This window comes from uncultured Ruminococcus sp., assembly GCF_934476685.1.
GTDB lineage: Bacteria > Bacillota > Clostridia > Oscillospirales > Ruminococcaceae > Hominimerdicola.
Genome location: NZ_CAKSNX010000008.1, coordinates 1 through 98,390 on the forward strand (window position 1 = coordinate 1; position 98,390 = coordinate 98,390).

The window sequence follows — 98,390 nt, forward strand, 5'->3', positions numbered from 1 at the left end:
ATCTCTCTCCTGTTCAATTCAAAGCTTCCCATTCGGCTAAATAATTTCTGTACTATTTGGGGGTGACAATACACAATTTTTATTGTTGATTTTGTACAATTCTTTTATACTCAGCAAAAAGCCCCGACAATCTTTTAAATAATTGTCGGGGCTTATCTTATTGTTTAAATTTGCAGATAGAAATGTTAAGCCACTGTATAAGTTTTAGTAGTCGTTCCTGCAAGATTACCCTTGCCTGTAAGTGTTACCTTGACAATTTTCTTGTCAGCTGATGTAACGTATTTTACGGTGTAGTTACCGCTGTATACAGCATTTGAACCTATCTTTACAGCTACTGTCGGCTGATATTTGTTAGCTGAGTTCTTTGTCAGTTCAACAGTACAGTTTCCTATATTTCTAGGATTGATCTTAAAAGTCTTTGTAACTGTGCCTTTGAGGTTTTTCTTACCTGTGAGAGTAATTGTTGCTGTGCCTGCGGAGAGGTTATTGCTGTATGTTACTGTGTAGTTTCCGCTGTACATTTCTGTGCCGTTGCAGAATACCTTTACTGTTGGCTTGAATCTCTTACCATTAAAGTAATAGTTCTCGGCACTAAGTTCTACCTGACAGTTTGCGATCGAACGCTGAACTATCTCAAATGTTTTCTCGGTAGTTCCTGTGTAATATCCTTTTCCTGTTATTACAACTCTTGCCGTTCCTACTGAGAGATTATCAAAGTAAGAAACTGTATAATCTGTTCCCTGTTTAAGAGCAGTTTCACCATTCATGATCTTTACAACAGGCTTTATTCTTATGCCTCTGAAATAGCTTGTTTCTGAGCTGAGTTCTATACTGCATTCTGATATCGGGCAGGTGACTTTATATGTTTTGCTTATAGTGCCTTTGTAAAGTCCTTTGCCGTGTGCTGTTACGGTATATTCGCCGACAGCCATTGCAGCATAATCTCCGTCCAAATAATAGTCCTTATCCTCGGTAAGTGTTTTGCCATTAAAAGTTATTATTGGTGAAACATACTGTATCTCGTCGTTATAGGTTATATCGTCCATTGTTATTCCCGCATTTGAAATATCGTCCTGCTTTATAGGTACAGCTACCCACTGCGGATCATCACAGCTGTCTGTAAATCCATATTTCACAGTAAGCTTTCCGTTTTCATCGGATACAGCCTGAGTTATATAAAGCAGATTATCAGAGCCAAGAAGTTCTTCACTTTCAGCCGATCTCATTGCATAAATATTATAAATCTCATCGGGCAAAAGCTCATCAAAGCTTGCTGTGCCGTCATTAATGACAGGCTCTTTTATAAGCATTTCATCAGCAGCAGTCAATGAAATTCCTGTGCTGTCTGTTTCGATATTCTGGGTGGAAATTGTGGATCCTGTTTTCGGCTTATCAATAGTTGGTATAGCATTTCTGTCGGTTCTTGTTCCGTCACCAAGATAGAAACCATAGCTATTATTTCCCCATGTATATAATGTATCATCAAGTGATATGGCTAAACTTGTATGAGAACCCATAGAAATATACTTTACGTTATCAGCGACTTTTACTGGCTCATTACGAGCAGTAATTGTTTTATCACCAAGCTCGCCAAATTGATTGTTGCCCCATGTATATAATTCATTATCTTTGGTAATGGCTCCAGAATGGTTTGATCCAAGTGAAACGTAGTTTACATTATTCAGTATTTTCACCGGAGTCAAACTATCAGCATTATTTTTAGTGCCTAACTGACCATAATAATTATTGCCCCATGTATACAAGTTTCCCTTTGTATCTATTGCTGCAGAATAGTCATAGCCCAAATCTACCATAGATATATTGTTCTTAATCAATTCCGGTTTATTAGTTGAACTTTTGCTGCCATTTCCTAATTGACCATGTGAATTTAGACCCCACATATACAGTTCATTATCATATGTTATAGCTGCGCTGAAACCGTCGCCTAAGCTTATTGACTTTACATTTTCAAGAATTTTCACAGGCTTATTACAGTCGTCATCTTTGCCATTACCTACCTGACCGCCATAGTTGCGTCCCCAAGTATACAATTCATTATCATTAGTTATAGCAGCACAGGTGCGATTATGAACGCTTATTTCCTTCACATTACCAAGAATACTTTGTGCATCTTCCGGCAAAACGCTGTCAGATGAACCATTGCCCAGCTGACCATTGTCATTGCTTCCAAATGAACATACATTTCCATCATTTTTCAATACTATAACAAAAGTGTCACTGCCACCAGCACATATTGCATCTTTAACATTATCCATGACTTTTTCAGGAGTATCAGTATAGCTGCCCAAAGATTCACCTAGAACTGTATCAACTCCCCATACATATAATCCACCGTCATCAGTTACGGCTGCTGTTGTGTAAAGACCATTATGACTTACAGTTTTTACACCTGTTTTAACATCATCAGAATTATCAAACTCTACTTTTCCAGGGGTATTACTTTTCGGATCTTTCACACCAAGATGACCAAGGCTGCTATCTCCCCATGTATATAAAACATTATCATTGGTTATTGCCGCACTGAAATAATCATCAATAAAGGCATCTTTTACATTTCGCAAAATGCCTGATGCAAGAGATTGACCAAGATTTATTCTTATAGTGTTTTTATTATCATCAACTTTAAATGTTCCGTAATACATTCCTTTCATAGATTTATCTGCATAAATTTTATGTTCGCCTTTTTTAAGGAATATATTCACTTTACCTTGCTTATTTGCTTTATATGATTTGTAGTCAATTTCGACATCTGCATCAGAAACAGGATAAAAAGGATCATATACTACGATAGTTGTGTTATAGCTTTTATGAGGGCATTCACCCCAACCAAAATCACGATATTGCAATGAATAATAGTATTCACCTATCGGGAACTCCTTAGTGGCTGAAATTTCGAATGTTAATTTTTTCACTTGTAATATAGATGCTGAAAATGAAAATGCTATTTCAGCAGAAGCATTACCGCTTATACAGCTGGCACAATCATGTCGTTCTGAATACTTTCCCCACTTATAATCGGTTGAAATTGAACCGATTATTTTAACACCAGATGTTCCCGAGAGTTCAGCATCGGCTATTTTTTTGCTTATCAAAGAAATTTCAGGCTCAATAGATATACCTATAAATACATAACCCTCTGCCTTTACCTCAACTTCTAAATGCGGAGATTCCGAAATATTCTCCATACCATCTTTTGATACTTTAAATCCAAAAGATGCAGTTAGCTTTCCGCTCAATTCAATGGTTATATCGCAGTCAAAAACTACTGACGGTACAATAGTTATATCAATACCTGCAACAGGCATAAACTTGAAAGTTCCTAATGGGAATGAAAGCCTGCCTTTTCCTTCTATTGTAAGCTTAATCTCTGCAGTTGTTCCAAGATTGACCTCTAAATACGAATCTGACCAATCTATGTATAATTTTATTGAAGCCGTAACAGATAAATCAATTCCGCCATTAACAGATATACTAAGTTTACCATGTCCATCTTCTACTTCAGAAGGCTCATATTTATATATATCAAAATGCTTTTTTAATGTTGCTTCTCCTGTTTTGTCAACTGAATACGTCTGGATCTCACTTTCATTCTCGTCATTTTCAACATATGTAACGCCATCTCCGGCGGTAGACGGATCATATTCACATTCTGATGTATCCTGTTCAGTATCAATTTTCACATACTCAAAGACTTCATCAAGCGAGGTATCTTCGCCTGTAATAGTTACAGTTGTGCCGCTGATCTGAATGTTGGCAACTTTTACTATGAGAACATTGCCGTCACCATATTCATAGGCGAATGTATCTCCTGTTTTAAGAGATGTTATCGAGCTGTCGGCATTTTCAATAACATAATTATTATTCTCATCATCGGCGGTAACAACTTCATTTACGCCGTCCTGCTTTGTGATAATAATGGTATCATCACTATAAACTGCAAAGTTATTTTTCTTGTCATCGTCGAAATTGTATACTTTTTCTGCATCGAAATCGTCAGTAGTCTTGGCGAAAAACTCCTGCATTCTCTGAGTATAATTCGGAGATCTATACGCCGTACAGAGCGGACGCAGGCATTCGGTATCTACCAGAAATGCTCTTACATAAAAATACTGGGGCATTTCATCTGTTTCGATCTCCACAGTTGTGTTCTTTTCACCGGCTGTTACTTCTGTACTGCCTGACGCAAGCATTTTTTCGCCGCTTTCGTCATAAATTCCCACAAGCAGTGTGCAGTCCTGCAAAGTTTCAAATTTGACCTGAGCAGTTTTTGTGTCAGTCATTTCAACAGAAAATACGTTATAGCCGTTATTTTCCTGCTGTTCGTCAATTTTTTCGCTGAGTGTGTCGGTCAGCATATTGCCGAACGAATTTGTTCCCTCAACAGACACTTGACTGTTGTCCATTGATACGCCATCTGTGCTTTCATTTGCCGCAGTTTCTGCCCCTGCACCGACAGCAGGAACATACGCAGACAAACTAAAGACCATCAGCATACTGGTCAGAATGCTGACAATGCGTTTCTTCATAATTTTTCCTCCATACTTTTATTTTTTTGGAAATTATCCATAACAATTATACCACTTATTCCGACAAAAATCAATACAATTTATCATTTAAAAGACAAGTAACATATAATAATACGCATAAAAATAGCGGAACTGAAAGTCAGCTCCGCTAAAGAATATTAGGTGTTAAACTGTATAAGTTTTTGTAACTGTGCCAGCGAGATTTCCCTTGCCTGTGATAGTTACTTTGACTGTTTTCTTGTCAGCCGATGTAACGTATTTTACGGTGTAGTTGCCGTTAAAGATAGTGTTTGAACCTATCTTTACAGCTACGTTCGGCTGATATTTGTTAGCTGAATTTTTGGTAAGGCTTATAGTGCAGTTAGCGATATTTCTAGGGTTGATCTTGAAGGTTTTTGTAACTGTACCCTTGAGATTTTTCTTACCTGTGAGAGTGATAGTTGCTGTGCCTGCGGAGAGGTTGTTGCTGTATGCGACTGTGTAGTTGCCGTTGTACATTTCTGTGCCGTTGCAGTATACTTTTACGGACGGCTTGATTCTTGTGCCATTGAAGCTGTAAATATCGGAATCAAGCATGACATCACAGTTATTTATAGAACGTTGAATTATATCATATGTTTTAGTCACACTGCCTGTGTACTTGCCAATACCAATAATAGTAACGGTAGCTGTGCCAACAGAGAGGTTATTTGAATATACAGCCTTATAATCTGTTCCGCTTTTTAATGTTTCCGAGCCGTTTTTAACAGTGACAACAGGTTTTATTCTTGTACCACGAAAGTACTGAGTTGCTGTTGGAAGTGAGATTGTGCAAGAGGAGAGTTTTTCTTTCGTATTATCTACCCAATTATATTGAATAGTAGCTTTATCTATTGGATCATTTCCGTTTGCAATACTTATATTTCTCCACTCAGATTCTGTTCCTGTATAGTAAATATTACCTAAAAAATCGCAATATTGAAAAGCGCTATAATAAATATATGTTACACTATCCGGAATGATAATACTCGATAAACTTGAACATTTATAAAAAGATTTCATATTGATAACTTTAACGCCATCTGGAATAACTATACTCGTTAAATTTGTACACCCTTCAAAAGCAGAAGTGCCAATCACTGTAATGCTTTTGGGGAGAGTTACGTTTTTTAAACTTACGCAGTTCATAAAAGCTTCTTCAATATCCGTAACATTATTTGAAATAGTTATATCTTTTAAGCCTGTGCAGTAGTCAAACGCATGGTTACCAATGCTTGTAACACTATCTGGAATAATAACACTAGTTAATCCTATACATTTATAAAAAGCATAATTGTCAATTATTGCAACACTATCTGGAATGATTATGTTTGTTAAACTCTTACAGTATGAAAAAGTAGACTTACCAATACAAGTGATACTGTCTGGAATATTTATGTTTGTTAACCTTGAACATTGAGCAAAAGCCTGATTACCAATGTTTGTCACACTATTTGGAATCGTTATGTTTGTTAATTTGTTACATCTATTAAATGCTTCTTCGCTAATAGTTGTTACACTGCTGGGGATAATATATGATGTTCTGTCATTGCCAAGAGGATATTGTATGAGTGTTGTTTTATTCTTGTTAAATAATACTCCATCTTCAGATGTATAAATTTCATTATCGGAATTTACACTTATATTTTTAAGACTATTACAGAGGGAAAAAGCAGAACTTCCAATGTTAGTTACATTGCTTGAAATAGTTACACTCACAAGATTAAAAGAACAATAGAAAGCACAACTTTTAATATTTGTTACGCTGCTAGGAATATTTACATATGTAAGATTAGAACGACTAGCGAACGCACTATTTCCAATACTTGTTACAGGCTTTTCATCAATAGTACTCGGAATATCGACATAACTAGCATTTCCTGAATACTTTACTATTTCAATAGTTCCATCATCTAGTTCTTTATATTCAAACTTTCCATAAGTTTTTGCAATAGCCGATATTGCAAATTTATCTGTTATGCAGACACCGCTATCAGTTACTGGGAGAGCAAATATTCCTAAAGTTAGTGCAAATGCCAACGCTGTAGCTAATATCTTTTTCATATGGTTTCCCCCTAATACAAACTATTATATTATAATTTTACAACATATATTTATTTTGTCAACACTTTTTAATGGATAAATTTTCTCTGTGATTTTGTGGCAGTTTCACAAATGTTTTGAATTTAATACTAATTCAAAAATGATCCGTTACAGTTTTACCCCTGACGATACTTCCCTATTATAATAGTATATAAGCAGCATATAACAAAAAGTTTGCCGCATGAAACTGCTCACATCTTGACTAAACTGTAAAAATGTGATATAATTATCAAGCAATATTTTAATGGGCAATGACGCTCCGTGTTCTTTCACGGGGCGTTTTTTACTTTTTTAGGGGTGGTGAGGCTATGGCTCGTGAAAAGAAAAGGCGGCGCTTAATGCTCAAAAGCCGCAATATCACGATTTGCGCTGTGATCGTTTTTCTGCTCATAACTGTGCTGACGCTTATAAGCAGCAGGTATATGACCGACTGCATAAGCCATGAAAATGCGGCTCAGGTGAATCGTGGCGAGCTTTCCGATCTGGGGCAGGAGCTTGCTGACGCTTCCGACTATCTTACGGACGAGGCAAGGAAATTTTCCGTTACGGGAGATGTGGAACACCTTTATAATTACTGGTATGAAGTCCGTGAGGAAAAGACCCGTGACCGTGTTATAAACAGCCTTTCGGCGCTTGATCCGCCCGAAAATGAATCTGCGCTGCTGGCTGAGGCGAAAAAATATTCCGATACTCTTATCAAGACTGAAACAGTTTCAATGAAGCTTATGCTGACTGCCGAGGGGATAAATTCGGAGCAGTACAAGGATATGGAAAACGGCAGAATGGCTGAATACATCGCACTTGTGGAAAGCACTCAGCTGCCCGAACAATACGTCGGACTTAGTCCGCAGGAGATGAAAGAACGCTCCCGTGAGATACTGTATGACAGCTTTTACAACGACTCAAAAACTATGATAATGTCCCCTATCGAGCGTTTCCGTCATGCCCTTAACAAGCGGCTGGACGCTGAGGTCGAAAATGCTGCAGCAGGACGTGAAACGGCTTCGCTTATTCAGCTTATATGCTCCGCAAGCGTTCTTGTGATAATCGGCATTGTACTTATAGTTTTTGAGCAGCTTTATGTAAGACCGATAAACGATTATTCCGAAAGCCTTTCACAGCGAAGTGCAGAAAATTCAGCTGAACCAGACCTATCCAACGTAAGGGTATCGCCAAAGGGAGCATACGAACTTTTCAGATTTGGAGAGCTTTTCAACAGGCTTTCGCAGACGCTGCAAAACGAGCTGAAAAAGCGTGAAACCGCAGAGGAGCAGATGCGGCAGGCAAAGGACGAGGCGGACAGAGCCAACAGCGCAAAAAGTGATTTTCTGGCGCAGATGAGCCATGAGCTGAGGACTCCGCTTAATGCCATAACCGGTTATTTGTATATGCTTTCAAGCACACAGCTTAGTGATGTACAGCAGCGGTACTGCACGAACATAAACACCGCCTCGGAAAATCTTTTGGGGCTGATAAACAATGTTCTTGATTTTTCAAAGATAGAATCGGGCAATTTACAGCTTGAATACACTGATTTTGACCTTGTGAAGTTAATAAGCGACACATATTCCATAATGGAGAGCGCAGCTATTTCAAAGGGCATTGCTCTGCGGCTGGATATATCGGGAGATATCCCCTCATATGTCAGCGGCGACCCGTTACGGCTCAGACAGGTACTTGTAAATCTTCTCGGCAATGCGGTAAAATTCACAGACAGAGGAGAAGTTGTGCTGAGTTGTCAATGTGAGGAAACAAGAGGGAAAAGCACTGCCGTAAGATTCTGCGTTACAGATTCGGGCGAAGGCATACCGCAGGACAAGCTTGAAAGCATTTTTGAGCCGTTCATTCAGAGTGACGCAGGTGTAACAAGACGTCACGGCGGAACAGGTCTTGGACTGCCTATATCACAGTCTATCGTCAAGGCGGCAAGCGGCGGAAAATACCGGATAGAGGTATCATCTCAGCTGGGTGAGGGTTCAAGTTTTTCGTTCATTATGCCGTTTGAAACTGCACAGCCAACGGAAGAGCAGAGATATGATGATACTGTCGGCGGTAATGTCGAAGAGAGTGCACTTATTCTTCTTGTGGACGACAACAGGGTGAACCTTGACATAGAGCGTGAGATACTATGCACATACGGATTGCAGACAGACACGGCGGAAAGCGGAATGAAAGCCATTGAGTATTGCCGCACTCACCGTCCCGATATGATATTGCTTGACCTGCATATGCCTGATATGGACGGCTATGAAACTGCAAGGCGCATAAGGGAGATGGCTGACTTTGGTCTTACGCCAATTATCGCACTCACTGCTGACGTTGTATCGGGGATAGATCAGAAAGCTTATGAGGCAGGAATGGACGGTTACATATCAAAGCCTTTCCGCCCCGATGATCTCAGAAAGATGATACACAAGCATCTGCATATAAGCAGGGCAATGCCGAAAAGTACTGAAAAGCAAGGTGATGAGGTCTTTGACTGCGTAGCCTGTCTTGATTCACTGGGCGGCAGCAAGACTATTCTGTTCGATATAATAAAGAGGTTTCTTGATGACCACAAAAGCGACTGCGAATACATATGTCAGCACATAGAGGCTGGGAACTATATGAACGCAAGGATAATACTGCATGATGTTATAGGACTTTCGGGAAATCTTTGCTGCAAAAGGCTTTATGAAAGTGCAAAGGATCTCAGCGGTGTACTGAAATCTGAACAGCCGCAAAATTCGGACACGGCTGACTTTAAGGATCAATGGCGGCTTGCGGTCGGCAAGATGACAGAGTTTTTACAGCTCAGTGAGGATTCGACTGAACAGAAAACAGAGCATGAACAAAATTCTCAGCTTGTAAAAGAATTTCTTGAACTATGCGGAAAATTCGATATCTCGGCGGCTGATTATTTTCAGCAGCACAGGGCAGAGTTTAAGGAGCGTATGAATAAGACAAAATTCAGACAGCTTGAAGAATACATAAACAGATACGATCTTCTCAGCATTTCACAGTCTGAGGACTTATGGAGGTGAGTAATATGTATAAGATACTTTTAGCGGAGGACGACGCAGATATGCGCTTTATATATTCAAGAATGTCAGTATGGAAAGACAGCGGTTTTGTTATAACAAAGGAAGTTTCCAACGGCAGGGACGCTCTTGCGGCGGTCAAAAGCGAAGATTTTGACCTTGTGCTGACGGATATAAGAATGCCATTTATTGACGGGATCGAGCTGCTGGAAAAGATAAACGAGCTTGGCATAAATGTATGCGTGGCTTTTATAAGCTCATATGACGAGTTCGAGTATGCGAGAAAAGGGCTTGTGCTGGGGGCGTTCGATTATCTTTTAAAGCCTGTGAACGAAGAAAAGCTTGGAAGTATGCTTGCAAGGGTAAAGGAAAAGCTTGCAGAGCAGCAAAGTCAGAACGTATGCGCAGACTATGTGCTGTCCGCTCTGCAAGCTGTGGGCAGGAGCAATGACGACAGCTTTACGCAGGATATATGCACATATTTTTCAAACACAAGCTGCCGTGATATATCGGTGGAACAGGCGGCAGAGCATTTCGGTTTCAGCCGTGATTATTTCGGAAAGATGTTCCGCCGCCATATAGGCGAAAGTTTCAGCAGGTTCAGCACACTTGTCAAGATAGAATATGCCAAAGAACTGCTGTGGCAAAGCGGTCTGAAAGCCTATGAGATAAGTGAAGAACTTGGTTATTCAAGCGCAGATTATTTCACAAAGGTTTTCAAGGAAACAACGGGTATCTCCCCTGCTCAATACAGGCAGCAGATATGACTTGACTGAAAAATATAGGATTTTCTCTGATTTTTTATGTTTTTATCTCACCCTCCCTGTGCTATACTATAAGCACAGGAGGTGATAGAAATGGACAATTTCGTTATAACCATTGCAAGAGGCTTCGGAAGCGGCGGAAAGCAGATAGGGCTTGCGCTTTCAAAGCAGCTGGGTATCCCATGTTATGAAAGTCAGATACTCAGTATGGCTTCAAATTACAGCGGGATAAACAAGGACCTGTTCTTTCAGGTGGACGAAAAGCTGAGAGGTTATCACCTTATCAAGCGGCTTATGAAATCCGCCAACAAGGACGATATCGTCGAACCGACGGACAAAAGCTTCATTTCTGACGTAAATCTTTACAACATTCAGGCAAAGATAATCAAGGAGCTTGGCAGGCAGCAATCCTGCATCATCATTGGAAAATGCGCAAATCACCTGCTGCGTGATTATGACAACACTGTCAGCGTTTACATTGAAGCGCCGAGAGCGTTTTGTGTGAAGAACGTTATCGAAAGGCTTGGCGTAACAGAAGAGGAAGCACACAAGATGATCTATCAGACGGACAGGTACAGAGCCGATTACTACAAATATTACACAGGCGGCGAAACCTGGACGAACCCAGTGCTTTATGATATGACGCTTAATTCCGACCGTATCGGAATGGAAAAATGCACAGAGCTTATTATCCAATATCTGAAGATCAAGCTTGGCGATGATATCCTTGAGAAAAAGGGTACGGCTGAAAATGAAAAGGCTCTCAGACAGCTTGGATTGTATTAAGATAAGAAAGATAAGAGAGATAAAAACAGAATATCACAACAATGAAGTTGGTTTATCTGCATTTGGCAAGAGTTCAGACTAGGCAGAGGACCAATTTTTTATTTGCTAGGAAAAAGTGAAAGTAAAAAGTAAAATGAATTGGAGGAAAATACTATGAAAAAGGTAAGAATGAAGAAGTTTTTAGCGGTGCTTTCGGTGGCAGCTATGACAGCGGCAATGTTCACAGCCTGCGGAAACAATGAAAGCTCAGACAGCGGTGACGGCGATACAGTAAAGGTCGGACTTCTCCACTCGCTGACAGGTTCAATGGCTATCAGTGAAAAGTCCGTAAGAGATGCAGAGGTGCTTGCTATCAAGGAGATCAACGAAGCAGGCGGTGTAAACGGCAAGCAGATCGAGTATGTTGAAGAGGACGGTGCTTCCGAGCCTTCAACATTCGCAACAAAGGCTGAAAAGCTTATCGACAGCGAGGGCGTTTCAACTATCTTCGGCTGCTGGACTTCATCATCGAGAAAGGCAGTAAAGCCTATCGTTGAGGAATACGGCTCACTGCTCTGGTATCCTGTACAGTATGAGGGTATGGAAAGCTCATCGAACATCGTTTATACAGGAGCAGCACCTAACCAGCAGATCGTTCCTGCTATCGACTATCTTCTCGATCAGGGGTATAAGAAGTTCTTCCTGCTGGGTTCAGACTACGTTTTTCCAAGAACAGCAAATATGATAATCAACGCTCAGCTTGAAGCAAAGGGTGCAGAGGTAGTCGGCGAGGAATACGCTGATATGGATCAGACAGATTTTGCGGCTATCATTTCAAAGATCGAGGCAGCAAAGCCTGACGTTATCATCAACACCCTCAACGGAACAGGCAACGTTTCATTCTTCAAGCAGATGTCTGAAAAGAACTACACAAGCAATGAATATATGACGATGTCATTCTCTATCGCAGAGGAAGAGGTAGCAACTATCGGTGCTGACATTCTTAAAGGTCACATGGTATCATGGAACTATTATCAGACAACTGACACAGATAAGAACAAGGATTTTGTAACAGCATACAAGGAAGCTTACGGTGAGAACAGAGTTACATCAGACCCTGCCGAGGCTGCATATGACGCAGTTTATCTCTGGAAGGAAGCCTGCGAAAAGGCAGACAGCTTTGAACCGGAGGACGTTATCAAGGCAGTTGAAACAGGCGAGATCTCATTTGACGCACCGGAGGGTACAGTTACTATACAGGGCGACAATCACCACCTTGTAAAGCCAGTTAGGATCGGACAGGTCGGCGAGGACGGACTTATCAATGAAGTTTACGCTACTGACCCTGTTGCTCCTGACCCATATCTTTCAACATATGACTGGGCAGTCAAGGCAGGCATCCAGCCGCTTGAGTAATTTCAGCATAATAATCAATCCTCTATAAGTACCTTTATTGCACAGCCTTTTATGAGGCTGTGCAATATTCAGGAACGAAAGGACGTGGCAAAAATCTATGGATCGTTTTATAAACACCCTTTTCAACGGCGTGAGCCTTAGTTCTATCATACTTCTGACCTCACTGGGTCTTGCGATAACTTTCGGACTTATGCGTGTTATCAATATGGCGCACGGCGAGTTCGTTATGATAGGCGCATACACGACCTATGTTGTTCAGCAGATATTCGTTAAATACTGTCCCGAAAGCATTCGTGATATTTACTATTTCATAGCAATACCCGCTGCATTTGCAGTGACATTCATTCTCGGAAGCCTGCTTGAAAGGTTCATAATCTCTCGGCTGTACGGGCGGGAAATTGACAGCTTACTGGCTACCTGGGGAATAAGTCTTATCTTACAGCAGGCGGCACGAAGTATTTTCGGCACACAGGGAGTGAACGTTACTGCGCCGTCTTTCCTTAACGGCGGTATAAAGATCGGCGGCTGCACATTCTCATACAACAGACTTTTCATCATTCTTCTTGTGGCGCTCTGTCTGCTGCTGGTATGGTTCATTATGTACAGATCAAACTTCGGCAAGCAGATGAGAGCCGTTATGCAGAACAGAACAATGGCTAAATGCATGGGCATAAACTCACGAAAGGTGGATAACATCACCTTTGCTATCGGCTCAGGTCTTGCAGGCATTGCAGGCTGTTCCGTAGCTCTTCTCGGCTCTATCGACTCAACGGTAGGTCAGAGCTATATCGTAAACAGCTTTATGGCAGTAGTCCTCGGCGGTGTAGGCAAGCTCCTCGGCACGGTCATCGGATCTGTAATAATCGGCTCGGCAAGCATTTTCACAGAGAACTATACTTCATCAACTATCGCAAAAGCTATCGTTCTGCTCATAGTTATAATCTTTTTGCAGAAGCGTCCGCAGGGACTTTTCGTTATCAAGAGCAGAAATCTTGACGAATAAGGGAGGTGTTCTGGTTTATGAAACTCAGCAGGTTCTTTAAAAAGCGTGGGGCTGCGGTAAGCTTTCTCATAATAGCTGCCGTCCTCGGAATAATGCCTTTACTTCTCAATGCCGGAATGCTTTCGGGTTCATCAACGGTATTGTTCCTCGGAAAATGCATGGCTTTCGCCATAGCTGCAATGGGTATTGATCTTATCTGGGGTTATACGGGAATACTCAGCCTTGGTCACGGACTTTATTTTGCCCTCGGCGGATACTGCATGGCGATGTATCTGAAACTTCAGGAAACCGGCGGAAAGATAACCGACTTTATGCACATCGGCGGACTTGAAGAACTTCCGCTCATATGGAAACCTTTCAACTCATTTGCGCTGACTCTTATCCTTATCATAGCTGTTCCGTCTGTTGTGGCATTTATTATCGGCTACTTCATTTTCAAGAACAGAGTTAAGGGTGTATACTTCTCGATCATCTCGCAGGCTCTTACATGGGCGGCATATTCGATCTTCATTGCTCTTTCAACATACACCAACGGAAACGTAGGAATAACCGAGATAAAGACTATCTTCGGCAGCATAAAGGGCAATCTCCACAGGACTGAAATGTTCAAGCTTTATTATCTCGCTCTTATTCTTATGACGCTGATATTCGCACTTTCAAGATTTCTCGTCAGCCGCAAGTTCGGCAAGCTGCTTATCGCTATAAGGGACGGCGAGAACAGAACTTATTTTTCGGGATACAAGGTAAGCGCATTCAAGAACTTCATTTATGTTCTTTCAGCAGCTTTCGCAGGTATCGCAGGAGCAGTTTTCGTAAACTTCAACGGCAGCATCACTCCGTCACAGATGACGATATCCTATTCTATCACAATGGTGATATGGGTAGCCGTAGGCGGAAGAGGTACGATAATCGGTGCTGTTATCGGCGCATTCCTTATCAACCTCTGTGAATACAACCTCAGCTCAGGCAGTATGGTTGAGATATGGCAGTACATCATCGGCGCTGTATTCTGCGTAACGATAATCTTCTTCAAGAGCGGTATAGTAGGCATTGTCAGCGAACAGCTGCCTGCACTTTTCCGCAGGATAAAGGCAAAGGGCAAGGATACAAAGGTAAAGGAGGCGGCATAGAATGAGTATGGCAACGGCTAAAACAAAGAACGATATTGTTCCAAAGGACGATGTCGTCCTTGAGATCAACAATATCTCTGTCTGCTTTGACGGTTTCTATGCCTTAACTGAGGTAAAAACAACTGTACAGCGAAACAGCATACACTTCTTTATCGGACCTAACGGTGCAGGCAAGACTACCCTGCTGGATATTATCTGTGCAAAAACAAAGCCGACCTCAGGAACGGTCATATTCCACCCAAAGGACAAAAAAGCCGTAAGGCTCACAGGAATGAAAGAATACAAGATAGTTCAGGAGGGCGTAGGAAGAAAGTTTCAGGTACCGTCGGTATTTGTGAACCTTACTGTACAGGAGAATATGATACTTTCTCTCAAAGGTCACAAGGGCATATTTGATTCAATTTTCAGAAAACCGTCAAAGGAGGATATGGAGAATATCCGTTCAACTCTTGAACGTGTCGGACTTGAGGACAAGGCAGAGGAACGTGCGGGAAGTCTTGCCCACGGACAGAAGCAATGGCTGGAGATCGCTATGCAGCTTGTTCAGAAGCCTGAGATAATCATGCTTGACGAACCTGCCGCAGGCATGGGCAAGCCTGAAACTTTCCGAACCGGCGAGATACTGAAAGAGATAAAGAAAGAATGTACCATAATCGTTATCGAGCATGATATGGATTTTGTAAAACAGGCGGCTGATATCGTAACGGTTCTTCATGAGGGAAAAATGCTTATGGAGGGCAACATAAACGATGTGCTTGCGGACAAGACCGTACAGGCGGTCTATCTTGGAAGAGGGGGCGAATAAAATGCTCAGTATCAGAAATGTTGATTCATACTACGGTGAGAGCCGTGTCATAGAAGATCTGAGTTTCAATGTTGAAAAGGGAAAGATAGTGGGACTTATCGGCAGAAACGGCGTCGGCAAAAGCACTACCCTTAAAAGCATCATGGGCATAGTTAAGACTCCCAAAGGTGAGATAATTTTTGACGGCGAAAACATCATCAAAAAGCCTGTCTATGAGCGTGTCAAGCTTGGCATAGGCTATGTGCCGCAGGGACGTGACATTTTTCCGCAGATGACAGTTGAGGAAAATATTGAGCTTGGTTTACAGCCAAAAGGCGGCAAGGGCAAAGTCCCCGATTACATATATGACCTTTTCCCCATACTTCCGAAATTTGCAAAGCGCAAGGGCGGTGACCTTTCGGGCGGTCAGCAGCAGCAGCTCGCCATTGCAAGAGCGCTGGCGGCTGAGCCTAAAATACTTATCCTTGACGAACCGACCGAGGGTATACAGCCTTCGATAATACAGGACATAGGTGCAGCCATACAGAAGATAAACCAATGGAAAGGCATAACCGTTCTGCTGGTGGAACAGTACCTTGACTTTGTACTTGAAAACACAAACAAGCTGTATGTAATGGAAAAGGGCGAGATAGTTTATTCAAACGAAACAAAGCTTGCCAACAAGGACGAAGTTCAGCGGCTTATGACCGAATAGCGAATATCTTACAGAGAATAACGGGTGATAGAATGTTTGAAAAAGCGGAGATACTTATTGTTGACGATATGCCTGAGCATATTGCCTTTGCGGGAACGATACTGAGAAACGAGGGTTTCAGAGTGCTTGGTGCGACCAATGCGCAGGCGGCTCTGACGATGATCGAAAAGAGCAAGCCGCACCTCATCCTGCTGGACATAAAAATGGAGGGTATGGACGGTCTGGAACTTTGCAGGCATATAAAATCTGACGAAGCCACAAAGGAGATACCCGTTATATTTATGACCTCCGAATCCGATCCGACAGTTATAAAGGAAGGCTTTGAGCTTGGCTGCTGCGACTATGTGGTTAAGCCTTTCACAAAGGAAGAATTTCTTGCAAGGGTGAAAACCCACCTTGAAATATACAGCAAGCGGAGTGAACTGGAGGCTGCAAACAATGAACTCAGCCTGTTCTGCTCGGCGATATCTCACGATCTGCGCTCGCCGCTCAACGTAACGCAGATGTTGGCGGACACTCTGAAAAAAGAGATCGTTTTGGGAAACACTGAGGACGCTTTAAAGATCACCGCAATGATAGAGGGAAAGACCTCAAAGCTTATCATGATGATAGAACGGCTGCTGAGTTTTTCAAAAATGTGCAGCATAAAGCCTGAGTATGAGGAACTTGATATGAACGCTCTTATCAGGGATATCTTTGACGAATGCAAATCCGCAGAACCCGACCGCAGCATTACGCTTATAGAGGGCAGTCTGCCGCAGGTCAGCGGAGATGATGTACTAGTGAGAATGCTGGTGAAAAATCTTATGACCAACGCATTCAAGTTCACCCGACACAGGCAGAACGCAGTTATCACCGTATCAGCTATACCGAATGACAGCTATGCGGTAATATCATTCAAGGACAACGGAGCAGGTTTTGATATGGCATATGCCGACAAGCTTTTCGGTGTATTCCAGCGGCTTCACCTTGATGAAGAATATGAGGGCAGCGGCATAGGACTTGCCACAGCCGACCGCATAATAAAGCGCCATGGCGGAAAGATAGAAGCCTATGGCGAAGTGGATAAGGGAGCAGAATTTATTCTCTATTTTCCAAAATAATATGATGAAAATGCCGTGGGTATCTGAGATAGATCAGACCCACGGCTGTTTTTTGTCTTTGTATGATGTGCAGAAATGGGTTGGGTCTAATGTTATTGTTGGGACTGTTATACTATTATATAAGGCACTTTGATAACACTTAGAAAGTCCTTGACATTCTGCCGCTCATTCCTTGCCAATCGGCAAATTCTATGATATAATGATTTAATACAGCACCGCACGCAAGGCTTGTGCGGTATTGCTTTTAAACTAAATTTCGATAGGACAGATAAAATGAATAGAAAAGTAATTGGCATAATCGCTCATGTTGATTCGGGAAAGACTACCCTTTCCGAGGCTATGCTTTACCTTTCGGGCGAGATACGGAAGCTGGGGCGGGTAGACCACGGCGACGCTTTCCTTGATACGGATTTGATCGAAAAGAACAGGGGCATAACGGTTTTCTCAAAGCCTGCTGAATTTAAATATAAGGACACTTCTTTCACTCTGCTGGACACTCCGGGACACGTTGATTTCTCGGCGGAAACTTAACGTGCTTTGCAGGTGCTTGATCTTGCGGTACTGGTCATAAGCGGAACGGACGGAGTGCAGAGCCACACAATTACGCTTTGGCGGCTGCTCAGAAGATACCATGTTCCGACTTTTGTGTTTGTGAATAAAATGGACCTTGACGGAGCGAACAAAGACTTTGTTATGACAAGTCTTGATGGCAGACTTGGTTCGGGATTCGTTGACTTCTGCCGCAGTAAGGACGAGGTCGCAGAGGACTGCGCCGTTTATGACGAGGACATAATGAACGAGTTCCTTGAAAGCGGCTCTGTGGATAATGAGCTTATCTCCAAAGCAGTTTCCAAGCGCAGCATTTTCCCCTGCTTTTTTGGCTCGGCTTTGAAGTCGCAGGGTGTTGAAAGGCTGCTTGACGCTCTTGCGGAAATTGCTCCTGCTGTGGAGGAAAGCGGCGAATTCGGTGCAAAGATATACAAGATCTCAGAGGACGGCGGCTCACGTCTGACCTTTATGAAGATAACAGGCGGCTCGCTAAAAATACGCAGCATTGTGAACTACACCTCTGCTGACGGCGAGAGCATATCGGAAAAGGTCAGCAGGATAAGGATATATTCAGGGGCGAAATACCGCTCGGCGGACACAGCTGAAAGCGGTATGGTATGCGCTGTTGAGGGGCTTACAAAGACCTATGCAGGACAGGGACTTGGCTGTGAAAATGATTCGGAAATGCCTATGCTCGAACCTGTTCTGACATATCGTGCAGAGCCTGTCAGTGATATTGACGCACACACGCTGCTTGCATACTTCCGTCTGCTTGAAAATGAAGATCCTCAGCTGCACGTTGACTGGAACGAACAGCTGAAAGAGATACACGTCAGCTTAATGGGTGAGGTGCAGCTTGAAATACTGAAAAATATTTTCAAGCGGCGGTTTGATGTGGATATGGATTTCGGCGAGGGAAACATTGCTTACAAAGAAACCGTTGCGGAAAGTGTTTACGGTTATGGGCATTACGAACCGCTTAGGCATTATGCGGAGGTACATCTTAAGCTTGAACCGCTGGAGCGTGGGACAGGTCTGCGATTTGCCTCAGAGTGCAGCGAGGACGCTCTGGATAGGAACTGGCAGAGGCTCATTTTGACACATTTGCAGGAGAAAAAGTATCTCGGTGCGCTTACGGGTTCGCCAATAACGGATATGAAAATAACGCTCGTTTCGGGCAGGGCGCATTTAAAGCACACCGAGGGCGGAGATTTCAGACAGGCGACCTATCGTGCAGTAAGGCAAGGTCTGCGGAGTGCAGAAAGCGTTCTGCTGGAGCCTTATTACAGCTTTACACTTGAAGTTCCGTCGCAGAATGTGGGACGTGCCATAACCGATATACAGAATATGGGCGGCGAATTTTCTCCTCCAGAAGTTGCAGGTGAAATGTCAGTTATAAAGGGCAGCGCACCTGTTTCGGAAATGCGTGGATATCAGCCGCAGGTCATAAGTTACACAAAAGGTCTTGGCAGTCTTGTCTGTCTGCCCGACGGCTATCGTGAATGTCACAACACTGATGAGGTAGTTGAAGCATACGGATATTCTCCCGACAGCGACCTTGAAAATACGGCGGATTCTGTATTCTGTTCCCATGGGGCAGGATATAATGTAAAATGGAACAAAGTGGAGGAACATCTGCACCTGCCGCCCGAGGGTCGCAGAAAGCAGTATGCCGAGCCGCAGTTTAACGATCGTACAGGTCTTGCAGAAGATTTTTGCAGACGTGCCGCCAGCGACAAGGAACTTATGGAGATATTTGAGCGCACCTACGGCAAGATAGAGCGTGAAAAACGCTACGCAATGCGCACACCGAAAAAGGCGGAAAACTCCTCAAAGCAAAAGCCTAAACAGATCTATTCGGGAAAAGAATATCTGCTTGTGGACGGATACAACATTATCTTCTCTTGGGAGGAGCTGAAAAAAGCGGCGGCGGAAAGCCTTGACCTTGCAAGGAGTATGCTGGTCAACAGGCTTTGCAACTATCAGGGGTACAAGCAATGCGAACTTATCCTTGTTTTTGACGCATACAAGGTAAAGGAGCAGGAGCGTGTTATCGAGAACTACCACAACATCAGCATAGTTTACACCAAAGAGGCTGAAACGGCTGACACTTATATTGAGAAAACTGCCCACAAGCTGAGCCGTGAGCATAAGGTAAGAGTTGCTACGTCTGACGGAATGGAGCAGGTCATCATAATGGGCAGCGGAGCGTTCAGAATGTCGGCGCAGGAACTGCACGAGGACGTTGAGCGTGTTGAACGTGAGATCCGTGAATTTATTGCAAAAATGAAATAGAAAAGGCTGCGGCTAAAAGGAATGCACTAATATAGGGATTTTACGCTATGGGGTTTCTGTTGACATTTTTGCTTGGGTATACTATAATAGGTATAAGATAAATCGGAATTTACGGAGGAGATTTGTTTTGAAACGAAAAACAAGAACTATAACCATCGATAACCAACAATATATATGGTGGTATGAATTAGGAGCAGAAACAACAATCAATCTATCTCCAATTAATGATAAAACTTCTATTATTTCTATATATTTTCCATTAGATACAATTCACAAACATGAGCATCCTATTTTTGATATTTACAACGAAACTGTTATCATGAAAAAGGATAATGAAGAATACTGTTTAAAAATAATCTCTCCCAAAATGGTAGCTCTCATTATTTCAAATTTGTCTTTTAATGAATTTACTACAAGAAGACACGTTTTTTATAATGGATTTGATTTATTATTAAAATGGAATTTTATAATTTCAGATGTTGTTACAGGAGTATGTTGGTAGTATAAATTCCAGTTTGCAAAACTGTTTTAATTTTTCTTTTATCTCATCACGAATAATAAAAAAAACTGCCCCGAGGCGAACTGAACGCTTCGGGGCAGAATTTCTATATTGGTATCTGACTATGATTAGTCTGCATCATAGTCCGGCAGATGTGCAAGCTTTTTCGCACGTCTTCTTTCGATTATTTCCGTTTTATGCTCTTCAAAATACTCGTCATATTTGTTTCTGCCGAACTTTTTGATAAGGTTTTCCTGATAGTTCATTATCTTTGCGCTAAACTCTTCATTATCGGCATAATACAAGTTCTGATAATCATTGAATGTATATCTTACGCCCTTTCTGTCATGCTCCAATGCGTCAAGCAGAACAGCCGCATTGAATTCAGAACTTATCTCCGCATGGCTAAGCTTATCCGATTCATCTCCGCCTACCATAAATACATGGTACATATTGGTATCATAAATAAATCTGTATTCATAGCCGTCCTCTTTATATGCAGCGGCTATCAGCGTTTTTTTCGCCTTTACTTCGGCATTAGACAGGTTCTTTATAAGGTTGAGCAGACGGTAGGTTTCATAAAATTTCTGCTTGTCAGTATCGCCGTACCAAAGGCAATTTTTTGCGTCCTCTTCGGAAAAGGTCTTGTTTTCAGCCTCACACTCGAAAATTCTTTTAACAGCCACAGCGTTCCAGTAATTCCTTGTGAACAAACCTCTGGAGTGATCCTGATCCTGCTCTATTCTAAAATATCCGCCAACTGGGTAGAGGGAGAATGTGACCTTATCGTTCTGCTTTGCTCTGCTGAGCCTTTTGGTTTCGTCGGCTGCTCCACGAATGCTTATGGTAATAACTCTGCCGATAATGAACAGCACTCCCAGCACAGCGTTTGCGATTATGACCAGCGGAAGGATAAGTCCCCATATTATAGCACAAGTCATACGCAGTGCAAGCAGGATTATCCACAGCGGTCCCCATATGGTCATACCAACGTCAACCTCATATTCCTCACCGCTCGTTTTATCCTCCATAAGGAGAACATTGGAGAACTTATTGTATACTGAATTAAATATATTCAGACCTTTGCGCCCTATTCTGAAAGGAAAGCCTGCCGCAAATATCCAGCACAGCACACCGGAAATTATCGCTGTGATCCAATAGCAGTTAACATATTTCGCCTGTTTAAAGCTTACCTCTTTATTGAGAAATTTTGTCACAGGCTTTTGCAGGAAAGTAACTTTACTGCAAATTTTTTCAGGTGTACCGCTCATATCAGTATACTTTGCTGTTTCGCCGTCCTTTACAAGACCCCATGCGCTGGCAACAGTCACAGTTTGCTTTGAGCCTTCCGCTATGTATTTATCAAACCTGTTGTCATCACCGATCACTTTCGGAATAGCGAATGACGTTACGACCAATGCCACTATCAGAATTACTAACTGCATAAGCGCAGTTATCAAGTTCTTCATAATTTTTCCCCTTTCATATTTTCATGCTGATACTTTCAAGTATTCCGATTTTATGCACTTTATCGATCAGCGTAATCGTTTTCGCAGATATAGCAAATGCTCTCTGCCATACTAAAGTGCTTGATTATATTATAGCATTTATGGCCGAAAACTGTCAAGTGAAAATGCTATATATTTCACAAAAAACAGCGTCCTGCCAAGGTCGGCAAAGCACTGTTTTCACTCTTTATTATAAGCATATCACGCTGTATCTTATCTTCTTCTGATACAGAAATCGCACCTCTCGCCGCCACAGGCTAAGGTCTGGGTGCGCTCGAAAGCGAACTTGTCAAGGTTTCCGTACATATACTCATCGCTTTTGCAGAAACCTGCTTTCAGCTCCGAGCAGTCAAGCTCATCCAGATATCGGCAATATGGGCAGTCGAGAATAACAAAGTGTGCCTCGCTGCTATTGAACAGACCGAAATGGTTTCTGAAACCCGCTTCCTCGCCAAAGCCTTTAGCAGCCATTTTCTTCATACCTGACAGAAATATATTTGCCATTCCGGGGAAATTCAGCACCTTGTTTATGAATACTCCCGACTTTCTGCTGTACTCCATAGCGGCGCTGTCCACCCATTCAAAGGCTTTTTCGGGGAAATATTTCTTTACAGTTTTATACAAAGCCGCACGTTCACAGCACTGTTTCCAATGCACCACAGCGACCTTGTTGAGATTCGGGTGCATTTCTATCATTCTGTAATACTCGTCACTTGCCTCCTGCCGCACAGCATCTGCCCTGCCGCCTGCTGCGGTTATATTGTCAAACACAGAATTGTAAGTCGTATTCTTTAAATATATATTTTTTCTGTTTTTTCTGCTCATAACAAAGCTCCTCTATTGATATCGTTCACAAATTAGCGTAGACTAACCCATTCTTTTAATACAAGCCGTGCGGTATATTTCCACACGGCTTGTATATTATATCATTTTAGTTGCATATTGTCAAATGTATTGGATTGGTCGGTATGGTATATTAAAGGGATAGTTCAAATTCTGGGTGTGAACTATCCCTTACTTTTGGAGCAGATCGTTTTTCTAAAAGTAGAAAAATATAATTATTAATCCATTAAATTTATCTTTTCAAGCAGCCATACAATAGCCTTTTTTGAACCGCTTATAGTTTTAGCTTCTACCAGCATACCGTTTTTGACTTCTCGGATATTTCCCTTTCTATTTTTTAGTGACACAGCAGACAGATCAGCCTGAGCAATATAAAATTTAGTTCCTGCAGATTCCTTAGCCACAGAATCAGCTGAAATTGAGGTTATGCTGCCTGTTATTTTACCATATTCATTGTATGGTATTGCATCAAAAGCATATTCAGTTTTCTGACCTATCTCGATTTTGGATATTTCATTTTCAGGAATGTAAAGCATAACTTTAAGTTCTTCCTCCGAAGGTATTATGCTGCAAAGCTGATTTCCCGACCGAACAATATCTCCCGGACTAAGTGTATCTACAAGAGTTATCGTTCCACCGCAGGCAGCTTTAACTTCTGAGTTTTTTATTGTCTGATCTACTTCTGCCAACTGCGATTTTACAGAGGTGATATTTTCATTTAGAGAGTCTATTTCCGTATTTAATGTAACAACTGCTTCATTTTTTAGTTTCTCTTTAGAAAGTTTTTCGTATCCTTCTGTATCTTCTATTCCCTTTAAAGAAAGCTCTAATGTTTTCTTATTGTCATTAAGTGTTTTTACCTCATCTTCGATAGAACTTATTTTTGTTTGAAGCTGTGATAAAAACGTGCTTTTTAAAACGGTCAACTCCATTTGTGCGCTTTCATAAGCATTTTTGGCATCATTAATATTTGATTCTGTTATAACTGTACTGCTGTTTTGCTGTGTATACTCATTATAAAGCTCCTGATATTCAGCAGTCTTTGACGTATAATCATTTGACAAAGCAGTATAGTCTGCTGTATATTTATCATAGCTTTCTTTTAAAACACTGTTGTTTGTGTTAAAGTCATATCCTTGTTCTATTGATTTTTTTAGTTCTTTATAGTCATTTAAAGCCGTTTTTAACTGCGTATTTTCACGATCTGAAATAAGTTGATTTTCAATAAGAAGTATCTGAGAACGAATGTCTGACATATACGCAGAACTATATGAAACCATATTAGAATATGCTGAATCCATATTCTGTTTTGCAGTTTCTACCTGAACATAAGAAACAGTTTCCTGAGAATTCTGAATTTCATACTGCTCAGAGATATTCTCATATGACGCTTTATACTGACCGTAAATCAGCTCAGATTTATTATAATTTGTAATATACTCATTATAGCTTGCATTTACCGCATCATCTGTTCCTGTGTATTCTGTATCGTTTTGAATACATATCAGTAATCTCTTATACTCGGTAAGCTGTGCTTGCTTTTCACTTATATTCTTTTTCACCGATTCAAGATCATTTTCTTTTTCTTTTGCAGTCAGATCATTATTTAACTGAGATTTATCAAATTCCTTTGCAGACAGTAAAACACCATTTTTATATTGATCGTATCTATAATAGTACTTTGAATCAGTATCGTCATTTTTAAAGTAATTCTTATTATCTTCAATAGATTTTTTCAAAAGTTGAGTATTATTAAGATCACATTGATAACCGTCTAATTTTTCCTGTAAGATATCTTTTTGTTCCTTGGCATAATCTGAATCAAGAACAAAAAGTACATCACCCTCTTTTACCTGCTGTCCTTCATCAACACATATTTTTTTTAATTTGCAGTCAGATGATGATGTTACGGTGCTTGAAGCCTTCTGTGTTCGTATTTCGCCAGTTATCTTTGTATATTCGTCAACTTCAAAAAAGCAGGCAAATATGACTGCTGCAGCAACGGCAATAGAAAGAATATATATAAACCATCGAATTTTAGGAGCTTCCTTGCTTTCCATAACTTCACGGCTGTCGGTGATATCTTTTATGTCAAGTATAATTTCTTTCAATCATATCACTCCTTATATCATAGGATCCAGTAGAACAGGATATGCCGTCTGATAAGCCTCTTTATCAGATCTTACATTAGTTTCAGAAACATTTTCTTGACTATCAGGTATCTGGTCTTTCCACAGATCATAATATCTGCCTTTCTTTTGTATAAGTTCTTTATGCGTGCCCTGTTCTATAAATCTGCCATGCTCCATAACAAAGATCTTGTCACATCGCATGATCGTACTAAGTCTGTGTGCAATAATAATAGTCGTAATATTTTTCGAGAGAGCATTTATTGTTTTTTCGATAGCTTTTTCAGTTATTGAATCAAGATTGCTGGTGGCTTCATCCATTATCAGTATATCAGGCTTTTTCAGCAGTGCTCTTGCAATAGCAAGTCTTTGCTTCTGACCACCGGAAAGATTTGCACCGTTTTCTTCCAGCATCGTTTCATATCTGAGCGGCAGTTTATTTATAAATTCGTCAGCCTTGCTAAGCTTGCAGACTTCAATTATGTCCTCAAGAGCAGCATTTTTATTTCCAAGTTCTAAATTTTCCCGTATTGTTCCGCTGAAAAGAAAGATATCTTGTGAAATGTATGCTATTCTATTTCTTAAAGCCTCAAGATCAATGTCCTTTAAATTATAATCTCCTATAAATATCTCCCCTCTTTCCCAGGGATAGAAATTCATAAGAAGTTTTGATAATGTTGTTTTTCCTGAGCCGCTTTCTCCGACAAGAGCAATTTTTTCTCCGGCATTTATGGTCATATTTATATTTTCAAGCACAAGCTTTCTAGTACCATACCTGAAATCCAGGTCCTGAATCCTTATTTGATGATTAAGCGATGACGGCGAAAGTTTGCGGCTTTCATCGGCTGACTTTTCAAGCTCCAGATCAAGTATCTCACTTAAACGTTCTGCCGCTACAATGGCGGTCTGCATAGTAGGCTGAAGATTTATGAGATTTTTTACCGGGTCAAGGAAATATGCCAGAAGGGCATTAAAAGTTATCAGACTTCCCAAAGTCATATTTCCGTCAAGAACACTTACTACGCCGACCCACAGAATGACAGTACCTCCGATAGTAGATATTACACCTGTCAAAGTCTGCTGAGCGTTGGTTATCATACCGCCTTTAAAAATACTTTTAAGCAATTTAACAAAAAGCTTGTCCGTTTTAGCTTGTGCTTCGTCCTCTGCATGAAAAGCTTTTACAGTTTCTATTCCATTCAAAGTTTCTACCAGATATGATGTGACCTGAGAGTTATCCTCCATTTGTTTTTCATTGATCTTTTTTACAGGTTTATTGAATGCAAAAACAATAATTCCGTATAGTACAACTATTATGACTGCTATTGCAAAAAGAAGCCTATTTTGCATAAATAAAACAATACCGCCTATAATGGCCATAAGTGTATCTATCATTATCGACAATGTCGCACTTGATATAGCATCACGAATCTTAGAGGCATCCATAAACCTTGATACTATCTCACCAACTTTTCTTGTACCAAAAAAGTTCATTGGCAGACCTAATACATGCTGATAATAGCCTAGTATCAACGGTATATCCAGCTTTTGACTAAGATAAAGCATAAGGTGATTTCTGAACGCTTCAAGTATAGCTTTAAAAATATATAAAATGATAATACCTATTGAAAGGGTCATCAGTGTTTTTCTAAGTGAATTTGGAACAATATCATCCATTATAAAACGAAAATAGAATGATGCCAGTATCCCGAAGATCGTAATGATAAGAGAAGAAAGGAAAATATTCAGCAGAAGTCTTTTCTGAGGGAATATAAGACTTAAAAATCTTGAAAAGACGCCTTTATTCTCATTTCCTTTTTGAAATTTAGAAGTAGGCACAAGAAGAATAAGTACTCCTGTCCAAATCTTAAAAAAATCTTCAGGAGAATATTTTACTATTCCTTTTGCAGGATCAGCAATTATCACTTGTTTTTTTGTTATTTTATGTATAACTACATAATGGAGAAGACTTCCGTTTACAATTACATGAGCAACTGCAGGAAGCGGAAATTCAGTAAAAAATGCCTCCTGATTGCCTTTAACGCCTTTAGCGGTAAAGCCGAGCTGCTCTGCGGCTTTTATCATTCCATAGGCATTAGTGCCCTGCTTGTCAGTACCAGCAGTTTCACGGATTTTAGATATTGATAAATTCAGTCCGTACTGCTTTGATATCGTTGCAAGACAAGCTGCTCCGCAGTCGGTTATGTCGTGTTGTTTTACGCAGTAGTATTTCATTTTTTTCACCATAATTCTATTATCAGAACTTTCACTTCTTGTGTTTTATATATTAGTACATATTTCAAACAATAAAGAGAAGACAAGAAAAAAAGAACAGCAATAATGTATTTTTGATCCATAATCGCAAGAACGAATGAAATCAAACAAGCCATAAAGCCAATAGCTGCAATTATAGCTACGATTATAGAATTAGTAAACTCATTAAAACCTTTTTCCATTATACCGCACATGATTTCCTTCCTTTAAATATAGTCAAACAAAGCAATACAAAACAAATAACAAATGCAGGTATGCTAAAAAACGGCATAAATTCAAATTTAAACAGTGCTTTATAATCAGTTGCGCTGTATAGGCTTATTTGTCAGTTTTAAATTTATCTTATTCTCATCATCATAATAATTATTAAAGTGCGAAAATATATTATCCATAGATGATATATATACTTTTTTATTCAAACACTCATCTGTTTCTTTGCCGAACAATGCTTCAGATTGTGCAATACAATACCTGCCGTTTCTGTTATTCGGGATCATGTCAGAATACTTTTCCCATAATAAAACAGCTTTATCATACTGTCCATGGCAGCACATAAAAATCAGCATATGGCAAAAGAACTTAGAATACGTTTCAAATTTTAATCTGTCCTCTATTATTTTTAGATCATGGTCTAAGATCTTAAACAGCAGTTTCAGTTCTGTTTCATCACTTTCATGAGCGTCCATAATTATATTTTCATAAAAAATAATGTCCATTAAACTGCAGATTTCCGAATTTAAAACACACTTATCATTATTCAGATATATTTCATCTACATAACGGAGAATGATGCTGTAAAAATACTTTTCTTTTCTGAGCTCAGATTTTACATATGTATTTTGCAGCATAAGCTCATTATAAAATTGTATCAGCGCATATGACTGGTTACTTTTCAGCATATGGAATGCGGCATAATCCCCTATCAGACCGGCAAAACTCAACAAAGATGTTATATTAATATATGCGGCTGTAAGAACACAAAATCCAAAGAAAATAAAAAAAGCTGATCGGATATTCACATTTATCTTATCAGTAACAAATATCATCAGCAGCAATGAAACTGATCCTAAAGCAGCAGAAAATAACGGAGCAGCCATCAAAGAGCGTTGAAAGGCTCTGTAAATTTTCCTGATATCATATTCATTTCTGCATGGAGTCAGTTCGGGTATAACTATTCCTCCAAAGCCCAGCAAACCGTTTACAGCCAAAGTGACTTTAAACTTTTTATTTTCCTTAACAAAGCAAACGGGAAATATGTAAAACGCTCTTATTTTACAGCCGCTCAGCTTATACGAAACAGCATGAGCAGATTCATGCAGTAATAATGACAGCCACACCGCACATACCGCTGTTAATATACCGACAAAAATATTCGCTGAAAAATAATCAGGATGATTTTTATACACCATATTGGTGATAATTGCAAGGCAGACGCCTATTGATGCTAAAAAAGCTGCTATTCCAAAAAAGCAAAAATAAAATAAAACTTTTTTCATTATCGACTCCTGTTATTCTCATGATCCATATATAAAGTCATAGGGAGCAACTATTTATATTTTGTTGCCGATCAATTATTAAGAAAACGAAATCAATTATTTCATTTGTTAATATTCTATATATAATTTTAATGTTTTTTTATAGCGAATTCAAGTCTTGGGCGGTAAGCGGTCGGTTTTTACGGGCGAACGGTATTTTTACTTTAATAAGACCAAATACTTCTGCTAAAATGCACAATAAGCAACAGGACAAGAGATCAACTCTTGCCCTGCAAAGTTATAAGCACAATTAAAATATGTTTCGTATATTATTTAGTAAGTTTATTGTATACCAGCCTTATATTCACAAAGCTATATAATACTGCACCAATATAATCTGTTTTCACATATTGTTACTTCAATGCTTTATTAGTAACATCACGCCTATAATCAAGCCCATTGCAAAACCAAGCTTCACCAAATAAGGTAATAGCTCAGTTAATGTTAAACCAAAAAAAGAAAATTCTTTCATTTTAGCTCTCCATTAAAATTAACCGAAAATCTTATCTCCAACCCACTGTACGCCCTTACCTACAAGATATACAGTTCCAGCAGTAACAAAAGCAGTTCCTACAACAATTCCACCCGCTGCAAGAACACCCAAGACAAATGGCATTCCACCGTCGATATCCATCATTTCATTATTGCTTAATTCAACAAAATTATTATTCATTTTTTATTACCTCCATTACTTAAGAACAAGTGCTCCGCCAGCACAAAGACCGATCGCCGCTCCTGCAGCAAGTGCATGACCTACAGTTACTTCTACTCCCCATATTACAAAAAGAACGGGAAATACGCCTCCATCAATCGCTTCCATTTCATTTGCAGAAAGCTCTGCAAAACCGTTAGTCATAACATTTTCCATCGTTATGTACCTCCTCTATTATTTTTTATTTATATTAAGACAAAACAACAAGGAAACCGTACGCTTTTCTTTGAATACTTTGCCATAATATCTTAATTTTTTGTTTTACATCATAATATATTATCACTTACGCCAATATAAATATCAATTATAAGACTGCTTACATCTGTTGGATTTGCAGGTTCCTGTACAGTTACATTATAACCTGCTGTTATCGGCATCAGATCTTTTTCCTTGATATACTGCATTACTTCATTTGCAGTATTCTGTATTGTTGAAGGATCTCCTGTATGTCTGATCTTAACGGCATTTCTCAGTCTGAAAACAGGTTTGATAATGTATGGATCCGTAACTGAAATAACTTTATCAAGAGGATACATTATTTCAATATCCATAACCGGCACTTCTGCTGATGAATCAATTGAAAAGGTAGCCGAAACGCCTTTCATTACCTTTTGTGCATTATTTGAATGAATGAGTTCATTCATTTCTTTATTGATTTGTATAAACTGCTGTTGTGTTACCTTTCCTCTGAATGTAAGTACATTTGTCATTTCTAAAGATGCATTTTCAATTATTTCGTGCATTAATTTCACCTCATTATAATATTTGATATTTTATATGTTAATATTCTATATATAATTTTAATGTTTTTTAATAGCGAATTCAAGTCTTTGGCGGTAAGCGGTAGGCTTTTACGGGTGAACGGTATTTTTACTTTAATAAAACTAAATACTTCTGCTAAAATGCACAATAAAAAGCGGTCAAGATCGCTCTCAACCGCTTTGCATAAATATTATTTTTATTCCAAGTAATGCCTTGCCCTATCAATAATTCTCAGCGTGGACCTCAAAATAGCTCTGAGGGTGGTTACATACAGGACATACCTCAGGTGCTTTTGTGCCTACTACTATGTGACCGCAGTTGCGGCACTCCCATACCTTTACCTCGCTCTTTTCAAATACTTGAGCAGTTTCGATATTTTTCAGGAGCGCACGGTATCTTTCCTCGTGATGTTTTTCTATCTCGGCAACTGCTCTGAACTTTGCGGCAAGCTCAGGGAAACCTTCCTCTTCCGCTGTTTTAGCAAAGCCCTCGTACATATCTGTCCACTCATAATTCTCTCCTGCGGCAGCTGCTGCAAGATTTTCTGGTGTTTTTCCAAGCTCGCCAAGCTCCTTGAACCACATTTTTGCGTGTTCCTTTTCATTGTCTGCGGTCTTTAAAAACAGTGCTGACATCTGCTCATAGCCTTCCTTTTTAGCCACAGATGCGAAGTATGTATATTTGTTTCTTGCCTGAGATTCGCCTGAAAAAGCCTCCATAAGATTTTTTTCTGTCTGTGTTCCTGCATATTTATTTGCTGACATAATGATCTTCCTCCTTGATTTTTGTTGTCTGGTCCCAAAAAGTTGTATTATATGCACAATACATTCTATTGATCAATATGGATTATACCACATATTAACCTATTTGTCAAGTGAGATTAACAAAACAAATTTTCAGAAACTTTTAAAGATTTTTGCTTATAAACTACTGCAAAAAAGCAAGCACGGAACAAACTTAACTGCTCCGTGCTTTGGAAAATATCTTATGTGACAACCATTTATCTGTCTGCCTTTGCGCCGATGGTGATCGCTGTAACACGGTCATCTCTCATATTAAATCTTACATATGCGCTCTCTTTGCAGTAAGGATCATCCTTATCGGCAACTGCGTCAGGGTCCTGTATGTAGATATATGCGTCATAGTATGTTATCTTAGTCGGCTCGCCGAAAGCATTTACAACGTCCTCTGCGGAAGAACCTATGGTTATGCCGTTTGACATTTCAACGCTGTATTCATTTTCCTCATTGTCAAGTCCTGAGAACATCATTTGATAATACACAAAATCCTCTGTGCCGTATGCCTCGCCATAATCGAGAGTACTGCTGCCCTCGTTGAGAAGATTGCCCATATTTACAGAAACATTTGTTGTCGGGTCTATACACTGAAAAACATACATAAAAGTTTGATCGGTAGTTATATCTCCGTCACCCTTGTCATCGTCCGATATCTCATAACCCAGATCAGAAAGTTCCTTTGATGTTATAGGCATTTTGATTACTTTTCCGTTGATAAGAAGTTCACCGTCCCACAGTCCGCTGTTAGTAAGCTCTGTCTGAACAGGTGCTGCGTTATCTTCACTATCTGTATGTGCTGGCTCTGGGCTGTTTTCATTTGTGTCGGCAGTTGTCTGAGTGCTGCCATTGTTCATATCTTCTGATTTTGAGATCGTTGTATTTGTCTTGATCTGTGATGAAACTGCCTCGTTTACATTGTCGTCATTATCTGAGTTTAACATTACTGCGGCGGTGATAACTCCGCCTGCTACTGCTGCGCATACTCCTGCGATCACTTTTGATTTTACTGTTGCTAACATACCTTTTCCTCCCGATACTGTTTCAGCTGACGCTGTTGTACTGTCGGATACTGCTTTGGCTGATGCAGCAGAGGTATCTGTGAAAAGTGTGATCTTCGGAAGTTCGGCTTTTGAAGCCTCCTGCATAAGGAGCTTCGACAAGGTGAATACCGGAACGACAGCGTGAAGTCTGTCATCATTATTTTTCTCGTAAATAAGCACCGCCTCCTTTATCTTCTTCCTAGCAGCGCTTAAACGTGAGGTAACTGTGCCTGTGGTGCAGTTCATGATATCCGCTATTTCGGCAACGGTGAGCATATCAAAATAATACAGTATCACAGTCTGCCGCTGTTCATCGGTAAGAACTTTTTCTATGATATCCATTATGATCTTTCGCTTTGCGTCATTGCTTACATAATCCTCAGGGATAAGATCCTCGTCAGGAACTTCTTCAAGGATATCGTCGGAATTTTCCTCCGCCGCAGGAGTTCTGAAATACATTTTGCATTTGTTCACAGCTATGCGGTTTACCCATGCGCCAAAATTTTCAGGCTGGCTGAGAGTAGGGAGTTTCTGCAAAGCCGTAAGAAATGTTTCCTGCGTTATATCCTCCGCAAGCTGAGTATTTGCAAGAAGTTTCAGACAGCTGAAATAAACTGATCTGCCTGTTTCTTCATAAAGCTTGCCATAAGCCGCTCTGTCGCCCTGACTTGCCTGCAGGACAAGATTTTTGATCTCTTCCTTTTTAATACTTTCCATAATCGACCATACCTTCGCTTTCCACTTTTCCGAAATTAACTTTTCACTTATCTGCTGTTTTATCAGCCCCGACATTTACAAGATGCATGACAAGGGCGCAATGTTGAGCAAGTCAAGAAAGTTAATATTTTATTTACTTATTATTTAAAATTCAATTCAATATTACTAAATCACAGAAAATATTATACTACGTTTGGTCGGCGTTTGCAATACAACACAAAAGGGACAGCCTGAGCCGTCCCATATAGATCTGATATTTGTGGTCATAGCCGCCTTATTTTACCTTGTTTACATCTTCAATGTAAAAAGAAATCTCACCGCAATTCGGGCAGACAGCAGCTTTGGGTTTTCCGATCTTATTGCCGAATATTTTCTTGTCGTCAGAAGAGATCTCCATATAATAAAAGCCCTCTCCCTCGATCTTCACTGAACAGTTTTCTTTCATTTCCGTTCCGCATCTGATACATTTACGCATTATTATACCTCCTGATACTTGAATATAACTTTTAATTCAGTATAGCATTGCAGTCCGCAAATGTCAAGTTTGATATTTTACTCTTACAGAAAAAAGGAGTGCCCCGATACGGGACACCCCTGCGTATGAAGATTTGGTAATCAGTTGAAAGCTTTAGTCATCGAACATCTTTCTTGCGGCAAAGCAGATCATCTCTGCGGTAAGGTCTGTGCCGTATTCGCTTACGTCTATCATAAGATGCTTGTTGTCACGGTCGCCTCTGTTCTTTCCTGTGACATATTTATAGTAGTTGTGGCGCTGGCGGTCAACACGCTTGATGAGTTTTTCCGCCTCTATTCTCGAAAGCTTATACGCTTCGCACATATGCTTTATTCTTGCCTCAAAAGGTGCATAGAGAAACACGTTCATATGATTAGGATATTCCCTCAGAACATAGTCCGCACATCTGCCGAAGAATATTGCAGGCACACGCTTGTTGGCAAGATCTCTGATAACGTCCACCTGTGCTTTTACCGCCTTATCAGAATAGAACTGTGTAGAAGAGCCATAGCCGAATGATTTAAGCAGGCGGTCTGCGTTCTTATCAAGCATTTCCTCGCTGTCGAGGAAAGAATCACGGCTTATGCCTGCACGTTCTGCCGCCATATCCACAAGATCCTTATCATAGAACTCAATGCCAAGCTCGGCGGCTGTTTTTCTTGCAACTTCCCTTGCGTTGCAGCCGAACTCACGGCTTATGGTAATAATAAACTTTTTCATAGTCTATGCTCCTTTTTTATTTATGAGATTTTCTTTTATATTCTTTGTATTCCCGATCTGATGATCCGCTCTTCCGCTTATGCATATCTTCGGAAGATTCCAGCCGAATCTCACCGACAACAGTCTTAGGGATAATGTAACGCCAAGACTTATCATGCAGGCAGGCATAAAAGATAGTGTGCCGTATGTCAGCAGGAATGCCGCCGCTCCCATGGCTGAGGCGCAGGCATAAATGTTGCCGACGAATATTTCAGGCTTTTTATTGACGAAAATATCTCTTAGAACACCTCCGCCGACTCCCGTTATCACTCCCGAAAAAGCCATTAAAAAGACGTTTCCTGAAGCTCCGCTGCGCATTGCCGCCGTAATGCCTGTGACTGTGAAAATGCCAAGTCCCACAGTATCGAGAAGCAGCATTGCGATATCGTAAAGGTGCAGCGCTTTATCACCAAAACCGCCTTTTAGCGCAAGGGCAATGAATATTACCGCCGACACCAGTGCGGCTGCCGCCATTGCAGCAGGGTCACGAAAGGCTGCAACAGGGTGACTTCCGATGACGATATCACGCATTATTCCGCCGCCCACAGCCGTTGTAACACCTATGATTATCACTCCGAAAAGGTCAAATCTCCGTTTTATTGCGGTCAGTGCACCGCTGGCAGCAAAGGCAGCTGTACCGGTCATCTCAAGTATCGAAACGATAACATCAAAACGCTCGTTCATTTCAATCAACGCCCTTGCCTACATATTTGTGTATCTTACGCACCGCTGTTGCCTGACTTATGCCCAGCTTTTCAGCCACTGCCACAGATGTTCTGCATTTTTCGTATGCCTGTATTATAAGACCGCTTTCGTAAAATTCAAGCATATCTTTTAGTGAAGCGTTCTGCACGAAAACCTCTGACGCACCGCCTGTTATCCTGTCGGGGAGATCGAAAATATCTACCTTTTTCTTCTCCGACGTAAGGACGATACGCTCCACAGTCCGCCGCACCTCATCGGCATTTTCCTTCCATTCATAACTCAGCAGACAGCCGAGTGCTCTTGGGGTAAACTCAACGCTCCTTGAATATTTCTTGTTGGCTGAGTTCAGATAGTAGTCGATAAAGCTTTTAAGATCTTCCGCACGTTCGTTAAGCGAATAGACCTGAACCTGATATGACTCAAACTCTCGGACGAACTCTTCGGTCACTTTTCCCTTTGTTCTTAACTCTTCAAGGGAATATTCCGAAAGTCCCACAGGCAGGACACCTGCCGCTGTGCATTTTTCGATAACGGCTCGCTGAAGTTTAGGTGAAAGGCGGTCGATATGCTTTATGACCACCGCATATATTCCCGAAAGTGGTGAGATCATTGAACCTTCACCAAGCAGTTCACTTTCAATGACTTCTTCGCTGACAGGGGCGCAGTCATAGGAATAAAGCGCACCTTTTTTTCCGTATACAGCGGAGGCAAGAAAGCTTTTTCCGCTTCCCGACGGTCCGTAGATATAGCATGGGCAGCCTGCGTCACAGAACACGCCCACAAGCCGTCTTGAATCTCTCGAACGGCTGCTTTCGGCGATATAGCGTTTTCCGCCGTCACGGCAGGACATAAGGTCGATCTCTTTAAGCAGCTTTTTGTTCTGATACTGCAAAACATTGTAACGTTCACGGAGATCGTCAAAGCCTGTTATCTCCCACGAGGAATAGCTTATTATCATTTCAAGCTGGCCACCATTGAAAACTGGTATTCCCGTAACAAAGGTTTCGTCATTGTCCGCGCCTTTCTGTACAGTAGTAACACGCTGATGAGTTTCGTAGACCATCTGAGTAACGCATGGGGAAAACATCTTCATCATCTCGTCGCAGCCTGCGAACTTGCCGATGATGTCAGAACCTTTCACCGATCTGCCGCTTAAATATGACTCCGAAACAAATCTGAAAACGCCGTTGCTGTCGGCAATGGTCACACCTGGGTGAATGCTTTCAAGAATGTGTCCAAGACGCTCATAATCAAGATCATTTTGCTGCGTTGCCATTTTGCCGACTCTCCTTTCAGTGACGCTTGGGATATGATATTAAGATATTTTATACGTTCAGTATCTTTGAGAAGAACTGCTTTGCACGGTCGCTCTTCGGGTGCTTGAATACTTCCTCAGGAGTACCGTCCTCGATAACATAGCCGCCATCCATAAAGCAAACTCTGTTTGCGACCTCTGCCGCAAACCCCATTTCGTGGGTAACAACTATCATCGTCATTCCCGCTTCGGCAAGATCCTTCATAACGTTGAGGACTTCACCGACGAACTCAGGGTCGAGGGCGGAAGTCGGCTCGTCAAAGAGTATTACCTCAGGCTCCATTGCAAGAGTTCTTGCGATAGCGACTCTCTGCTGCTGACCGCCCGAAAGCTGTGTCGGATAGGCATTCGCCTTTCCGTCCATTCCTACCCTTGCAAGCAGTTCCATAGCTTTCTTTTTGGTTTCTTCCTTGTTTGCTTTCTTTACCTGTACAGGGCATTCCATAACGTTCTCAAGCACGGTCTTGTGCGGCCAGAGGTTGAACTGCTGGAACACCATTCCGACATTCTTTCTTATCTCCTTTGCAGCCTTTTCATTGAGCTTTTTGTTATGCTTATCCTCGTCGATACCTCTGAGGACTGCGCCGCCGATCTTGATCTCTCCCGAAGTCAGCTCTTCAAGATAGTTAAGGCATCTCAGGAAGGTACTCTTTCCGGAGCCGCTCGGACCGATAACGCTGACCACTTCGCCCTTATATATATCCATATCTATTTTTCTGAGGACCTTTAGTTCTCCGTAATTCTTTGCCATATTGTGAACCGATATCACAGGCGTTCTGCTTTCAGCCATAGTATTTTACACTCCTTTGTTTTGTTCCGTCAGACAGCAATGCGGTTATTGCGCTTCTCTATACATCTTGAAGCAAACTCGATAACAAGGTTCAGCGCCCAGTAAAGTACGCCTGCGCAGATATAAACTATCAGCGGACTGAATGTTATACCGATAGCTTCCTTTGTCATCATAGTCATTTCGGCTACTGTGATGATAGAGAGGATAGATGAATCCTTGACAGTCTGAACGAACTGTCCTGTAAGTGACGGAACGATGATCTTCAATGTCTGAGGGAAGATTATCCTTACCATTGTTTTAAATCTTGACATTCCCATTGCATAGGACGCTTCAAACTGTCCTTTCGGGATAGCGCTGACGCCGCTTTCAAGGATAACTGCCGTATATGCGGCGGTGTACATTCCGAGGATAATAACACCTGTGGAAAAAGCCGAAACGTTAAGACCCAATGCAGGCAGTCCGTAATAGGCGAGATATACCTGCACCATAAAAGGGGTACATCTGAATATTTTGATGAATGCTCTTGCGATAAGCTCCACGGTCTTGTTCTTTGAAAGGCACATATATCCTACTGCCGAGCCGAGTATCATTGCTATGAGTATCGAAAGCACAGATATTGCCGCCGTTGTTCCAAGTCCCTGCAGGAGCAGCGGAAGTGCTATTTCCGCAACGTGCATAAATTCGTCCATTGACTTCCGCCTCCTTATCTTCTTTCAAGTCTTTTCTTCTGGAGCTTTACAAGCTCTTCAAGTCCTGCACAGACGATGAAATACATAACTGCGATAGCGATATAGAACGGCAGGTTGATGTATGTCTGTGTAACAAGACGCTGAGCTGTTCTTGTAAGCTCTACGATAGCCAGCACCGAAAGCATCGGTGAAACCTTGATAACATTTATAAACTCACTTGTGAGCTGCGGAAGTGCTACCTTGAATACCTGCGGAAAAACTATTCTCATAAGTATTTTCGGTTCGCTCATTCCCAGCGCTCTGGCAGCCTCAGTCTGACCTTTCGGAACGGCTGTAAGACCGCCTCTGATGATCTCTGCGATAAATCCGCCGCTGTTGAGGCTCAGTGCGATTATGCCCGAAGTCAGGTTTGAAAGGTTAAGTCCCATTACAGCCAATGCCTGATAAATAATATATATCTGCACCAGCACAGGTGTGCCGCGGACAAAGCTTATATAGACCGCAACTATTTTTTTCAGTATTCTTGACGGCAGCGAATCGCCGCCCATTCTCATCACCGAAAGCAGCATTCCTACGCAGAGCGCAATGATTATGGCTGCAACGGACACGAATACTGTATAGCCCAGACCTTTCAGCAGCAGGTCTTTATATTGCCATACTATGTTGAAATTCTCCATTGATATTCAATGCTCCGCCGCAGCTGACGGAGCATTTCCTCCTTTCAAAGCCTGCTTTTATTCGGCAGGGATATAATCTGACTCAGGGAGATCTGTTGATTCACCGAACCACTTCTTCTGAAGTTCTGCAAGAGTGCCATCTTCCTTGAACTTGTGGATCTCAGAGTCGATATAGTCTGAAAGCTCTGTATCTTCCTTACGGACAGCCCATGAGACCCATGTATCTGTTCCTACCATTTCAGCATTTCCCGAATCGTCTGATACGATCTCATAATCATCAGGGTTCTTCATTACAACTGCGGCGCAGCTTGCATAGTTCTGAGCGACAAGGTCGATCTTTCCGTTTTTCAGCTCTGCGAAAGCCTCTGGGAATGAATCGTATGTGAGCAGCTCTGAATAGCCGTCCTTACCCTCTGATATGAGCTTGTCGTTGAACTTCTTTGTATCGTCCTCGTTATAGCAGGAAGTCTGTGTGCCGACCTTCTTGCCAGACATATCTTCGATAGACTTGATGCTGTCATCGCCCTTTCTCTTTACGAAAACTGTTGTACCGTTCTGGATAGGATAAGTCATTGTATACTTTCCTGCTCTTTCGGCTGTTACACCGAGGGTAGCGCCGACAACATCATATTTCTTTGCTTCAAGTCCTGCAAGGATACCCTGGAACGGGAGGTCGATATAATCAAGCTCTACCCCAAGGTCATCGGAGATTTTAGCGAACAGATCGGCATTATATCCAACGATCTTATCGCCGTCCATATATTCAAAAGGCTCATAAGCGGCTTCTGTCGCAACTGTGAGCTTACCATTTTCCTTGATCTGATCGAGAGTAAGCGGTCCGTCCTGTTTACTGCTTCCGCAGGCGGTAAGACATCCTGCTGTCAGAACTGCTGCAACAGCCATTGCACAAACTCTTCTTAACATTCCAAATCTTCTTTCGCTTTTCATAACTGATTCCAACCTTTCATTTACTTTTCTTTATTGATATTTCTAAAAAATAAGAAGCGTCGGCATATTTGGTGCATTTTCTGCACCTATGCCAACGCTTCTTTGCGTTCATATATCCGATCACTTTTTACTTTCTCTTGCCTGTCTTTTTCTGATATGCAAGGATAGACATAAACTCGAAGATGATATTTGCTCCCATATAAGCTGTGATCTCTGAATGATCGTAAGGAGGAGCAACCTCTACAACATCAAAGCCTGTAAAGTTAAGATCCTTTAGCGCTCTGATATACTGAAGGGTTTCAAATGAGGTAAATCCGCCGACCTCAGGAGTACCTGTACCCGGAGCATAAGCCGGATCGACAAAGTCGATATCGAATGTAAGGAACACCTTATTGTCCCCCACCTTTTCCTTGATGACCTTCAAAAGATCCTCAGGGGTGTATGTATGGAGCTTATCGCCCGGGATAACTGTAAATCCGAGATCTGCTGCGATCTTGAAATCGTCTGGATCGTAAAGCGAACCTCTCATACCGATCTGTACGGACTTTTCAGGATCTATAAGTCCTTCTTCCATTGCTCTTCTGAATGGTGTGCCGTGATTGTACTTCTGACCGAAAACTGTATCGCAGAGGTCAAGGTGTGAATCGAAATGCACAAGGCTTACCTTTCCATGTTTCTTTGCGATAGCTCTCAGCTCACCAAGAGTGATCGCATGGTCGCCGCCGATGCTTATCGGAACTGCGCCGCATTCAAGAACTCCGTCCAAAGTCTGTTCGATAGCCGCATAGGTTTCGTGGATATAGTCAGGAATTACCGGAACATCTCCGAGGTCTGCACCATTAAGGGAATCCATAATGTTTACACCCATTGCAACGTTGTTCGGCTTTATCATTGCGGAAATGTTTCTTACTCCGTTAGGACCGAATCTTGCGCCTGCTCTGAAAGATGCTGCTGTATCGAATGGGATACCGACGATAGCGAAATCCAATCCTTCTGCTGACGCTGCGTGAGGAAGCCTCATAAAATTACCCATATTACAAAAACGAGGAGAGCCTGAGGCACTCGGTGGCTGACAATTATTGTTGATCATTTGAGGTCACTTTCCTTTCAAAAATCGTTGAGAAACATATCCATTTGATCCTGACTTTCGGGTCGGGCAACTTTTCGTGTCGCTTTCAAGTCATTTCTGAATTGCTCTATGTGCAGAATTATAGCACTTATCCTGCAAGTTGTCAATAGCTAATTTTCGTTTTTTTGAAATTTTATTCACTTTGGAATACTGTTTGTTATTATCAAAACTGCGTATTTACGTTGTTTTATCCGTATTAAAATTTTTATTATTCACTTTTGAATAGTTTCTTTGTGCAACTTTACGAAGTCTTAAAATGCAATTTTATATTATACATCTTTCATTTTGTTCGCAGCTAATTTTTATTCAAAACTGAATAAAATAAGAATTTTTCTTTAACACTATTGCCAAATAAAAAACTCTGTGCTATACTGATAATCAAAGCAATGGCGCTCTTATGACCGATACGGCTTATGCCTGTCGGTTTATAGGGGCGTTATTTTTTTATTTAATTTTAATTCTATAATCATTATTTGAAAGGGTGTTTTATTATGGCATGTTTTTTAGTACCTGCAACAGAGGCTATCATTACAACTTTCGCAGCAAAGGCTGTTAAGTCACACGAGGCGAAGGCTGAGGAGCAGACAAAGGTCAAGGCTCTCGGTGAGGACAAGCTCCCGCTTTCAAAGAAGATCACAAGGCTTTCGGGATTTCTTTGGGGCGGTTCGGGACTGCTGGCTTTTGAACATCTCTGGCACGGCGAGATCGAACCTTTCTTCCCATTCCTGACGGCGGCGAAAGATCCGTCACAGATGGCGGAAGCATTCCACGAAATGGCGACGACGGGAACGACGATGGCGGTGGCGGTTACAGCGTTCTGGGCTGTGCTGACTATCGTATCCGACAAAATACTTAAACGCAGACCGCAGGCAGATAAAAAGTTGGGAGAGAGTACAGTATGACGCTACTTATAACATTGACAGCGGCTATTGCCGTTACTATCGTATGGTACACTTCCCCGAAAGCACGAAAGCTCAAAGCAGGACTTATGTGCTATATGTACTGGGGAGCGTCAATAATGTGGCTGGTGGACGCAGTTTTTGAATACAATGAACTGGGTGCGGCATACTTCACACCTGCTCTGTCGGATATGGCAAATGACAGCTTTTTAGGTGTATGTGCTGTTGCGCTGGGAGCAGTTGTATGGCTCTGCGCTTTGCTTATAAGCGACCCAAACGGAGTTGTAAAAGATGCGCTGACGCAGAAAAGACAGTAACGATACAATAATTATCCGCTGATATCTTCACTATTTTATCAACTATTATTGCACTATTATAAACAGGAGGAATTACAATGCGACTTGTTCCAAGAGAGCAGGATAAGCTTATGCTCCATTACGCAGGAATGCTTGCCCGTGACCGAAAAGCAGAGGGACTTAAACTTAATTACCCCGAAGCTGTGGCATACATCAGTATGATGGTAATGGAAAAAGCAAGAGCAGGAGTTTCCGCTGCCGAGCTTATGCAGTACGGCACAAAGTTACTCACCGCCGATGATGTTATGGACGGCGTTCCTGAAATGATACACGAAATTCAAATAGAATCAACAATGCCCGACGGCACAAAGCTTGTGACCGTACATAACCCTATCAAGGGGAACAGCAAGCTTTGCCCAGGAGAATTTATCGTGGAAGAGGGTACGATAAAGCTGAACGATGGTACGGAAAGCATAGAACTGACAGTTTCAAATACAGGTGACAGACCTATACAGACAGGCTCACACTTCCACTTTTTCGAGGTCAACAAGGCTCTTGAATTTGACAGAAAGGCTGCATACGGTATGCGACTTGATATCCCCGCAGGCACGGCGGTCAGATTTGAACCGGGCGAGAAAAAGACAGTCCGCCTTATCCCTATCGGCGGCAACCGCATAGGCTACGGACTTAACGGACTTGTAAACGGAAAAATGGACGACGAAAACATCAGGCAGGCTGCTTTCGCAAAGGCGAAAGAACTTGGTTTCAAGGGGGTGTAGGAAATGATCGAGATATCGAGAAAAGCATACTGCGATATGTACGGACCGACAGTCGGCGACAGAGTAAGGCTGGGAGATACTTCGCTTATTGCGGAAGTTGAAAAGGACCTCACTGTTCATGGTGACGAGGCAAAGTTCGGCGGCGGAAAATCTCTTCGTGACGGAATGGGACAATCCTGCAAAGCCACCGACAAGGAATGTCTTGACACGGTCATCACGAATGCTCTCATCATAGACAGCACAGGAATAATCAAGGCTGACGTCGGAATAAAGGACGGAAAGATAGCAGGCATCGGCAAGGCGGGCAACCCCGACATTATGAACGGTGTTGACGAAAATATGATAATCGGCGCTTCCACCGAGGCTATTGCAGGCGAGGGACTTATCCTCACCGCAGGCGGACTTGACACCCACATTCATTTCATTTCGCCGACGCAGGTCAGAACGGCTTTATACAGCGGTATCACCACTATGATCGGCGGCGGAACAGGTCCTGCGGACGGAACGAATGCCACCACCTGCACCCCCGGAGAGTTCAACATTCACAGAATGCTGGAGGCTTCCGAAGATCTTCCGATGAACTTCGGCTATCTCTGCAAGGGAAATTCCAGCGATATCACAACACTTGAAGAGCAGATAAAGGCAGGCTGTATCGGTCTGAAAATACACGAGGACTGGGGTTCTACACCAGACGTTATCGACCACGCTCTTACTGTTGCAGATATGTATGATGTACAGGCGGCTATCCACACAGATACTCTTAATGAGGGCGGATTTGTTGAGGATACGGTAAGCGCATTTAAGGGTAGAACTATCCACACCTACCACACAGAGGGTGCAGGCGGCGGACACGCTCCTGATATCATCAGAGCGGCTGCGTTCCCGAATGTTCTCCCTTCCTCCACCAACCCGACAATGCCATACACTGCGAATACGCTTGATGAACATCTTGATATGCTTATGGTATGCCATCATCTTGACAAGAACGTTCCTGAGGATATTGCTTTTGCGGATTCAAGAATACGTCCTGAAACTATTGCCGCTGAGGACGTTCTACATGATATGGGAATATTCTCGATGATGAGTTCAGACTCACAGGCAATGGGACGTGTGGGAGAAGTCATTACAAGGACATGGCAGACGGCGGACAAAATGAAAAAACAGCGTGGTTCTCTCCCTGAGGACAGCGAGAGGAACGATAATTTCAGGATCAAGCGTTACATCTCGAAATACACAATAAATCCTGCGATCACGCATGGCGTTTCAGAATATGTCGGCTCTGTTGAGGTGGGCAAGGTCGCAGACCTCGTTCTTTGGAATCCTGCTTTCTTTGGTGCAAAGCCTGATATGATAATCAAGGGCGGATTTATCTTTGCCTCAAAAATGGGTGACGCAAACGCATCTATCCCTACCCCTCAGCCTGTATGCTATACAGAAATGTTCGGCGGTCACGGACTTGCGCTGTCAAGCACCTGTATCACTTTCGTTTCAAAGTACGCATACGAGGACGGCATAAAGGAAAAGCTTGGTCTGAAAAGGAAGGTACTTCCTGTCAAGAACTGCCGAAATATCTCTAAGGCTGATATGGTATATAATAATGTATGTGCAGATATAAAGGTCGATCCCGAAACGTACACGGTAACGGTTGACGGCAAGGTGATAACCTGCGAGCCATTTGACGAGCTTGCGCTTGCACAGAGATATTTTATGTTCTGATTTTAAATAAGCGAGGAAATAGAGGAAATAAAAATGATAGCAGAAAAAATAATCGGAAAGCTTTCGGAACTTTCACCGAATGTTGAGGTCGATACAGTTGAGCTTGACTGGTTTGAGGCTGAAAAGAAACGTATACGCAAGACCACAGTCGGCGGACGTGAAATAGGCATTGCCGTTGATGAAACGCTCAGCGACGGCGACGTTATCTATCTTGATGACAAGCTTTGCGTTGCGGTCAAGCTTACAAGCTGTCCCCTTATAAAGATAAATGTTCACACCATGCAGGAAATGGGCAGGCTTTGCTTTGAGATAGGCAACAGGCATCTGTCGCTGAAAATATCTGAAGATAATGTGCTTATCCCACATGACGAGCCGACAGAAAAGCACCTAAAAAATCTCGGCTTTGACTGCGAGGAGATAATCGACAAGTTTGATGATTTTATCGTCTGCAAAGCACACGGACATTCTCACAGCCATGCTCACGAGCATGAGCATCATCACGGACATTCACATTAAACGGAGCTGATAATCATGACCGACACCGCAGGACTTATGAGCATTTTGCAGATATGCGACAGCCTTTTCCCTGTGGGCGCATTTACTCTGTCCAACGGACTGGAAACCTACGTTCAGAAAGATATCATAACTTCGCCGCAGGGACTTGAAGAGTATCTTCATTCTTACATTTCCGTACTGCCGTTCAACGAACTTGGTGCTGCGGCAATAGCATACAGCGCAGACGAAAAAACACTCTGCCGCCTTGACGAGGTATACTCTGCGGCAAAAGCGCCCTTTGAGATACGCAGCGGTTCTGAAAAAGTCACAAGACGGTTTTTCAAGATCTGCACAGCGGAGGGCGAAAGTGCGGCGGGGCATTACAGACAGCTTACGGAAGACGGCATCTGCAAGGGACATCAATGCATAGCATATGGACTTTATATGCGTGACAGCGGGATCTCACTATCCGAGGGACTTGCGGTCTACGGTTATTCCATATGCTCGGCTATCGTCACAAACTGCGTAAAGCTTGTCCCCCTCAGCCAGCTTGCAGGGCAGAAGATACTGAACACAGCTTTTGAGCTTATATCGCAGGCAGCCGAAAAAGCGGTCGGCACTTCCATTGATGATATCGGCATAAGCGGCGCAGGCTTTGACCTCCGTGCAATGCAGCACGAAAGACTTTATTCAAGGCAGTATATGTCATAAAAATACATAAGGAGAACCAGAAATGAGCTATGTAAAGATCGGCGTAGGCGGTCCTGTCGGATCGGGCAAGACTGCACTTATCGAACGCCTTACAAGAGAAATGTCAAAGGAATATTCCATTTGTGTTGTGACAAATGATATCTACACCAAAGAGGACGCTGAATTTCTTACGAAAAATTCCTGCCTGCCTGCCGACAGGATAGTCGGTGTTGAAACAGGCGGCTGTCCTCACACCGCCATAAGAGAGGACTGCTCAATGAATCTTGAAGCAGTTGACGAAATGGTAAAAAAGCACCCCGACACCCAGATAGTCTTTATCGAAAGCGGCGGAGATAATCTTTCAGCCACATTCTCCCCAGATCTTGCCGACGCATCTATCTATGTTATCGATGTTGCGCAGGGCGAAAAAATACCGAGAAAGGGCGGCCCCGGTGTAACACGTTCCGACCTGCTTGTAATAAACAAGACCGATCTTGCGCCGCTGGTAGGTGCGTCACTGGAGGTTATGGCATCAGACTCAAAGCGTATGAGAGGCGAAAGACCTTTCCTTTTCACAAACCTTATGAGCCGTGAGGGCGTTGCGCAGGTCATCGACTGGATAAAGAAGTCTGTGCTTTTTGAGGATCTGAAATGAACGGCAGGCTGAACATTTCGACAGTTTTTGACGGAGCAAGGACCGTTACAGAGGACTTGTATTTTGCGCCGCCTTTCAAGGTCTATTCCCCTTTTTATGATGACAGCGGCTGGGCAAAATACATATCAATGTGCGGCTCGGCAGGAGTTCTTGCAGGAGATGAAAATGCAACCAAGCTTTATATTGGCGAAAACTGCAAGGTTATATTTACAGATCAGGGGTATCAGAAGCTTTTCAACACAAACGGCGGCGTTTCAAGGCAGAACATCAAACTGGTGGTTCGTAAAAACGCAAAACTTTGCTATATCCCCCACCCCATAATGACTTTCACAGGCTGTGACCATATTTCTAACGGAAAAGTCAGCATTACGGAAAGTTCTTCCCTTATTTTCTCTGAGATATACTGCTGCGGCAGAACGGCAATGGGGGAAGAATTCGGGTTGAAAAGTTTCCGCTCCCGAACAGAGATAGCTATTGACGGTAGCGCTGATTTTATCGACAACACCCTTATTGCGCCAGCTTCTCTGCCCATAAGGAACAAAGGCTTTTTTGAAAGCTTTACCCATACGGGATTTATGTATATCTACACCCCCGACAAAGAACTTCTCGGCAGCGTTTATCAAACTGCTGTTTCCGAAGATAAAGTCCAGCTTTGTGCTACTCACACAGAGCGTGGTATCGCTCTGCGAGCTTTGGGATATTCGGGTGAGGAGATATACGACCTTTTTCTCAGCATTGCGGAGAAAGTCAGAAATGCTTAAAAATAAAATCTATTTCACTTATAAAAATAACCTGTCTGACACAGTATCAGACAGGTTATTTATTTGCTTTATCCGAATCATCAGCAAAAAATATAAATGTAACGGCGACCATTATAATGTATCCGCCGATCACCTCAAAGGGGAATTTAAGCAGTGCTGTTTTCGGTATTAGGAAAGGCAGAGTCGCTATCGCTCCGCAGGGCGGAAAGTAAAGCTTTGATCTGCACACCATACACAGGATAATTCCGCAGGACACAGCCGCAGACAATGCAAGTAGAAAGCCTGCAAATTCCGTCAGCAAGGCTCTTGAAAGCACACCTGCCACTGCCGCTGAGGATATGAGTATGACAGAATGTGCCGCACGTTTTCTGAGCTTTGACTGAGGCTTGCTCATTTCAAAAAACGCAACTATCAGAGGAGGCGCAATGAAAAATATCTGACTGAAAAAAGTGGGCAGAAAGCACATTATACTTGCCGCCGCTGTCTGCTTTGCACGGATAATGATAAGCTTTCTGTTCGGTGGGACTTCATGAAAGTCATATTTTTGCCTTATCCCGAAATGTTCAAAACAAAGCTGTGCCGCTAATATCAGCGCCGTCATTACAACAACGGACAAAACATAAACTATGCTCTTTGTCCCCATAAGTATCGGCAGAACGCAGGCGGATATGGCAGGAACGAACTCCGTTCTCAGCAAAGTTATCCAAGCGACGGCGCATATAAGTCCGACCGTCACCTGCACCCACAGCGGCACATGGAGATATTTTACTATTGCTATCCCCACAAAAGCCGCAGGCACAATGGCGGCGAAAAGTCTTATCCTTGATGTATTCCACGACTGCACAGGGGCGGCGAGTGCGCCTATGGCTATTGCAGTTATTTCGGGAAAAATTATCTCTTTCTCCCCTGTTATCTCAGCGACGGCAGTCATTCCCGCCGCCAGCAGAAGAGAAACAAGCACAGGCAGCAACTTTACAAACTCTGCGGTCATATGGTTATTTTTAGCTTTATCCACTATATTTTCTCCCTTAGATCTCTTGAAATTAAAATCAATACCCCGATAATATCTCATAAAAACAGAGCGCCGCCGAAAGAAAAACGCTCTGAAAATTTTATTCAGCCTTGATAAATCCCTTTTTCACCAACGGGATAAGCATTCCGCCTGCCGCATTTCCCAAGGTCATTATCATCATATAGCCGAGAGCCTTTGCGCTCCATGAGCCTGAAAGGGTGAAGTAGTACATATTTGCAATACAGTGTTCAAAGCCGCTGATTATAAATACCACAACAGGCAGGAAGATCGCAAGTATCTGTCCCACAGGATTTTTTATGTTCTTGTTTCCGTCAGCCGCTATGAACATAAGTATACCGCAGAAAAATGCAAGTATGAATATGCTCAGCAGTCCGTCCGACAGCTTGATATCACTCAGCTCCTTAGCCTTGTCACCTATGCCCGCTATCCTTGTTTGAAGTATCAGAAAAGCCGAAACCGCCGCACCTGCGAAATTGCCCAGCCATATTATTCCCAGCTCGCCGAGATACACAGGCTCACGCTCAACCGCATAGCCGACCTTTCCGGTAAAAAGGTTAAAGCCAAAGCTCAGTATAACGAAAAGTCCTGTACCGAAAAGAAATGCACCGAGGTACTTGTTGCCGCAGGACAGGTAGACCGTTCCGCCCACTGCGATAGCAACGCCTGTCATAAAGGAACGCAGAAATATGTCGATTATTTTCTTCATATGTTTTCTCCTATGTATTTTTATAAGTATACAACTTTATTATTATATAATATTTTCAGCCAACTTTCAAGGAAAATGAGTTTTATTTACAATTTTTTAGTTATTTAGCCCGAAGTTTGCCGCAGGCAACACAGCTGTTCTGTGTGGTCTTGCCGATCAATAACATATTTAACAACATAACAGGAACTTCACACAATTTTCTCGTAATTTTTAACAAAGCCTATTGCAATTTGTTAAAAACAGTTGTATAATAAACACATAAATTAATGGATATCATTTCATTTTCAGAAAGGAATGTTTGTAAAATGGCTAACAGAATGATTTTAAATGAAACTTCATATTTCGGTGCAGGCTCTATAAGCGAGATCGTTACCGAAGCTAAAAAGAGAGCTTTCAAAAAGGCGCTCGTCGTTACCGACCCTGATCTTATAAAGTTCAACGTTGCTCAGAACGTTACAGATCTCCTCGACGGCGCAGGTCTGGCTTATGAGATATTCTCTCAGGTAAAGGCTAACCCTACCGTTGCTGTGGTAAAGGCAGGTATCGAGGCATTCAAGAAGGCTGAGGCTGATTACCTTATCGCTATCGGCGGCGGCTCTTCAATGGATACTGCAAAGGCTATCGGCATAATCATTGCCAACCCTGAGTATGCTGACGTTACTTCTCTTGAGGGCGCAGTTGATACTAAAAATCCATGCGTTCCTATTATCGCAGTACCTACTACCGCAGGAACAGCTGCTGAGGTAACTATCAACTACGTTATCACAGATGAGGAAAAGAAGAGAAAGTTCGTATGCGTTGACCCTCACGATATCCCTGTCGTTGCAGTTATCGACGCTAAGATGATGTCATCAATGCCTAAGGGACTTACAGCTTCAACAGGTATGGACGCTCTTACACACGCTATCGAGGGATACACGACTCTTGCCGCATGGGAGCTTACAGATATGATGCACCTAAAGGCTATCGAAGTTATCTCACGTTCTCTCCGTGCAGCCTGCCAAAATGATCCTAAGGGAAGAGAAGATATGGCTCTCGGTCAGTACATAGCTGGTATGGGATTTTCAAACGTTGGTCTTGGCGTAGTTCACGGAATGGCTCACCCTCTCGGTGCTTTCTATGACACACCTCACGGCATAGCAAATGCGGTTATCCTGCCTTACGTTATGGAATACAATGCTCCTTACACAGGCGAGAAGTTCAAGTATATCGCAGAGGCTATGGGCGTTGACACCACAGGTATGGATCAGGACGCTTACAGAAAGGCAGCTGTTGACGCAGTTAAGCAGCTTTCAAAGGACGTTGGAATCCCTGAAAAGCTCCACGAGATAGGCGTTAAGGAAGAGGATCTCCCTGCACTTGCACAGTCTGCATTCGATGATGTATGCACAGGCGGAAATCCAAGACCATGCACAGTTGAATCTATCCTCGGAATTTACAAGACTGCATTCTGATGATCAACTTACTTTACTAATATAATATTAAGGGCGGATAACATCAGTTGTCCGCCTTTTCTTTATGTTCTGCGTTTTTTATTATTGCAGGCAGAGAGGACTGAAGTATGACTGTAACGTATTTTATCAGCTTTTTCCTGTCATAAGGCTGCTTGCTCCTTAATATCTCGATAAGATTTCCTGCAAGCGCCTCGGTATAGAAATTGCTGACAAAATCCTTATATTCCTCACTTATCGTAGCATTCACCAGTTTTTCAACGCTCTCTATAAGCTTGCGGCAGATGCCGTAAAAGTCATTGTAGAAAAATCGTTTTAACTCATCACGTCCCATAGAATCGTATGCGCAGTTTAGGATATGCTTGTTCTCCTCCACATAATCAAGGACGAAATTCAACACCTCGTCATAATCAAGCATAAGGTCATAATTCTTTACGACCTCCACAGCCTCCTGCTCCAGTATCCATTTCAGCAGGGATTGGATATCTTCAAAATGATAATAGAAAGTTTTTCTGTTTATGTTACAGTCGGCTACTATCTCGCTGACTGTTATTTTTGAGCTGGAATACAAAAGCAAGATATCAGCCGTTGAGGGAGTAAGCTCTGTAACGTGGCTTGACGACAGCATAGATATAACCGAGCCGCTCGAAACCGCCGACAGCAAGGCAGTTGAAAATTACTACAAGGACAACTTGGCACTTATGTCCATCACCATAGACGAAGATCACATCCTTGACGCAGTAAGCGAAATAAGAAACATTGTGGGCAGTGATAATAAAATGGAAGGTTCTGCCGTATCGACTGCCGCTGCGACCGAAAGCACGGTCAGCGAAATAGCTAAAATTGCGGCTATCGTCGTTGCCTTTGTGCTGTTCGTGCTTGTATTAACCACAACTTCATGGGCTGAACCACTTATCATCATGCTTGGACTTGGTGTGGCTATACTCATAAATATGGGCAGCAATCTTATATTCGGAGAAATATCCTTCGTTTCAAATGCCGCAGGTTCGATATTGCAGCTTGCCGTATCACTCGACTACTCCGTATTCCTGCTCCACAGGTTTGAGGACAGCCGAAAAAGCATAAGCGACCCGAAAGACGCAATGGTGGACGCTCTTTGCAAATCAACAAGCTCCATACTTTCAAGCGGTCTGACGACAGTTATCGGCTTTGCTGCACTCTGCCTTATAAGATTTAAAATAGGCGCTGACCTCGGTCTTGTACTTGCTAAGGGCGTGGCTATCAGCCTTATCACAGTATTTGTTTTCATGCCGAACTTCATACTTATTGTTTACAAACTTATCGACAAGAGCCACCACAGAAAACTTCTCCCAAGCTTTAATAAGTTTGGAAAATTTGTCAGCAGGATAATGATACCTATGACAGCGGTGTTCGTTATCATAATCGCACCGACTTATCTTGCGTCAAATGCTAATAGTTTCTATTACGGCTCATCTCACCATCATCAAAGGAAGAGGTCATATACATTATGACTGACGCAGACGGCTCTGTAAACGGAGTATACGCAGTAAATATTTTCGGCAGCGGTGATATAACCGATCACGGCTCTTACGACAGCGTAAAAATGCTTAACACAAACGATAAGATAACTCAGGACGGCGACAAAATAACCTTCAGCACAAACGCTGAAAAGGCATATATGCAGGGAACGCTCAAAAACGCTGAGATACCATGGGACATATCCATAAAATACTTCCTTGACGGAAAGGAATACACACCGAATGACATTGCAGGAAAAAGCGGCAAGCTTGAAATAAAGCTGAAAATAAGCAAAAACGAAAACTGCAAAAGTGATTTTTATGAAAACTATGCGCTGCAGGCAAGCTTCGCTCTTGACACAGAGCTTTGCAGCAACATAAAGACTGACGGCGCAACTACGGCAAATGTGGGCAGTGACAAGCAGATATCATACACTATCCTGCCGAACAAGGGCATCGACACCTCGATAACCGCTGACGTAAAGGATTTTGAAATGGACGCTGTATCAATAAACGGTGTGAAGTTAAATCTTGATATAGACATTGACAGCTCTGAAATTTCAGATGAGGTCGCTGAACTCAATGACGGAGTTACTAAGATAGATGACGGCGCAAATTCAGTTTCCGACGGTTCTGACAAGCTAAAGGACGGCGGAGCAAAACTCAGCAAGGGCAGCTCTCAGCTTTCAGACGGAGCAAAGACTCTTGACAACGGCATAACAAAGCTTTCAAGCGGCGTTTCGTCAATGCAGAGCGGATTAAAGGAACTCAGTTCACAGTCCTCTACACTTACAAAAGGTTCTGCTCAGATGAGATCTGCTCTGGCTCAGCTCCAGTCCGCTCTGAACACAGTTTCTGCCGACACAAAAAATCTGAAAAAGCTTACCTATGCGTCAAGCGAGATAAAGACCGCTGTCAGCGAACTTACAAGCGGAGCGCAGCAGCTGAAAAGCAGCGTTGATTATTCACAGTACAAGTCAGCAAATCTCTTGTGAGCGGTTCTCAGTCGGTAGACAAGGGTGTTTCAGACCTGTATGACGGAATAGTAAACCTTTGCGACGGAACAAAGGAATTATCCGACGGCACGGGAGAACTGAAAGACAGAACGTCGGGAATGGACGATGAGATAAACATCAAGATAGATGACGTTATCTCGGAGATGAAAGGCGGCGACGGCGAAGTTACATCTTTTGTATCGGACAAGAACACAGATGTTGAGTCGGTACAATTTGTTATAAAGATACCCGAAGCAGAAGAGGAAGAACAGCCCGCAGAGGAAGAGCTTACCTTCTGGCAGAAGCTATTAAGACTTTTCGGTCTGTACTGATAAAAAACAGCAAGCATACACACAGAGAATGAGTGTGTATGCCTGCTTTGTATATTCTGACATAAAAATAAACCGCCTGCTAAAAAACAGGCGGCTATAAAAAGCGCAGATGGAGAGATTTGAACTCTCGCGACGGTATTACCGCCCTACCGCATTTCGAGTGCGGACCCTTCAGCCACTTGGGTACATCTGCATATGCACATAAAAATATCATATGACATCTCATAAGACTATAATATTATACCACATATGCAGTGCAAAAGTCAAGCTTTTTATTCAAATTATTAGTTTGCAAGCCTTTCGTTAAGGTACGCTCCGACCTCTTCCGGTCTTATCTCAAGCGCCATTGCAAGCTCGTCAAAAAGCAGCTCTTCTGCGTCCTTGAAGAAGTATTCATCGGAGGCATGAAGCTTTCTTCCCTTTGCGAACTGAGATTTTCTGTGCTTATAAAGCGTCCTTACCATGATAGCAATGCTTTTTATATTGCCGTCTGAGAGAGTTTCTCTGAAATATCTTATTCTCTCGCTGTCGGACTTTATCCACTCAGCTCTTTCCTCAGACATTGCCTCAATTATATCCTCTGCATCGGCTTTAGTAAGCACAGGCTTTAGTTTTGACATAAGATTTTCATTGTCAACGGGAACATAAACCGTAGAATTATTCTTATACACAGGCTTAAGAACAAGATATTTCTTCATCTCGCCTTTAACCTTCTGCTGCATTTCGCCGCTTACTTTACACACTCCTGTTGAACCATATGACACAACACTGCCTATTTCAAACATACAAATTCCCGCCTTTCTCGCTAAAAATACACTTTTTCTTACTATTTAATTATATCACATTTTCTTAATTTCCGACATAGGCAGATTGCACAAAAAAAGCAGGATTTTACTATTAGAGGGCAAAAAACAGCGGACAGAACCTATAAATTCTGACCGCTGTATAAGCTGCGTGATATATTCTTAACTTACTCAGCTGTTTCCATAAGCTGAATAGCCTTCATAAGTATTGCACATTCAAGACGCTTTTTCTGTATCTGACATGAAAGCTTGTGTGCATTATGAATATCACCTGCGTAGATATAGTTATTTGCATTGCATCCGCCGCTGCAATAGAACTTTGCCCAGCACTTTTTACATTCAGGCTTTGTATAAACGTGAGCCTTTGCAAAATCGTTCTTCATATTGAGGTCAAATGTGCCGTCATAAAGGCTGCCCATTTTATACTCCTCGATACCAACGAACTGGTGACATGGGTAGATATCTCCGTCAGGTGTTACCGCAACATACTCGTTTCCGCAGCCGCAGCCACGAAGTCTTTTAATTGCGCAAGGGCCCTGATCCAGATCAAGCATAAAGTGGAAGAAGTTGATGAACTTTCCGCTGTTTCTGATGTTCTGTATCTTCTCGGAAAGCACCTCATACTCCTTGAATATCTTAGGCAGATCAGCCTCTGTGATAGCATAAGGCTCTTTCGGATCAGCCATTACAGGCTCTACTGAGATCTGGTCAAATCCCATATCATAAAGGTGCATAACGTCATTAGAGAAGTCGAGGTTATACTTTGTATATGTACCTCTTACATACCAGTCCTTATCCTTCGGACGCTTGTCCACAAGTCTTTTAAAGTTCTTTGTAATAAGATCATAACAGCCTGTGCCGTCGATCTTGACTCTCATTCTGTCGTTTACTTCCTTTCTTCCGTCGATAGAAAGGACAACATTGTACATTTCCTTATTGATGAAGTCGATCATATCATCTGTGAGATGAACGCCGTTAGTAGTAACGGTGAAGCGGAACTTCTTGCCGTACTCCTCTTCCTTTGAGCGGGCATACTCAACGATCTGCTTTACCACGCCGAAGTTAAGGGAAGGCTCGCCGCCGAAGAAGTCAAGCTCAAGGAACTTTCTGTCCGCAGATTTTTCAAGGAGGAAGTCGATAGCCCTCTTACCTGTTTCAAAATCCATAAGCTTTCTGCCGACACCGAAGTCACCTGTTGACGCAAAGCAGTATTTACATCTCAGATTACAGTCATGAGCGATATGGAGGCACATAGCCTTGATAGGTGACGCTACTGCTGAAAGAGCGTACTTCTCATAATCGTCCTCGGAGAAAAGTATCTTGTCATTATAAAGAGAAACTATTTCCTCATAGCACTCTTCAATATCGTTTCTGTCATATGCTTTTGCAAGCTTGTTCATAACGTTTTCAGGACATTTGTCCTCGAACGGAGGCTCAACGTTATCCAGCAGATCATAAGTCAGATCGTCAACGATATGCACACCGCCGCTGTTTACATCAAGGAGAACATTATAGCCTGCAAGCTTAAATTTATGTATCATTACACTACCACCCTCACTAAGTTCATACAAAAATAAAGGGACATAAAAATGCCCCTTTACTAAGCGCTTTACTTATAATTATGCTTCTCTCTCGCACTTCTGGTTAGCAACTGTGCATGAAGTCTTGCAAGCTGACTGACATGAAGCCTGACATTTGCCGCAGCCGCCTACTGCTGCTGTCTTCTTGAGATTAGCCTTGTTAATTGTCTTGATATGTTTCATAACAGATACCTCCGATAAATAAGTTACCTATATTATATCACATTGCGCAGGTAAATTTATGAATGTATAGTGAACGTAGTTTAAATATTTATGTTCATTATATTTACAGTTAATTCCTCTTAGAGTTGACGCCAACCACTCCCCCTGCTGCGGCGCAGACGAGGGTAATGACCAGTTTAGTCGGCACAGAGAAGCTTTCCGCCGCCTTTGTGAACAGCGCACTAAGTACGACTATGATAAGAAAAATGAAAACTCCGCACAGCACTCCCATAAGCAGACCGTTTCTTCTCCGTCTTTTTCCGCTTATATATCCCCCTGCATACGCTCCCACAGCCAGTGCTGCGGTTGACATAACTGACAGCATAAAGTCCTGAGCGTCTATCTTTGTGATAATGAATGCAAAGCCGCCTATAATAAGCAGCATTATGCCGAAAGCGATGACCGCCGAAAACAGCGGTTCTGAAACCGTTCTGAATGTTCTGAGATCCTTTATGCCACGCAATTTCATTTTTCTTTCCTCCGAATCAAATAGCATTGCCATACAAAATATAAATAATATTTATATTAAATAATATTTATATTATTTATATTCGTGAGGAAAAGAAAAAAGACCTGCCGAAAAACGACAGGTCTGAATTTCAAAAATTAATCATCATGAACAGTTTCGTTCTTTGCAATAGCCCATTTCTTGATACGGATCTTACTTCTGTCTCCGCCTGTTTCGATAACTACTGTGTCCTCCTTGATCTGGAAAACTATGCCGACAATACCGCCGTTTGTAACGATCTCATCGCCGATCTCCAGATTATCTCTCATCTGAGCGTCTTTCTTTTCCTGCTTCTTCTGTGGACGAATGATAAAGAAATAGAAAAATACAACGATAAGAATAAGCGGGATAAATGTAGCCGCATAACCTGCGGTAGTGTTTCCTGCCGCTGTAAGAATGGCTGCACTAGCTGATAAATTCATTAAAAGACCTCCAAATATTAAATACTTCTTTTATTATATCAGATATGTATTAATTATGCAAGGCTATTAACAATAATTTTTCAACTTTTACAAAATTATTTTTTGTTCTTGATGTACTCGTCAATAGCGGCAGCAGCTTTCTTGCCTGCGCCCATTGCAAGGATAACGGTAGCAGCGCCTGTTACAGCGTCGCCGCCTGCGTAAACGCCTTCCTTAGTTGTTGACTCGTTTTCGTCAACGATAAGGCAGCCGTGCTTGTTTACTTCAAGACCAGGAGTTGTGCTTCTGATAAGCGGGTTAGGTGAAGTACCGATAGACATGATAGCTGTGTCGATCTCAAGCTCGAAGTTTGAACCTTCAACAGCAACAGGTCTTCTTCTTCCGCTCTCATCAGGCTCGCCAAGTTCCATCTTGATGCACTCCATGCTCTTTACATGACCGTTCTCATCGCCGAGGATCTTAACAGGGTTGTTGAGTACGAGGAACTCGATGCCCTCTTCCTGAGCGTGATGGACCTCTTCCTTTCTTGCAGGAAGCTCGTCCATTGAACGTCTGTAAACAACATAAACGTGCTCTGCGCCAAGACGCATTGCTGAACGTGCAGCGTCCATAGCAACGTTACCGCCGCCGACAACAGCTACGTTCTTAGACTTCATGATAGGAGTTGCATACTCGTCCTTGTAAGCCTTCATAAGGTTGATTCTTGTAAGATACTCGTTAGCTGAGTAAACACCAACAAGACCTTCGCCCTCGATGCCCATAAATCTAGGAAGACCGGCACCTGAGCCTACGAATACAGCCTCATAGCCCATTCCCATAAGTTCGTCGATAGAAAGTACCTTACCGATAACCATGTTTGTCATGATATTAACGCCAAGTTCCTTCAGGTTGTCGATCTCGTGCTGAACGATAGACTTAGGAAGTCTGAACTCAGGGATACCATACATAAGAACGCCGCCTGCTGTATGGAATGCTTCGTAGATAGTTACATCATATCCCAGCTTAGCAAGGTCGCCTGCGACAGTAAGGCTTGAAGGACCGGCGCCGACAACGGCTACCTTATGTCCGTTCGGCTCAGCCTTTTCTACTGCAACAGCCTTGTCAGCCATATAGTCAGCGCAGAATCTTTCAAGTCTGCCGATGCCGACAGGTTCGCCCTTGATTCCTCTTACGCACTTGCCCTCACACTGATGCTCCTGCGGGCATACACGTCCGCAAACAGCCGGAAGAGCGTTTGTTGATTTGATTATCTTATATGCTTCCTCGAACTCGCCCTCTGCTACCTTAGCAACGAATTCAGGTATTCTAACGCTTACAGGACATCCTGTCATACAAGGCTTGTGCTTGCAGTTAAGACATCTTTTAGCTTCCTCAATAGCTTCCTCAGGAGTATAGCCAAGAGTTACCTCTTTAAAGTTTCTTGCTCTTACCTTAGGATCCTGCTCCGCGATCGGAGTTTTGGTCAAACTCATATTAGGCATTATCTTACACCTCCAGTAAGTCTGCACACATGTGCCTTTTCCTGTTCCTTATAAGTAGAATTTCTTCTCATAAGCTCATCAAAATCTACCTTGTGACCGTCAAAGTCAGGGCCGTCAACACAGGCATATCTGATCTTGCCGTCAACAGTAACACGACATCCGCCGCACATTCCTGTACCGTCGATCATGATAGGGTTGAGTGAAACAAGTGTCTTGATGCCGTAAGGCTCAGTTACCTTGCATACGAACTTCATCATAGGAACAGGTCCGATAGCGATAACTTCGTCGAACTTAGCGCCGCCGTCGATAAGCTCCTGCAGCTTGTTTGTAACGAAACCGTGATAGCCGTAAGAACCATCGTCTGTACAGATGTGGAGATGTGAAGAAGCCTTGCCCATCTCTTCCTCAAGAATAAGGATATCCTTATTTCTGAAACCTGCGATAAGGTCAACTTCAACGCCCATGGAGTGGAGCTTCTTAGCCTGTGGATAAGCGATAGCACATCCAACTCCTCCGCCGACAACGGCTACTCTCTTAACGCCCTCGCCATACTCTGTGGCAACGCCGAGAGGACCTACTACGTCATGGATATACTCGCCCTGTTCAAGCTTAGCAAGCTCCATGGTAGAACCGCCGACAACCTGGAATATAATTGTGATCGTTCCCTTTTCTCTGTCATAATCAGCGATAGTAAGAGGCACTCTTTCGCCCTGCTCGTTTACACGGTAGATGATAAACTGGCCGGCTTCAGCCTTTGCAGCAATGAACGGTGCGTCGATTTCCATCAGCACAACATTTTCATTTAGCTGTTTTTTGGTTACTATTTTATACACTGAAAATCCCTCCTGTAATTAAATTATAGCTTCACGCTTATAAACATTATACAGCTTTTCGCTAAAAAATACAAGGGTTTTTATGATGTTTTGATGATAATTTGCTGATTTTCACATATTTTTTACATTTAATACAGCAAAGTGTACATCGGCTGTGCAATATCTTTCCTCAGACAGTCTGATTTTCCAGAAAGGTCTTGATATTTTCCAGTTCCCCTGCCATACGCTGGGAGAGGTCAGCCTGCGGCCGGAAAAGGCTGTTATAGGTATAGACCGCTGTACCGCAGCAAACGCCCTGTGATACAGCGTCGGACATCTGCTGTGCGATAATACCCTCTGTGCGGGTAAACTCATCATCTGCGCCTATCTTGTATGCTCCAAGACCTGCCACCAGCCGCACGTTTGAGGTCATCATATCCTCCCAATCTCTGAGGGTGCTTTCAAAAGGCTTGACAGAATTTTCATAGCCGAAATAGATCTGAGGAACGATATAATCGCAGAACCCCGCTTCTGCGCACCAGCGTTTAACGTCCGCATACATAAAGTCATAATTATTTTCGATATTCCCCTGCGGAGATATCCCCACTTCTATCTGCGTATCGGCAGCTTTTACCGCACTGTATATATTACTGCACATTTCGGAGATATTTTCCGTCCGCCACTGGGAAAGCGTTTTGCCTCCCGACATCTGAGCATAGCATTGTGCGTCAAAATCCTCATCTGTGGTGGGGTAAAAATAATCATCATAGTGTATGCCGTCCACGTCATAGTTCTCTGCTATCTCCGCCGCTCCGTCGGCAATAAGCTCCCTCACCTCGTCATAGGCAGGGTCGAGCCATAGGTTCTCGCTGTTTTCAACTTCCTTTATATAGCCGTTCCCCATTGAAAGCCACTGCGCCGTTTTGTAATATGAGCTTACCACGCTCAGGCTCTCCTTTGTCTGACATCTCAGCGGATTTATCCATGCGTGGACGGAGAGATTATAACTGTGAGCGATATCGCAGGCTGTTTCAAGCATATCAAATCTCAGCGTTCCGTCAGCTGCGGTCAGATACTCCGACGCAGGGTACAGCTTTGACTCATACAAAGCGTCGCCGAAAGGACGGACGTGGAGATAAATAGTGTTAAATCCTGTATCAGAAATATTTCCGCAGGCTTTTTCAAACTCCGCTCTGAAAAAATATTCGTCACCTGTGAGCATAGGGGCAAGGTCGATATAGGAGAGCCATATCCCCTGCTGACTGCTGTAATTGAGCCTGTCCGAAGAGCTTTCCGCAGAATATCCGCTCACAGTATTTGAAACAGGTATGACCGAACCTGTTCTCAGCTTTTTCAACCGTTCCATACCGTTATCCTGCGGCCGGGCATCATCATTATATCCGCTGCAGCTGCAAAGCAGCACTGCTCCGACAAGCAATGCAAACCTTTTAAAAGCTCCGAATTTTATCATATTATCATCTCCGAAATAAACATCTTATGTTCTTTGTATTCTCACACCGATACATTATATTTATTCTATTGGCTGATTATGATAATTTTATTCAGACACAAAAACAGCCGATACTTTTTAGTAACGGCTGTAAGTTAAATAAGTTGAAACTTATATTTTCTTGTTGCTTAATACAAGCAGGGAAACTGCTGTAAACATCAGATTATATGCAATTACCACAGACGGTGTTATCTGCGAGAATGTTCCGAGGAGCATTGAGGCAAGTGAGATAACTGCCGCAAGGACGATAGCGCCCATTTGTATCGCTACCCCGAAATAAGCTGCGGATTTTATGCGCTTTGCGCCTACCATAAGCATTGCGAATGAAGTGAAATGTCCGCTGCAAAGCATTGAAGATGATACCTTATCAGTATACTCTGTTTCCTTTTCATACTCATTATGGAATCTGAAAGGCAGCAGCTTTACCGAGCCGCTTTCAAGACCGAACAGATCTGATATAAACTCCTCAGAAAGGAATCCGTCAACACTTCTTATAACTGCGACGATGCCCTCGCTTTCAAGCTCCTGCAGCCACTTTGTAACGGATATCGACGGCTGAACCCTCACCACGAACATAGTCGAAACAACGCCCGAAACGGAAAGGTAGAGAACTGTATTATCTCCGCCGTACTCCTGCTCCTTTGTGAGAGGAGGTATCCCGTCTATGGAATGGTTCTCCATAAGCTTTCTTGTGCCGAGAAGAACACGCTTGTTGTCTATCCAGCCGGAAAGTCCAAGACCGTCCTCATAGATATAGCTTTCCACAGGATAGAGCATTTCAGTTTTGCCCTTTAAAATGCGGTAAAAAGCATTTTTCAGAACGCTGCCTGCCTGACAGGTAAGGCTTGCCGCCATAAGTATACATTCTTCAAGAGAATTTGCTGAGAGCAGCTTTAGGTTCACAAGGTCAACGCTGTCCTTAGGGAAAAGCTGTTCAGCCTCCACCAGCATCGAGTTTGCGTCCGCATACTCATCAACTGCGCTGTAACCGAGCATTACAGAAGAATACTGCAAGAACTTGTTTGCTCCCCTGTTCATAGGAACGTTCACCGCAAGCATGAGCGAAACTGACGAACACATAGTCACAACGCCCGAAAATGCCGCAAGCGCAACAAATATCTTATCCACAGCCGCAGATGCGTTCTTATCAAAGATAAATGAAAGAAGAGCGACCACCGCTCCGGCTATAAGTATTATCGGAGAAACCTTACGGGCAAATTCGTCCGAAATATCGGGAGAATAGCTGTGCTTTACAAAGTCGCTGACGAACTCGGTCTTTTCCATAGCCGTCATCACAGCAGGATCAGCTTCTGTTCCCTTAGCAAAATTTGCAGCGTTCTCATCGCTGACACGCTTTACAGCATATCTGTCGAACTCGCCTGCAACGTATCTGAAATTCTTTTCAGTACGCTGAACTATCATCATCTTACCCAGCGTATTGAACACAAGTCCCATTATAGCCGCAGATATATAGACGTGATAATAGCCCTCTCTCACCGATTCAGGCTCAAAGAGGTTGATTATTCCCGTTATGACCGTGACGAAAATGCCAATGGCGGCAATGGAGTCGCAGTCGGGTTTTCGGTTTATCATATTTTTTATTCCTGCGGTCATTACCGTATAGGAAACGCCCAAGGCGATAAGTCCGAGGATAGTATTTGTAAAGAGGAATGCTGACGGTGATATTGACCTGTCGAAAGTCTTTATCAGCGGCAGTTCAAAATCATTCGCCACAGTTATGAGCAGGCTGAATATGCCCGTAAATAACAGAACGCAAAGCCTTAAAAACAGATTGCTCTTGACCTGAAGTATATCATTGAGTATCTTCGGCGCTTCACCGAAATTCTCAAATTCCTTCTGACCGTTCACCACTGCTGCGCCTTCGGCAGACTTTTCATCTTCATTTTCAGAGGTGTCAAGCACAAAGCTCTCGACCTTTTTTCTGCGGTGTTCGTAGAGAGCCGCAGTTTTCTCTTCAAAGGTAGCGTCATTATCCACCATAGGGCGGTCAAATTCCTCAGTTTTCGGGATTATCTTGCCTGTAAGTCCAAGCTTTATATCCTTGACGCTGGGTCTGTTCACAGGAGCGACATTCCTCTGCTTTCCTGTTTTCTTCACCTTTCCCCTTGACATACTGCTTATCTTCTGAGCAGCCCTTTCGGCATTCGCCTCGGTTTCAGCCGCCTCTTCATCGAAATCAGCCGCTCTTCTCGGAGTATACTCATCATCTTCCTCAACGTCATCTGAGCCGAAAGAAAGATCCTCCGCCACATCGGCAGAGCCGTTCACATTATCGTCGGAAGTATATATATCAGACTCCGCCGCATTTTCCTCATTATCCTGCTGCGGATCTGAGTTATTTATCTTATCGTTATATTCGGAAAGTATATCGTCTACCGAAAACTTATCCGCCATAGTATTATCACTCCAAATCCTACTTTACTACTTTAAATTTCTCTGCCTTACCACTTCGTACATAAAGATACCGGCAGCGACAGATGCGTTGAGCGACGTTATCTTTCCTGCCATTGGCAGACTAAGAAGAAAATCACACTTTTCCTTGATAAGACGTCCCATGCCGAATCCCTCAGAGCCTATGACAAGACCGATAGGACCTGTAAGTTCAACTCCGCTATAATTCTCTCCTGCTCCGTCTGTACCGTATATCCATACTCCCCTGCTTTTCAGCTCGTCAACGGCTGCTGCAAGGTTCGATACCCTCGCCACAGGCAGCCAGCTCGCTGCGCCTGCGGAGGTCTTGTTTACGGTAAAATTAAGTGACGCACTTCTCCTCTTCGGAATGATGATGCCATGCGCTCCTGCGGCTTCCGCAGTACGGATTATCGCTCCCAGATTATGAGGGTCTTCTATCTCGTCACATATGATAACGAAAGGATCTTCGCCTTTCTTTTCAGCAATATCAAGTATATCCTCCACGGACACATATTCTGCGCAGGCACCCACAGCTATAACGCCCTGATGTGACGCACCGCCCGACATAAAGCTGAGCTTAGTTTCATTTACTCTCTTTATAGGGATACCCTTTTCGGCAGCCATATTGCAGATAAGCGAAACTGAACCGGTAGCTTCGGGGTTCACGAATATCTTATCGATAAGCTTATCGGCTTTCAGCGCCTCGATAACGGGATTTCTTCCCACTATCAGTTCGCCGTCATTTTCCTCTCTGCGCTGATCTTTTCTCTGAAAATTTCTGCGCTCTGCATCTCTGCCGTCTTTATTTGGTTTGTTATTATCCTTTTTATAATTTTTCATAACTAATTTAATTAATTCCTTTTCAGTAAAATACACCAATATGCATTATAACACAAAAATCCTTAAAAGCCAATAGACTTCAAGGATTTTTTACAGTTTAAACAATTTCGCAATGTATTTTTGTGAATATTTATAAGCATAGGAGAAACGGCTCTCAGCACAGCGCAATGGCGAGCAGCAGCATACCCACAGCGGCAGAGGATATCACCGCCGCAAACACTATCTTCAGCGCCGATACATCTCCTATCTTTTTCCTGCGTACAGGTTTTGTGCTGCCGCCGAACTGACCGACAAACAGTTTAGCCTGCTCGTTGAGCTGCTTTCTTGAGGTAAGATTATTTTTTGAATTGACGAACAGAAGAGCCTTATCAAAGTATTCATTGTTCGGACACTTTACTTCAATAATTTGTTTAGAAATTCCCTTAATCATTTGTTCACGATCTCCGTTTTCAAGTTATTTATATCTTTGACAGGCTTTTAACACGGCTTTCAACATTTTATAGTTGAAATGTTGAAAACTCAGCTTTTCAACCGTTAAACTCAACATTTTTGTTGAAAACTCTGTTGAAAGAGTTGAAAACCTATGGATTTCAGCCGTTTTCAACATTGTTTATTTATGTTGAAAAAACTGCGCTGTTCAAAAATATGTACTTTAAAACAGATTTTTGTCTGACACCGAAACAAATTCGGCATTTTAAATATTACGAAACCGTTAAATCAGACTTTTGAGATTTGAACACCCTGCGGCTTTCCCCGATATTTCGCAGACAAGCCGCAGATATGAATTTGTTTTTGTGAAAATCGAGTGAAAAGTCCAAAAAGTCGTACTGACCAGCCACATTCCCGAAGATATCCGCCTGCATAGAAAGTCTGTACAGAAAACGGTACTTCTATTCAAAGAAAATCACCGAAAAAATTAAGTTCTCAGCGAAAATTTTTATCTTGTGGTAAGGAATTTTATGGCTCTTTCGATAGAGTCCTTTGAGTTGCCCCAGTCGGCATTTGCACCTGTATTGCGGTAGTCGTACATCTTGCAGTAGTGTGAAACGTCCTTTTCAAGCTCGTCGAGATATTTTACTGTCAGCTCGCTGCAAGCGTCGATAAACTGCTTCTGATACTTCTTGTCCATTTTCTCAGCACAAAGGCTTGTGAGGAGATCATAGTGCGGCAGGCACAGCATCTCCTGCTGGGCGAAAAGCTCTCTGAAATCACGCTGCTGGGTGTACATTTCAAAGAGGGTAACAAGTATTCTTGACATACCCCAGTCTATCTTGTTGCACACGAAACAATCGTTATTTACGGCTGAAACACGCTTTTGCTTTGCGGTCTTGCCCTCGAAAACGCTCTGCTTTGACATGACCTTTTTCTGTATCTGCTGGAGGTGTGTCTGGAGCATAAGAGCAAGGGAAAGGCGGTTCTTGCAGGCTCTCATCTGTTCAAAATGCACCTTGCAGAATCCCTGCTTATTTGTTTCGATACGCACGTCAGGCTCCATCATAGCCGCACCCATAATGTACTCGATAGTTCTCTGCTCCAGCATATCACGCAGGCGGCATATAGGACAGCCGCATTTAGGCTCAAATATGTCAGTAACAGGTATGGTAAGTATACTTTCTCTCATATTTTGTAAGGTCCTTTCCTATATATTGAGATTATTATATCATGTATTACGAATTATTTCAACATAAAATAATCAATATATAGTCAGAAGTATCTTTAGTCAATTATCATCGGTAAAGGAATATAAAAAGCAACTGTAATAATTGTCGCTATTATGTATGCTATCACTTCATGGTCTTCATCTATACAGTACTGTTGCAATGCATTCAACGCATGATTAACGAGCAATACTAGAAATGGAACAAGCATTATAATAACATAAGCAATTATTGATGCAATAATGTCTAGCAATGAATCATCTGTATAACCATCATCATGCCCGATATAATACATTAATATAAAAACAGGCACAGAACGTACAACATTTAAAATTATCGGTAATATTATTTTATTTTTATTCTTAGTATAGCATTCTGTAAATAAATAACATTCACATATTTCTAATGCTCCAGCAGCTATCATCATAATGATCGTTATTATTCCCAATGCATTCAGTATGAGTTCTCCAACTCCGATAGCTCCGATAATTATTGCCAAAACTACGGCTATTATAAAGCCGCCCCCAAAGAAAACTATTATCATAACTCAAATCCTTACTTTCTTTTCATTTTTTATTTGTGAATACTTAATAACACTACCTTGACGTTCTTAATGATAATAGCTCATAAAAAGCACCTCCAATGGTTATTTAAACATATTTTATGTACATATTATATGTTCTTTTGAATATTTTGTCAAGGCTTTTTTACGAAATTTGATAGAATAAAAAATAAGAGGGGTGATAATTTATGCATATTTATAAAAGAATTAAAGACCTACGTGAAGATAATGATATTTCTCAAAAAAAAATTGCCGAATATTTAGGTATAAGGCAAGAACAGTATCATTTGTACGAAAGCGGAAAAAGAGAAATTCCTTTCCATTTGGTTATATGTTTGGCTAAATACTATAAAGTATCTATTGACTATCTGGCAGGCATAAGCAATACAAAATCCGGTCTGTCTGTCAACACTTTGAAAGATGACGAATTGGATATGCTGAAAAACTATCAGATATTAACATATGAAAATAAAATAAGAATAAGTGAACGTGCCAGAATATTGGCAGAATTCCAACAAAACAAGTAATAATATCCAAACGAATATTATTTATATATTATTCTCTTTATATACAAATTTGAGATTTATTATATGTATGAGGTGAATTTTATGAACTACACAAAAAGCGGCAATGACATATTACTGAAACAATCTGACCTTGATCTTGACGAAACCCTTGACTGCGGACAGGCTTTTCGGTGGGAAAAGACAGGCGACAAGACTTACCATGGAGCATTTCTTGATGATCAGCTGACCGTCAGCGAGGAAAGTGAAAAGGGTGTTTTCAGATTTCACGATACTTCTGCCGAGGATTTTGAGAACATATGGGCAGACTATTTTGACCTCAGCACCGATTACGGCGAAATAAAAAAGCGTTTGTCCGAGGACGAAACGCTTGCAAAGGCTTGTTCATATGCGGGCGGTATCCGTATCCTGCGTCAGGACAGCTGGGAGGCTCTTTCTTCTTTCATCATCAGTCAGAACAACAATATCCCAAGGATAAAAGGCATAATCGGCAGGCTGACCGAACATTACGGCGGATATCCCTCACCTGAGGATATGCGTGAGGAAACCCCTGAAAGCCTTGCTTATCTGCGTTCGGGATTTCGTGCAAAGTATCTTACGGACGCTGTTGCAAAGGTGCTCAGCGGTGAGATAGACCTTGAAAAGATAAGGGAAATGCCTATCGACGAGGCAAGAAAGACTTTGCAGACCATAAAGGGAGTAGGTCCAAAGGTGGCAGAATGTTCCCTGCTGTTCGGCTTTTACAGGACGGAGGCTTTCCCCATAGACGTATGGGTGAAGCGTGTTATGGCGAACTGGTATCCGAACGGAATGCCTGCCTGCTCAAAGGGCATAGAGGGTATCGCACAGCAGTATCTTTTCCACTACATACGCACTTCGGGAGTTGAATTTGAAAGCTCTCCCCACCAGCTTTGATTTTCTTTGTACCACTTTATCGTTCTGTCAAGTCCCTCGGAGAAATCAGTCTGGGGCGACCAGCCAAGCTCTGACCTTATTTTTGCGGCATTTATGGCATACCGCAGATCATGCCCCTTTCTGTCGGCAACGTATTTTATAAGGCTCTCCGACTTGCCGAGTTTGTTCAGTATGAGTTTTACTATGCTTATGTTTTCCATTTCGGTGTTTCCGCCGATATTGTATATCTCCCCTGCTTTGCCTTTTCGGATCACTGCGTCTACGGCGGAGCAATGATCCTTTACATAAAGCCAGTCACGGACGTTCCTGCCGTTTCCGTAAACAGGCAGCGGCATATCATTCATTGCGTTTATGGTCATAAGGGGGATAAGCTTTTCGGGAAACTGATATTCTCCGTAATTGTTTGAACAGCGTGAGATCGTGGCAGGCAGACCATAGGTGCGGTGATATGCCTGCACAAGAAGGTCGGCGGCGGCTTTTGATGCGCTGTAAGGGCTGCTTGTGCGTATAGGAGAATTTTCATCAAAGCTGAGGTCAGGTCTGTCGAGTGGAAGATCGCCGTACACCTCGTCAGTTGAGATCTGATGAAAGCGTGAAGTTCCGTACTTTATGCAGGCGTCCATAATGACCTGCGTTCCCAGGATATTGGTTTTTAGGAATATATCTGGGCATTCTATGGAGCGGTCAACGTGGCTCTCGGCGGCAAAATTTACGGCAATATCGGGGCGGTGTTCGGCAAAAATGCGGTCTATGCTCTCCTTGTCGCATATATCCGCACGGCAGAACGCAAAGTTTTTTTTTGCCATTGCTTTTTCAAGTGTTGAAAGCCGTCCTGCATAGGTCAGCTTATCAACGCAGACTATCTTCTGATCGGTGTACTTTTCCAGCATATAGTATATAAAATTCGAGCCGATAAATCCTGCTCCGCCTGTTACTAAGATCGTCATAAATATCACTTCCGTTAAAAATCGTGCTGTATTTCCTTGGACGGTATTGTCAATGATATTATAGCACATTTTATTTGTATGTGCAAATGCTTTTGTCTGCGCCGTTTTAAATAGGCAATACCACACAAAAAACAGGCTGAAAATACGACATTTGCAATATTGACAAAAATCGTCCCATAAGTTAAAATTATAAAGACAATGTAAAAATAGAACTTAAAATGAGGTGTTTGTTTGAAATTAACTTTTGACGTTGCGGACAAGCCAAAGTCCGGACAGCTTATTGTCTTTGCCCTCCAGCAGATGCTCGCAATACTTGCGGCGACTATTGCTGTACCGCTTATAATAGGCAATGGGCTTACCCCTGCCGCTGCAATGTTCGGCGCAGGTGTCGGCACGATCGTGTACATTCTTTTCACCAAAAGAAAAAGTCCTGTTTTCCTGGGATCTTCTTTTGCATTTCTCGGCTCTATGGCTGCCGCTTTTGCAGGCGGAGTTTCTATGCAGCTCGGAATGTTGGGACTTATCATCGGTGCGGCTCTTGCAGGACTGGTGTATGTGATAATCGCCGTTGTGGTCAAATTCGTCGGAGTAGGCTGGCTAAACAAGCTTATGCCTGCCGTTGTTATCGGACCTACTGTGGCTATCATAGGACTTTCACTTGCGGGAAATGCTATCGGCGATCTTCTTAAAGGCGATGTGACAAAGCAGATCACAGAGTACGCTGTATCAACTGACAGCGGAACTCCAGAAATGATCGAAACGGTATCTTCTGTTGCAGTCGGTTCGCCTTATGCGGCATTTATCTGCGGAATGATAACCCTTGCGGTAGTAATGCTCTGCTCCACCTACGGCAAAAAGACTATGAAGCTTATTCCTTTTATTATAGGTATACTTGCAGGCTATGCTGCGGCTTCGGTTTTCACTGTTATAGGAAATGTCTGCGGCATAGATCCTCTGAAAATAATCGACTTCAGCGTATTCAGCAGCTATATGCTTGAAAACGGCAGCATATCACTTAAAACTTTCCTCAGCATTCCGGACTTCGCTTTCGTGAGCGGAATAAAGGGCTTAAAGGAATTTGATATTTCATACTTTGCAACTATTTTCGTTGCATATGTGCCTGTGGCGCTGGTCGTTTTCGCTGAACACGTTGCAGACCACAAAAACCTCTCTTCTATCATAGATCACGATCTTCTTGAAGAACCGGGTCTGACAAGAACTCTTCTCGGCGACGGAGTAGGTTCGGTAGCAGGAGCTATCTTCGGCGGCTGCCCTAATACCACATACGGCGAATCGGTAGCCTGCGTTGCTATTACGGGAAATGCCTCTGTTATCACGATATTTGCCGCAGCCATAGGCTGTATGCTGTTCTCTTTCATCACTCCGCTGGTAGCCTTCGTTGATTCGATACCTGCCTGCGTAATGGGCGGCGTATGTATCGCACTTTACGGATTTATCGCCGTATCAGGTCTTAAAATGATACAGAACGTTGATCTTGAAGATAACAGAAATCTTTTCGTTGTTTCCGTTATCCTTATTGCAGGCATAGGCGGACTTACACTTACATTCGGCAAGATAACCCTTACAGAAGTTGCCGCAGCGCTTATCCTCGGCATACTCGCAAACGTTATGCTTTCAAAGAAAACTGAAAGTGACAAAAATAAAGACTAGATACAGAAAGGACTAATGAAAATGGGATCAGTAAACATTATCAATCATCCGCTTGTAAAGCACAAGATATCACTTATGAGAAACGAAGAAACAGGCACAAGAGAGTTCAGGATACTCGTTGAAGAGGTCGCAATGCTCATGGGATACGAGGCTATGAGAGATCTCCCGACAGAGGATGTTGAGATCAAGACCCCTATCACCACAAGAAAGCTGCCTATGCTCACTGGAAAGAAGCTTGCCATCGTTCCGATACTCAGAGCAGGTCTTGGCATGGTAAGCGGTCTGCTTGCGCTTGTTCCATCTGCAAAGGTAGGACATATCGGTCTTTACCGTGACGAGGTCACACACGAACCGCACGAATACTACTGCAAGCTCCCTGAAAGCATAAATGAAAGACTTGTTATCCTCTGCGACCCTATGCTTGCGACAGGCGGTTCTGCTGTACAGGCTGTGGATTTCCTCAAGGAAAAAGGCTGCAAGAACATAAAGTTCATGTGCATAATCGCTGCTCCTGAGGGACTTGACGCTCTCAGAGCTGCTCACCCTGACATCGACATCTACGTTGGAAATCTTGACGAAAAGCTCAACGAGGACGCATACATCGTTCCAGGTCTTGGCGATGCAGGCGACAGAATATTCGGTACAAAATAAGCAAAAATATCAGTTAAACGAAAAGCTGCCATTCATAAGGAATGACAGCTTTTATATGTTTATTTAATTCTGCCGGACTTTGTCTGCGATAGCGGCAAACTCACGCTTTCGTGTAATGAAATATGCCAACGACACAGCCGTACCCGTTATTACCCATGACACAGGGTAAACTATCATAAGCACCCAATAGCTCCTGTGCATCTGAAATACTGTCGCTACCCATACAAGGCGGAAAACGCAGGTACCAAGCACAGTTATGACCGCAGGGATAAGGGAACATCCCATTCCACGGAGGCAGCCGCCGGATATTTCATATGTACCTGTCAGAAGTTCAAAGAAGCATACAAGACACATTCTTATCATTGCATAGTGGATAACATTTTCATCGGTGGAAAATATCCTTATGAACTGATGTCTGCCGATAATGAAGATACTGCTCAGCGTAAAGCAGGCAGCAAGACCGATGAGCGTACAGAGGGCATAGATCTTTTTGCAGCGCTGTTTTTCGCCTGCCGCAAAGTTCTGGCTCGTAAAAGTCGTGGCTGTCTGAGCAAAGGCATTTATAACAAAATATGACATAAACTCAAAGTTCTGAGCAGCCGTACCTCCTGCGATACCGCCTGAGCCGAAACTGTTTATGGCAGCCTGTATAACAACATTTGAAAGTGAGAAAACCATACTCTGTATGCCAGCAGGCGCACCTATCTGAATAACTCCAAACAGGTATTCTTTCTTTATTTTAAGCCGTCTGAGGTCAAGTCTGAAAGTTTCCTCCTCATGGGTGAGAAAAAAGAGTATAATGCCTGCACTGATAATATTTGAAATAACGGTAGCGATAGCAACGCCTGCTACTCCCAGCTTAAAAACTATTACCAGAAGAAGATTAAGGCACACATTAACTATACCCGACGCAATGAGCGCATAAAGCGGTCTGCTGCTGTCGCCCTTACTTCGCAGTACAGCCGAACCGAAATCGTATATCTCGATAAAAGGCATCGTAAAGAAGAATATCCGCAGATAGAGCGTAGCAAGTGAAAGGACTTCTTTGGGGACGTTCATCATTTTAAGCAGCATAGGCGCAATAAACTCGCCCAAGCCGAGGATTATAAGTCCGCTGAATATTGCAATAAGTATGATCGAATGAACAGCCTCGTTTATCTTTTCCTTTCTGCCCTGACCGATAAGCCTGCCGACAACAACATTTGCACCGACGGACAGCCCCATAAACAGACTGACGATCAGATTTACAAGTGAAGCGTTGCTGCCCACCGCCGCCATAGCATTGTCGCTGTCGAAACGTCCCACCACGGCAAGGTCTGCGGAGTTAAAAAGCTGCTGCAAAATACTTGACACAGCAAGCGGCAGAGCAAACACAACAAGCTTTCCCACAAGAGGACCATGGAGCATATCTATTTTTCTTGATCTCATTTCAAAACTTCTTTCTACACAAATCAAATTTTATAAAACAAATACCTCAGACAGATCAGCCTGAGGCACATTAACATCAGTTCACAAAAGAAACGCAGCATCATCTGCGGTTCAGACAATGGAAATTTATTACATACAAAAGAAAACGAAACAGTAAACTGACCAAATAATTGGATTCATTATTGTCAGCAAAACTGTCAGCAATGGACAGCGTTTATAGACATTTAGTAACTTAAAAAAATTGTACTCGGTTTCTTCCGAGCGCAAAATGAGAAGTTCGGACAGCAGACAGCGAGCTTGTCGAGCGTAGCGAACTGAGCCGTCCGCCCGAGGACACTGGCATAAAATTAAAAGACCGAACAGCCGACAGCGAGCTTGCGAGCGTAGCGTGTCGGCCCGTCCGGCCTTAGAATCTGGAGCTGCTAACCGGGCTTGAACCGGTGACCTCGTCCTTACCAAGGACGTGCTCTACCTACTGAGCCATAGCAGCACTCAACAGTAATATATTATACACTATTTTCACCGCTTTGTCAATAGCTTTTTTGCTATTTTAGTTTTTTTGCTATTTTCTTTCCACAAAAAATGCACCGAGCCTGTCCTGTGCGAACAAAGCCCTGTGCATTTCATACTTACATTCTTACATTAATTTTGTTGTCAGTCTATCTGCCAGCTGTTAAGATAGTTCTTCTGATCGTCAGTCAGCTTGTCTATCTCAAGTCCCCAGAATTTCAGCTTGCGGTTAGCTACCTCGCTGTCTATCTCCTCAGGGACATAAATTACTCTCTCGCCGTCCGCAGATTCAGCAAGCTTTTCCCTGTTGTTTGCAAGGTATGCCGCAGACAAAGCCTGTATAGCAAATGACATATCCATTATCTCCGCAGGATGTCCGTCGCCTGCCGCAAGATTTACCAGTCTGCCCTCGCCGATAACATAAAGCCATCTGCCGTTTGAAAGCTTGTAACCGTCAATGTTGTTTCTTGCAAGCTTGCTCTCAACGGCTATCTTTTTAAGTCCTGCAACATCAACTTCACAGTCAAAATGTCCCGCATTGCAGAGTATTGCGCCGTCCTTCATATTCATAAACGACTTCTCTGTGATAACGTCCTTGCAGCCTGTTACTGTTACAAAGAAATCTCCGACCTTTGCTGCCTCTTCCATTTTCATTACCTTGAAACCGTCCATTACAGCCTCCATAGCCTTTATCGGGTCTACTTCGGTTATGATAACGCTTGCGCCAAGTCCCTTTGCTCTCATTGCAACACCCTTGCCGCACCAGCCGTAGCCTGCAACGACCACATTTTTGCCTGCAACGATAAGGTTCGTCGTTCTGTTGATCCCGTCCCATACAGACTGACCTGTGCCGTATCTGTTGTCAAAAAGATACTTGCATTTTGCGTTGTTTACAAGCATCATAGGGAATTTCAGCTGACCTTCCTTGTTCATTGCGATAAGTCTGATTATGCCGGTGGTGGTTTCCTCACAGCCGCCGATAACGTTAGGGATAAGCTCAGGATACTCGTTGTGGATAAGGTTTACAAGGTCTCCGCCATCGTCGATTATAATGTTCGGACCTACCTTTACGACCTCGGAAATGTGCTTGTGATACTCCTCCGCAGTTGCGCCGTGCCATGCAAAAACATTAAGTCCGTCATGAACAAGACCTGCCGCAACATCGTCCTGAGTTGACAGCGGGTTGCTGCCTGTGATGTACATTTCAGCACCGCCTGCCGCAAGCACCTTGCAGAGGTACGCAGTCTTAGCCTCAAGATGTATGGAAAGTGCGACCTTCAGTCCCTTAAAAGGCATATCACGCTTAAAATCTTCCTCAATACTTCTGAGCAGGGACATATTCTGTCTTACCCATTCAATTTTTCTTTTGCCGCTTTCCCAGAGGCTCTCGTCACGAATTTCGCTCATTTTATCAATTCCTTTCAGTTTCAGATGAATAATTACCTTTAGAAATATTATAACCTAAATACAGATTTTTTGCAAGCATTTTTTACTTAGCCTTATAAGCCATATTTACATATGTTCAGAAAAGCTGAACCGCAGCGCTTACAAAAAGGCAGAACAGCCGAAACTGCTCTGCCGCATTTGTATAAATAAGTAAAAAAGATCAGATGATATCATCTTCCTGATTAGGAATGTTGAGCTGCTTTTTAGGTACTCTCTTTATAGGATCGTATACCCACTTTTTGCAGCTGTAATCAGCGTCAACAAGTCCCTGCTTTTCACAAAGCACCTTGTTACCCTCTTTTGAACGATTTCCGAACAAACAATAAGAACATGATGGCGATATCTTGTTGCCGAAATAACTCTTTTTTGCCATAATATATGCAACTCCTTTGCAAAATAGAATAATCTTTATTTGCTTATATTATATCATAATTGTTTAGAAATTACTAGACTTTTCTTAAAATTAAGCAAGAAAATCATTAATAATAGACAGATTGAAGGCACAAAATTGTTGAATTTGACTAATTCTTTAGTGCTTGTAACGGCAGCCAAGGTCTGCGGAACAAAAAACGTTTTCAAAGCCATGCACACCGCCGCAGAGATCACGGCGCAGACCGGTCTTGACAGCACAAGATATTTCATATTTATGCTCCCACTGCCCATGGCGGCAGCCTGTACCAGCACACATATCCCCCCGAAAGAACACACCGCCGCACAGCATGGCAGCAGCGAATATGGTGTGCCGTCAAGCTGAGAAATAAAGGAAATTTCCATACATGATCTTATCATCACCAGTGCATTTTCGGATATTCCTGTAAATTTCACAAGCATCTCAAACGCTCCTGCCGCCTCCGCAAGAGATATCAGAGCCGAACAAAATACTATCATAAGGCATATCATCATCATAGATCGTCCTGCCGAGGTAACGGAATCTATCAAGATCTCAGCAGAAAATTCGGTTTTATTTTTCTGAACTTTATATTTAGGCTTGAATATCCTGCATACCACACAGCCCACAAGAAAGTTTGCTGAAAGGACTGATATAAAAATAAGCATACCTGCCCTTGTATCGCCGAAAACTGCAAGTCCTATCGTTCCGCTGAAAAAGGCAGGCCCTCCGCAGTAGCAGAACGCTGAGAGTGCGTTTGCAGTCCGGGAGTCTATATCTCTCCTGTTTTTCAGGTCAGCAATCAGCTTTATCCCCACAGGATAGCCTGCAACGCTGCTTATAATGAACACATAGAACAGCTGTGCAGGCATACCCATTATTTTTGCGAATATCAAAAACGGCTTTGAAACTGCCGCTCCTGCACCGCTTTTAAGAAGTATCTGCGACAGAGCCATAAATGCAAAAAGCGAAGGTATGATGACATTCATACAGCGTTCAGCCGCCTCTGTGACGGCTGTTTTCACCTCTGATGAATATATGACCGACAGCAGACAGCAGGCTGATGTAAGAATTATACAGACAGCCGCAGATAACTTTTCCGACCTTTTTTCCATAGCTTATCCTCCCGAAAAATTTTCACTACATTCTCTGTGAAATGTATATGCCGAGATGTTCTCTAATATAATTTATTAAACTTGCAAACCGCCTAGGCGGAAAATTATCCTATAAGGGAGGACAAGATCGTTGAATACATCAGAAAAGGTAAAAAAGCCGAAGAAATTCCCTCTGCTGAGCTTTTTCGGACTTACCAAGGAGCTGCTTTACTTACAGTCATACATACGCATATCGGACAACTCATCTGCTTTGGTGGAAAACTGCAAGCAGATATGCGACTGCACAGATGTCTGCGTTCGGGTCTTAACAGGCTCTTTTGAGGTGGAGATATGGGGGGCAGGGCTTAGTCTTTCAAACTATTCCGAGCAGTGTGTAAGGATAAACGGCACGATCGAACAGGTCAAACTGACTTCAAGAAGAGTGAGGGAAAGAGAGCAATGATCTTCAGCAGCGTTGATTATGAAGTAAGGGGAAATCTTGTGCGGCTGTACAAGGCGGTCATAAAATACAGGATACCTGCAAGGGGAATGCTTGAAAAGGACGGCATACTCACAATGCGGCTTTCCCACGAATACTGTTTCAGATTTGAATGTGTCTGCGGCGAGATAGGCTGCGAATTTGTGCGGACTGGAGAACATGGTCTGCTGAAATTTTGCCGAATGGCTGCAAAACGTCCCGGGATAATTGCAGGAATAGCAGTTTCCGCCGCTCTTGCGGTATATTTTTCAAATGTTGTGGTGCGCTTTGAAGTGCTGACGGAGGACGAGGCGGTGAAGTCGAAAATAATGACAGTCCTCAGCGACGAGGGCATTACCGCAGGCACATATATCCCCGACATAAATTACACAGTTGCGGAACGTGCGCTGAAAAAACACGTCGAGGAGATATGCTGGGCAGGAATATCCCGTGACGGGAACACTCTCATAATAGATGTTATAGACAACATTCCTGCGCCGAAAGGCTTTAAAACAAGGCTGCCCTGCAACCTTATAGCCTGCGAGGACGGCGTTATAGAAAAGCTGGACATACTTGACGGACAAGTACGTCTGTGCGTTGGCAGCGGCGTTACAAAGGGAGATATAATCGTCAGCGGCGAGGTCGTCACAGTTACCTCCGACTGGACCAGCGGAAAGGAAATCGTCACCACAGACATTGACTACACCCGCAGCATAGGCAAGGTTTACGGCACTTTTGAGCGTGTAATGGTCTTTGAACAGCCTTTTGAACAGCGCACCGAGGTCAGCACAGGCAGGGAGGAAACTGTAAGATACTTTGATTTTTTCAATGCGGAAGTACCGCTTTTTTCAAAGATGCCCGACGGATATTTCAAAAACAGCGACAAGGTATATTCCCCGAAAATATTTGGTATGACCGTTCCCATTGCGGTAAGGGAGCGAAAACTTTCGGAATATGATTTTAAAACGAAGATACTTTCCGAAGATGAGGCGAAAGCGCTTGCAGGCGAGCAGGCATACCGCTATGAGCAAAACTTTCTGAAAGACTATGAGATCAAAGACCGCCAATGCAAGACGGAAGTCACAGACAGCGGTGTGAAACAGACCGTAACATACACCCTCTACGGAGTGATGAGCAAGGAGTCTGAATTTTTTATCCCGAAACAGTTAGAAGAACAACAGGTCGAAGAGCCTTGATATACTGTACAAAAAAACCGACAGTTCTGTTTAACCAGTTCTGTCGGTGATTTATTTATAAGCTTATGTTATTTCGCTGCGCCGTCAGAGCCAAGATCTCTGCCGTCGATATTCACGTTTTTGAGCATCATGCCCGAACCGTCAAAGTAGTAGTCCTTTCCGTCAATGGTCCTCCAGCCTGTAACTACCTTGCCCGATTTGTTGTTATAATATCTCTGACCGTTCCAGCTTATCCAGCCTTCTTTAAGATAGCCGTCCTCGCCGAAATTATAGTAGTCGGAGTCGATATACACAGGACCTCTGACAGCCACGCCGTTCTGGAGGAAGTACCTCTTTCCGTCAACCGTTGTCCAGCCTTTCTGAAGTTCGCCGTTGTCGGAGAAGTAGTATGTGAACTCGCCGATAGTACACCAGCCTGCCGCTGCTCCGCCGTCCTCACCGAAGTAGTAGGTCTTTGTTCCGCAGGTTACCCAGCGGTTCTGCTCTGCACCGTTTCTTGTGAGATAGTATATACCTGTATCGTCGCCGTAAAGACCGAGCTTCATCACGCCGTCCTTATCGAAATAATACTTCTTATCCTCGATAGTCTGCCAGCCGACCTCTGCGATACCCTCTTCATCGAAGTAATATGTTTTGCCCTTTTCGGTAACGAACTCGGACTTCACCCATTCGCCGTCCTTGTTCTTTGCTCTGATAACGCCGTCAAGCTTGATAACACCCTCAGACTGTGAGCCGTCGCTGGAGAATGTATAGCTCTTCTCATCGCCGTTATCGTCTGTATACTTGAAATCTCCTACGCAGGCAGCACCCGTTATGCCGAAATTATATGTTTCGCCGTCAATAGTCTGCCAGCCCGTGGATTTTTCACCTGTACGCTCGTCAAAGTGGAAGATATATCCGTTTATTTTCAGCCAGCCGTAAGCCTGCGTATGGTCGCTGTAAAAATAATACTCGCTCAGCACATCTGAGCCGAATTTTTCATAGACCTCACGCTGAAATCTCTCCATAGTGCCGCTCTCATACTTATCGGCAAGCTCCTCGTAAGCGTCCCTGTCCTTTTCTTTCAGCTTATCCTTTTCCTCATCGCTCATTTTTTCGTACTTGTTGAGCTTTTTGATCTCGTCCTTAAATGTTTTCACTGAGGACGGAACTTTCTCTTCAATAGTCGTCCAGCCGTAGGCAGCCTGATGAGTGTCGGGGTAGAAATAATACTGATCTCCGTCAAACTCCTCCCAGCCTGACGCTACAACGCCGCCTCTGCCGAAATAGTAAAGGTTGCCGTCTATGGTCTGCCAGCCGCTTTCAAGGCGGTATTTTTTGTTGAAATAGTAATAATCGTCCTTTATCTTCTCAAATCCGACAGCCGCCTCGCCCGTCTTTTTAAGGTAATATTTATTCGGCGACTCCTCATACCAACCTGTGGTCATAACGCCGTCGTCCTCAAAATGGTAACGCTTGCCGTCTATATCCTTCCAGCCACGGACCATTTCGCTGTTTTTATCAAAATAATATGTCTTATCCTCGATAACAGTAAATCCCTGAGCGCAGGCACCTGTCTTTTCGTCGCAGTAATAATACTTCTTATCCTGTTTCATCCAGCCTCTGTGTACTGCGCCGTTTTCTGTGAAGTAATACTTTGTGCCGTCTATGACCTGCCAGTCGGTAGCCATTTTTCCGTCATCACCGAAATAGTAGATATTATCATCTATCTCCACAAATCCCTTCGCCATTTCACCGTCAGCAAGGAAGTAATACTGCACACCGCTGATATTCGCCCAGCCTGTTATCTGTCTGCCGTTTTCATCAAAATAGGAATTGCCTGTAAAGCCTGAATCAGGGAAACCGTGATCGTCAAAGTAATACTCATCACCGTTTATCTCGCAAAGACCTGTTCTGAAAATTCCCGACTCGTCTGAAAAATAATATTTTTCGCCCTTGATCTTTATCGTTCCACGCTGGATAACTCCGTCCTTGCCCACATAATATGTATCGCCTCTGAACTTATGCCAGCCTTTGCTTTCAGTTATTCCGTTGTCGTCAAAGAGGTAACACACGTTGTCGATTATCTGATAACCTGTGGCACGCTCCCCTGTTTCCTTTAAAATATAGTAAGTCCCGTCTGCATGGGTATGCCAGCCGGCGGCATAGTAAGAGCCGTAGTACAGATATCCTCCGAAGCCTGCGCCGATCATAACTGTACACAAGGCTGCGGCAGCCGCATTATTCTTTCTTCTGCGGGCAGCTATTCTGGCTGTTCTGTTTATAACGCCTATATTTTCCGGATTTTCAACACTCATAAAAGATATTGTCCTCTTTCCCAATTTTCACAATTTTCCAAATAATACATTCGTTCAGACAGCTTTTTACCGTCTGAAAATTCATTTTACACAAAGTTATTATAGCACAGTTTTTCATTCAATGCAACCATTTTCACAAAACTTCTGCCTTCTGGCGCATCATTTCATCTTGCTGTCACATAAGCCCGAAAGATACGTCTGCGGTATCTCCCCCACGATAATGCTTTCGGAGATAAGTATGCTCCGCTCAGCCGACACAGCTTTCGTCCGCACAGGCAGAACGGCTTTCATATCCGCTGTTATATCCAGATAAAGGCTGAATTTGGTCTGATTTACGCCTGCGCTTTCAAAGCTGCTGCGTATCTTGCTTTTCACCGAACCCAAAAGGTCTATCCTTACATCAAGCTCAGGACCTCTTCCCGAAAGATAAGCTATGCCCGTGAGCGTTCCCACAGGTATCTCGGTTTTTACATTTCCGCCCTCTGAAAAGCTTTCGTTGACGGCTGTTATTATATCATTCTGCAATGAGTTCACCTTTGCGGAATTTATCTCAGCCGAAATTATCCGCCCGTCATTGCCGTAGGATATATCTAGGAAATCATTCTCACCGCTCTTTTCAAGTATATCCTGCGCCGCCTGTGATATTATCCTGTTTGCTTTTTCCTGACAGGCGAAAGAACTTATCTCCCCCATATGTATTTTCAGCTGCGACAATATATACACACCGCACAGAACCATGACCGCCGCCCCGCAAAGCAGCGCATACGACATTCTGCATTTCACCGACGCTTTATGTACGCTCATTTCATCACCCCGAATTATAATACTCATATCGGGGCAAAAAAGTTAAAAAGGCGGTCAGTTATTTAAAACCGACCGCCCGAAAGCTTGTATTCTTTTTTCAGAAATTACTTTGCCTTTACGGCATCTCTTGCCTTGTTTACGATGTTTTTTGCGCAAAGACCAAACTCCTTGAGGAGGTCAACAGCAGGACCTGAATGACCGAACTCGTCATTTACGCCGATCTTTACCATCTTTGCAGGATAGTTCTCAGCCAGAACGTCAGCAACCGCAGAACCAAGTCCGCCGATAACGCTGTGTTCCTCAACTGTAAGGATAAGACCTGTTTTCTTTGCAGCGTTGATGATGATATCCTTGTCGATAGGCTTGATAGTATGGATATTTATTACCATAGCGTCGATGCCCTCGGCAGAAAGTGCCTTAGCAGCCTCGATAGCCTCTGATACCATAAGACCTGTTGCGATGATAGCGATATCCTTGCCATCTCTCAGCTGTATTCCCTTGCCAAGCTCAAACTTGTATGTTGCAGGATCGTTGAATACAGGAGCGGCAAGTCTGCCGAATCTCATATAAACAGGACCGTTGTGGAGGATAGCAGCCTCAACGGCAGCTCTTGCTTCAACATCGTCAGCAGGGTTGATGATAGTCATACCCGGGATAGTTCTCATAAGAGCGATATCCTCGTTGCACTGATGAGTTGCGCCGTCCTCACCTACTGAGATACCTGCGTGAGTTGCGCCGATCTTTACATTAAGATGTGGGTAGCCGATAGAGTTCCTTACCTGCTCGAAAGCTCTTCCGGCAGCGAACATAGCGAATGTTGATGCGAAAGGTATCTTTCCTGTTGCGGCAAGTCCTGCGGCAACGCCCATCATATTTGACTCTGCGATACCGCAGTCAAAAAATCTGTCAGGAAACTTCTTCTTGAAAATGCCTGTCTTTGTTGCAGCGGCAAGGTCAGCGTCGAGGACATAGAGATTTTCATACTTATCTCCAAGCTCTGCAAGCGCATTGCCGTAGCTTTCTCTTGTAGCGATCTTTTTAACGTCAGCCATTTATTAACCCTCCAATTCTTCAAGACGTGCTGAAACTTCAGCAACAGCCTGTGCATACTGCTCAGCATTAGGTGCAGAGCCGTGCCATGAAACGTTATTTTCCATAAATGAAACGCCCTTGCCCTTTACGCTCTTCATAACGATGACAACAGGCTGATCTGCAACTGTTTCTGCCTCGTTGAAAGCGGCTTCAAGGGAATCAAAATCGTGAGCGTCGGCTTCGATCACGTGCCAGCCGAAAGCCTTGAACTTGTCAACGATCGGATATGGTGACATTACGTCCTCTATCTTACCGTCGATCTGAAGTCCGTTATTATCGACAACAGCTACGAGGTTGTCAAGCTTGTAGTGAGCGGCGAACATTGCAGCCTCCCATACCTGACCTTCTTCGATCTCGCCGTCGCCGAGAACTGTATATACCTTATAAGTGTCGTTTGATACCTTTGCTGAAAGAGCCATTCCGCAGGCAACCGAGATACCCTGTCCCAGTGAGCCTGATGACATATCAACACCAGGGATATGGATACATGGGTGACCCTGAAGAAGAGCGCCGATGTGTCTTAAGCTCTTAAGCTCGTCCTTTGAAAAATATCCTTTTTCAGCCAGAACTGAGTAAAGTGCAGGAGCGGTATGTCCCTTTGAAAGAACAAGTCTGTCCCTCTGCGGCTCGTCAGGCTTATCAGGGTAAACATTCATTTTTGCAAAATAGAGATATGTCATAAGATCAGCTATTGAAAGCGATCCGCCCGGATGTCCCGACTTTGCGTTGAACACTCCTTCGAGTATTCCAAGACGTACCTTACATGCTGTGATCTCAAGCTGTTTTTTTAATGTAGCGTCCATACAAAAAACCTCCCAAAATTATTTTTCTGCTTCACTAAAAATATGATCTATAACTGCCGCAATAAAGTCCTCCTCGCAGGATTCATCAAAGACTATATCGGCAATTTTTTTAACATCATCTGCTGCATTTGACGGGCAGACAGCCACGTCAGCAGCCTGAAGAAGTTCAATATCGTTATTATAATCCCCTGCTGCAACGAAGGTATGATCCTCCATATGGCAAGCCTTTCTCAGCTCGCCCAGCGCTGTTCCCTTAGAGATGTTCTGCGGCAGTATCTCAAAATACTCAAGACTTGAACGGACAAAATCCACGCCTGTATAGCCTTTTTTTGCCACATAGTCCATAAGGCTCTCCATATTCTCAGGCTTGACCGCAAACAGCACCTTATACCAGTTCGGATCGTCTATCTCGTCAACGGAACATTCCACAGGCGTTACCTTGCATATCTGATTGTGGACTCTCTCCATTTCGGTCATGGCAGGCACATAGACATTGCTTACCGTCAGCACTTCACAGCCTACGCCCTCATTGTCCCTCAGTATCTCCTTGACTATCTCTCTGACGAACTGCGGCAGGAAAACGTCATATATCTGTTCCTTGGTGTAAATATCATACACCATTCCGCCGTTGGACATAATGATAGGGCAGTTGACCTTGACCATATCGAAATACTGATTTGCCGCCTGTATCGCTCTGCCTGTGGCAATGGAAAACTTTCCGCCTGCGTCCTCGAAACGCTTTACTGCGTCAAGGCATTTCCTGCTCGGAACTTTGCTTGCAGGAAGAAACGTTCCGTCCATATCAGTTATAAGAACGACCTTTTTTATATCCTCAAACATAGTTTATCCTTTCCTCAGCCTGTTCAGCACAGCGGTAAAATACTGCGGCAGCTCGCTGTCGAACTCCATATATTCCTCCGTTTCGGGATGCACAAAGCCTATCTTCTTTGCGTGGAGGCACTGCCCCTCCAGTCCCTTGAACGGCTTGCCGTAGACATCATCACCGAGAACAGGGTGTCCGATATATGCCGAATGTACTCTTATCTGATGAGTTCTGCCCGTTTCAAGGCGGAATTTCACCAGTGAATACTGACCGAACTCCTCCAACACCTCATAATGGGTCACAGCCTCTTTGGAGTTGAGCTGAGTTACACACATTTTCTTGCGGTCATACTTGCTCCTGCCAATGGGAGCGTTTATCGTACCGCTCTTTTCTTTCAACCTGCCCGTGAGTATCGCCTGATACTCCCTTGTAAAGCTGTGTTCCTTTATCTGCTGAGCAAGGCAGTTATGAGCCTTATCCGTTTTAGCCACCATAAGCAGTCCGCTTGTCTGCTTATCTATCCTGTGAACTATTCCCGGACGTATCACGCCGTTGATAGACGACAGCCTGCCGTCGCAGTGATACAGCAGAGCGTTCACAAGCGTTCCGTCGGGATTTCCCGCCGCAGGGTGTACTACCATACCTTTCGGCTTGTTCACCACCAGCAGCGAATCGTCCTCATAAACAATATCCACAGGTATATCCTGCGGTCTGACATCAAGCACCTCAGGGTCAGGTATAGTCACATCGACCACATCGCCGCTGCGCAGCTTGTAATTCTTATCCGCAGGCTTTCCGCCCACAAGCACAGAACCTGCCGTGATAAGCTTCTGTATTCCCGAACGTGTCAGTCCGTCAAGCTGAGCCGCAAGGAACTTATCGACTCTCTCGCCCTTATGTTCGTCATTTACTTCATATCGGCAGTTATTCATCTGACTGCGTATTCTCCTTGCTTTTCTCAGACTTTTCAGCCTTTGCCTTTTTTGCGTCCGAAATTATTATCGACAGGCAGAACGTCACTGCCCCGACCACGACGCAGATATCCGCAAAGTTGAATATAGGGAAATTCACAGGCTCGAACTTTATATAGTCGATGACCTCGTGAAGTCTTATCCTGTCGATAAGGTTTCCCACACCGCCTGCTATTATAAGCGCTATTGAAATAAGTTCAAGCTTTGGACCCCTGCGTATCCTGTACATATAGACAAGTCCCAGTACGCACACAACTATCGGCAGCGCAATGAGGAACCATGTCTTGCCCTCCATCATACTCCACGCAGCACCTGCGTTTCGTATATGCGTCAGGCTGAATATCTTCGTGTCACCGAACTTTATCACTTCGATAACATCATAAAGCTTTATGCTGCTGTTCACGGCGAACTTTATTATCTGATCTATCACGATCAGCGCCGCTGCCAGCACGATACTGAAAACAAACATTTTACCCCTGTCCTGCGGAGCATATCCGCATTTACTGACAAAACAGGACAATACCGCACAAAGCCGTCAGACGGTCTTGCACGGTGCAGCCATATCAGTTATTTTTTCCGAATTTAAGATCGTTGAAAGAAGTCTTAGGGATCACCGGCTCGAATGAACCTGTGTTGAGTACCTTGTCGATATCTGCCTGATCTTCAGCCGGCTCAGCAGCTGTTTCCTCGGCAGGCTCTTCAGCGGCATACTCTTCCTCAGCAGGAGCTTCCTCCTCAGCCTCAGGCATTTCTACCTTTTCTACCTCTTCAACATACTCAGCAGCCTCGTCCTCGTAATATTCCTCAGACTCTTCTGCGCTGTTTTCATACTCCTCAAGCTCTTCAGCTGAAAGTGTCGGCAGCTGCATGATAAGCTTGATCTGCTCATTGTAAAGACCAGTCAGATTGCTCTTGAAGTATGTAACCTCTGCTCTGAGTTCGTCATAAGCAGCCTTTTCATCATTATAAGCCTCTCTGAGAGCAGTGATCTTACGCTCTGTGATCTCGGTGTTCTCCTTGATGAGCTGAGCGCATCTTTCCTTATGCTCTCTTACGATCTTCTCGCATTCAGCGGCACTCTGCTCAGCAAGCTTCATCTGCTCGCTCTTAGCGCTTTCGATCATATCCTTAGCCTTTGCCTTAGCTTCAGCAAGGATCTTGTTAGCTTCCTTCTGTGCAGAAACGAGAGCCATCTTGATAGCGTCCTCGTCCTCACGGTACTCATTGATCTTCTCAACGAGCTTGATTATCTTGTCCTCGCTCTCCTGATTTGCAGAAAGCGCATTGGCGTAGTCCGCAGCGACCTCTGAAAGGAATGCGTCTACGTCGGACTGGCTGTAACCATTCTTTGTAGTTTCAAAAGTCTTGCTTTTTATACTGCTTGGTTTTATCATTATAATAGCCTCCTATATATATTTACAAACTGTTATATGCAAACGTTCTTTTCTTGACTCACCGTTTACAGACTGAAAAAGGAACTTTCCACGTCCTCTTACCGAGAACTTGTCGCCCTCCTGCACAGCCCTGCTGGGAGAATCCACTCTGAGATGATTTATCTCAGCATTTCCGCCTTTTATCGCCGCAGCCGCTTTCTCCCTCGATATGCCCAATGCAAGAGCGGCAACGCAGTCAAATCTCAGTGATGCGACCGTACCGTTTATCTCTTTCATCTGTATCTCAGGAACAAGAGTGCTGTCATATCCCTCAGAGCAGCTTACGCCGACCCTGCCTATCTTCTGCACAGAAGCTACCTCCTGCGCTACGGAACTTCTTATGAACACAGCTGTTTTCCCGCTGCCCACAAGAATATCCCCCACAGAATCCCTTGAGATATTCAAAGCCATAAAAGAACCTAAAAAATCCCTGTGTGTGAGCCTGTCCCCGCTGCGGTAGCTGAATGTCAGCGCAGTTATGGGGAAATCTTCATTTTCAGCATCGCTGTACGGTGGGTGTACGCAAAGCACACACCTCTCAGCATTTTCATATCCGCCCCACAGCCTGTACCTGTCGCAGCATACAGACGCAAGCGCCTTCCTGCACAGATCAGCCTGTCTTTCGTCGAGAAAAGCCGAAAATTTCGTGATATATTTTTCCTCCGAGATCTCCGCCCAGTCAACGACCTTTGAGAGCAGTATCCTGTCGTCATCGGTCAGATCAGGCAAAAATGAGAACCTCTTCGGAGAATTTTCTTTTTTCATTACGGTATTTATCAGAAGCTGTAACCGTTATTTTCAAGCTCAGTCATAAGATCCTTGCCGTCGAACTTAACGTTGCGGGCCATGATAGCGAATGTTTTCTGAGCCATCATCTTGATCTGTGCGTCGTTTGCATATGCAACACCGCTGAGGAAGTCAAGTATTCTCTTGGCATCATCGCTCTTTACCATCTCAAGGTTAAGGATAACTGTTTTCATAGCGTTGATATCGTCGCCTATCTCCTTTACCTCTGAGAAATCAACAGGACGTGCAAGCACGATCTGCAAAGTCTGTGTTTCTTCTACGTTCATCTGACGTTCACTCTCCTGATAATCGTTGTATGAAGAGGAGCTGTTTGAAATATTGCTTCTCTTCTCGCTGTAATTTTCTCTGTATGAGCTGTTTGAATAGTCAGCGGAAGTCCTGCTGTACTCTTCACCGGCAGGTTTCTGCTGAACAGACTCCCTGCTGCTCTCGTAGCTGCTCTCATAGTGAGGCTGGAATTCGATCTGATCTGAATCGTCCTCGCCTATAAAGAGATTTTTGATCCCTTTCATTATGCCCATGGTACTAACCCTCCAAATAATTTCTTGCTCCGAAAAGACGTGTTCCTATCCTTATGAGATTTGAGCCGTGCTTGATAGCCATTTCATAATCCCCCGACATACCCATAGAGAGTATATCCATAGAAACATTTGACGCCGATCCCTCTGCGCTGTACTTTTCCTTTACATTCAGAAAGATCCCGTTCATTTTTTCAAAGATGTCCTCACCGCAGCCGGCAGGCGGGATAGCCATAAGCCCTTTGACTGCAATATTTTTCATCTGTGATATCTCATATATCAGCTCGTCCAGCATCTGTGTGCTGACGCCGCTCTTGCTCTGCTCATCACCTATATTGATCTCAACAAGGATATCCATTACCTTGTTGTTCTTAGCCGCAAGCCTGTTTATCTCATTGGCAAGCTTCACGCTGTCTACCGACTGGATAAGCGTCACGTCATTTATGATATATTTGACCTTATTGGTTTGCAGATGTCCAATAAATTGTACTTCCGCCGTTTTGTCGTACAAGTCCTTCTTTGAAAGGAACTCCTGCACCTTGTTCTCACCAAGCAGGGTAAATCCGTTTGCCACGGCAAAATTCACCTTGTCGGCAGGCACAGTTTTAGTTACCGCCATTATGTCAAGCTTTTCGCCGGGCTTTCTGTATTTCGCCATAGCGTTTTCAGCCTTATATCTTATTTCCTTTATATTTTCCAGAACTTCTGGGTATGCATTAGCCTGCTGCTGACCCTGACTGTTCTGATTTGCTGCTGTCTGACACATCTTTATTTGATACCACCTCTAGCAGAATTTGGTCATACAGAAGAAGATAATTTTCATCAGATGTATTTTCCGAAAGCACATAATCGTCCCCTTCGTAAATAACATTTATCTTCTTGAATGAAATATCCTTGCCCAGCATTACATAAACGCCCTTTTCGCCGTTCTGAAAACGTATGGCGCTTCTCGGAACTTTTATGCCCTGATACTCGTCGAATATGAGCTTCGCCGACAGCACTCTCGAATCCACAAGGTTCTCATCAAGCCTGTCGCAGGAAAGCACCACGAGCATCTTGTCCTCATTATCTCCGCACACCTTCACAGTTTCCACATCTGCGTCATAGACATTTTTGGAAGTGTTGAGCATTATCGAAAGGCTTGCGTCTTCCGTTATTCTCGGATCATAGTCGACCACGCCCGCTATCTTGCAGGTATAGCTGTCGAACATTTTTCCTATAACGTTGTCCGCAGGTTCAGCTCCGCCCTTTATAACGTCCTCGATATCCTGCGGTGTAAGCTTGTCCGTTTCATCGGCAGAAAGCTTATCCTCATATCCGTCCGCATAGGAAACGAAATATCCCGTTTTTGACGCCTTTATAACGTCGTCGGGAGAACCCGCCTCATTTTCAAGCTCCTGCTTTTTCTGCTGGAGCTGGCTTATCTTTTCGTTATAGCTCGTTTCCGTACCCGTAACTATATTATATATATTCATAGCCAGTTCAAGCTGCGATTTTACATCGGCAAGCTCTGAATAATCTCCGTCAGTCACATTATCAAGCAGCTCGTTATACTTGCTGTCTATTCTGGTGATAAGTGTTTCCGGCTCAACATAGTTGGTAGTTCCGGGGTTCTGCGCTCTTTCAAGCTGTTCTATCTGCTGGTCTATAAGAGCTATCTTATTTTTCGCCGAAATATCCTCCTCCGAGGAATACACCTCGGCAATGGTGTTATTCACCGAAACCTTGCTGCCGTCGGGATAGGCATAATCCAGCACTCCCCCGCCGTCATAGGTAACGACCTCTTCATCACGGATAACTATACCGCTGAAAACTATATCCTCATTTACCGTAGCAAGCACAGCCTCTTCGGTATCGTGCTTGTCATGCACAAAATAGTACACCTGCGAACAGATAGTCGTTATCATCAGTATCGAAGCCAGAGCCGCAAGTATTTTTACGGTCAGTGAATTCATTCAATTACTTCCTTTAGAAATCGCTGTCGTTTGCAGCGTCGAGAATATTTATCGGTCTTGCAGGAGCAATGGTAGAGATAGCGTGCTTATACACAACGTTCTGCTTGCCCTCGCAGTCGAGGATAACTATATAGCTGTCAAAACCCTTTACTATGCCCTTGAACTGATATCCGTTCATAAGGAACATTGTAACAACGATCTTATCCTTTCTTGCCTGATTCAGGAAAACGTCCTGAAGATTCAAATTCTTGTTCATTATAAAATCATTCCTTTCCGGAACCTGCCTAACCCTTAGATATAAGGCAGAACCATCGGCTCACCGCACCGCCGTAAACAGGCATTATGAGCCATACTTTCAACATCTGACAAAATCAGAAAAATATTTATCACGTTATATTATAGCACATAATTTCCGATTTGGCTACTGTATTTTCAACTTTTTCAATAATTTTTTTCAAATCGTCAAATTTATCTATCTCGACCCATAAAATATTGTCAACTCGCCTAAACCATGTAAGCTGTCTTTTTGCATAGTGACGGGTCTCAAGCTTTATCTTTTCGATACATTCATCAAGTCCGCATTTCCCCTCAAAATAAGGGATAAGCTCCTTATATCCTATCGCCTGCGCAGCCGTTGCAAGTCCGCCGTTTTCCCAGACCTCCCTGCATTCCTCCACAAGACCTTTTTCAGCCATTATATCCACACGCTTGTTTATCCTGTCATAAAGATACTGTCTGTCCGAGGCGGTAAGACCTATGATACAGCAGTCATATGGCGAACTTTCACGTCTGCTGTTCACCTTATGCTGTGAAAGGGGTGTACCTGTAAGCTCATATACCTCCAGCGCACGGATAACTCTCGGAAGATTGTTTTCATGCACCTTCTCAGCAGTTTCGGGGTCACATTCCCTCAGTCTGAGCCAAAGAGCGTGATTACCCTTTTCTTTTGCCTCATTTTCAAGCCTTGACCTTATCTCAGGGTCGCTGCCCGTATCGTCAAATATCACATTGTCAATAAGCGAGCTTATATAAAGTCCCGTTCCGCCGCATATTATAGGCAGTTTTCCTCTTGCGTAAATGTCACGGACAGTCTTTCCTGCAAGTGAAACATAGTCCGCTACGCTGAAACTTTCCCCTCTGTCAAGGAAATCTATAAGGTGATGAGGAACTCCCAGCTTTTCGCTTTCCTCAGGTTTTGCCGTAGCGATATCAAGTCCCTTGTATATCTGCATAGAATCCGCCGAAACCACCTCTCCGCCATGCTTTTTTGCATATGCGGCAGCAAGTGCGGTTTTCCCCGACGCAGTAGGACCTGCTATGACCAGCAATGGTATTCTTTCTGTCTGCGGCAAAATATCACCTCTTTTACAATACTCTTCTGAACTGTTTTTCTATGTCCTTTTTGGACAGCGTTATAAGCACAGGTCTGCCGTGAGGGCAGTATCTTATATTCTCATTTCCGTACACCATATTGAGCAATGCCTGCAGCTCCAGCGTACTTGTATCATCATTCGCCTTTATCGCCGCTTTGCAGGCTATGGAATGATATAGGTCGTCAAATATCTCCAGCTGCGGATCATGCTTTGACTCGATAAAATTCTTTGCAAGCTCCGTCACGATATCCGTAGGGTTCTCGTCATTAAGGATTATCGGAACGCCCTTTACAGCCACCGTCGGCGCAACGTCAGGCTCTATCTCAAACCCCAGCGTTCTTATCTTATCGAGGTTTGCCGACAAAGCGTCAAACTCGTCATAAGACAGCAGGACCATAACAGGTTCGAGCAGCATCTGCGTTTCAAGCTCTTCCGCATTATTCTTTATACGCTCAAAAATACATCTTTCGTGCGCTGCGTGCTTGTCCATAAGCAGCATCTCGTCCCCTGCCTGCGCCACGACATAGGTCTTGAAAAGCTCACCCACAACTATGGGCTTAGGCTTTTCGGGTTCTTTTCTTACCTCTCTGACAACAGACTTTTTCGCAAAGCTTTTCTGATCTATGAAATGGAAGTCGCCTTCGCCGTCCTTTTCGGGTTCTTCGGGGAGCGGTATCTCGTTGACTATCCTGTTTATCTCCTCGACCGTCAGCTTTTCGGGAACTTTTTTCTGCGGCACTTCTGCCTGCTCGGTCTTTGGGGCAGTATTCTCTTCCGCCGTCTTTTCAAGGCTTGCAAGGAAAGCGTCCTCCCCCGACTTCTTTTCCTCCTCCGTAACAGGCACTACCTTTACCGTGGAAACAGGCGGAACATACTCCTTCCTCTGGGGCGGTACATCCGGCGCAGGTATCTCCTCCGCCGCTTTGCGCACCTCTTCCTGCTTAGCAATATTCACCTCTGCGGCAGGCGGCAAACTATCCGAAATTTTGGACACATTCTCCGTATCGAACTGCATCTGAACGCTTTTATCTTCTTTCGGGATATCGTAAAGCTCTCTGTCCGTAAAATTCCTTGCAGGCTTTTCAAGCTGCATTTCATTAGGTCTGTCATTTTTCAGCAGCGAATTTTTCACAGCGAAATAAACAGCCTCATGTATAAGCTTTTCGTCCGAGAACCTGACCTCTATCTTGGTCGGGTGGACGTTTACATCTATCGTGTTGGGCGGAATGTCGATATACAGCACACACGCAGGAAATTTTCCAACCATTATGCTGTTCCTGTACGCCTCTTCAAGAGCGGCGGCGCAAACTTTTGATTTGACATAGCGCTTGTTTACAAAGAAATTCTGAAATTTTCTGTTTGGCTTTGAGGAAAGCGGCTTTACTGTATATCCGCTTATGTGGATATTTTTCCACTCATGATCAACGCTGATAAGGGAATTTGCAAACTCTCTTCCATAAACCGAATATATGGCGGAATACATTTTTCCGTCCCCTGCCGTAAGTATCTCTACCTTATTATCCCTAACAAATTTAAAGGATATCTCAGGGTGCGATACCGTAAGCTTTGTTACAAGGTCAGCCACATGGTTTCCCTCTGAGCTGTCCTTTTTCAGAAATTTAAGCCGTGCAGGCACATTATAGAAAATATCTCTGACCACAAAAGTCGTGCCGTCAGGACAGCCGCACTGTTCACAGCATTTCTCCTGTGCGCCCTCTATAACGTAATGAGTGCCGTAATCGTCCTCAAGACGTTTCGTAAGCACGTCCACCTTTGCCACTGCGCATATGGACGCAAGCGCCTCACCTCTGAATCCCAGCGTCATAATGCTGTCGAGGTCACGCTTTACAGCTATCTTACTGGTGGCATGGCGCAGAAAAGCAACAGGCAGATCATCGGGAGCGATCCCCTTTCCGTTATCCGTAACACGCATATATGTACGTCCGCCGTTTTTTATCTCAACGGTGATAACGTTAGCGCCTGCGTCTATTGCGTTTTCCAGAAGCTCCTTTATTATGGAGGCAGGGCGGTCTATTACCTCGCCTGCGGCGATGAGCTCAGAAACCTCCTTGCTTAAAACTCTTATTTCTGACATTTTCCGTTCCTTTTCTATGCTTGCTCTGAATATGCATCAGAAGTCCGCAAGCAACAGACCTCCGATTTCCGCCGACAGCGGTTTCTCAGCAGAGATCACACATATCTCAGCAGATCCTTCACAAATTCTCTCAGCTCTGTATCGTTCATTTCATCTATATTTGTTTTTCTAAGCTTGTCCGTAACTATGCCGTCGCTTATCTTTTCAAATGATATCTGACTTTCGTCTGCATTTTTAACGGCAAGCTTTGCCTTCTCATTCTCCTGCTCGAACTGTGTAAGAAGTGATTTCGCCCTCGATATTATCTTCGGCGGCAGACCTGCGAGCTTTGCTACCTCGATTCCGTAGCTTTCGTCAACTCCGCCCCTTACTATCTTTCTGAGGAACTTTATGCTGTCCCCCTGACGTTTTACCGCAACGGAATAATTTATAACTCCGTCCAGCTCGTCCTCCAGACATATAAGCTCATGATAATGGGTAGCAAAAAGCGTTTTGCAGCCCAGTGATCTTGATGTCGAGATATACTCCGACACCGCCCTTGCAATAGAAATTCCGTCAAAGGTCGATGTACCTCTTCCCACCTCATCAAGTATAACAAGGCTGTTCTTTGTTGCGTGTTTCACGATATCCGCAACCTCGCTCATCTCCACCATAAAAGTGGACTGTCCTGCGGTAAGGTCATCAGACGCACCTATTCTTGTGAATATCTGATCCACAACCGATATCTTTGCATACTCCGCAGGCACGAAACAGCCTATCTGCGCCATAAGAGTAATAAGAGCGACCTGACGCATATATGTTGATTTACCCGACATATTCGGTCCCGTTATAACTGACATTCTGTTTCCTGCAAGGTCAAGGTAGGTATCGTTCGGCACAAAGACCTCGTCCTTCTGCATAAGCTCCACCACAGGGTGTCTGCCGTTTTTGATGTCGATTATGCCGTCAATGGCTATCTCAGGTTTTGTATAGTTGTACTTTACCGCCGCAGACGCAAATGAACAAAGCACGTCCACCACAGCCACAGCCTCAGCCGTTTTCTGCACAAGCCTAAGCTGAGTTGCTATAAAGTCACGGACCTCTGTAAATATCTCCTGCTCCAGTGAGATTATCTTATCGCTTGCACCGAGTATCGTATTCTCCGCAACTTTAAGTTCATCGGTAATAAATCTCTCGCAGTTCGCAAGGGTCTGCTTTCTGATATAGTTGTCAGGAATGAGGTCATAATATGACTTTGTGACCTCTATATAATAGCCGAAAACTCTGTTATATCCGATCTTAAGATTTTTTATGCCCGTCTTTTCACGTTCACGGTTCTCTATATCCTCGATTATGCCCTTTCCGCCTGAGATGATGTTTCTCAGACCGTCAAGCTGCTCGTTGAAGCCGTCTTTTATCACTCCGCCGTCCTTCACGTTCACAGGCGGCTCGTCAACTATGGCATTTTCGATAAGGTTAGACACAGCGTCAAGGGTCGATATATCCGAATTGCACTGGGTAAGGAGCTTTGCTGTAAAATCGTCCAGTATCCCCTTTATTTCAGGAAGTTTCAATGCTGTTATCGACAGCGATTTCAGATCCCTCGGACTTGCGGTTTTGTACATTACCCTTGTCATAAGTCTTTCGAGGTCGTATATGCCGCCGAGTATCTCTTTAAGTTCACCCAGCTGCACAGGGTTCTGAGTAAGCTGTTCCACAGCATTGAGCCTGTCGATTATTCTCGCAGGCTTTATGAGCGGCTGTTCGAGCCACGATTTGAGCATACGCTTGCCCATTGAAGTGCCTGTATTATCCAGTACCCACAGCAGCGAACCTTTTTTCTCCTTATTTCTGAGAGTTTCGGTCAGCTCAAGATTTCTTCTCGCAGTAAATCCGATAGTCATTATCGGGTCTGCGTCGTGCTTTGTTATCTGAGAAAAACGTCCGACAAGAGCCTTCTGCGTATCATGTATATAGGCAAAAAGACCGCAGACAGCATACGCACTTACACTTTCGGGGTCTACACCGATAGATTCAAGGCTGTTTGCGGAAAACTGTTTAAGCACTTCCTCTGTGTGTATAAGAGGAGAGAAATCCTTTTCGTCCAGCAGCTGAACGCTGGTTTTAAGCTTTTCTCTTACAAAGCCCGATATTTCCTTATTGGAAAGCACAGCGTCATTGATAAGTATTTCCGACGGTGAAAATCTCGAAAGCTCGTTTATGGCTGCGCTTGCCGTATCCTTTCCTGAGAACTCAAACAAATGCACCTCGCCCGTTGATATATCGGCAAGACACATTGCGCTTTTCTGAGGCTGCATATAAAATGCACAGATGTAGTTGTTTGAGGTTTCATCAAGCATACTGCTTTCTATAAGCGTTCCCGGTGTAACGACTCTTATTACCTCTCTCGGAACTATGCCCTTGCATTTTGCAGGGTCCATAGTCTGCTCGCAGATAGCCACCATATAGCCTTTTTCGATAAGCCTTTTCAGATAAACGTCACAGGCATGATGAGGAACGCCGCACATAGGCGCACGTTCCTCAAGACCGCAGTCCCTGCCTGTAAGAGTAAGCTCAAGTTCTCTTGACGCAGTAACTGCGTCATCGAAAAACATTTCGTAAAAGTCGCCCAGTCGGTAGAAAAGTATATGGTTCTTATACTTTTTCTTCACCTCGAAATACTGTTTCATCATAGGCGAAAGTTTTGAAAAGTCAATGCTGTTTATATCCACTTAAGCTCACTCCAATACACGTTGATAAATTATTTTCAGATAAAAATTAGTGACATCCGCCGCATGATCCGCAGTTTCCACCGCAGCTGTGCGGTGCTTCCGCAGGGCAGGTCTCAGGATCTTCGCCGTTAGCTGACATCGAGATTATATAGTTTACAGAACCGAGGAGAGCGTCCATCTCAGCCTTAGCCTCGTTGAAAGCTACCATCTTAGGCATAGCCATTATCTCATCATAAAGTTCCTTGATCTCTGTATCGAGGCTTGTCATCTTGTCTGCGTCCTTATCAGGCTTCTGCATCTCGATGCTGAGAGCAGAACGGAGCTGATTGAACTTGCCGATAGCGTTCTGGATCTCTGTATCTGTATCATTGTCTGTGCAAGCCTGCATATACTTCTTATATCTTTCGTCTTCCTGGATAGCCTTTCCAAGTTCTCTTGTCTTTTCAATAACGTTCATAATTTAAAACTCCTTCAGGTTATTTTTGCGGTTTTCCGCTTTATTCTTCAACAAGTTCGCCCTCCAAAGCCCAGTTCATAGCCTTTGTTATGCGCACCTGTATGAATTCGCCGATATATTTTTTATCTGCCTTGAACTCAACGATGATATTCTCATCGGTTTTTCCCGTCAGATAGTCGGAAGATGTTCTTCCCTCGCCTTCTGCCAGTACAGTAACTGTTCTGCCCACAAAGCGTCCGAACCATTCAAAAGATATCTCCCTCTGCTCCAGCAGCAGCTCTCTGAGCCACAGACCTTTCTGCTTATCCGAGATATGATCTTCCATTTCGGCAGCCTTTGTGCCGCTTCTTCTTGAATACACGAACGAGTAGATATTATCATACTTTACCCGTTTTATAAGCTCCTTAGTTTCGCAGAACTCCTCATAGCTTTCGCCGGGGAATCCCACTATAAGGTCGGTAGTAAAAGAAAATTCAGGATCACGCTGTCTTGCGTAATTGATTATCTCCATATACTTTTCAACGGTATATCTTCTGTTCATCAGTTTAAGTATCCTGTCGCTGCCTGCCTGAACAGGAAGGTGCAGATGTGTACAAACCTTATCGCAGTCGATTATAGCGTCGATAAGCTCCTTAGTAGCGTCCTTCGGGTGGCTGGACATAAATCTTATTCTGAAATTTCCGTCCAGCTTATTTATCTCCCTGAGCAGCTGCGGAAAGCCGTAGCTGTACGAATTGACGTTCTGTCCCAGCAGGGTTATCTCCTTATATCCGCTGTCAACGAGTTTCTTTACTTCCTCGATAACGGACTCAGGCTTTCTGCTGCGTTCACGTCCTCTGACGTAAGGAACTATGCAGTATGTACAAAAATTATTGCAGCCGTACATTATAGGGACGAAAGCTCTCAGCTTATCATCTCTGAGCTGCACGAAATCCTCGTCGATATCAATATGATTTTCCGTCTGATTAAAAATACGCTTATGCTTTGAGATTATCTCCCACAGCATAGAATAGAGGTCGTTATATGCAAATGTACCGAAAACGAGGTCTACCTGTCTGTAAGCTGACTTTATCTTTTCAGCGACGTGCTTTTGCTGAGCCATACAGCCGCATATACCGATAACAAGCTCCCTGTTATTTTCTTTAAGCTTTTTCATATTACCGATATTGCCGAACACTCTGTCCTCAGCATTCTCACGGACGGCGCAGGTATTGAGCAATATAAGCTGAGCCTCATCGGTATTATCCGTAAAGTCATATCCTATCTGAGCAAGTCTGCCCTTAATTTTTTCGCCGTCGCTGACATTCTGCTGGCAGCCGTACGAATGTATAAAAGCCAGCGGCGGCTGTCCATGGACGGTCTTATAATCCTGCGCCCATTTAACAAGATTTTCTCTTGCAGCCTCGCCGTCGGCGGCACATTTATCAACAGTCAGGTTAATTTTATCCGACATCAAAATCCTCATTTCAGTTATATAAAATCAATTTTTTCAGCAGACATCCACCAAATCTGCATTCTATTTTATTATATATCTTTTCCCCATCTTTGTCAATAGGTCCTAAGGCCGGACGGGCCAGTTCGGGACGCTCGGCAAGCTCGCTGTCTGCGGTGCGGACTTCTCATTTCGTGCTCGGAAGAAACGGAGATATGGCTTTTACTGAAACAGGGTTTGATGAGGTCTAATGTGGATTTTTTCTCAATGTTTCCGTAGGGGCGACCTGTGGTCGCCAGTTTACATCAAATCTAACTTTGTTAAGGTCATATATTGGGCTCTTTTAGGTTTGATAAGGTCTTACCTAGATTTTTTAAATTCTGCGGTATGGGCGACCTGTAGTTGCCAGTTTATGCCAAGCCCAACTTTACAAAAGTCATATATTGGTTCATTTCGGTTTGATAAATTCTTACCTCGACTTTTAAAATCCTGCGTATGGGTGACATTGGGTCGCCAGCTCTCACAAACCTTGTATAGAAATTTGGTTAATTACACTTATCTCATACTGAGCGCAATGGCTTTATACATAAAAAACAGACGAAAACCGCATAACAAAGCAGTTCCCGTCTGTTTATCAAAAGTATCATTCAACGCTTGATACGTTCAAAGTTATTCTTCCAATTTTCTGAAATCTACGCTATATTGAATATCTCCCTCGTTATCGCCTGCTGTAAGCGTCTGATAGGAAGAAGAAATAGCAAGGTTTTCTTCTGGAAATTCCCAACGATCGCCATATTCAAAATAAACCTGATATGCCTCATAGCTGCTGTTTATAACGTCCTCGACAGTACCATATACGATATCTGATCTTTTAAAACCTAAATATACTTCCTTTGTATAATAATCATAAGTTTCTTTATCTTCAGTCATTAGGATATCAAAAGCAGCTGGAACAAGATCTGTTGTATAAGAAGAAATATATATGCTATCCACGGTCGGCAGTGGATTATCGCCAGAGTCTTTGCCAAATACATCGATCGGAGTTTTAAGATCATAAATAATCATAGTACAATGCTTATCGTCTGTTATATCAAACTCTGACACACTTCTTGACGAAACATCAACATCGAATTTTTCCAGCATCATTTTTTCAGCATCATCGAGAGTTGGCTGTGCGATAAGCTCCTCTGCGATCGCTTTGATGTCATCAAATGCCATTGTTTGAGCTGCTTCCGTGTCATCTGCGGCTGTGCTTGATTCGTCTGTTTCTTCAACAGCTGACGACTCGTCAGTTGTTTCGCTTTGTACTGCGTCCTCCGACTTGTCGCCGTTATCGGACTTTGCTGTGGTAGTCGTTGTGACCGCCTTGTCTGCCTTGCTTTCAGCACTGCTGTCGTCGGAACTTCCGCAGGCTGCCATTGCTGTGCAAATGCTCAGCGCAAGTGCAAACGCAAGGATTGATTTGATCTTTTTCATATGTTTTTCCTCCAATACATATTTATACAAAAAGGCATAGTATGCCCATATTAAACGAGCATACTATGCCTTAATATACAATATTTAAAATTTATAAATGTAAAGTTATGACATCTGTCTGTCTGTCTGTCTGTCTGTCTGTCTGTCTGTCTGTCTGTCTGTCTGTCTGTCTGTCTGTCTGTCTGTCTGTCTGATTATATGTACACTTCACAGGAATGTCAACCCTCATATTAAAATATTTTTCTAAACAATCTATTAATTGCATTTGCTAGAATTATATCACATATATAGGAAAAAGTCAAGGCTTTTTTAGATTTTTCAAAAACCTTGAAAATTGCAATATAAAATGTCACCAAAGTTCAGAAGGGAGATTTAGTAAAAGTGACGCTTCAAAAGGTGAAAG

The 98,390-nt window shown here is 43.2% G+C and carries 90 protein-coding genes, 2 tRNA genes and 1 pseudogene; 30 read left to right on the forward strand and 63 right to left on the reverse strand.

Features of this window, described 5'->3' with window-relative positions:
- Positions 1-185: 185 nt before the first annotated feature.
- Together Q0E19_RS08510 and Q0E19_RS08515 are read right to left on the reverse strand one after the other, a co-directional pair.
- Positions 186-4,547 (reverse strand): hypothetical protein, encoded by a 4,362-nt coding sequence (locus tag Q0E19_RS08510; RefSeq protein WP_294408865.1) that lies wholly within the window; start codon positions 4,545-4,547, stop codon positions 186-188.
- Between the two features lie 165 nt (positions 4,548-4,712).
- Positions 4,713-6,629, reverse strand: coding sequence for a leucine-rich repeat domain-containing protein (locus Q0E19_RS08515; protein WP_294408867.1), 1,917 nt, complete (start codon positions 6,627-6,629; stop codon positions 4,713-4,715).
- A 347-nt stretch (positions 6,630-6,976) separates the two neighbouring features.
- On the opposite strand from Q0E19_RS08515, the gene Q0E19_RS08520 reads away from it, so the two are divergent.
- The 12 genes and pseudogenes from Q0E19_RS08520 (at position 6,977) to Q0E19_RS08570 (ending at position 20,714) form a co-directional block, all read left to right on the forward strand.
- The gene (locus Q0E19_RS08520; RefSeq protein ID WP_294408869.1) at positions 6,977-9,691 is read left to right on the forward strand and encodes a response regulator; all 2,715 of its coding nucleotides are present in this window, start codon (positions 6,977-6,979) and stop codon (positions 9,689-9,691) included.
- A gap of 5 nt (positions 9,692-9,696) precedes the next feature.
- Positions 9,697-10,455, forward strand: coding sequence for a response regulator (locus Q0E19_RS08525; protein ID WP_294408871.1), 759 nt, complete (start codon positions 9,697-9,699; stop codon positions 10,453-10,455).
- 90 nt (positions 10,456-10,545) lie between these two features.
- The gene (locus tag Q0E19_RS08530; protein WP_294408872.1) at positions 10,546-11,238 is read left to right on the forward strand and encodes a cytidylate kinase-like family protein; all 693 of its coding nucleotides are present in this window, start codon (positions 10,546-10,548) and stop codon (positions 11,236-11,238) included.
- Between the two features lie 153 nt (positions 11,239-11,391).
- A complete protein-coding gene (urtA, locus tag Q0E19_RS08535; protein ID WP_365904884.1) occupies positions 11,392-12,633 on the forward strand; it encodes an urea ABC transporter substrate-binding protein in 1,242 nt (413 codons plus the stop codon).
- 97 nt (positions 12,634-12,730) lie between these two features.
- Positions 12,731-13,636 carry an urea ABC transporter permease subunit UrtB gene (gene urtB / locus Q0E19_RS08540; protein WP_294408876.1) on the forward strand — a complete coding sequence of 302 codons (906 nt, stop codon included), beginning with the start codon at positions 12,731-12,733 and terminating at the stop codon, positions 13,634-13,636.
- 17 nt (positions 13,637-13,653) lie between these two features.
- On the forward strand, positions 13,654-14,766 hold the full coding sequence (urtC, locus tag Q0E19_RS08545) for an urea ABC transporter permease subunit UrtC (RefSeq protein WP_294408878.1): 1,113 nt from the start codon (positions 13,654-13,656) through the stop codon (positions 14,764-14,766).
- A gap of 1 nt (position 14,767) precedes the next feature.
- Positions 14,768-15,571 (forward strand): urea ABC transporter ATP-binding protein UrtD, encoded by an 804-nt coding sequence (gene urtD / locus Q0E19_RS08550; protein WP_294408881.1) that lies wholly within the window; start codon positions 14,768-14,770, stop codon positions 15,569-15,571.
- Position 15,572: 1 nt separating this feature from the next.
- Entirely contained in the window at positions 15,573-16,265 is a 693-nt protein-coding gene (gene urtE / locus Q0E19_RS08555) for an urea ABC transporter ATP-binding subunit UrtE (protein ID WP_294408882.1), read from the forward strand.
- A 32-nt stretch (positions 16,266-16,297) separates the two neighbouring features.
- A complete protein-coding gene (locus tag Q0E19_RS08560) occupies positions 16,298-17,368 on the forward strand; it encodes a response regulator (RefSeq protein ID WP_294408884.1) in 1,071 nt (356 codons plus the stop codon).
- Positions 17,369-17,641: 273 nt separating this feature from the next.
- Positions 17,642-18,817: pseudogene (locus Q0E19_RS11935) on the forward strand (GTP-binding protein); the annotation flags it as partial.
- Complete coding sequence (locus Q0E19_RS11940) at positions 18,818-20,212, forward strand: NYN domain-containing protein (protein ID WP_365904913.1); 1,395 nt, start codon at positions 18,818-18,820, stop codon at positions 20,210-20,212.
- A gap of 127 nt (positions 20,213-20,339) precedes the next feature.
- Entirely contained in the window at positions 20,340-20,714 is a 375-nt protein-coding gene (locus Q0E19_RS08570) for a hypothetical protein (protein WP_294408886.1), read from the forward strand.
- Positions 20,715-20,839: 125 nt separating this feature from the next.
- Here the strand turns inward: Q0E19_RS08570 and Q0E19_RS08575 are convergent, their stop codons facing one another.
- From Q0E19_RS08575 to speB, 19 genes are all read right to left on the reverse strand, one after another.
- On the reverse strand, positions 20,840-22,180 hold the full coding sequence (locus tag Q0E19_RS08575) for a hypothetical protein (protein WP_294408889.1): 1,341 nt from the start codon (positions 22,178-22,180) through the stop codon (positions 20,840-20,842).
- A gap of 252 nt (positions 22,181-22,432) precedes the next feature.
- A complete protein-coding gene (locus Q0E19_RS08580; RefSeq protein WP_294408892.1) occupies positions 22,433-23,044 on the reverse strand; it encodes an L-2-amino-thiazoline-4-carboxylic acid hydrolase in 612 nt (203 codons plus the stop codon).
- Between the two features lie 236 nt (positions 23,045-23,280).
- A complete protein-coding gene (locus tag Q0E19_RS08585) occupies positions 23,281-25,173 on the reverse strand; it encodes an HlyD family efflux transporter periplasmic adaptor subunit (RefSeq protein WP_294408896.1) in 1,893 nt (630 codons plus the stop codon).
- Between the two features lie 12 nt (positions 25,174-25,185).
- Positions 25,186-27,438, reverse strand: coding sequence for a peptidase domain-containing ABC transporter (locus tag Q0E19_RS08590; RefSeq protein ID WP_294408899.1), 2,253 nt, complete (start codon positions 27,436-27,438; stop codon positions 25,186-25,188).
- A gap of 326 nt (positions 27,439-27,764) precedes the next feature.
- Entirely contained in the window at positions 27,765-28,961 is a 1,197-nt protein-coding gene (locus Q0E19_RS08595; protein ID WP_294408901.1) for a hypothetical protein, read from the reverse strand.
- Positions 28,962-29,490: 529 nt separating this feature from the next.
- Entirely contained in the window at positions 29,491-29,673 is a 183-nt protein-coding gene (locus tag Q0E19_RS08600) for a class IIb bacteriocin, lactobin A/cerein 7B family (protein WP_294408904.1), read from the reverse strand.
- Between the two features lie 15 nt (positions 29,674-29,688).
- Positions 29,689-29,868, reverse strand: coding sequence for a class IIb bacteriocin, lactobin A/cerein 7B family (locus Q0E19_RS08605; protein ID WP_294408909.1), 180 nt, complete (start codon positions 29,866-29,868; stop codon positions 29,689-29,691).
- Between the two features lie 110 nt (positions 29,869-29,978).
- Positions 29,979-30,455: an AraC family transcriptional regulator gene (locus tag Q0E19_RS08610; protein WP_294408912.1), complete on the reverse strand. Its 477-nt coding sequence runs from the start codon at positions 30,453-30,455 to the stop codon at positions 29,979-29,981.
- A gap of 240 nt (positions 30,456-30,695) precedes the next feature.
- Positions 30,696-31,238, reverse strand: coding sequence for a rubrerythrin (rbr, locus tag Q0E19_RS08615; protein WP_294408914.1), 543 nt, complete (start codon positions 31,236-31,238; stop codon positions 30,696-30,698).
- A 236-nt stretch (positions 31,239-31,474) separates the two neighbouring features.
- Positions 31,475-33,028, reverse strand: a complete 1,554-nt coding sequence (locus Q0E19_RS08620; protein WP_294408916.1) for a sigma-70 family RNA polymerase sigma factor — start codon at positions 33,026-33,028, stop codon at positions 31,475-31,477.
- A 274-nt stretch (positions 33,029-33,302) separates the two neighbouring features.
- Complete coding sequence (locus tag Q0E19_RS08625; protein ID WP_294408917.1) at positions 33,303-33,503, reverse strand: nucleic acid-binding protein; 201 nt, start codon at positions 33,501-33,503, stop codon at positions 33,303-33,305.
- A 153-nt stretch (positions 33,504-33,656) separates the two neighbouring features.
- Positions 33,657-34,262, reverse strand: coding sequence for a cytidylate kinase-like family protein (locus Q0E19_RS08630; RefSeq protein WP_294408919.1), 606 nt, complete (start codon positions 34,260-34,262; stop codon positions 33,657-33,659).
- A gap of 3 nt (positions 34,263-34,265) precedes the next feature.
- Positions 34,266-34,985, reverse strand: a complete 720-nt coding sequence (locus Q0E19_RS08635) for a TRIC cation channel family protein (RefSeq protein ID WP_294408921.1) — start codon at positions 34,983-34,985, stop codon at positions 34,266-34,268.
- Between the two features lies 1 nt (position 34,986).
- Complete coding sequence (locus Q0E19_RS08640; RefSeq protein WP_294408923.1) at positions 34,987-36,282, reverse strand: sigma 54-interacting transcriptional regulator; 1,296 nt, start codon at positions 36,280-36,282, stop codon at positions 34,987-34,989.
- A 49-nt stretch (positions 36,283-36,331) separates the two neighbouring features.
- Positions 36,332-37,111 carry an amino acid ABC transporter ATP-binding protein gene (locus Q0E19_RS08645; RefSeq protein ID WP_294408925.1) on the reverse strand — a complete coding sequence of 260 codons (780 nt, stop codon included), beginning with the start codon at positions 37,109-37,111 and terminating at the stop codon, positions 36,332-36,334.
- A gap of 29 nt (positions 37,112-37,140) precedes the next feature.
- Complete coding sequence (locus Q0E19_RS08650; RefSeq protein ID WP_294408926.1) at positions 37,141-37,800, reverse strand: amino acid ABC transporter permease; 660 nt, start codon at positions 37,798-37,800, stop codon at positions 37,141-37,143.
- 14 nt (positions 37,801-37,814) lie between these two features.
- Entirely contained in the window at positions 37,815-38,477 is a 663-nt protein-coding gene (locus tag Q0E19_RS08655) for an amino acid ABC transporter permease (RefSeq protein ID WP_294408927.1), read from the reverse strand.
- Between the two features lie 57 nt (positions 38,478-38,534).
- Positions 38,535-39,425, reverse strand: a complete 891-nt coding sequence (locus tag Q0E19_RS08660) for a transporter substrate-binding domain-containing protein (protein WP_294408928.1) — start codon at positions 39,423-39,425, stop codon at positions 38,535-38,537.
- Positions 39,426-39,552: 127 nt separating this feature from the next.
- The gene (gene speB / locus Q0E19_RS08665; protein ID WP_294408929.1) at positions 39,553-40,515 is read right to left on the reverse strand and encodes an agmatinase; all 963 of its coding nucleotides are present in this window, start codon (positions 40,513-40,515) and stop codon (positions 39,553-39,555) included.
- 530 nt (positions 40,516-41,045) lie between these two features.
- On the opposite strand from speB, the gene Q0E19_RS08670 reads away from it, so the two are divergent.
- From Q0E19_RS08670 to Q0E19_RS08705, 8 genes are all read left to right on the forward strand, one after another.
- Complete coding sequence (locus Q0E19_RS08670; protein ID WP_294408931.1) at positions 41,046-41,456, forward strand: hypothetical protein; 411 nt, start codon at positions 41,046-41,048, stop codon at positions 41,454-41,456.
- On the forward strand, positions 41,453-41,770 hold the full coding sequence (locus Q0E19_RS08675; protein WP_294408933.1) for a hypothetical protein: 318 nt from the start codon (positions 41,453-41,455) through the stop codon (positions 41,768-41,770). The genes Q0E19_RS08670 and Q0E19_RS08675 overlap by 4 nt, the downstream gene beginning before the upstream one ends.
- Positions 41,771-41,847: 77 nt before the next feature.
- Complete coding sequence (ureA, locus tag Q0E19_RS08680; protein ID WP_294408935.1) at positions 41,848-42,528, forward strand: urease subunit gamma; 681 nt, start codon at positions 41,848-41,850, stop codon at positions 42,526-42,528.
- A gap of 3 nt (positions 42,529-42,531) precedes the next feature.
- The gene (gene ureC / locus Q0E19_RS08685) at positions 42,532-44,244 is read left to right on the forward strand and encodes an urease subunit alpha (protein ID WP_294408937.1); all 1,713 of its coding nucleotides are present in this window, start codon (positions 42,532-42,534) and stop codon (positions 44,242-44,244) included.
- Positions 44,245-44,277: 33 nt separating this feature from the next.
- Positions 44,278-44,760, forward strand: coding sequence for an urease accessory protein UreE (locus tag Q0E19_RS08690; protein ID WP_294408939.1), 483 nt, complete (start codon positions 44,278-44,280; stop codon positions 44,758-44,760).
- Between the two features lie 15 nt (positions 44,761-44,775).
- Entirely contained in the window at positions 44,776-45,450 is a 675-nt protein-coding gene (locus Q0E19_RS08695) for an urease accessory UreF family protein (protein WP_294408942.1), read from the forward strand.
- 22 nt (positions 45,451-45,472) lie between these two features.
- Positions 45,473-46,084, forward strand: a complete 612-nt coding sequence (gene ureG / locus Q0E19_RS08700) for an urease accessory protein UreG (RefSeq protein WP_294408944.1) — start codon at positions 45,473-45,475, stop codon at positions 46,082-46,084.
- Positions 46,081-46,845 (forward strand): urease accessory protein UreD, encoded by a 765-nt coding sequence (locus tag Q0E19_RS08705; protein WP_294408946.1) that lies wholly within the window; start codon positions 46,081-46,083, stop codon positions 46,843-46,845. Before ureG ends, Q0E19_RS08705 begins: the two co-directional genes overlap by 4 nt.
- Before the next feature lie 55 nt (positions 46,846-46,900).
- Here the strand turns inward: Q0E19_RS08705 and Q0E19_RS08710 are convergent, their stop codons facing one another.
- Complete coding sequence (locus Q0E19_RS08710) at positions 46,901-47,860, reverse strand: hypothetical protein (RefSeq protein WP_294408949.1); 960 nt, start codon at positions 47,858-47,860, stop codon at positions 46,901-46,903.
- A 97-nt stretch (positions 47,861-47,957) separates the two neighbouring features.
- Entirely contained in the window at positions 47,958-48,614 is a 657-nt protein-coding gene (locus Q0E19_RS08715; RefSeq protein ID WP_365904915.1) for a formate/nitrite transporter family protein, read from the reverse strand.
- 275 nt (positions 48,615-48,889) lie between these two features.
- Between Q0E19_RS08715 and fucO the strand changes: the two genes are divergently transcribed.
- Positions 48,890-50,038 carry a lactaldehyde reductase gene (fucO, locus tag Q0E19_RS08720; RefSeq protein ID WP_294408950.1) on the forward strand — a complete coding sequence of 383 codons (1,149 nt, stop codon included), beginning with the start codon at positions 48,890-48,892 and terminating at the stop codon, positions 50,036-50,038.
- Between the two features lie 43 nt (positions 50,039-50,081).
- Here fucO and Q0E19_RS08725 read toward each other — a convergent pair whose 3' ends face one another.
- Positions 50,082-50,606, reverse strand: a complete 525-nt coding sequence (locus tag Q0E19_RS08725) for a TetR/AcrR family transcriptional regulator C-terminal domain-containing protein (protein ID WP_294408954.1) — start codon at positions 50,604-50,606, stop codon at positions 50,082-50,084.
- On the opposite strand from Q0E19_RS08725, the gene Q0E19_RS08730 reads away from it, so the two are divergent.
- Genes Q0E19_RS08730 through Q0E19_RS08740 form a run of 3 tightly spaced genes read left to right on the forward strand, consistent with a single transcriptional unit; the run spans position 50,554 to position 52,861 of the window.
- Entirely contained in the window at positions 50,554-51,528 is a 975-nt protein-coding gene (locus Q0E19_RS08730; RefSeq protein WP_294408956.1) for an MMPL family transporter, read from the forward strand. The two genes, Q0E19_RS08725 and Q0E19_RS08730, sit on opposite strands and share 53 nt — an antisense overlap.
- Entirely contained in the window at positions 51,525-52,529 is a 1,005-nt protein-coding gene (locus Q0E19_RS08735) for a hypothetical protein (RefSeq protein WP_294408959.1), read from the forward strand. The genes Q0E19_RS08730 and Q0E19_RS08735 overlap by 4 nt, the downstream gene beginning before the upstream one ends.
- Complete coding sequence (locus Q0E19_RS08740) at positions 52,526-52,861, forward strand: hypothetical protein (RefSeq protein ID WP_294408961.1); 336 nt, start codon at positions 52,526-52,528, stop codon at positions 52,859-52,861. Before Q0E19_RS08735 ends, Q0E19_RS08740 begins: the two co-directional genes overlap by 4 nt.
- 104 nt (positions 52,862-52,965) lie before the next feature.
- Here Q0E19_RS08740 and Q0E19_RS08745 read toward each other — a convergent pair.
- The 14 genes from Q0E19_RS08745 to Q0E19_RS08810 form a co-directional block, all read right to left on the reverse strand.
- Positions 52,966-53,054: transfer RNA gene (locus Q0E19_RS08745), tRNA-Ser, on the reverse strand.
- 91 nt (positions 53,055-53,145) lie between these two features.
- Positions 53,146-53,646, reverse strand: a complete 501-nt coding sequence (locus Q0E19_RS08750; protein ID WP_294408964.1) for a CarD family transcriptional regulator — start codon at positions 53,644-53,646, stop codon at positions 53,146-53,148.
- 185 nt (positions 53,647-53,831) lie between these two features.
- Positions 53,832-55,205, reverse strand: a complete 1,374-nt coding sequence (scfB, locus tag Q0E19_RS08755; protein WP_294408966.1) for a thioether cross-link-forming SCIFF peptide maturase — start codon at positions 55,203-55,205, stop codon at positions 53,832-53,834.
- A 78-nt stretch (positions 55,206-55,283) separates the two neighbouring features.
- Positions 55,284-55,427 (reverse strand): six-cysteine ranthipeptide SCIFF, encoded by a 144-nt coding sequence (gene scfA / locus Q0E19_RS08760; protein ID WP_294408968.1) that lies wholly within the window; start codon positions 55,425-55,427, stop codon positions 55,284-55,286.
- Between the two features lie 109 nt (positions 55,428-55,536).
- Complete coding sequence (locus Q0E19_RS08765; protein WP_294408971.1) at positions 55,537-55,935, reverse strand: TIGR04086 family membrane protein; 399 nt, start codon at positions 55,933-55,935, stop codon at positions 55,537-55,539.
- A gap of 137 nt (positions 55,936-56,072) precedes the next feature.
- Positions 56,073-56,396, reverse strand: a complete 324-nt coding sequence (gene yajC / locus Q0E19_RS08770; RefSeq protein ID WP_294408974.1) for a preprotein translocase subunit YajC — start codon at positions 56,394-56,396, stop codon at positions 56,073-56,075.
- A gap of 95 nt (positions 56,397-56,491) precedes the next feature.
- Complete coding sequence (gene gltA, locus Q0E19_RS08775) at positions 56,492-57,877, reverse strand: NADPH-dependent glutamate synthase (protein WP_294408977.1); 1,386 nt, start codon at positions 57,875-57,877, stop codon at positions 56,492-56,494.
- Complete coding sequence (locus Q0E19_RS08780; protein ID WP_294408979.1) at positions 57,877-58,710, reverse strand: sulfide/dihydroorotate dehydrogenase-like FAD/NAD-binding protein; 834 nt, start codon at positions 58,708-58,710, stop codon at positions 57,877-57,879. The genes gltA and Q0E19_RS08780 overlap by 1 nt, the downstream gene beginning before the upstream one ends.
- A gap of 169 nt (positions 58,711-58,879) precedes the next feature.
- Positions 58,880-60,160 (reverse strand): family 10 glycosylhydrolase, encoded by a 1,281-nt coding sequence (locus Q0E19_RS08785; protein WP_294408982.1) that lies wholly within the window; start codon positions 60,158-60,160, stop codon positions 58,880-58,882.
- 150 nt (positions 60,161-60,310) lie between these two features.
- Positions 60,311-62,614 (reverse strand): hypothetical protein, encoded by a 2,304-nt coding sequence (locus Q0E19_RS08790; RefSeq protein ID WP_294408984.1) that lies wholly within the window; start codon positions 62,612-62,614, stop codon positions 60,311-60,313.
- A gap of 27 nt (positions 62,615-62,641) precedes the next feature.
- Positions 62,642-63,472: a 23S rRNA (guanosine(2251)-2'-O)-methyltransferase RlmB gene (gene rlmB, locus Q0E19_RS08795; RefSeq protein WP_294408986.1), complete on the reverse strand. Its 831-nt coding sequence runs from the start codon at positions 63,470-63,472 to the stop codon at positions 62,642-62,644.
- Between the two features lie 154 nt (positions 63,473-63,626).
- Positions 63,627-63,902, reverse strand: coding sequence for a hypothetical protein (locus tag Q0E19_RS08800; protein ID WP_294408987.1), 276 nt, complete (start codon positions 63,900-63,902; stop codon positions 63,627-63,629).
- Between the two features lie 507 nt (positions 63,903-64,409).
- Entirely contained in the window at positions 64,410-65,093 is a 684-nt protein-coding gene (locus tag Q0E19_RS08805; RefSeq protein WP_294408990.1) for a DUF6062 family protein, read from the reverse strand.
- A gap of 95 nt (positions 65,094-65,188) precedes the next feature.
- Entirely contained in the window at positions 65,189-65,674 is a 486-nt protein-coding gene (locus tag Q0E19_RS08810; protein ID WP_294408993.1) for a hypothetical protein, read from the reverse strand.
- Between the two features lie 206 nt (positions 65,675-65,880).
- Here Q0E19_RS08810 and Q0E19_RS11945 point away from each other — a divergent pair, with 206 nt between their 5' ends.
- Complete coding sequence (locus tag Q0E19_RS11945) at positions 65,881-66,219, forward strand: helix-turn-helix transcriptional regulator (protein ID WP_365904901.1); 339 nt, start codon at positions 65,881-65,883, stop codon at positions 66,217-66,219.
- An 81-nt stretch (positions 66,220-66,300) separates the two neighbouring features.
- Positions 66,301-67,131 (forward strand): DNA glycosylase, encoded by an 831-nt coding sequence (locus Q0E19_RS08820; protein WP_294408996.1) that lies wholly within the window; start codon positions 66,301-66,303, stop codon positions 67,129-67,131.
- On the opposite strand, the gene rfbB is transcribed toward Q0E19_RS08820, so the two are convergent.
- A complete protein-coding gene (gene rfbB / locus Q0E19_RS08825) occupies positions 67,080-68,078 on the reverse strand; it encodes a dTDP-glucose 4,6-dehydratase (protein WP_294408999.1) in 999 nt (332 codons plus the stop codon). The genes Q0E19_RS08820 and rfbB overlap by 52 nt on opposite strands.
- A gap of 231 nt (positions 68,079-68,309) precedes the next feature.
- On the opposite strand from rfbB, the gene Q0E19_RS08830 reads away from it, so the two are divergent.
- Both Q0E19_RS08830 and upp read left to right on the forward strand, forming a co-directional pair.
- On the forward strand, positions 68,310-69,749 hold the full coding sequence (locus tag Q0E19_RS08830) for a solute carrier family 23 protein (protein WP_294409002.1): 1,440 nt from the start codon (positions 68,310-68,312) through the stop codon (positions 69,747-69,749).
- A gap of 21 nt (positions 69,750-69,770) precedes the next feature.
- Complete coding sequence (gene upp / locus Q0E19_RS08835) at positions 69,771-70,400, forward strand: uracil phosphoribosyltransferase (protein WP_294409003.1); 630 nt, start codon at positions 69,771-69,773, stop codon at positions 70,398-70,400.
- 63 nt (positions 70,401-70,463) lie between these two features.
- On the opposite strand, the gene Q0E19_RS08840 is transcribed toward upp, so the two are convergent.
- From Q0E19_RS08840 to Q0E19_RS08860, 5 genes are all read right to left on the reverse strand, one after another.
- Positions 70,464-71,828 carry an MATE family efflux transporter gene (locus tag Q0E19_RS08840; protein WP_294409006.1) on the reverse strand — a complete coding sequence of 455 codons (1,365 nt, stop codon included), beginning with the start codon at positions 71,826-71,828 and terminating at the stop codon, positions 70,464-70,466.
- 414 nt (positions 71,829-72,242) lie between these two features.
- Positions 72,243-72,318, reverse strand: a tRNA-Thr gene (locus Q0E19_RS08845).
- Between the two features lie 164 nt (positions 72,319-72,482).
- On the reverse strand, positions 72,483-73,745 hold the full coding sequence (locus tag Q0E19_RS08850; RefSeq protein ID WP_294409007.1) for an adenosylhomocysteinase: 1,263 nt from the start codon (positions 73,743-73,745) through the stop codon (positions 72,483-72,485).
- A gap of 199 nt (positions 73,746-73,944) precedes the next feature.
- Positions 73,945-74,157 (reverse strand): hypothetical protein, encoded by a 213-nt coding sequence (locus Q0E19_RS08855; protein ID WP_294409009.1) that lies wholly within the window; start codon positions 74,155-74,157, stop codon positions 73,945-73,947.
- Between the two features lie 53 nt (positions 74,158-74,210).
- Positions 74,211-75,287: a nucleoside recognition protein gene (locus Q0E19_RS08860; RefSeq protein ID WP_294409011.1), complete on the reverse strand. Its 1,077-nt coding sequence runs from the start codon at positions 75,285-75,287 to the stop codon at positions 74,211-74,213.
- A gap of 130 nt (positions 75,288-75,417) precedes the next feature.
- Between Q0E19_RS08860 and Q0E19_RS08865 the strand changes: the two genes are divergently transcribed.
- A complete protein-coding gene (locus Q0E19_RS08865) occupies positions 75,418-75,729 on the forward strand; it encodes a YabP/YqfC family sporulation protein (RefSeq protein ID WP_294409014.1) in 312 nt (103 codons plus the stop codon).
- Positions 75,726-76,940 carry a sporulation protein YqfD gene (locus Q0E19_RS08870; RefSeq protein ID WP_294409016.1) on the forward strand — a complete coding sequence of 405 codons (1,215 nt, stop codon included), beginning with the start codon at positions 75,726-75,728 and terminating at the stop codon, positions 76,938-76,940. The genes Q0E19_RS08865 and Q0E19_RS08870 overlap by 4 nt, the downstream gene beginning before the upstream one ends.
- Before the next feature lie 68 nt (positions 76,941-77,008).
- Here Q0E19_RS08870 and Q0E19_RS08875 read toward each other — a convergent pair whose 3' ends face one another.
- The 19 genes from Q0E19_RS08875 to Q0E19_RS08965 all read right to left on the reverse strand — a co-directional run bounded on the left by Q0E19_RS08875 (position 77,009) and on the right by Q0E19_RS08965 (position 97,987).
- The gene (locus tag Q0E19_RS08875; protein WP_294409019.1) at positions 77,009-79,237 is read right to left on the reverse strand and encodes a cell wall-binding protein; all 2,229 of its coding nucleotides are present in this window, start codon (positions 79,235-79,237) and stop codon (positions 77,009-77,011) included.
- Positions 79,238-79,396: 159 nt separating this feature from the next.
- On the reverse strand, positions 79,397-80,041 hold the full coding sequence (gene yunB, locus Q0E19_RS08880) for a sporulation protein YunB (protein WP_294409022.1): 645 nt from the start codon (positions 80,039-80,041) through the stop codon (positions 79,397-79,399).
- Between the two features lie 104 nt (positions 80,042-80,145).
- Positions 80,146-81,093 carry a transketolase family protein gene (locus Q0E19_RS08885; protein ID WP_294409024.1) on the reverse strand — a complete coding sequence of 316 codons (948 nt, stop codon included), beginning with the start codon at positions 81,091-81,093 and terminating at the stop codon, positions 80,146-80,148.
- A 3-nt stretch (positions 81,094-81,096) separates the two neighbouring features.
- Complete coding sequence (locus Q0E19_RS08890; RefSeq protein ID WP_294409026.1) at positions 81,097-81,936, reverse strand: transketolase; 840 nt, start codon at positions 81,934-81,936, stop codon at positions 81,097-81,099.
- 18 nt (positions 81,937-81,954) lie between these two features.
- On the reverse strand, positions 81,955-82,776 hold the full coding sequence (locus tag Q0E19_RS08895; protein WP_294409028.1) for a Cof-type HAD-IIB family hydrolase: 822 nt from the start codon (positions 82,774-82,776) through the stop codon (positions 81,955-81,957).
- Positions 82,777-82,779: 3 nt separating this feature from the next.
- Positions 82,780-83,691: an RluA family pseudouridine synthase gene (locus Q0E19_RS08900; protein ID WP_294409030.1), complete on the reverse strand. Its 912-nt coding sequence runs from the start codon at positions 83,689-83,691 to the stop codon at positions 82,780-82,782.
- Positions 83,684-84,199, reverse strand: coding sequence for a signal peptidase II (gene lspA, locus Q0E19_RS08905; protein ID WP_294409032.1), 516 nt, complete (start codon positions 84,197-84,199; stop codon positions 83,684-83,686). The genes Q0E19_RS08900 and lspA overlap by 8 nt, the downstream gene beginning before the upstream one ends.
- A 94-nt stretch (positions 84,200-84,293) precedes the next feature.
- Positions 84,294-85,124, reverse strand: coding sequence for a DivIVA domain-containing protein (locus Q0E19_RS08910; protein WP_294409034.1), 831 nt, complete (start codon positions 85,122-85,124; stop codon positions 84,294-84,296).
- A 12-nt stretch (positions 85,125-85,136) separates the two neighbouring features.
- A complete protein-coding gene (locus Q0E19_RS08915) occupies positions 85,137-85,892 on the reverse strand; it encodes a YlmH/Sll1252 family protein (RefSeq protein WP_294409036.1) in 756 nt (251 codons plus the stop codon).
- 47 nt (positions 85,893-85,939) lie between these two features.
- Entirely contained in the window at positions 85,940-86,491 is a 552-nt protein-coding gene (locus tag Q0E19_RS08920) for a cell division protein SepF (protein WP_294409037.1), read from the reverse strand.
- A 4-nt stretch (positions 86,492-86,495) separates the two neighbouring features.
- Complete coding sequence (locus Q0E19_RS08925) at positions 86,496-87,254, reverse strand: YggS family pyridoxal phosphate-dependent enzyme (protein WP_294409040.1); 759 nt, start codon at positions 87,252-87,254, stop codon at positions 86,496-86,498.
- Entirely contained in the window at positions 87,205-88,443 is a 1,239-nt protein-coding gene (locus Q0E19_RS08930; protein ID WP_294409042.1) for an HlyD family efflux transporter periplasmic adaptor subunit, read from the reverse strand. Before Q0E19_RS08930 ends, Q0E19_RS08925 begins: the two co-directional genes overlap by 50 nt.
- Positions 88,444-88,456: 13 nt before the next feature.
- Positions 88,457-88,699, reverse strand: coding sequence for an RNA chaperone Hfq (gene hfq, locus Q0E19_RS08935; RefSeq protein WP_294409043.1), 243 nt, complete (start codon positions 88,697-88,699; stop codon positions 88,457-88,459).
- Between the two features lie 130 nt (positions 88,700-88,829).
- Positions 88,830-89,795, reverse strand: coding sequence for a tRNA (adenosine(37)-N6)-dimethylallyltransferase MiaA (gene miaA / locus Q0E19_RS08940; protein WP_294409044.1), 966 nt, complete (start codon positions 89,793-89,795; stop codon positions 88,830-88,832).
- Positions 89,796-89,808: 13 nt separating this feature from the next.
- Entirely contained in the window at positions 89,809-91,911 is a 2,103-nt protein-coding gene (mutL, locus tag Q0E19_RS08945) for a DNA mismatch repair endonuclease MutL (RefSeq protein ID WP_294409045.1), read from the reverse strand.
- A 95-nt stretch (positions 91,912-92,006) separates the two neighbouring features.
- Positions 92,007-94,622: a DNA mismatch repair protein MutS gene (mutS, locus tag Q0E19_RS08950; RefSeq protein ID WP_294409046.1), complete on the reverse strand. Its 2,616-nt coding sequence runs from the start codon at positions 94,620-94,622 to the stop codon at positions 92,007-92,009.
- Positions 94,623-94,668: 46 nt separating this feature from the next.
- Positions 94,669-95,079, reverse strand: coding sequence for a YlbF family regulator (locus Q0E19_RS08955; protein WP_294409048.1), 411 nt, complete (start codon positions 95,077-95,079; stop codon positions 94,669-94,671).
- Positions 95,080-95,119: 40 nt separating this feature from the next.
- Entirely contained in the window at positions 95,120-96,532 is a 1,413-nt protein-coding gene (gene miaB, locus Q0E19_RS08960; RefSeq protein WP_294409051.1) for a tRNA (N6-isopentenyl adenosine(37)-C2)-methylthiotransferase MiaB, read from the reverse strand.
- A gap of 648 nt (positions 96,533-97,180) precedes the next feature.
- Positions 97,181-97,987, reverse strand: coding sequence for a hypothetical protein (locus tag Q0E19_RS08965; RefSeq protein ID WP_294409052.1), 807 nt, complete (start codon positions 97,985-97,987; stop codon positions 97,181-97,183).
- Positions 97,988-98,390: the final 403 nt, after the last annotated feature.

Excerpts from the sequence above, each read along its gene's own strand:
- Q0E19_RS08510 (WP_294408865.1), bottom strand. The coding sequence starts at position 4,547 with ATGAAGAAACGCATTGTCAGCATTCTGACCAGTATGCTGATGGTCTTT.
- Q0E19_RS08515 (WP_294408867.1), bottom strand. The coding sequence starts at position 6,629 with ATGAAAAAGATATTAGCTACAGCGTTGGCATTTGCACTAACTTTAGGA.
- Q0E19_RS08520 (WP_294408869.1), top strand. The coding sequence starts at position 6,977 with ATGGCTCGTGAAAAGAAAAGGCGGCGCTTAATGCTCAAAAGCCGCAAT.
- Q0E19_RS08525 (WP_294408871.1), top strand. The coding sequence starts at position 9,697 with ATGTATAAGATACTTTTAGCGGAGGACGACGCAGATATGCGCTTTATA.
- Q0E19_RS08530 (WP_294408872.1), top strand. The coding sequence starts at position 10,546 with ATGGACAATTTCGTTATAACCATTGCAAGAGGCTTCGGAAGCGGCGGA.
- urtA (WP_365904884.1), top strand. The coding sequence starts at position 11,392 with ATGAAAAAGGTAAGAATGAAGAAGTTTTTAGCGGTGCTTTCGGTGGCA.
- urtB (WP_294408876.1), top strand. The coding sequence starts at position 12,731 with ATGGATCGTTTTATAAACACCCTTTTCAACGGCGTGAGCCTTAGTTCT.
- urtC (WP_294408878.1), top strand. The coding sequence starts at position 13,654 with ATGAAACTCAGCAGGTTCTTTAAAAAGCGTGGGGCTGCGGTAAGCTTT.
- urtD (WP_294408881.1), top strand. The coding sequence starts at position 14,768 with ATGAGTATGGCAACGGCTAAAACAAAGAACGATATTGTTCCAAAGGAC.
- urtE (WP_294408882.1), top strand. The coding sequence starts at position 15,573 with ATGCTCAGTATCAGAAATGTTGATTCATACTACGGTGAGAGCCGTGTC.
- Q0E19_RS08560 (WP_294408884.1), top strand. The coding sequence starts at position 16,298 with ATGTTTGAAAAAGCGGAGATACTTATTGTTGACGATATGCCTGAGCAT.
- Q0E19_RS11940 (WP_365904913.1), top strand. The coding sequence starts at position 18,818 with ATGGATTTCGGCGAGGGAAACATTGCTTACAAAGAAACCGTTGCGGAA.
- Q0E19_RS08575 (WP_294408889.1), bottom strand. The coding sequence starts at position 22,180 with ATGAAGAACTTGATAACTGCGCTTATGCAGTTAGTAATTCTGATAGTG.
- Q0E19_RS08580 (WP_294408892.1), bottom strand. The coding sequence starts at position 23,044 with ATGAGCAGAAAAAACAGAAAAAATATATATTTAAAGAATACGACTTAC.
- Q0E19_RS08590 (WP_294408899.1), bottom strand. The coding sequence starts at position 27,438 with ATGGTGAAAAAAATGAAATACTACTGCGTAAAACAACACGACATAACC.
- Q0E19_RS08595 (WP_294408901.1), bottom strand. The coding sequence starts at position 28,961 with ATGAAAAAAGTTTTATTTTATTTTTGCTTTTTTGGAATAGCAGCTTTT.
- Q0E19_RS08600 (WP_294408904.1), bottom strand. The coding sequence starts at position 29,673 with ATGAATAATAATTTTGTTGAATTAAGCAATAATGAAATGATGGATATC.
- Q0E19_RS08605 (WP_294408909.1), bottom strand. The coding sequence starts at position 29,868 with ATGGAAAATGTTATGACTAACGGTTTTGCAGAGCTTTCTGCAAATGAA.
- Q0E19_RS08610 (WP_294408912.1), bottom strand. The coding sequence starts at position 30,455 with ATGCACGAAATAATTGAAAATGCATCTTTAGAAATGACAAATGTACTT.
- rbr (WP_294408914.1), bottom strand. The coding sequence starts at position 31,238 with ATGTCAGCAAATAAATATGCAGGAACACAGACAGAAAAAAATCTTATG.
- Q0E19_RS08620 (WP_294408916.1), bottom strand. The coding sequence starts at position 33,028 with ATGGAAAGTATTAAAAAGGAAGAGATCAAAAATCTTGTCCTGCAGGCA.
- Q0E19_RS08625 (WP_294408917.1), bottom strand. The coding sequence starts at position 33,503 with ATGCGTAAATGTATCAGATGCGGAACGGAAATGAAAGAAAACTGTTCA.
- Q0E19_RS08630 (WP_294408919.1), bottom strand. The coding sequence starts at position 34,262 with ATGAAAAAGTTTATTATTACCATAAGCCGTGAGTTCGGCTGCAACGCA.
- Q0E19_RS08635 (WP_294408921.1), bottom strand. The coding sequence starts at position 34,985 with ATGAACGAGCGTTTTGATGTTATCGTTTCGATACTTGAGATGACCGGT.
- Q0E19_RS08640 (WP_294408923.1), bottom strand. The coding sequence starts at position 36,282 with ATGGCAACGCAGCAAAATGATCTTGATTATGAGCGTCTTGGACACATT.
- Q0E19_RS08645 (WP_294408925.1), bottom strand. The coding sequence starts at position 37,111 with ATGGCTGAAAGCAGAACGCCTGTGATATCGGTTCACAATATGGCAAAG.
- Q0E19_RS08650 (WP_294408926.1), bottom strand. The coding sequence starts at position 37,800 with ATGGACGAATTTATGCACGTTGCGGAAATAGCACTTCCGCTGCTCCTG.
- Q0E19_RS08655 (WP_294408927.1), bottom strand. The coding sequence starts at position 38,477 with ATGGAGAATTTCAACATAGTATGGCAATATAAAGACCTGCTGCTGAAA.
- Q0E19_RS08660 (WP_294408928.1), bottom strand. The coding sequence starts at position 39,425 with ATGAAAAGCGAAAGAAGATTTGGAATGTTAAGAAGAGTTTGTGCAATG.
- speB (WP_294408929.1), bottom strand. The coding sequence starts at position 40,515 with ATGATCAACAATAATTGTCAGCCACCGAGTGCCTCAGGCTCTCCTCGT.
- Q0E19_RS08670 (WP_294408931.1), top strand. The coding sequence starts at position 41,046 with ATGGCATGTTTTTTAGTACCTGCAACAGAGGCTATCATTACAACTTTC.
- Q0E19_RS08675 (WP_294408933.1), top strand. The coding sequence starts at position 41,453 with ATGACGCTACTTATAACATTGACAGCGGCTATTGCCGTTACTATCGTA.
- ureA (WP_294408935.1), top strand. The coding sequence starts at position 41,848 with ATGCGACTTGTTCCAAGAGAGCAGGATAAGCTTATGCTCCATTACGCA.
- ureC (WP_294408937.1), top strand. The coding sequence starts at position 42,532 with ATGATCGAGATATCGAGAAAAGCATACTGCGATATGTACGGACCGACA.
- Q0E19_RS08690 (WP_294408939.1), top strand. The coding sequence starts at position 44,278 with ATGATAGCAGAAAAAATAATCGGAAAGCTTTCGGAACTTTCACCGAAT.
- Q0E19_RS08695 (WP_294408942.1), top strand. The coding sequence starts at position 44,776 with ATGACCGACACCGCAGGACTTATGAGCATTTTGCAGATATGCGACAGC.
- ureG (WP_294408944.1), top strand. The coding sequence starts at position 45,473 with ATGAGCTATGTAAAGATCGGCGTAGGCGGTCCTGTCGGATCGGGCAAG.
- Q0E19_RS08705 (WP_294408946.1), top strand. The coding sequence starts at position 46,081 with ATGAACGGCAGGCTGAACATTTCGACAGTTTTTGACGGAGCAAGGACC.
- fucO (WP_294408950.1), top strand. The coding sequence starts at position 48,890 with ATGGCTAACAGAATGATTTTAAATGAAACTTCATATTTCGGTGCAGGC.
- Q0E19_RS08730 (WP_294408956.1), top strand. The coding sequence starts at position 50,554 with ATGTTACAGTCGGCTACTATCTCGCTGACTGTTATTTTTGAGCTGGAA.
- Q0E19_RS08735 (WP_294408959.1), top strand. The coding sequence starts at position 51,525 with ATGACTGACGCAGACGGCTCTGTAAACGGAGTATACGCAGTAAATATT.
- Q0E19_RS08750 (WP_294408964.1), bottom strand. The coding sequence starts at position 53,646 with ATGTTTGAAATAGGCAGTGTTGTGTCATATGGTTCAACAGGAGTGTGT.
- scfB (WP_294408966.1), bottom strand. The coding sequence starts at position 55,205 with ATGATACATAAATTTAAGCTTGCAGGCTATAATGTTCTCCTTGATGTA.
- scfA (WP_294408968.1), bottom strand. The coding sequence starts at position 55,427 with ATGAAACATATCAAGACAATTAACAAGGCTAATCTCAAGAAGACAGCA.
- Q0E19_RS08765 (WP_294408971.1), bottom strand. The coding sequence starts at position 55,935 with ATGAAATTGCGTGGCATAAAGGATCTCAGAACATTCAGAACGGTTTCA.
- yajC (WP_294408974.1), bottom strand. The coding sequence starts at position 56,396 with ATGAATTTATCAGCTAGTGCAGCCATTCTTACAGCGGCAGGAAACACT.
- gltA (WP_294408977.1), bottom strand. The coding sequence starts at position 57,877 with ATGCCTAATATGAGTTTGACCAAAACTCCGATCGCGGAGCAGGATCCT.
- Q0E19_RS08785 (WP_294408982.1), bottom strand. The coding sequence starts at position 60,160 with ATGATAAAATTCGGAGCTTTTAAAAGGTTTGCATTGCTTGTCGGAGCA.
- Q0E19_RS08790 (WP_294408984.1), bottom strand. The coding sequence starts at position 62,614 with ATGGCGGATAAGTTTTCGGTAGACGATATACTTTCCGAATATAACGAT.
- rlmB (WP_294408986.1), bottom strand. The coding sequence starts at position 63,472 with ATGAAAAATTATAAAAAGGATAATAACAAACCAAATAAAGACGGCAGA.
- Q0E19_RS08800 (WP_294408987.1), bottom strand. The coding sequence starts at position 63,902 with ATGATTAAGGGAATTTCTAAACAAATTATTGAAGTAAAGTGTCCGAAC.
- Q0E19_RS08805 (WP_294408990.1), bottom strand. The coding sequence starts at position 65,093 with ATGAGAGAAAGTATACTTACCATACCTGTTACTGACATATTTGAGCCT.
- Q0E19_RS08810 (WP_294408993.1), bottom strand. The coding sequence starts at position 65,674 with ATGATAATAGTTTTCTTTGGGGGCGGCTTTATAATAGCCGTAGTTTTG.
- Q0E19_RS11945 (WP_365904901.1), top strand. The coding sequence starts at position 65,881 with ATGCATATTTATAAAAGAATTAAAGACCTACGTGAAGATAATGATATT.
- Q0E19_RS08820 (WP_294408996.1), top strand. The coding sequence starts at position 66,301 with ATGAACTACACAAAAAGCGGCAATGACATATTACTGAAACAATCTGAC.
- rfbB (WP_294408999.1), bottom strand. The coding sequence starts at position 68,078 with ATGACGATCTTAGTAACAGGCGGAGCAGGATTTATCGGCTCGAATTTT.
- upp (WP_294409003.1), top strand. The coding sequence starts at position 69,771 with ATGGGATCAGTAAACATTATCAATCATCCGCTTGTAAAGCACAAGATA.
- Q0E19_RS08840 (WP_294409006.1), bottom strand. The coding sequence starts at position 71,828 with ATGAGATCAAGAAAAATAGATATGCTCCATGGTCCTCTTGTGGGAAAG.
- Q0E19_RS08850 (WP_294409007.1), bottom strand. The coding sequence starts at position 73,745 with ATGAGCGAAATTCGTGACGAGAGCCTCTGGGAAAGCGGCAAAAGAAAA.
- Q0E19_RS08855 (WP_294409009.1), bottom strand. The coding sequence starts at position 74,157 with ATGGCAAAAAAGAGTTATTTCGGCAACAAGATATCGCCATCATGTTCT.
- Q0E19_RS08860 (WP_294409011.1), bottom strand. The coding sequence starts at position 75,287 with ATGGAAAAAAGGTCGGAAAAGTTATCTGCGGCTGTCTGTATAATTCTT.
- Q0E19_RS08870 (WP_294409016.1), top strand. The coding sequence starts at position 75,726 with ATGATCTTCAGCAGCGTTGATTATGAAGTAAGGGGAAATCTTGTGCGG.
- Q0E19_RS08875 (WP_294409019.1), bottom strand. The coding sequence starts at position 79,237 with ATGAGTGTTGAAAATCCGGAAAATATAGGCGTTATAAACAGAACAGCC.
- yunB (WP_294409022.1), bottom strand. The coding sequence starts at position 80,041 with ATGAGCGTACATAAAGCGTCGGTGAAATGCAGAATGTCGTATGCGCTG.
- Q0E19_RS08885 (WP_294409024.1), bottom strand. The coding sequence starts at position 81,093 with ATGGCTGACGTTAAAAAGATCGCTACAAGAGAAAGCTACGGCAATGCG.
- Q0E19_RS08890 (WP_294409026.1), bottom strand. The coding sequence starts at position 81,936 with ATGGACGCTACATTAAAAAAACAGCTTGAGATCACAGCATGTAAGGTA.
- Q0E19_RS08895 (WP_294409028.1), bottom strand. The coding sequence starts at position 82,776 with ATGTTTGAGGATATAAAAAAGGTCGTTCTTATAACTGATATGGACGGA.
- Q0E19_RS08900 (WP_294409030.1), bottom strand. The coding sequence starts at position 83,691 with ATGAATAACTGCCGATATGAAGTAAATGACGAACATAAGGGCGAGAGA.
- lspA (WP_294409032.1), bottom strand. The coding sequence starts at position 84,199 with ATGTTTGTTTTCAGTATCGTGCTGGCAGCGGCGCTGATCGTGATAGAT.
- Q0E19_RS08910 (WP_294409034.1), bottom strand. The coding sequence starts at position 85,124 with ATGATAAAACCAAGCAGTATAAAAAGCAAGACTTTTGAAACTACAAAG.
- Q0E19_RS08920 (WP_294409037.1), bottom strand. The coding sequence starts at position 86,491 with ATGGGCATAATGAAAGGGATCAAAAATCTCTTTATAGGCGAGGACGAT.
- Q0E19_RS08925 (WP_294409040.1), bottom strand. The coding sequence starts at position 87,254 with ATGTGTCAGACAGCAGCAAATCAGAACAGTCAGGGTCAGCAGCAGGCT.
- Q0E19_RS08930 (WP_294409042.1), bottom strand. The coding sequence starts at position 88,443 with ATGAATTCACTGACCGTAAAAATACTTGCGGCTCTGGCTTCGATACTG.
- hfq (WP_294409043.1), bottom strand. The coding sequence starts at position 88,699 with ATGAACAAGAATTTGAATCTTCAGGACGTTTTCCTGAATCAGGCAAGA.
- mutL (WP_294409045.1), bottom strand. The coding sequence starts at position 91,911 with ATGTCAGAAATAAGAGTTTTAAGCAAGGAGGTTTCTGAGCTCATCGCC.
- Q0E19_RS08955 (WP_294409048.1), bottom strand. The coding sequence starts at position 95,079 with ATGAACGTTATTGAAAAGACAAGAGAACTTGGAAAGGCTATCCAGGAA.
- miaB (WP_294409051.1), bottom strand. The coding sequence starts at position 96,532 with ATGTCGGATAAAATTAACCTGACTGTTGATAAATGTGCCGCCGACGGC.
- Q0E19_RS08965 (WP_294409052.1), bottom strand. The coding sequence starts at position 97,987 with ATGAAAAAGATCAAATCAATCCTTGCGTTTGCACTTGCGCTGAGCATT.